This window comes from Ruegeria sp. (genome assembly GCF_965199275.1).
Classification (GTDB): Bacteria; Pseudomonadota; Alphaproteobacteria; order Rhodobacterales; family Rhodobacteraceae; genus Ruegeria.
In genome coordinates this window covers 1-108,789 of sequence record NZ_CBDAQX010000003.1, presented here as the reverse complement: position 1 = coordinate 108,789, position 108,789 = coordinate 1, and the positions used below count along the sequence as shown (strand labels likewise).

Genomic DNA, 108,789 nt, shown 5'->3' with positions numbered 1-108,789 from the left:
AACCGGTCATCCGTCCAGTGGACGGATGAAGCGCCGAACGGGCGGAGCCCCGGATGGCACAGGGGGCGGCCACAGGGGCGGAGCCCCGGATGGCACAGGGGGCGGCCACAGGGGCGGAGCCCCGGATGGCACAGGGGGCGGCCACAGGGGCGGAGCCCCGGATGGCACAGGGGGCGGCCACAGGGGCGGTCAGAAGGGCGCCAGCGCGGCCCACCGGGACAGCCACAGCGGCGCAAACCCCCGCCCCAAAGCCAAAAGGGGCGACGTGCGCCTCATTCACGCGCTCTGGGGCGAACTGGGGCGCCGGGGCGCGCTGAAACGCCCGGGCCGCGCCGGGCTCAACGCCTTCATCCGCGCGCGCTTCGGGGCGCATTGGGCCTTTGTGCCCATCGATGTGGATGCGCTGACCGATACGGGCTGCATCACCGATGTGATCCGGTCGCTGCGCGCGATGCTGGCCCGCGCAGAGGCGCAGGCAGATGCAGATGCGGAGGTCTCCCCATGAAGATGGCACAGATGCTTTATGGCGCCCTGCTTGCGGGGCTGACCTCCATGCCGCTTCAGGCCGGACGTGCCACACCCGCACCCCCGGGTCAGCACACGCGCCAGTATACGCGCGCCGCACCGGGCGCAGGGGTCGGGCGCGCGCAGAGGCGGTGGGTTGCAAAGCTGAAGGCCAACAGGGCCATCCCGCCTGCCTCCCGCCTCACCCGCCAGCAGCGGCGCGCGCAGACGCGGATCGAGGCAAAGCGGCTTCGCCTCACCCCTGCCGAATACGGACGCCGGAAGATGGCCGCGCGGCGCATGTCGCGCGAGACGCCAGACCGGGGGGCTGCGTAATGGATAGGTCAAGCCACTTTTCGCTGCATGTCACCGAACACGCGGTGCTGCGCTGGCTCGAGCGCAGCTGGGGTGTGGATGTGGAGGGGCTGAGGGCGCGGATTGCGGCGCAGGTGCCGGGCGCGGAGGCCGCCATGCGCACCTTTGGCGAGGGCGCGGTGATCCGGGGCGGCCTGCGGTTTCATCTGCGGCGCACGGCAGATGGCACGGTCGCACTCGTCACCATAACCAACGCCCAGGCCGGGCCGATCTCGAACCGCGCCGAACGGCTGAGCCTGCGGCACCAAAGGGGTGCCCGCCGGAGACCTGAGCATTGACCCGCCCGCATCAGACTTGCGCATCCGCGCCCCTGCCGGCCTCCCTGGCCGAGATTGCCGATCACGCCGGGCGCGAGGCAGCACTTGCCATCGCGCTGGAACATGGCGGGCAGAGCTGGCGGGTGCCCGCGCGCGATCAAAGCCCCGACGGCCAGGCCCTGATCGCCCTTCTGGGTCACGCGCCTGCACAGGCGCTCATGCAGGGCTGTGGCGGTCATGTGCTGGAGGTGCCGCTGGCGCGCCGCGCGGTGGTGCTGTGGCTGGCAGGGCGCGGCATGGGAACAGGCGAGATCGCCCGCGCCTTGCGTATTGCAACCGGCACCGTGCGGCGCTACCGGCGCGAGGCGCGCAAGCCATGAGCCGGCAGGGTGCCTTCCGCCGGCCCGGGGGGCGGGCGCAGATCGCCTTTTCCGGCGGGCGCTGTACCAGGCGGAAGCGGGAGAATGTACCTAGATGAAGGATATGGATATGGAAGAACAGGACAAAAACGCCGATCCCGGCACCACAGCCCGCGCCGCCCTTCTGGAGCGGCTTTCGAGAATGGAGGATGTGGAGACGATCACCGAGGCGGTAACCACGGCGCTCATCGAGACCGGGGCAAAGGTGGAAATCCCCCAGCTCGCCTGCGGCATCGTGGAAATACAGCTTCACGGCCTCGTCGCCCACGGGGGTGATCTGAGCGCCGCCTGTCTGGCCTGGCTGGAGGCGGCGCGGGCGGTTCACAGTGAAGACTGAACGCCGCCAGCCCTGGCTTCCGGGTTTGACGCCCCCACCCCGGATGCGCCGCGTGATGATGCATGCCGATGACCGGGGGCAGGCTCCGGGCCTGATGCCCGGCTGGCGCACCGCAAAGGGCTGGCTTTTTGACATGACCGACAGTGAAGTGCGGCGCGGTGTGCCCTGTCCGGTCTGCAACGATCCCGCACCGCCCCCGGGTATAACCAGAGCAGCGGACCATGGTCCGCTGACTGATGTGGCGCAAAGCCGCTAATGTGGGCAGGACCCTTTTGCCCGCATATCTTTCCCGGAGGCCTGCTGATGACGCCCACCCCTGAAGACTGGCAGAGCTTTGCCGCGCTCCTTGCGATCCTGGGCCTTCTGGGCGGCGCCGTGGTGGCCCTGCAGCGGCTGGGTCTTTTGCGGCGCAGCGCCTCCCCGCACCCATCCCGGTCCGGGCCCGGGGCAGATGTCACCGACCGGCTCGATCGCCACGCCGAACGGCTGACGCGGCTGGAAGGCGCGGTGGCGGGGCTGGCCAGCCGCGAGGACATTCACGCGCTGCAGCTTGCCATCGAACGCCAGGCGGGCGCGGTCTCGGAGTTGCGCACCGCCATGGAGCGCGATGCCAGGGCCGTGGGCACCCTCTCGGCCGCCATCACCCGGATCGAGGACCATCTTCTGGGAGAGAGCCGCAGATGAGCTATGCCGCAACACTGGACGCCCACCGCCGCCTGGCCATCCTCACCCATCTTTCGGCCTGTCTCGAATATGCCTCCAACTCGGAGATCCTCATGGATGTCTGCAATGGGCTGGGCATTACCACCTCGCGCGACCGGCTGGTCTCGACGCTGGCCTGGCTCAGCGAACAGGAGCTTGTGACGCTGGAGGACCATGAGGGCTTCGTTCTGGCCTCGGCCACCGCGCGCGGCGTGGATATCGCGCAAGGCCGGGCCCTCCATCCCGGCGTGAGGCGGCCCGCACCAAAGGGGCCGTGACATGCCGCGACGGCGCAAGATCGATCTTCTGCCCTCGGCCATCCGTGACTGGCTGCGCGAAGAGCTCGCCGCGCAGGGGTTTGCCGACTATGACACGATCACCGACGCGCTCAATGACCGCCTGGCCGAGAAGGGGCTGCTGGTCACGATCGGGCGCTCAACGGTGCAGCGGTTCGGCCAGGAACACCGGGAGTTCTCGCGCCTTCAGCAGGAGGCCACCGGCTGGGCGGCGGGGTGGCTGGACGAGATCGGGCTGGAAGAGGAAGCCCGCCGCCAATCGGTGCTCTTCGAGATGATCACCACCGTGGCCTTCAAGGTGATGAAAGCGCAGATGACCCGGGAGGCCGGGGAGATCGATCCGCGTGATCTGCATTTCCTGGGCCGGATGATGAAGGATGTCATGAGCTCATCGGGCTTGCGCGAGGCAATGGCCGACAAGGAACGCAAACGCCTGGCCGAGGCCGAGCGCCGCGCCGGGGGAGAACGGGCCGGGGCGGCCGCGCGCGGGGCCGGTCTCAGCCCGGATGTTGCCGCCCTGATCCGGCAGGCGGTCGAGGGTGGTGATGCATGAGGACCCTTCTGCCCTATCAATCGGCCTGGGTGGGGGACCCCGCCCCGCTGGCCGTGATCGAGAAGTCCCGCCGCATCGGGATCAGCTGGGCCGAGGCCTATCACGCGGTGATGCATGCAGGCACGGGCCGGGGCGATATCTACTATCAGAGCTACGCACGCGACATGACGCGCGGCTTCATCGACGATTGCGCGGGCTGGGCCGAGGACCTCGGCATCGCGGCCGGGGCGGCCGGCGAGGTTCTGATCCATGATGAGGGCCGCGACATCCAGGCCTTCCGGATCGCGCTGGCCTCGGGCAAACAGATCCTCGCCATGACCTCTTCCCCACGCGGGTTTCGGGGCAAGGGCCGTCCGGGCGATGTGGCGGTGATCGATGAGGCCGCCTTTGTCGACACGCTCGACGCGGTGCTGAAAGCGGCGCTTGCGTTTCTGACCTGGGGCGGCCGGGTGCGGATCATCTCCACCCATAACGGCGAGGCCAACCCGTTCAACACGCTGGTGCGCGATATCCGGGAGGCTCGCCAGCCGGGCACGCTCCACCGGGTGACACTGCGTGACGCGCTCGCTCAGGGGCTCTATGGGCGGATTGCACAGCTTACCGATCAACCGCTCACGCAGCCGGCCGAAACCGCCTGGGAGGCCGCCATCCGCGCCCAATATGGCCGCCACGGGCCGGAAGAGCTCGACTGCGTGCCTTCGGCGGGCGGCGGGGCCTGGCTGCTTTATGATCTCATCCGCGCCGCCTCACGCGACGCGCGCGCCGGAAACCCCGACCATCGCGGCTCCGGTCCCTGCTATATCGGTGTTGATGTGGCGCGCCGTCGCGACCTCTGGGTGGCCGCCGTGCTGGAAGATGATGGGGGCACGCTCTGGCTGCGCGAGATTGTCACACTGGACAACAAAACCTTTGCCGAACAGCGCGCCGAAATGCGCCGTCTTGCGCGCGCGCACCGCCCCTTGCGCATCCTGGTCGATCAGACCGGCATGGGCGAGGCGGTGGTCGAGCAGTACCAGGAAGACCATGGCGCGCTCACCGTGGAAGGGGTGCTGCTGTCGGCGGCCCGCAAGCTCGATGTGGCCGGCGCCCTGCGCGAGGCGTTCGAGGATCGCCGCATTCGCATTCCCGCCGATCCCGCGCTCTGGGATGATCTGCATTCCGTGCGCGCCGAACCCTCGGTCTCCGGGGCGCCGCGCCTTGTTGCCGACCGCAAGGACAGTGACGGGCATGCCGATCGCTTCTGGGCCCTGGCGCTCGCGGCCTTCGGAGCCGCCTCGGTGGCAGGACCCTTCGAGATGCGGCCGGGTCCGCAACTCAGCTCCGCCGGGCTGGGCGGCGGGCCAGGCGCGGGCGCGGGCTACCGCGCCGATCCCGATCTCGACATCATCCGCTCGCCGCTGGCGGGCCCTGTTGGCTGGAGGTAAGCCATGGATCCCCGTGACAGTGATGTCCCCAAGCGCCCCGATACCGCAGAGCGGGCCGCACCGGCCCAGACCGCCCGGCTGGGCGGAACCGGCATCTGGGGTCAGACCGCAGGCTGGCTGGAAGGTCTGGGCAGCGCGCTGGCCGGCGGGCCGGGCGGCTTTGGCGGTGTCCCGGGCGATGACGCCGGACTGGACGCCGCCGAGATCGCCCTGACCGACAGCAAGGCCACCGCCGTGCTGGGCCAGCGCATCGACGGGTTGCTGGCGGCCCCCCTGGTGATCGAACCCGGCGGCACGCGCGCGCGGGACGTGGCGGCCGCCGACGATCTGCGCTTGCAGTTGGGCGGCCTCGACATGAACCGGGTCAGCCGGGCGCTTCTGCACGCGATCTGGTATGGCTATGCGATCTCCGAATGCCTTTGGGCGGTGGAGGGGCACCGCGTCCGGCTGGTCGATATCCGCAGTCGCGATCCGCGCCTCATCCGCCATGACCGGACCACGCTCGATCCGCTGCTGATCACCCGGAGCCATCCTGCCGGGATCCCGCTGCCGCCGGCAAAATACATCCTGCACCGCACCCCGCCGCGCCATGGCGGGCAACCCTTCGGGCTGGGGGCCGCGCATTGGTGCATCTGGCCGGTCTGGCTCAAGCGGCAGGTGCTGCGCATGTGGTCGGTGGCGCTGGAGAAGTTCGGGGCGCCGGTGCTGGTGGGCAAATACAGACAGGATGCACTGCAACCGGAGATCGATGCGCTGCTGGCAATCATGGGACAGGCGGTGACAGCCAGTTGCATCGCGCTGCCCGAGGGCCAGTCGGTGGAAACGCTGGCCGCCGCCGGTTCCGGCGGTGGAGCCGGTGGTAGAGGCTCGGGGGGCGGAGACTTCCGCTCCATGCTGTCCGCTCTGGATCGCATGATCGCCGAAGCGGTGGTGGGCCAGCACGCCACCTCCGAGATCGGCCAGCATGTGGGCACAGCCAGGGTCCAGAATGAAACCCTTCAGGCCCTCATCGCCAGTGACGAACACCGGCTTTCCGAATGCCTGCACGCCAGCGTGGCCACATGGCTCACCCACTGGAACTTTCCCGGGGCTGCCGTGCCCCGGCTTTACCGCGATACCGCGCCACCCGAGGACCTCGAGATCCGCGCAAAACGCGATTATTACATCACCCAGGCCTCCGGCCTGCGCCCCGCGCGCAGCTATATCGAAGAGACCTATGGTGGGGTCTGGGAAGAGCCGGCCCCCCGGCCCGACAGGCCGCCCGACATGTCTGATCCCACCGCAGAGTTTGCCGCGCCGCCCGGCGGCGCCCCGGGTGATGCCATCACCGGGCTGGTCGGCCATCTCATCGGCCCCGATATTGCCGCAGAGGCCGCCGCTGCCACGCTCATTCCCGTTCAGGGCGCACTGGATGAGGCGGAAACGCTTCAAGCGTTGCGCGACCGGCTGGCGGAACTGGCCACCCACCCAGCCGCCGAAGCGCTGGCCGGGCTTTACGCGCGCGCTGATTTTGCAGCCCAGCTCGCAGGCACCGCCGATGCGCCGGTGATGCCCGAAAGCGATCCGGAGGCGTGACCCCATGGCTGACCCGATCGATCTCACGCCACTGGCCACCGCCACAGCGCTTCAGCCCCGGGAAGCCATAGAGTTCTTTCGCGCCAAGGGCTACGCCCCGCCTGAAGGGCGCTATTCCTGGCGCGACTGGTGGGGCGCCTCCCATGCGCGCGGCTTCGTGGTCGCCAAGGCGATGCAGGACGATCTGCTGGCCACGATCCGCGAAGCCGTGGACGAGGCCATCGCCGGGGGCTGGACCATGGAGCAGTTCCGCGCGGCGCTGGAGCCAAAGCTCAAGGCCGCCGGATGGTGGGGCCGCAAGAGCATGACCGATCCGCTCACCGGCGAGACCCGCATCGTACAGCTTGGCTCGAAACGCCGCCTTGCCGTCATATTCGACACCAACCTGCGCACCGCATATGCCGCCGGACGCTGGATGCGCATCCAGCGCACCAAAGAGGTCTTTCCCTATCTCGAATATATCCAGCTCCAGCGCGCCAGCCGCCGCGCGGCGCATCAGCCTTTCCACGGGCTGGTTGTGCCGGTCGATCATATCTGGTGGGCCGCGCATTTCCCGCCCAACGGCTATTTCTGCGCCTGTACCACCCGCCAGCTCTCCGCCCGCGCGCTGGAACGCCGGGGCCTGACCGTCGCCACCGAGCCACCAATGGAAACCCGCAGCCTGACCGATCCCCGCACCGGGCGCAGCCTTGAGGTTCCCAAGGGCATCACGCCGGGCTTTGAGACCAACCCCGGGGCCACATTCCTCGCCGAGCAGGGCCGCCATGATGCCATCGCCGAGGGCCTGGACCCGGTGGCGCGCGGCATCGAACTGGGGCTGATCCACGAAGCCCGCGCACGCGGCCTCAGAACCGGCAATGAACATCTCGCCGCCATCGATCTCGACGCCGACACCCCCGTGCGTGGCGGCAATGCCGCACCCGTGGAATGGGTGGAGGGCGCGCGAGACCGGGTCGACTTGTCTCCGGAGATGCTCGACATATTGAGAGACCCGGCCCGCCGTATCGGCGTCGTGCACAATCATCCCGATTCCGCAGCCCTGTCATCTGTTGATCTTGAGCAGCTGGAAAAGCGACCCGGCCTCGTGCGCGTCGTCGCCGTGGGCCATGATGGCTCGCTCTTCCGCGCCACCGATCCCCGCCCCGGGCTTGGCCACACCGCCAATCGCCTCTGGCAACTGGCCACGCTGCGCATCAACGAGCAAGCGGCCGGTCTCGACATGAACGCCCCCGCCATGCAGCGGCTGGCCTCCCATGCCGCCACCAGCGCACTGTCGAGAACATTCTGAATTGTCCGGTGTAGGTAACATGCCAATTGTCCGCTTCAGTTGATTGCGCGGTGGCCCAATTCGGAGGGAGCCGTAGGCGACCGTAGATTTGGGCCACCGCGTTCGCGCCACGTCGAAGCGGGTCACGCGACTTTGTGTTTGCTATCCTCCTGTGTGATGGGTGATCCGTCAGGCTGGTAGCGGCCAATGCATCTCGGGCCGTGGAAGATGACCAGTTGACCATCGGGGTATTCGTGGACCCTGACCTTCGCCTTGACGAAATGATGACGGTGCCTGTCTGCCGCGATCTGCATGACCAGGCCCTTGTAGCGCACCGTATTGTCGTTGCCGACGACGCGGTCTTCCTGCACACACAGGGTGTCGCGCACATTGCCTGTAAACGGCACGAAGGCCGAGGTCGTATCCTCCGGCTCCTTTGCAAACAGGGCATTGTGTTCGGGAAGATAGACCTCTTTCAGGAACTGATTGGCCTCTTCAATGGTTGTGATCCCATGGGACCGCAGTTCCTGCGGCAATCGGTTCTGGAACGTGCCAAACATGCGTTCAGACCGTCCACGGGCCTGCGGTGAATAGGCCGGGATCAGCTCAATGCCGAGTTGCTGCAAGGCGCGCCCGACCTGGGTCAGATTGTCCTTGTCCACTTTGCCGCCCGCTTCGGGCGTATGCCAGTAATGAGAGCCCCGATCGGCATAGAGCGAGCAAAACAGACCTTGCGCCTCGATCACCTCTGTCAGCCCCTCCTGACTTCCGACATTTTTTCGTATAAGTCATTGATATTATTATGCCTTGGTTGCCAAAAGGCACTACACGGACTTTTTTCGCCAGCGATTGTTTCGGAGTGTTGAGGGAGCTCAGGCTTTGGTCTGGCCAGTTTTTCGGGTGCGCCCGGGGGGTATCTTGAAAGGGGCTTCGTTCCAGGTCAGGCCGACGCAGGTGAGGATGCGTCTGGCATCGACCGTGGCATGGCTTGGCATGCCGTAGCGGTCAGGGGTGCCTTTGTGGCGCAGGATCGAGAGCTGCAATGCGTTCAACTCGTTGCGGATACGAGCCGGGCTCATCGGGTGTCCGAGCAGGTCCAGATGCTTGCGCAGGTGCTGCAGGCAGCAGAAGGCCATGTAGCAGATGGCGATATGGGCCCGGACCCGACGCGGCGACCAGTGATAGATGGGCCGGATTTTCAGATCGTGCTTGTTGGTGCGGAAGCAGGCTTCGATCTCCCACAACTGGTGATAGCGGGCAATGACGTCCTGTGCCTCCAGTTCGTCCGCACCATGAACAACAATGGCATGCAGCCCGTCCCATTGTGCCGCTGCCTTGATCTTTGCATCATCCAGCGTGACGTCCCCGCTGTCGGGGAAGGCCAGGAAGCGGCCATATCCCCGGCTGCTGAAGCTGCCGGGTTTGCGAGAGCGCTTGAGCTTCTTGTGCAGCTTTTCGATTGCCTTGTCGCGCTTGTGGGCATCATTGCGTGCCCGGGTGGGTGACCAGGTCACAATGACCCGCGCTCCCTCCTGGTCGATCACCTTGTACCAGCCCTTCTCGGTTGCCTCTTCAGAACCGTGTCCAGCCCAAGGCTGGCGTCCCTCCGGGCTCAAAATGTTCGCCTTCACGGCGGCCGGGGCGGACTTCATGCGATAGCCGAGGATGTAGGGCAGACCCTTGTTCTGCAACATCTGCTGGTTGTCCTTGCTGAGCATGGCGGCATCGGCCACGAACGTGACCCTGGCCACGTCGAAGCGTCCCTCCAACGCCTTCAGCGCAGCTTCCAGCGTATGACCTTCCCAGGTGTTTCCCGGGAAGAGTTCATAGCCCACAGGCAGCCCATCGGAGGTGACGATCAGCGCCAGCATGACCTGAGCGCGGTGATGCTTGCCATCCTTGCTGAAGCCCTTGGCCAGAAGATGATCCTGCTCGACCCCGTCCGCATCCTCGGCCGGGTCCTCGCGCTCGGTGTCAAAGGCCAGGGTCGTGCAATCGTAGAACAGCACGGTCACTGGCCCGCCCAGCAACTTCTCTGCCGCCGCGTGAGAGGTTTTGCAAATCCCGTCTATCACCGGCGTATTGATGTAATCCATGCTCCGATAGACCACGTCCAGATTGAGCGTGATGCCTGCCTGGTTCTCCAACGCCTCCACGGTCGCGCGCTTGCTCTCGGGCTGTGCGATCCGCGCCATAACCAGCTCTTTCACAATGCGATTGGCACTTTTACGCGCCGCCCCCAGAAGGGCCCCCCAACCCAGTTGGTCATACATCGTCCCCATGACATCCCGCAGACCCAGAGAGACCCGCGCCTCCTCACGGCACTCGGCAAGATCAACGCCAAGCTTGTCCGGCCGCGGAGCGCGGCGCACCAGCGCCTGCAGATCGGCATATTCCGTGGGCGTGAACAGTTCCATTTGCGGCGAGCGATCAATGCGTAATTGCTCCATCAAGCGGCCCGCCAGACGCTTGATATCCTCAATCTCGCTGTCGTTATGGGCCACACCCACATGGCGCAGGATCTTCTGGCGTACCTTGGAGCCGGTGCGGACGGATTCAACGATCTGGATCCGTGTGCGGTTGAGCTTTGCGTCATGTTTGGTGCGGATGAACATGGGCGAAGAGGTTAGCCATCTGAAGGCCCATGTCAATACTTTTTATAATAATGGGGCACTACAACGCGCCTCTGAGCAACCACACCTGAAAACAAACCAAAAACCCAGTCAGATCAACAAAAAGGTCGGAAGTCAGGAAATGATGACGGTGCCTGTCTGCCGCGATCTGCATGACCAGGCCCTTGTAGCGCACCGTATTGTCGTTGCCGACGACGCGGTCTTCCTGCACACACAGGGTGTCGCGCACATTGCCTGTAAACGGCACGAAGGCCGAGGTCGTATCCTCCGGCTCCTTTGCAAACAGGGCATTGTGTTCGGGAAGATAGACCTCTTTCAGGAACTGATTGGCCTCTTCAATGGTTGTGATCCCATGGGACCGCAGTTCCTGCGGCAATCGGTTCTGGAACGTGCCAAACATGCGTTCAGACCGTCCACGGGCCTGCGGTGAATAGGCCGGGATCAGCTCAATGCCGAGTTGCTGCAAGGCGCGCCCGACCTGGGTCAGATTGTCCTTGTCCACTTTGCCGCCCGCTTCGGGCGTATGCCAGTAATGAGAGCCCCGATCGGCATAGAGCGAGCAAAACAGACCTTGCGCCTCGATCACCTCTGTCAGCCCCTGAAAACTGCTCATCGTCCCTTCTTCCTCGACAAAGAATGCCGAATAAACCCGGTTGGTGGCATCGTCCATGGTGACGATCAGATCCCACCACTGACCCGGAACCCATTCATGGCTGGAGCCGTCCTGATGCAACATCATGCCAACCATCGGACGGCGGGGCCGCTTGCGCCGATGGGCACCTCGTCGGGGTGCTGCCTGAACCCGGCCGTGGCGCTGCAGTGTAAGCCGCACCCAGTTGTAGCTCTGTGTGAAACCATGGTGGGCCACCAGCTTCTCGTGGAAATGCTTCGGCGTGTAATCCCAGTACTTGGTATCAAACAGTTCAAGCATCTCCATGACCTTATCCGTGGCAACACGATTGTTGGCCAGTTTGCCAAGCCGACGGTCGTACAGACCTTCTGCACCATCCGCCTCAAATCGATCCTCCCAACGCCTGACGGTGCGCACGGATACACCCAGTATCTCAGCCGCCTGTTCTTGCGTCAGCTTGTTCGCGCTTCGCCGCGAATACACATCTTCAAACTTCATCAGTCGAACTTCCTGTAACACTTCTGCTCGGTTCATAACGCCTCCTCTCAGAGACAGAATAGAACCGGACAGATCGCATGTTACATACACCGGACATATCGCGTGTTAGCGACAGCCGCCACCAGCGCACTGGACCGCGCAGGCTACGTCAACTATGCTCACGCCATCGCCGGGGGCAGCCGCGTCAACCTGATGCGCTTTGGCGAAGACCGCATGGAGCAACTGATCGCAGGACTTCTCGAATGGCTGGTTTCCTGACATGGGAAGACCTCGAAAGGCACGGTCTCACCGAGTGCGATCCACGTGATCGCGAAGATCTCGATGATCGGATGTTCGGTGATTTCCTCTACGATCATGAGCCAGGGCAGTCCGTGGACTGGCTCCGTCAAACACTCAAATCCGGCAAACCGACCTGCGGCGCCGGATTCGCCGTGGAACTGAGATGCTCCATCGGGGCTGTCAGAAACGGCCTGCGGTTCCCCTGGGGTGCGGGCCTGCCCGAACCCGCAGAGATTCACCGATTGCGGGATTGCGTGCGCGAGGCCATTGCGCAGATCACCGCATGGGTCGAGGGTCACGGTATCGACCGCCTTGATACCCCTGAGGAAGAGGCCGCAGCCCGGCATGGATGGCCTGATGCCGTGGGCAAGGCCTGGACACCGCAATGGGACATCCTCGGGATCGAACCACCCAACTGGTGGGCCCGTTCCTGAACCGCCCCAACACAGGCCCTAAACGCATCTTCAAAGCCCCGTTAAACGCCAATGCCACGCGCTCTGACCGATCGGCGCAATCCGGGTGTTCTGGCCTGCGCAGATCGTGGAAAATACGCTCGATTCCGGGCCCTGAAATGCGAAGAAAAAACCAGCGTTTTCCGGCGATCTGAACCACTGAGCGGTCGAGATTGGGCAAATCACTGTCGCAAGCCCGATTTTGAGCCCTCATCGTCACGCCTCCTCAAGCACCCGAAAAACCCCTTATTCTGCGCGGTTTAACGCCCCTCATCCCAGATAGGCCCGGATAGGCCCGATTGAGCATTAATTCTGTCGTGGCACAGCTGCTCGGCAAGCCGGACGTCGAACCGCTTACGCTCGCGGTTAAACTCACTGATATCACAGTCGACTTCCTGGTCGTCGTCACTAAGGATGGCAGATCGCATGTCTTCCAGATCCTTGCTGTGAAGGATTTGCGTTCCATAGTTCAAGAATTCAAAACCTAACATGATTTCCTCCTGATTGCCTCAGCGGATCGGCCTGCGCACGCCCCGCTTTTTGTTTCAGATCACATGTGGGTTTCCTGTCTTTGGGTGAGGTGGAGTTTGGATTAAGAAACCTCAATCCGTTTTGCCCTTAGCGACGGCGAACTTTCCAAGCGTCATCTCGGTTCGAACACGTTTAGGCCCACCTCGGAACCGTATAGCTCAAACGAAAAAGGGCGTCCCGAAGGACGCCCTTTCCGTCTGATCATTCGCTTGCGCGACTTATTCAGTGATTTTCGACACAACGCCGGCGCCGACGGTGCGGCCGCCTTCGCGGATCGCAAAGCGCAGGCCCTGCTCCATCGCGATCGGCGCGATCAGCTCAACGCCGAACGACACGTTGTCGCCAGGCATGACCATCTCGGTGCCTTCCGCCAGGGTCACGGTGCCGGTCACGTCAGTGGTCCGGAAGTAGAACTGAGGACGGTAGTTCGCGAAGAACGGAGTGTGACGACCGCCTTCTTCCTTGGTCAGGATGTAGGCTTCGGCTTCGAACTTGGTGTGCGGTGTAACCGAACCCGGCTTACACAGAACCTGGCCACGCTCAACGCCGTCACGGTCAACACCACGCAGCAGCGCGCCGATGTTGTCGCCTGCTTCACCGCGGTCCAGCAGCTTGCGGAACATTTCAACGCCGGTGCAGGTGGTTTTCGAAGTGTCGCGGATGCCGACGATTTCGATTTCGTCACCAACGTTGATCACGCCACGCTCAACACGGCCGGTCACAACGGTACCACGACCCGAGATCGAGAACACGTCTTCGATCGGCATCAGGAACGGCTGGTCAACAGCACGCTCAGGGGTGTCGATGTACTCATCAACAGCCGCCATCAGTTCCTTGATCTTCTCTTCACCGATCTCAGGCTTGTTGCCTTCCATCGCAGCCAGAGCCGAACCTGCAACGATCGGAATATCATCGCCAGGGTATTCGTAGCTGGACAGCAGTTCGCGAACTTCCATCTCAACCAGTTCCAGCAGCTCTTCGTCATCTACCTGGTCAACTTTGTTCAGGAACACGACCATCTTCGGGATGCCAACCTGGCGGCCCAGCAGGATGTGCTCGCGGGTCTGCGGCATCGGGCCGTCAGCGGCGTTCACAACCAGGATCGCGCCGTCCATCTGAGCGGCACCGGTGATCATGTTCTTGACGTAGTCGGCGTGGCCGGGGCAGTCAACGTGCGCGTAGTGGCGGTTCTCGGTCTCGTATTCCACGTGGGCGGTCGAGATGGTGATGCCGCGCGCTTTCTCTTCCGGCGCACCGTCAATCTGGTCATACGCTTTGAAGTCACCAAAATATTTGGTGATCGCTGCGGTCAGCGTCGTCTTGCCGTGGTCAACGTGGCCAATCGTGCCGATGTTGACGTGCGGTTTTGTACGCTCAAACTTTTCCTTTGCCATTCCTCAGGCGCCCTTTTGCGATTTGGGGGACCCTTGGTCCCGTGGTTACATCTGCGCGCGCGAGTTATTTTTTTCAAAGGGGAAAATCAAGCACATCCTGAGGGAAATGCGCCGATCACGCCGGATTTTGCGTGAGCTCGCTCGTTTCCAGCGGCTGGATCAGGTCCGGACGCCGATCAAACCAACCATTGTCCTTATGTTCTTCGGCCAGCCACTCTTCGACTCGGTCGGCAACTTTCAGGGCAAGGCCGCTCATCTGCTCTTCTTTTGTGCGGGTATTTCCCGAGCCTGTCAGAGCGCTCTCTCCGGTCGTGTCTTCCAGCACTTGGAATTGCTTACCCTTGGCGAGGAATTCTTTCTTCTTCACATCGTAGACATTGACCAGAACAATCGCCGTGCTTTTGGGATTGTAGATGACGGGAATGCCCGGAGGCGCCAGCATGTATCCTTCGAGGCTGATACCGATGTCGTATTCCTGAGCGCCTTCATAGCGGCCGAGACGGATATCAACCGCGTTCTGAATGGCGTTTTCCCATTCTTTTGGTGTCGCATCGCGCGAGACCGGTCCTTGGCGGGCTTTCTCAGCGAAGGCGTAGTTTACGCGTAGCTTGAATTCCCCCAACGACTCAGGTTCTTCATATACTTGCGTTTGCGTGCAGGCGCCCATCAGGGCAAGTCCAGTAATCAGGGTCAAAATGCGCAGCATGATCTCGTCTCGATAGGCCTGTTTTTCTTTGATCTAGCGCACCGATACGGCATGTGCCAAGCCGTATCGGCGGATTTCACTCGAAACCCACGTCAGATCACGAGAATTTATAGTCACGCGGGAAGCCATATGGCGGCTTTTTCCCGACGCTGGCGCGCTTGGCCAACCATTGGGACATGTCCGATTCATGTCGGGTTTTGTCGCCCCCCATGGACCATTTCAATCCCTCTTCCCAGTTGAAGGTGGTGATGTCGGACAGGCCGCCATCCAACTCCAACGTTCCCTGCCGTCCGCGCGCCATATTGTATTTCTGCAAACGCACGCCTTTGCCTCGGGTCATCTCTGGCAGCTCTTCGGTCGGGAAGACGAGGAACTTGCCATTCTGCGACACCACTGCGACGTGGTCGCCTGCGACTGGTTTACAGATCATCGCCGTCTCGTCGCCTTTGACGTTGAGTACCTGTTTCCCGTTGCGGGTCTGCGCCAGCACGTCATCCTCGGGCACCATGAAACCGTTGCCAGCGTCCGAGGCCACCAGCAGCTTGCGCCCCGGTTTGTGGATCAGGATGTCGATGATCTGCGCCTCGTTCGGCAGATCCACCATCAGGCGGAGCGGCTCGCCCATGCCCCGCCCGCCGGGCAGGTTCGCGGCGCTGACCGTATAGAACCGCCCGTTCGACGCGAACACCAGCAACCGATCCGTAGTTTCCGCATGGAAGATGAACCGGGGGCCGTCGCCATCTTTGAACTTCAATTCGCGCTTGAGGTCGATGTGACCGGTCATGGCCCGAATCCAACCCATCTGAGAGCAGACCACCGTGATCGGCTCCTTGTCGATCATCGCCTCAAGCGGCACTTCCTCGACCTGTCCGGCCTCAGCAAACTGCGTCCGGCGCGCGCCACCTTCATAGTCTTTGCCGAAGGTCTTCTTGGTCTCTTTCAACTGCTCAGCGATCTTGGCCCATTGCAGGGCGGGATCGGCCAGCAGGTCTTCGAGATTGGCGCGTTCCAGCATCAACTCGTCGCGTTCGCGAACCAATTCCATCTCTTCCAGACGGCGCAAACTGCGCAGGCGCATGTTGAGGATTGCATCGACCTGAACTTCCGACAGCTCCCCCTCGCCCGGTTTGGGCGAGACATAGTCGGCTTCGTCGGTCGCGCGGACATGGTCTATGCTCCAGTCCTCGCGCATCAGCGCGGCTTTGGGGTCGTCGTCGTAACGGATGATGTCGATCACACGGTCGAGATTGAGGAAGGCGACGATAAAGCCCTCCAATACCTCCAGCCGATGGTCGATCTTCGCCATGCGGTGGCGAGAGCGGCGCAGCAGAACCTCCTGCCGGTGATCGAGGAAGGCGCGTAGCACCTCCTTCATCGAGCAGACCTTGGGCGTCACCCCGTCTATCAGCACGTTCATGTTCAGGCTGAACCGCACCTCAAGGTCAGAGTTGCGATAAAGCATGCCCATCAGTACCTCGGGGTCCACGTTCTTGGACCGTGGTTCCAGGATCAGGCGGATGTCATCGGCGGATTCGTCGCGCACATCCGCGAGGATTGGAATTTTCTTGGTCTGGATCAATTCCGCGATCTTTTCGATCAGCTTGGACTTCTGAACCTGATAGGGGATCTCGGTGACCACGATCTGCCATTGGCCGCGGCCCAGATCCTCGACCTCGAATTTACAGCGCAGCCGGAAAGATCCGCGCCCGGTGCGATAGGCTTGCGCGATATTCTCGGGCGGCTCAACGATGACGCCGCCGGTCGGGAAATCCGGGCCGGGCACATAGTTCAACAGCGTATCGTCACGCGCATCCGGCGTTTTGATCAGATGCAGACAGGCGTCACATAGCTCAGAGATATTGTGCGGCGGTATGTTCGTCGCCATGCCCACCGCTATGCCGCTGGCACCGTTCGCCAGCAGGTTCGGGAACTGAGCGGGCAGCACGACCGGCTCGGTCAACGTCCCATCATAGTTGTCGCGGAAATCAACGGCGTCTTCGTTCAGACCTTCCAGCAGCGCCTCGGCCACGATGGTCATCCGCGCTTCGGTGTATCGCGAAGCCGCGGGGTTATCGCCGTCGATATTGCCGAAATTCCCCTGCCCGTCGACCAACGGGTAGCGCACGTTGAAATCCTGCGCCAGACGCGCCATCGCGTCGTAAATCGCGGCGTCACCGTGGGGGTGATAGTTACCCATCACATCGCCCGAGATCTTCGCGGACTTCCGGAAACCTCCGGTTGCACTGAGTCGCAGTTCCCTCATCGCATAGAGGATTCGCCTGTGAACCGGTTTCAAACCATCACGCGCATCCGGCAGCGCCCGGTGCATGATGGTGGACAGCGCATAGGTCAGATAGCGCTCACCAATTGCGCGGCGTAGCGGTTCGGCTACCTCGCCCCCATTGTCAGGGGCCTCCATGTTGGGGTCGTCGATCGTATCGTTCATATATGATGTGATACGACGCAAGCGCGGCTTGGTAAAGCAACCAAGACTTATTTTACTGGGGACAAGTCGCGCTTTTTGCAACAGGGGGAGGCAACCCCCGGATTTCCCCCATTTTTCGACTCCCACCTCGAAATATGCTATGCTCTCATGAATTAAACTGCTGCCAATTCTTGTATTTACGATTTCTTCGGGGGGAAGCGTTATGACGCGCCTGATACTTGTTACTTTTGCCGCCCTTGGCTGGGCCTTCTACGTCATGAGTGGAGGCCCCGACTTTGAACCGCGCGGCCTGCGCAGTGACAACCCGCAGCGCATGGCGGCCACGTTCGAACCTGCACCCAAGGCTGCGCCTCCGGTTGAGGAATTGGTGACCCGCGCTGCAGTTCAACCCATCCCCGTTATTGAGTTTATTGCAGAACCCGAACCTGTTCTGGGTGAGGAAGAAACCAAGGCGTTGCTCTCTCAGGTTGCAGCCGGATTGCAGGCGAATCCGTCTCTGTTCGAAGATCAGGATGTGACGCTGACGCTGGCCTCGCTGGAAGGCGGCGTGACGGCGATGCAGCAAGTCACAACCGACGCGGAACCCGCGGTTGCCCCTGTCCCAGAACCCGAAAAGGACATCCGCGAAATCTCTGGCACCCGCGTGAACATGCGTGACGGTCCGGGCACGATCTACCCCATCATCGGCAAGGCGACGATCGGGCAGCGGGTTGAGGTCCTGAGCGATTCCGGTACCGGTTGGTTGCGTACACGCGTGCTTCCCGGGCAACAGGTCGGATGGATTTCGGCATCTCTGGTCCGCAAAACCACGAACTGACGTCCGGGCGTCATTGCCCTGTTTCCTCTCGCAGCCTAGGTGTTGGGGACGTTGAGGTTCGGGGCCATCATGCAGAAATCAATTCTTATTACCGGCTGCTCGTCCGGCATCGGTCTGGATGCAGCACACGGTATGCGTGCACGCGGTTGGCGCGTCTTTGCCTCGTGCCGCCAGCAGCGTGATTGCGACAGGCTGCGCGCGCAGGGATTTGAAAGCCCACGAATCGACTATCAGGACACAGACAGCATCACCGCCGGACTGGCCGAGGTTCTTGAGGCCACCGGAGGCACCTTGGACGCATTGTTCAACAATGGGGCGCACGGGCTGCCCGGCGCGGTCGAAGATGTGCCGACCGACGGTTTGCGGTTCATCTTCGAATCGAATGTCTTCGGCTGGCACGAGCTGACGCGGCGGGTCATTCCCGTCATGCGCGAACAGGGTCATGGGCGCATTGTCCAGAACTCCTCAGTTCTTGGGCTGGTCGCATTCCCGTGGCGCGGCGCCTATGTCGCCACCAAATATGCGATCGAAGGTCTGACCGACACGATGCGCCTGGAACTGCGCGGCAGCGGCGTCAAGGTCATCCTGATCGAACCCGGTCCGATCACGTCAAAAATCCGCGAAAAGGCGATCCCGGTGTTCGAGCGCTTCGTGGATTGGGAGAACTCGGTCTTGCGTGACAGGTATGAGGCATCTTTGCTGAAACGGCTCTACGAAGGCTCTGGCCCAGACGCGTTCGAGCTACCTGCCTCGGCGGTCACCAACAAGCTGGCCCATGCGGTCGAAGCGAAACGGCCCAAGGCGCGCTATTACGTGACGACCCCGACCTATATTGCGGGCTATTTGCGGCGAATTCTGCCAACAAAAGCCATCGACCGCATCCTGTCAGACATCTGAGGCAATATTTCTCGTTCGCTTTTGGCCCCGCATGCGCTAGATCAGGCGCACCCAAAGAAAAAGCGGACGGTGACTGACGATGGACCCTTTGATGGTCGTTTTGCTCTTGGCGATGGCGGCGGTTGTCGTCGTGCTGACCCTTGGCATCGCAAATTTCGGTAAAAGCGGCATGGACGCCGCCAAGAAAAGCAACAAAATGATGCGCCTGCGCATCCTCTTTCAATTCATTGCCGTATTGCTAATTGTGCTTTACGTCTTCTTGCGCGGACAAGGAGTTTGAAGATGGTCGTTCTGAACAAAATCTACACGCGCACAGGCGACGACGGAAAAACCGCTTTGGGCAATGGCGAACGGGTTGCGAAATACTCGGGCCGCGTGGCCGCATATGGCACGGTTGATGAGTTGAACGCCTTTGTCGGCGTCGCCCGGACAGAAGCCGAGGGTGAAACCGACGCCGCCTTGGCCCGCATACAGAATGACCTGTTCGATCTGGGGGCTGATTTCTGCCGGCCCGACATGGAAAAAGATGCCGAGGCCGACTACCCGCCGCTGCGCATCGCGCCTGCTCAGATCGACCGGCTCGAGGCTGAAATCGACGCGATGAATACCGATCTTGAACCACTGCGCAGCTTCATCCTGCCCGGCGGCTCGGCTTTGGCAGCGCATCTGCACGTCTGCCGCACCGTCTCGCGCCGGGCCGAGCGTCTAGCTGTTGAACTGACCAACATGGAGCCTGTCAACGAGGTCGCGGTCAAATACCTGAACCGTCTGAGTGATTGGTTCTTCGTCGCCGCCCGCTGCGCCAACAATAGCGGCAAGGATGATGTCTTGTGGGTTCCGGGCGCGAACCGCTGAAAGCGTCGGGACGTCCAGTGGACGTCCAGACGGCCGGAAGGGTGGAGCCCCAGCCCGAAGGGTGGGCGTAAAGCGTTGTATACTCGGCGCACCGCTAACCAAAACAATCAGTCTTCTTGGTTCAGTTGGACGGGTTGGCCACCGGCAACCAAATCCCACCATCGTCGGCCAACCGTCAAAAAATCTCCGCTCCCTATTCGTCAAAAAACACAAAACGCGACGTCTCAAGCCCATGACGTGACGATTTTGCTCTGTTGTCGATGAGATTGAGTCGCTATCTAGTCCCGCGAGAGCATTGGTGGAGTCGCGACGCGGCTTGCCGTTTTTGTAAGGAGCGAACGCAAAAATGAAGGTACTTGTGCCTGTCAAGCGCGTGATTGACTACAACGTTAAGGTCCGTGTTAAGGCGGATGGTAGCGGTGTTGATCTCGCCAATGTAAAAATGTCGATGAACCCGTTCGACGAGATTGCAGTTGAAGAGGCGATCCGCCTGAAAGAAGCGGGCAAGGCTGACGAAGTCGTTGCTGTTTCGATCGGTGTGAAGCAGGCGCAGGAGACGCTGCGGACTGCTCTGGCCATGGGTGCGGACCGCGCGATTCTGGTTGTGGCTGCGGATGACGTCCACACGGATATCGAGCCTCTGGCCGTTGCGAAAATCCTGGCCAAAGTGGTCGAGGAAGAGCAGCCGGGCATCGTTCTGGCGGGCAAGCAGGCGATCGACAATGACATGAACGCCACCGGCCAGATGCTGTCGGCCCTACTGGGCTGGAGCCAGGGCACCTTCGCCTCCGAGCTGGACATCGAAGGCGACACCGCCAAAATCACCCGTGAGGTTGACGGCGGTCTGCAGACCATCAACGTCAAGATGCCGACTATCGTGACCGTTGACCTCCGCCTGAACGAGCCGCGCTATGCGTCGCTGCCGAACATCATGAAGGCGAAGAAAAAGCCGCTGGACGAGAAAACCGCCGCCGATTACGGCGTCGACGTCACTCCGCGTCTGGAAATCGTCAAAACCGATGAGCCGCCGGCCCGTGCCGCTGGTATCGTCGTCGGCTCGGTTGATGAGCTGGTCTCGAAACTCAAAGAAGCGGGGGCTGTGTAATGGCTGTACTTCTGCTTGCCGAAGTCAACAACGGCGAACTGTCGCTGGACGCCACTGCCAAGGCCGTGTCCGCTGCGAAATCGCTGGGTGATGTGACCGTTCTGGCCGCGGGCGGTTCTGCCGCTGCTGCCGGTGAGGCTGCTGCCAAGATCGACGGCGTGTCCAAGGTTCTGGTTGCTGAAGACGAGTCGCTGGGCCACCGCCTGGCGGAATCGACCGCAGCGTTGATCGTGGGTCTCGCCGATGGCTATGAGCACATCGTTGCCCCTGCCACCACCGACGCCAAGAACGTCATGCCGCGCGTTGCTGCGTTGCTGGACGTGATGGTGATCTCGGATGCGTCTGGCGTGGTTGACGGCTCGACTTTTGAGCGTCCGATCTATGCAGGCAACGCGATCCAGACCGTCAAATCGAACGACGCCAAGAAAGTCGTCACCTTCCGCACCGCTTCCTTTGATGCGGCAGGCGAAGGCGGTTCGGCTGCGGTTGAGACCATCTCGGTTGGCGAAAACCCCGGCCTGTCGTCCTGGGTTGAGGACAAGGTTGCCGAGAGCGATCGTCCCGAGTTGACCTCGGCTGGTGTTGTTGTTTCGGGCGGCCGTGGTGTCGGCTCGGAAGAAGACTTCAAATTGATCGAGACTCTGGCTGACAAGCTCGGCGCCGCTGTTGGCGCGTCGCGTGCCGCCGTGGACTCGGGCTATGCCCCGAACGATTGGCAGGTGGGTCAGACCGGTAAGGTTGTTGCACCGGACCTGTATGTCGCCGTCGGCATCTCGGGCGCGATCCAGCACTTGGCTGGTATGAAGGACTCGAAGGTCATCGTTGCGATCAACAAAGACGAAGAAGCACCGATCTTCCAGGTTGCTGACTTCGGTCTGGTTGCTGACCTGTTCCAGGCCGTACCCGAACTGACCGAGAAACTCGGCTGATCGAACCAAGCGGTTGCTTGGAAAACCATTGTAAGGCCCGCCCCCTCGGCGGGCCTTTTTCAATGCAAATCACGGATCGATCGGGAAAGCGCTTCTGCGATCCGACGATGGGTCGCCGGGCCGATCATATGTTCGGCCATAGGCTGCTGAAGGGTCCCGAACAGCATATCCTCCAACTCATCCGATTCGCCGGAGATCCGGACTGACATCGAAACGACATCCGCACCGAACGGACGCAGTGCGTCCAACATCTCGGTATCCACAAAGACCGGTTCACAGCCCAGCGGTCCGGCGACCTCATGGGCGATCTCGCCATCGACCTGCAGGTTCAGCAAAACGACCGGAGGCCGGATCTCCTGTAGAAAAGCGCCAAGCGTCTCGACCCACTTTTTGCGCAACTCGTGGGTGACGATTTCGAAGCGTGCGTCCGAATAGGAATGCAACAGCCCCAGCAAGCGACGCACAAAATGGACGTCCGTAAAATCCACCTCAGGGTAAAGCGTCAGCAGGTCCGGTGTAGGAGACAGAAACCGGTCATTGCGGCGCGGATGCACCCGGTAAAAGCGATTCGATTGCCCCAGCGCCCCCGGCAATTGCAGCACGCAAAGATCGGAATCATTCGCCAGCTCAACCAAGGTGGAATCGCCGCACAGCGCCTCAACGCCACAAAGAAGACTGCCAAAGTTGACGCATTTGCGGTCCAGCAAGCCTTCGAGAATCGCGGCATAGGGGTGCTCAACGAACCTCCCAAAGGTCTCATCCCCTCCGATACATGCCAGATAGGAGCCGTCCAATGCGCGCGACGGCCCCCGGAACCGTAGTTTTGACTCCCCATACTGACAGATGCTGTCTTCGGGCACTGCTGCGCCCGTTTGATGATAGCTCATATCACTCACCCAATTTTTCACCCGGTTGCCATCTTGCCGTCGCAAGTCTTGCGAAATTGCTAATGCGCGGATTTGAGGCAAGTTTGACCGGTCCGCAGACCTCTGATGCCTCTTGCCGCCCGCCCCAAACTGCCGGTAATGTCGCGGCGAGCTGAGAGCAGAGGCACCAGAGCATGGAAATCAAATCGGTCGGAGTAATTGGCGCAGGCCAGATGGGCAACGGGATCGCGCATGTTCTGGCCTTGGCCGGCTATGACGTTCTGGTCAATGACGTCAACAAGGACGCCCTGGACAATGCCGTTAAGACGATTGAGGGCAATCTGGCGCGTCAGGCTTCACGCGGGAAGATCTCGGACGAGGCTGTGCAAGCCGCTTTGGGGCGGATCACCACCACGCTGGAATTGCCACGTCTGGGCCAGACCGATCTGGTGATCGAGGCCGCGACCGAGCGTGAGACGATAAAACAGGCGATCTTTGAGGATCTGCAACCGCATTTGCTGCCGCATACAATCCTGACCTCGAATACGTCTTCGATCTCGATCACACGTCTGGCCAGCCGGACCGACCGACCAGAGCGGTTCATGGGGTTCCACTTCATGAACCCGGTGCCCGTCATGCAACTGGTCGAGCTGATCCGAGGGATTGCCACAGACGAAGAGACCTATAACGCCTGCAAGGCCGTGGTCGACAAGCTTGGCAAAACCGCTGCTAGCGCCGAGGATTTCCCGGCCTTTATCGTGAACCGTATTCTGATGCCGATGATCAACGAGGCGGTCTATACGCTCTATGAAGGTGTGGGGAGCGTTCAATCCATCGACCAATCGATGAAGCTGGGCGCCAATCACCCGATGGGGCCGCTGGAACTGGCCGACTTCATTGGGCTCGACACCTGTCTGGCCATCATGAACGTGCTGCATGATGGGCTGGCGGATACCAAGTATCGCCCCTGCCCGCTGCTGACGAAATATGTCGAGGCCGGTTGGCTGGGGCGTAAGACCCAGCGTGGATTCTACGACTATCGCGGCGACGTGCCGGTTCCGACGCGCTAAAAAGGGGGCCAGCCCCCTCGCCCGGATTTCATCCGGTCTCGCCCCCGGGATATTTTAGCCAGATAAAGGAGCGGATCAGCGCTTTGCTATGCCGCCCAAAGACATCGTGTGGTTTCGCAGCCACGCCATGAAACCGCGCGGGTCGCGTTCAAGCAGTTGCATGTCTTCATCCGAGATCGGCTCTCCGATCACCGGGGACTGGGGCTTGTTGCAAGAGCGGACGATCTCATGCAGCAACAGGCCCTGCCGTAAGATCGGCGAGAGTTTGTTGGCGATCTGATAGGCACGCGAGTTGCGGCCGGGGAAGTAGATCGGCACCACGGTCGCGCCTGAACGGCGGATCATCTTGGCGGTGAAGACGTTCCATTCGCGTTCAATCGCCGGCCCGAACCAATCATCCGAGGACATCACCACGCCCGAAGGGAACAGGGCGACCACGCCACCCTCTTTTAGGTGGTCCATCGCCTTGGTCCGCATTTCCAGCATTTTGGTTTGCGCTTCAGGATCATGCGGGAAGGGAACGGGGATCATGAACGAGGTCGCAGCCTCATCCAAACCAGTCAGAACCGAGCGGGTCAGGATACGGTAGTCGCTACGGACACGTCCAATCAGTTCAGCGAAAATCATGCCGTCCACCATGCCATGAGGATGGTTGGCGACAACGACAACGGGGCCGGTTTTAGGAATACGTGCAATCTGTTCTTCGGGCGTGGTGAGGGTAATCCCCATCGTCTTGAGCGCCCCACCCCAGAACCGCTGGCCACGATACTGCTCGTTTTTCTTTTCGAATTTATTGACCATCCGAAGAATGGTCAGCTTGCCAGTACACCATTCGATGGCGCGGATTGCCGTCGCGGTCCAGGCATCGTCGAACGAATTGGCATAGGTTAGGGTTCTACGATCGTAGACCTCGCCCTGATCTTCGGTCCCGTCTACAACGGGGCCTGTCTTGGTGTCGTGCGTTGTTTCCGCCAATTCCTGGTCTTCCCGTTCTTCCTGTCCCGGCGGGGTGGCTTTAGAACCCCTCGCCGAACTTGTCGTTCACAAGCGTTTCCAAGGCTTCTGCCAATGCCTCAGCATCCGGCCCGGAAGTCTCGACGTCAATAGTGGTTCCGCGCGAGGCTGCCAACATCAAAAGGCCCATGATACTGTCGCCTGACGCAGAAAGCCCGTCCTTGGAGACTTCCGCACTTGCATCGAAACCTTCTACCACCTCAACCAGCTTGGCCGAGGCGCGGGCGTGCAGGCCCTTTTCATTGATGATTTTCAAGCTTCGATTGGTCATTTCAATACGTCCGGTCCTAGTCCAATGTCACATTTTGCGCATTGATGTACTTGCGTCCAGCCTCCATCGCGTGACGCACGGCGTCGGCCACGGGCAAGTGGCGACTTTTAGCCAGTTTGATCAGCATGGGAAGGTTCGCGCCATACAAAATGCGCCGATCCTGCGGCGCACAGGCCCGGAGGCTGAGGTTCGAAGGACTGCCGCCGAACAGGTCCGTGACGATCACCACACCGCCCCCCATATCAACGTCGTTTGCGGCGCGGCAGATTTCGGCCTGCTTTTCATCACGGTCATGATCGGCTTCGATCGCAATCGCGACGAGGCCGGGCTGAGGCCCGACAACATGCTGCATGGCGGCCAGATACTCTTTGGCCAACCCTCCATGCGCTACGATCACTATCCCGATCAATTCGGCCTCACATTCAATGCGCGTCGTTCCATCTCGCGGTGCCTAATTGCCACCTGCTGCCCCCTGTCTGCAAGGGCTTTCGCAACCGCCTCGGCCAAAGCGACAGATCTGTGCTGGCCACCGGTACACCCGAAAGCAACCGACAGATGCGCTTTGCCCTCGGCGCGAAAGGCAGGCAGCAAAAGGTCCAGCATTCCGACCACCTGGTCAAAGAACGGAGCGTAGTTCTTATCGGACTGGACATAGCGCGCCACGTCAGCGTTTCGACCGTCGGCGGCACGCAATTCGAGCCGCCAGTAAGGATTGGCCAGAAAACGGCAATCAAACACCATGTCGAGGCCGCGCGGCAGGCCGCGTTTGTAGGAAAAAGACTCGATCGAGACCGCAAGATGGCGGCCACCTTGTGGGGCGAACCAATGTTCGACCTCTTCACGCAGTTGGTGAACATTCAGGGCGCTGGTGTCGATCAGGGTATCGGCGATTTCGCGGATCGGGGCCAGCAGTTCTTTTTCCTGGCGCACGCCGGCTTCAGGGCCCGCGTCCTTCGCGACAGGGTGACGCCTGCGGGTTTCCGAGAAGCGGCGCAGAAGAACCTCATCACTGCAATCCAGATAGAGAACGTTCAGGTCAACCTGTTCCATACGGCCCAGCTTGGCGGCCAGTTCGATGAACCCGATGGTCGAGAAATCCCGGTTGCGCGCATCAATCCCCAAAGCCATGGGCCGATCATCCCCAGCCCCTTCCAGCAGGCGCGTCAGCAGGCCCATGGGCAGATTGTCTATTGCCTCAAACCCCAGATCCTCAAGCACGTGAATGGCTGTCGAACGCCCTGCCCCGGACGGCCCGGTCACCAGGACGATCCGCCGTTGCGCTGTCATGTGCTGGTCCATTCCGAGTCAACGCGCCCCATTTTAAGCAGTTGCATCAGTGCTTCGGCCAAATTGGGCACGCCGGCGCCAAACAACAAGGGTACATAGTGCCCCAGCAACTGCAAAGTAACGGGCTCCGGCAGGCGGGCGGGCTGCGTCTGGTCCATATCGAGCACATAATCCAAAGCCACCGGGCCGCAAGGGGCGGCGCGCAACAGTCCGATGCCACGCGCCTCGATCAAGCCCGCAATCCGCTGTGGTGCGTCGGCAATCACCGCGCCCTCGTCCCGGCTCAGATCGACCCGGTCGTCGGCAACCAGATCAGCCCCAAGGGCCATCATGCGAAGGGCGAGTGAGGATTTACCCGACCCCGAGGCCCCAACGATCAGCAGCCCCCGCCCCTCAACCGCGACGCAGGTTGCGTGAACGCAGGCACTCTCCATGTCCGCGATGTCTGAAAGAGTCTGACTGCACATGTCCTAGACAGGAAGCCCCACGACGAAACGCGCACCCAGCGGCTCCGAGGTGACATCGGCTTCGGTCGGTCGGATATTCTCGGCCCAGATCACACCGCCATGCGCCTCGACAATCTGTTTCGAGATCGCCAACCCGAGGCCCGAATTGTTGCCAAAATGCTCCTCGGGCCGTTCAGAGTAGAAGCGTTTGAAGACCTTGGTCAGGGCCTGTTCCGGAATGCCGGGGCCTGTGTCTTCGACGACGACCAGTACGCGGCTTTCGCGCTGACGCACCCAAACACGGATCGCATCGCCATCTTCACAGAAGGAGATCGCATTGGTGATCAGATTGACGAAGACCTGCGCCAAGCGCGCCTCAAGCCCATTGATCACGATCGGTTCGGCGGGCAGGTCGGTGGCGTATTCAATACCCTTGGACTTGGCATCTTCGCCCAGAAACTGACCCAGATTGTCCAGCAGTTTCAGCAGGTCAAAGGGCTGTTCGGCCTCTTTCACAAGCTCCGCATCCAACCGCGAGGCGTTAGAGATGTCGCTGACCAGACGGTCGAGGCGCCGTACGTCATGTTCGATGACGCCCATAAGCTTTTCACGCTGATCGTCGCGCTTGACCATCCGCAGCGTTCCCACAGCGGATTGAAGGCTGGCCAGCGGGTTCTTGATTTCATGCGCCACGTCGGCCGCGAATTGTTCATTCGCGTCAATCCGGTTGTAAAGCGCCGTGACCATGCCCCGCAGCGCCAGGCTAAGGCGACCGATCTCATCAGGACGCGCGCTCAGATCCGGAATGCGGATGCGGCCCGGATTAACGCCGGTACCCCGGTCCTTGCCCATCTCGGCCGCGGCGGCCAGATCGGCCAGCGGATTGGCAATGGTCGACGCCAGAACAAGGCTGAGACCAACCGAGACCAGCAGGGCGACAACAAACATTTGCAGGATCCGCTCCTGCTCGCGCCGAGCCAGCGCGTCGATCTCACCTGCCGGGCCGGTTATCGCAACAGCTCCGACCGTCGCGTCGTTGAACACAATGGGAGAGGCGGCAACGATCACCGTCTCGTCCATCTCGTCCCGAACGGCCTGCACCTGCGTTCTGCCGCCAAGCGTATCTGGGATGATGGATTGCACCCGTTGGGCCAGTGTTGGGGCCTCGTCAGTCGTTGACCAGTTGAACACCCGGGACACCCCGGTCCATACCGCATTCAAAGCGTCACTGATAACGGTGCTTCCGGTTTGGATGTCCGCCTCTGATTGCAGGATGGTTGACAGATCCACCGCAACGGAGGCACCCCGCGTCCAGCCGATCAACGTGCCGCTGGCGTCGTAGACGAAAACTTCACCACCTTCTGGTAGGCTTAACCCTGCCAGCGTGTCACCCACATCCAGCACCCGCGGGTTCTGCGCGCCCGCGGCTGCGTTCTGACGGATCTGAGCCTCGAACACGTTGCTAACCAGCTGCGCATCGCCCATGAGATTGCGCGCGGTTTGCTGCACCTGTTCCTTCCGGGAATCGTCCAGATACAAAAGCCCGGTCACCAGAATGACCAAAGCGATCAGGTTGAAGGTGACGATCTTGCGTGCCAAAGGCGAGCCGCGCAGAGAAAACAGGTTCCTCCGCGACCGCTTTTCTCGCAGCTCGGCAGACTCGGGGTCTTGCGGGATAACCCAGTCATCCCCGATGACGACATCACCGTCGTGCAGCTCGTCAGATTGGTCAGTGTCACGCACGGGACCACAATACCTTCAAACGGGGCGCGTGCCTATTCTTCGTTGTAGCGGTGTCGCTAACACGCGATATGTCCGGTGTATGTAACATGCGATCTGTCCGGTTCTATTCTGTCTCTGAGAGGAGGCGTTATGAACCGAGCAGAAGTGTTACAGGAAGTTCGACTGATGAAGTTTGAAGATGTGTATTCGCGGCGAAGCGCGAACAAGCTGACGCAAGAACAGGCGGCTGAGATACTGGGTGTATCCGTGCGCACCGTCAGGCGTTGGGAGGATCGATTTGAGGCGGATGGTGCAGAAGGTCTGTACGACCGTCGGCTTGGCAAACTGGCCAACAATCGTGTTGCCACGGATAAGGTCATGGAGATGCTTGAACTGTTTGATACCAAGTACTGGGATTACACGCCGAAGCATTTCCACGAGAAGCTGGTGGCCCACCATGGTTTCACACAGAGCTACAACTGGGTGCGGCTTACACTGCAGCGCCACGGCCGGGTTCAGGCAGCACCCCGACGAGGTGCCCATCGGCGCAAGCGGCCCCGCCGTCCGATGGTTGGCATGATGTTGCATCAGGACGGCTCCAGCCATGAATGGGTTCCGGGTCAGTGGTGGGATCTGATCGTCACCATGGACGATGCCACCAACCGGGTTTATTCGGCATTCTTTGTCGAGGAAGAAGGGACGATGAGCAGTTTTCAGGGGCTGACAGAGGTGATCGAGGCGCAAGGTCTGTTTTGCTCGCTCTATGCCGATCGGGGCTCTCATTACTGGCATACGCCCGAAGCGGGCGGCAAAGTGGACAAGGACAATCTGACCCAGGTCGGGCGCGCCTTGCAGCAACTCGGCATTGAGCTGATCCCGGCCTATTCACCGCAGGCCCGTGGACGGTCTGAACGCATGTTTGGCACGTTCCAGAACCGATTGCCGCAGGAACTGCGGTCCCATGGGATCACAACCATTGAAGAGGCCAATCAGTTCCTGAAAGAGGTCTATCTTCCCGAACACAATGCCCTGTTTGCAAAGGAGCCGGAGGATACGACCTCGGCCTTCGTGCCGTTTACAGGCAATGTGCGCGACACCCTGTGTGTGCAGGAAGACCGCGTCGTCGGCAACGACAATACGGTGCGCTACAAGGGCCTGGTCATGCAGATCGCGGCAGACAGGCACCGTCATCATTTCGTCAAGGCGAAGGTCAGGGTCCACGAATACCCCGATGGTCAACTGGTCATCTTCCACGGCCCGAGATGCATTGGCCGCTACCAGCCTGACGGATCACCCATCACACAGGAGGATAGCAAACACAAAGTCGCGTGACCCGCTTCGACGTGGCGCGAACGCGGTGGCCCAAATCTACGGTCGCCTACGGCTCCCTCCGAATTGGGCCACCGCGCAATCAACTGAAGCGGACAATTGGCATGTTACCTACACCGGACAATTCAGAATGTTCTCGACATTCTTCGTTGTAGCGGTAGCCAATACCATAGAGCGTCTCGATGGCCGAGAACTCAGGATCAGCGGCGCGCATCTTCTTGCGAAGACGTTTGATGTGGCTGTCGATGGTGCGGTCGTCGACATAGACCTGATCATCATAGGCCACATCCATCAGCTGGTCGCGGCTTTTGACGAAGCCCGGGCGTTGTGCCAGGGCCTGCAGAAGCAGAAACTCGGTCACGGTCAATGAAACATCATTACCCTTCCAGGTCACCGCGTGACGCAGCGGGTCCATCCGCAACTCACCACGTTCCATGACCTTCGCATCACCGGTGTTGACCGCAGCGCTATCGCCCTCGGTGGCCTCCTGACGACGCAGCAAGGCGCGAATACGTTCGACCAGAAGGCGCTGCGAAAACGGCTTCTTCACATAGTCGTCCGCGCCCATGCGCAGACCCAGAACTTCGTCGATCTCGTCATCCTTGGAGGTCAGAAAGATAACCGGCATCTGGGTTTTCTGGCGCAGCCGCTGCAACAGATCCATCCCGTCCATCCGCGGCATCTTGATATCCAGAACAGCCATATCGGGCAGCTTTTTGTTGAAAGCATCCAGCGCAGCCTGACCGTCATTATACGTTTCAACCTCGAAACCCTCGGCTTCGAGCGTCATGGATACCGACGTAAGAATGTTTCTATCGTCATCCACTAGTGCAATCTTTGACATTGGGGTCACCCCTATTCCTGCTCATATACGCAATAATACGCTTTTTTGTAGGATATTGTTGGCGGTTTTAAGGCGCCGAATCAATCCGTAACCACGAATCAAGCCTTTCTTGCGGCAGTTCTGCGGCAAAAATGCCTTGCCGACCGCAAAATGCTGCCCGGTTTTCCGACAGGAAATTTGTGATGGCGCTAAACCTAGACTTGGTTGCGCTAACTGCGTCAAAGCCTCCTGTTCATGCCCTAAACGACCATGATAAGAGGACGCCTGTCCGCCGGAGTCGTCCGGCATGATTGCCCCAAGAGCGCACCGGGCCGAACTGCCTCTGCGCCGCCACAGGAGAAGACACACATGACATCTGGACGGGTTAACCCGCAATTCCGCCTCGAAGATCAGGGCATCGAGGGTCTGGGCAATGTCTATTACAACTTCATGGAACCGGCGCTGATCGAAGAAGCGCTGAAGCGCGGCGAAGGCACCCTTGGCAATGGCGGGGCCTTTCTGGTCACCACCGGCAAGTTTACTGGCCGTTCGCCTAAGGACAAACACGTTGTGAAAACCGACAGCGTCGCCGACAGCATCTGGTGGGAAAACAACGCCGCCATGAGCCCCGAAGGCTTTGACGCACTGTACGAGGACATGCGGGCCCATATGAAAGGCCGCGACTATTTTGTGCAGGACCTCGTTGGCGGGGCCGATCCGACTTATTCGATCAATGTGCGTATGGTCACCGAGTTGGCCTGGCACAACCTGTTCATCCGCCATCTGCTGCGCCGCCCGGATCGCGAAGATCTGGATGATTTCACGGCTGACTTCACCATCATCAACTGCCCCAGCTTCCAAGCGGATCCCGCCAAGCACAATTGCCGTAGCGAGACAGTCATTGCACTGAACTTCGACCGCAAGCTGATCCTGATCGGTGGCACCGAATACGCGGGCGAGAACAAGAAATCCGTCTTTACGCTGCTGAACTACATGTTGCCGGAAAAAGGCGTGATGCCGATGCACTGCTCGGCCAACCACGCCGTTGGCAACCCGGTCGACACCGCTGTCTTCTTCGGCCTGTCGGGCACCGGCAAGACCACCTTGTCCGCCGATCCAGCACGCATTCTGATCGGTGACGACGAACATGGCTGGTCGGATCGTGGTACCTTCAACTTTGAAGGCGGCTGCTATGCCAAGACCATCAACCTGAACGCCGAGGCTGAGCCCGAGATCTACGCGACAACCTCGAAATTCGGCACGGTGATCGAGAACATGGTCTTCGATCCCGAAACCAAAGAACTGGATTTCGACGATGACTCGCTGACTGCGAACATGCGCTGTGCCTACCCGCTAGAGTATATCTCGAACGCATCCAGCAGCGCTCTGGGCGGTCATCCCAAGAACATCATCATGCTGACTTGTGATGCGTTCGGCGTTCTGCCTCCGATCGCGCGGCTGACACCGGCGCAGGCCATGTATCACTTCCTGTCGGGCTTCACCTTTAAGGTGGCAGGTACCGAACGTGGCGTGACCGAACCGCAGCCAACCTTCTCGACCTGCTTTGGCGCGCCTTTCATGCCGCGCCGCCCTGAGGCCTATGGCAACCTGCTGCGTGACAAGATCGCCCAGCACGGCGCGACCTGCTGGCTGGTCAACACAGGCTGGACCGGTGGCGCCTACGGGATTGGCAGCAGGATGCCGATCAAGGCGACCCGCGCCCTGCTGACCGCCGCGCTGGACGGTTCGCTGGCCGATGCCGAGTACCGCAAGGACGCCAATTTCGGCTTCGACGTGCCTGTCTCGGTTCCCGGAGTGCCTGAGGTTCTGCTGGATCCGCGCCGCACTTGGGATGATCAGGTTGCGTTCGACAAGCAGGCAGAGAAGCTGGTGCAGATGTTTGCGGAGAACTTTGAACAGTACATTCCGTTCATCGACGAAGACATCAAGGCTGTTGCCATCGGCTGACCTGAATCAAGGGCGCTTCGGCGCCCTTTTCTATGCCTGAGCGTTCACCTTCCGGTTACCGCGCGGAAACAGCATATACAAATGCGTTGTTCCGAAGTTTCCGATACGCTACACTCGCTACATTAAATTGGCCCGGAGCTTTTGCACCGGGCCGAATCTTAAAATAACCTTTGGGCAGCTCATGCGCGGACACTCACACCAGCGAATTGGGCAACCTAATCACGACGCTAGTCTAAGTAGATGGGGTAAAGTGTCAATATGAAACCAGCCCAGGGCGATTCAGAGAAAGGTGTTTTTTGGGTTGATCTGTGACGATTCTGATAGCCCGTGCGCGGTTGTCCTGCATCATTTCGATAGCCTTTGTTGGTGATTTCGATATGCGCTTGAGCAAGGTTCTGGTCGCGCTGACAAGGGTAAAGATATTGCGTGGCGCGTTGTCAGATCGGTTGGTGTAGCGATCCTCTCCCAGAGTGACATCCTTGTCGCGGTGCATGGTCTCGATGCGCCAATGGTTACGGTTCAGGCGCAGGATGTCTTTGGGTTTGGGCCGCGTCAGGCTGGTGATGAGATACACTGTCTCGGCCTGTGTTCTGGTAATCTGCCCGGCGCGGATATGCTCGCGGGTTCGGCTGATGCAGGCGATACTGCGGATCGTTGGCCACTGCTTGCGCATGTGCTCACTCAATGCCTCGACGGGAAGGATCTCGATGCGGCGCTGGTCGATTCTGCCGTGCCCCGATTGCGGCGTCTCCCGCCATTCCAACAGGGGGAAAAACCGGCGTCTTGAACGCCGTTTCGATTTCTCCCCGCAGGTCTTTCTGATTGTTCTTTACAGGGAACACGTAATCGCCACCCCTTTCCACAACTTTGGAAGTGACTGTTTTTTGGCAGAAAATGGCATCCCCGGTGACGATCTGTCCCGCAAGGTCAATCTGGTTCAGCAGCCGCAGGGCATCAGGTATTTCCATGCCCTTGCCGCGCGATGATGTGTGTCCGACGGATTGTTCAAGCGTCGCGCAGAACCCCGACAACACATGTTCCGCCTTGCCTGCCGCGTCCTTGCTGCCACGTAGAGTTTTGCCATCAATGGCGATCTGATGGTGAGCTTCATCATCTTGTGCTGGTGCCGTAAGCCGCCCAAACGCCTGCGCCAGGGTAGCCGGGTCGAGGATACGTAGCGTTTCCGTTAGCGTTGCATGGCAGGGTGACGCGCGCCCGCGACGGAACCCCAAGCGCATGAGTTGACGCGGCGTGAGCGTACGACCAAGGCGGAACGCCGCCATCATACCCTTGCGCCCACTGAGCATGGAGAGAAGCATCAACCCGACCAGCGCTTCAAGTGGGTGTTGACGGCCCTTTTTGCCGCGCGGGTCGGGAATTTGACGCAATACTGAACGAACCGATACCATCGCTGAAACCTCCTGTACCTGACATCCATAGAATGGATTCACTCAATCAAATGATTTGCAAGCGCTTTTTGACGTCTGGTAAATAGCCCTGAAACCAGCCAGACACCACGGTGTTTGGACATATTTTCCAGGTTTCGGCTTTGGCCGCGTTGGCACGAAAAAGACAGGTAAGATATGACCGAAATCTCGAAACTCACCGAACTTCGCAAGCTCATGCAAAGCATGGAGCGCACACTGGGCCTTGAACAGCTTTCTCCGGTCGAGCGCGACATTTATTACGCTGCCGAAGAGCTATCGAAAGCCGACCAAGAAGTCCGGACATTCGGCTTGATCGAACACACTCTGGTCCAGAGCGTTTCGCGGCCCACCTTTTTCCGCGCGCTGAAGTCGCTGGTCGAAAAGGGTTATCTGTCGCAAAGCGGCACAGCCAATCGCGGACGGTATATCGTACATGCACCACGGTGACGCCGCGCCCCGGCAGATCAACGGCTGATCGACGTGCGCAAGTGGGCCTCGGAAACATTTTTTGCCTCTTTGGCCTATGTGATCGCATCCTTCCTCACTTTTGAGGTCCTGATGCCTTTGCAGAACTTGTTCTTTCCCGAATATCCAAGCCGGGCAAGTTTGCTGTTTTTGCCACACGGCGTGCGCGTTTTATCCGCGTGGCTATTGGGCTGGAGGGCGATCTTTGCCCTTCTTCCCGGTGTTTTCATCGTTTTCGCAGCACTCGGTGGCAGCGATGTGTTCCTGCCCAGCCGCCTTATGGCGATGGCAATCGCAGTAACAACGGTTCCCGCGGTCTTCTATCTCTGCAAGTGGCTCGGCTGGGATTTGTTCCCGCGCGCCGACCGGAAACCCTGCTGGATCTGCATCATGGGCGTCGGCGTTGTAACCTCGTTCCTGGTCTCGGGTCTGACGAATTTAGCCTTCGGCAGTGCGACCGTTGAGTACATCGCCTTTCTGATCGGAGACGTCTCGGGCCTGTTCTTCCTGATGCTCGGCCTCTATTTCGCTTTTCGCTTTGCGGACAAGCGGGCGTGATCCGCTAACCGAACAGACCACGGCGGACAAGGTTCAGCCCAGCAACCAACAGTACCAACAGGGTTATTTTCCGAAACAGGGCCTGATCAATGCGGTCCTGCAATCGCATCCCCAGCCACAAACCCGCAAGGGCTGGCACGACCAAAACGGCTGAGAACGGCGCAGTCTCTCGGTTCAGTATCCCTGATCCGATATGTGCCACTGTCAACGCAATAGCACCCAAACCATAGATCACGCCCTGCACTCTCAACTGCTCTTGCTTTGGGGTGTTCCGGGCCGTCAGATACGCCACGGTCGGGGCCCCCCAGACGCCCGATATCCCACCGACAAAGCCTGCAATTACGCCGAAGATCGCTTCTATACGCGCTGATGCCGCCTTAAGGGAAAAGGTAACCCCGAGGATCTGCAGCAATGCAAAGGCTGTCACCGGAATGCCGATCAACATCAGGAAGGTCGAAGCTGGAACCAGCGTCACAAGTTGTGCCCCGAGCAGCAGAAAGATCAAACCGACGCTCAGAAAGACCCGGAACCGTCGGATCGACGCGATAGCCGCCCGCCCCCCTTCCTGCAGCGCCTGTACGCCGTTGGTCACGACGGTCGAGAAGATCAGACCGGCAACAGCAAGCTCGGGCGGCAGAAACATACTCAACCCCGAAACCAGAACCATCGGCATCGCAAAACCGACCATGCCTTTGACCCATCCGGCAAGACAGGCAATCGCGGCGGCAAGGGCAAGATCGGTCGGAGAGAGTGTGGAAAACAATGTCATGGCGTCTAGATATCACCCTGTGCGCTCTCTGCACTGCAAAAATGCCAAGGTAATATTTGAACTTTTTCGCTACGTAATAAGTATTTTTGTTGCGCTGCACGTGCAGCATGATATGACCAGACGACGCAAAAGAGGACGTGATTCATGGCCCATGACGGACAGGATATGACCCAGATGACGACAGCTGCGATTTTGCCGGACCTTTTGGCCCTGACAAAGGCCGCTGTACCAGCGGTTGAAGCTGTATTTGAGCGCGCGCGCGATTCGGTACGGTCCATGGTCGAGGCTGACGGTCGCGTCTCGGGCGCGTTGATCGAGGCGAACCAGACAGCGGCCCACGGGCTGGCATGGCTGGCGACCTATCATCAGTCCCTCGCGCAGATGCAACGCTGGGCCGAAGCGCTTGAAGCGGACGGCAAGTTTAGCGAGATTGAGCAACTGCTGCACCAGATCGCCTTTGGTGAGTATTTGCATCAGGTCGCTGGTGGTATCCCCATGAACCAAGGCGAAGTTGTACGCCTGCAGGATCTGGGGCTGGGCTGGGACGCTCTGTCCGGGTTCCAGACTTCTGAGATCCAGACGCTGATGGCGCGGGCCAATACGCAAGCCGCGCGGTCTCGCCTTGTCGCCCTGATGGAAGACCAGGCGGGAGCCACCATGTTCGGCGCGTCGGGTCTGGACGAAGAACTTGAGATGATCCGAGACCAATTCCACCGTTATGCCGTCGAAAAGGTCGAACCGCACGCCCATGACTGGCACCTCAAGGACGAACTGATCCCGATCGAAGTCATCGAAGAACTGGCCGAGATGGGCGTTTTCGGCCTGACCATTCCCGAGGAATTCGGCGGGTTCGGCCTGTCGAAAGCCTCGATGTGCGTGGTGTCCGAGGAGCTTTCGCGTGGCTATATCGGCGTCGGCTCTCTGGGCACACGCTCCGAGATCGCGGCCGAGTTGATCATCGCAGGCGGCACGGATGAGCAAAAAGCGAACTGGCTGCCGAAACTGGCCAGCGCCGAGATCCTCCCGACGGCCGTGTTCACCGAACCCAACACCGGCTCGGATCTGGGCAGCCTGCGCACACGCGCGGTCAAAAACGCCGATGGCGACTATGAGATCACGGGCAACAAAACGTGGATAACTCACGCGGCCCGCACCCATGTGATGACCCTGCTGGCACGCACCAATTCTGACAGCACGGATCACCGTGGCCTGTCGATGTTCCTGGCCGAAAAGACTCCGGGCACGGACGAAGCCCCCTTCCCCACCCCCGGCATGACCGGCGGTGAGATCGAGGTGCTGGGCTATCGCGGCATGAAGGAATACGAGCTGGGATTCGACGGCTTCCACGTGAAGGGTGAAAACCTTCTGGGCGGCGAAGAAGGCAAAGGCTTCAAACAGTTGATGGAGACTTTTGAATCCGCCCGCATCCAGACCGCCGCCCGCGCCATCGGCGTTGCGCAAAGTGCGCTGGATATCGCGATGCAATATGCGCAGGACCGCAAGCAGTTTGGTAAATCGCTGATCAACTTCCCGCGCGTTTCCGGCAAGCTGGCGATGATGGCGGTTGAGATCATGATCGCGCGGCAGCTGACCTATTTCTCGGCTTGGGAAAAAGACCACGGACAACGCTGCGATCTAGAGGCCGGTATGGCCAAGCTGCTGGGCGCACGTGTGGCCTGGGCCGCGGCCGATAACGGGCTGCAGATTCACGGCGGTAACGGCTTCGCGCTGGAATACAAGATCAGCCGCGTCCTTTGCGACGCGCGTATCCTGAACATTTTCGAAGGGGCTGCCGAAATTCAGGCACAGGTCATTGCACGGCGTCTGCTGGGCTGACCGAAATTCGGCAACTTCATTTCCCCAACTGAACCCGGCGCCCGCGCCGGGTTTTTTTCTTGAACTGCACATTTTGTCCGTGGCGCTAACCACGCGTACATAACCAATTCCGAACACTCCTCACTGCAACTTCCCCCTTCCCGATCCTGCGCAGATCACTTACACGACCTTTCGAAACCCGGACGGAGAGACAAACGTGATACGCCTGACCGCGCTGCTGGCTGCCTTGGTGATGCTGACCCTTGGGGCCTGCGCTCCGTCTTCGACCGTTACACGGGCGGATGTCGATGGGCTGGCGCTTGAGATCCGCAACCTTGGCCCCGATGTCGATCCGGCCGAGGCCCGCCGCGCCGCGGAAATCTCGTACAGCTATTCGCAGCAGTTGAAGCGGGACTGGAACGTGACGGATTCGCCGATCGTTCACAACGCCAAGGTCATCAACGGCTTTCGCGACTACGGCCTATGCAATGACTGGGCGCAGGCCATGACCCGGCGCTTGCAGCAAGAGAACTTTCAAACGCTGGATGTGCATTGGGCCACCTCTCCTCCGACCACGTTCCGCATCATCCACCATTCGGCAGCGATCAGCGCGCGGGGAGACAGCCTGAAGGACGGCGTGATCCTTGATCCCTGGCGGCAGAGCGGCGACCTGTTCTGGGGCGAGATCTCGGAAGACGACCGTTACAACTGGCGGCCCCGGCTGGAGGTGCGCGAAGAGCTGATCTCGGCCAGCGCGGGCAGCTGAGATTCCGGTTCAGCACAAACCGAAGTCGCGCTAGATTGTGCCCATGCTACGCCTGACCCTCGTTCTGCCCTTGATGGCCCTGTTTCAATGCGACCGCGACGAAACCGTGGCCGCCTATGGCGCGTCTGACCGGTCCTGGGTGCTGCAAGAGATTGACGGGCTGCCCTTTGAAGCCAGCGCCCTGCTGCAATTCCCCGAGGAGGGCAAAATCGCCAGCAATGCCCCCTGCAATAGCTACAAGGGCACGCTAAACGCGCCCTATCCCTGGTTCGAGATCAAGGACCTTGCCGCCACCCGCGCCGCCTGTGCCGCGCTTGAGGCCGAGGGCATGTATTTCGCCGCCCTGTTGGCGATGACTCAATCCGAGGTTTCGGGCGATGTTCTGATCCTTCGGAATGGGGACGGGCACGAGATGGTGTTCAAAGCCGCCGAGTAAGCCTCTCGATGAACCGCGCCCGCGCCTCAGGTAGCGGGTGATGGCCAAGCGCAGGTGCAACACGGTGTTCCATGAAATACCCCGTCGTGTTCAGTCCCTGCACGATCTCGGCATCCGGGGCCGTCCCTTCGCCCCGAAGACAGGCAGGCAGGGGCAACAGGCGATCGGCCCATTCCCCTGCGCCTTCAACGCTGACGGCCCGACCCGTTTTGGGTGAGACATAGACCAGCCCCTCGGTCGCGCCGGTCACAGCGCAGGAGGTCAAGTCGAGGCCAAAGCCGAGTTCCTCAAGCAGTGCAAGTTCCCAGCGCAGGTAGGCCAGCGGCCAGATCTCATCCTGCCCGAGCAGATCCATCAACTGCTCGGTCTGGGTGTAGATGGCGGGATGCGGCTCGCGTTCGGGCAGGCAAAAGGACAACAGCGACACCACGGCGTTCAGCCCCGCCAACGCAAGCCGACCGGAAAATGCCGCCGCCGCGCGCGACCGCAGCGGTTCGACTTGGAAAGTGCCAATATGTTCCTCAAGCCGCGCCCGCCACAGCACGTCCAGCTGCGCGCCGGGCTGCAGGATCGGCGCGATTTTGCGGCTGGTGCCCCCACGCACCACGCCCGCGTGACGGCCATGGGCCTCAGTGAAGACCTCGATAATCGCGGCCGTTTCACCGTGGCGGCGCGTGGTCAGTAAAATGCCGTGATCGCGCCAGTCCAAGGCAAGCTCCGGGTCGGGTTGGAAATCGATCGCCTCACAAGAGCGCAACTGCACGCCGGGCGCAAGCGGGATGGGGGACTCGACAAACCGGATACGACGACCAAGAGTGGAGCAATGGGACAAAAGAAGCCACGGCCAGCCAATTTCTGGGTAACGCTGATCGCATGGATCATCGTCCCCCTTTCCGCCTTCGCTCAGGCAGACTGGTCGCAGGTCAAACCGGTTCTCGACAAGCGATGTGTGGTTTGCCATGGCTGCTACGACGCACCCTGTCAGGTCAAGCTGACCTCGCCCGAAGGGCTTTTGCGCGGCGGCAACAAGCTGGCGGTTTATCATTCGCAGCGTCTGGAAGATGCCCAGCCCACCCGTTTGGGACAGGATGCCACAACAGTTGAGGGGTGGCGGGATTTGGGGTTCCATCCGGTTCTTCCGCAGGCACAAGGCGAGACCAGCCTGCTAGAACGCTATTTGGCACTGGGGGCCGAGAACCCTCTGCCCCCCAACGCGCCCCTACCGGACTCGTTGGGGCTGGCGCTTGACCGCCCCTTGGACTGCCCAACCGATCAGGAGTTCGACGCCTTCCGCGAAAGCCATCCCATGGCCGGAATGCCCTATGGGACTGCTCCTATGATGATTGTCAAGCATGACATTGATTTTGTTTGATTTTAAATTCGACAAAATCGTCGAAGACCCAGCCGTTCTTGAGCGTGTCATAGATGATCTTGAGCAGCTTGCGGGCAGTGGCTATGATCGCCTTGCCCGCGCCACGGCGTTCCTTGATGCGCCGATAATGGCTGTTGAGATATCCCGAATAGCGGATCGCGATGAGCGTACATTGCACCAGCGTGGTGCGCATGAGCTTGTTGCCGCGCTTCGTGATCCGCCCGTGATGTTCGGTTTCGTTTGAGTTGCTCACCTTGGGCACGATGCCGACATAGGCGGCCAGCTTGTCCGCGTCGGAGAAGTCTTCAACCCTGCCGATCCCCGCCAGCAGGACCGCGGCAGATCGCGCACCGATCCCCTTGATGCTGGTGAGCCCCTCAAAGCCTTTCATGGCCGAGGCGGCCTCCTCGATGGCCTTGTCGAGACGGCTCAGGGTTTCGGTCAGGCCGAGCGCCTGGTCCCGCAATGCCGCCAGTTCGACCTGCTCAAGCGGTGTGAAGCGGCTGAGATCCAGGTCGCGCAGGCGCTTCTTGCTGGACAACCCTTCCTTCTTCAGCTTCATGCCGTGGCGGACAAACATCGCGTGGATGCCGTTCAGCAGCATGGTGCGCTGTTTGACCAGCATGTCACGCGTCCGGGTCAGCGAGGCCAGTTCGCTTTCCTGAGTGGACTTGAGCCGGGTTTCCGGCAGCATGTCCTTCGACAGGAAAAACGCCAGGGCGCGGGCATCGTTGCGATCGGTTTTCTTCACCGATGTGCGGATCACTTTAAACTGGCGCGGGTTGACCACAACGATCCGGCCGACACAGGGTTCCACCTCACCGCAGAACCAGGCCGTGTTGCCGGTGGCCTCGACCGCCAGTTCGTCATCCGCATCAAGGCTCTGACAGAACTGCTCAAGCGCCTGCGCGGACAGTTGAAAGGTTTGGAATGTTTCCGATCCGTCCGTCTCACGCCGACAGATCGTGAAGGAATTCGTATGAAGATCGACACCTATGTAAGCCATGGCTATACTCCCTGCTCAAGGAGGCGGAGCCCCCAATGGGGCGTGAACGGCCAAACCAAGCTCCTATGCAGGATCACCGGCCAAAACCGGGCCCTATGGGGGCTGTTCGGAAACAGGCGAAGGCTAAGCTCCACTACAGGGTCACAATGCCCTACGAAAACATCCAGCCTGAGACCTATCCGCCTCCCCGAATCCTCTAACAGATTCAGGGCGTTTGGCCGATCACAAATCATTCATACCCCCTCCACTGACAGCCTCAGAACATGCGTTGCTGATGGATTGGGTGCAGAGCGGAGCAGCCTTGCCTGAGGCGACCACGCCATTGCCGGATGATATCCAAGCGCAGGTTTCCGCTTGGGAGACATTTTTGAACGCCTCCGACCCGCGCGCGCAATTGATGAACCGGTATCTGTTCGAACACCTGTTTCTGGCCCGCCTGCATTTCGAAGGCGATGACCCACGGCGGTTCTTTCAAATGGTCCGGTCCAGAACACCCGGTGGAGAAGAGATCGACATCATCGCCACCCGCCGCCCGTTTGATAATCCCGGCGAAGGGCCATTCTACTACCGTTTGCAACAGGTCGATGAGACCATCGTCCACAAGGAACATCTCGTCTATACGCTGAGCCCTGATCGCATGATGCGGTTTCAGGCGCTGTTCCTGCAGCCCAATTGGGCACTGACCGACCTGCCCTCCTATGGCGACGCCGAGGGCGGAGACCCCTTCTCGACCTTCGCGGCGATCCCCGCGCGCAGCCGCTATCAATTCCTGTTGGACGACGCACTGTTCTTCGTACGCAGTTTCATCCGCGGCCCCGTCTGTCACGGAGAGACTGCCGTTGACGTCATCGAGGACCGGTTCTGGGTCAGTTTCCTTGACCCCGACGCAGACCTCTCGATCACCGACCCAAGCTTTCTGGCCGCGGGCGCTGCGCTTCTTGAGCTGCCCGTCGCGCAGGTGGATCAAAGCTTGGGCGATTTGCACATGTTCTCGCATCAGAACCAGGCCCAGTACCTTGAGTTCCGAGATACCCGCTATCGCAACAGCCCCGCGCGTCAAAATGGTTGGGGCTATGACGCGATCTGGGATGGCGAGGGAACCAACCCGAACGCCCTGATCACCGTGTTTCGGCATTTCGACAACGCCTCGGCCCTGACGGGTTTTCATGGGGAATTATATACTTAAGTAACATTTTTATAGTGGACTGTCGCATATTGACGCGATAAAAACGAAAACCGCGCAAGGTATTTTAGCACTCTGCGCTCTCTTTAATCAGGCTTCTTGATACTCATTGGCCGCATGAATGCAGCCCTGATTTCATCCAATGACATTTCAGGCATGTCGATTTCTTCTTCCAACTCAGCCTTGGTCGGTTGATATTTGTTCGATCTGATGTGCAGATCGGCGGGTTCAGGCAGGTCTGCATTGTAACGTTGGTTTGTCATGCGAATTCCTAAATTGAATACATTGGTTTTAGCCGAGAAGTTCTCGCAAGCGGGTTTGGATTGGTTCAATTTTAGCCAGTTCGGTCAACAAAAACTCTACGTTGTCGGGGCCGTCGGCCTGACGCGCCCGCACAATACTGTCGTAATCAATTTCCAACAAATCACAAAACTCCCGACCTGTCATTGCCTCATCGATTGAAATTCTCTTCTTGAATCCTTCCCAGATCGCTTGCTTGTCTTCTTGATTGAAAGCACAAAAGTGTGCCTGGAACCGATATTGAATATGCTGGGCGTTGCGTTGAATGAACCCGTGCATTGACTGCCTCTCTGCGCTAGCTTTTTTTGTGTCGAACACATGACCGTCCTTCAACTCAACTATATGGCAGTTTTGCTCGCCTTTTCGGCGCTTGAAAACCATAAAGTCAGGCTCTGATCCCGAAAAATCCAAGGTCCGACTTCGTTTAATTTCACGTTTTCGGGCAAGCAACACGCCCTCAGGCATGATTTCTTGTTCCAAAAAGGTGTCCAGATTAGGGATGTTGGGAACAGCTTCCACGATCATCGATTCCAGTTCTGACCCCGATGAGATTACAGCTGACTGTATCTTGCTGGCCAATTCACCTAACGCTTCATTCCCAAACAACCGGGCGTAAGAACCAGATGTGTTCTTTGGTTTGGCATCCCGTAATCGTGCCATAATCTAACCGTTCAAGTCGCAACCAAGGAAGGTGCGGCCATGGTTTCGTGCCGCTTGCAGAACCGAAAACGACCCGGCAGCCGGATCAATTACAAAATCGCCTTCGTGGCTCACGGCGGCCATGAGTTGACCTTGTATGTCTATTGGTTTGGAATGTGGGTGATCCCGCTGGGATACTTGTTCTTGAATTACATCTGGAATGTTATGTATTTTCCACACGCCTTTTGCCTTACGCGGCTGTTTCTGTAGTACTATGCAGTATTCTCCTCTGCGCCGAGTGCGATAGCCCATACCAAATGTACCCTTGTTCCACGTTAAAAGATCCACAATGTCCAGCCTCGTTCCGTCCAGCCACGGGTGAATACCTTGGCAAAGGTGAAACTTATCCACCCATAAAAAGAGATGGCCTGATGGGATAAGCGTACGATCTATTCCGCGAATAAAATTGGCGATGGCCTCCTCCGGCATTTGCTGTAGGGCGCTGCGGCGTTTTCCACGAACTTTGCCTTCGTTCCCATATGCCAGCTTTTCAAGCACGCCACGGTATTGGGGATCGAAGAATGCGACTGGAACTGCGTCCGCAGGTATAGCGGAAAGGAACTCAAGACCGTCCATCTTAAGGCGCGTGTTGGGCTTAAGGACATCGGGAAGCACCAGCTTTGGCACGGTCACCGTGCGCGTGTTGGAAAATACCCCGGCAGTACTTTGCGAAGTTCCGACGCTCATGACCGCGCTCCGCTATTCAATCCGTTATCCTCGATTAGCTTCTTGTAAGGCAGGTTCTTTCCAGCCATCCCATGCACAACGCCGCCCATTTGGTCGATTGTATCCTTTGGCCTGTTGTTGTGACGGTGCTGAAACTCGTCCACATAGCGTTGCAGATGCTTGGGCGACATCTTGTGATAGACGCCATTATAACCCCGCTTCATAGGAGCCCAAAAGCTTTCCAGCCCGTTGGTGTGCGCCTGATCGCGGACATATTCACCCACTGAGTGCTTTACCACCTCATGCGGCCTGTCAATGCCCTTGTAGGCACTAGCCTCATCGGTATAGAGTGTTGCTCCTTCGACGGCATGCTCGTTCACAAACCCCTGCAAGGTCTCTTTGTCTGTGCTCTCTACCACTTTGGCAACAACCTGACCCGTTTCGCGATCCCTGATACCAGCAACAGCAGCCTTGCCAACAGCGCCACGTCCAGCCTTGAGTTTCTTCTTCGCGTGTTTGTTGCCTTCCTTGCCGCCTATGTAGGTTTCATCTGCTTCGACTGGGCCATTAAACCAAGGCATGTTTGCCTCCATTGCAGCCCGAAGACGATGCAGCATGAACCACGCGGACTTCTGCGTAACACCAAGCTCACGGTGCAACTTCATCGAAGATACGCCCTTAAGGTTAGTTGTGAACAAGTAAATACCAATGGCCCATGTGCGATATGGTAGCCGGGTATTCTCAAGGATCGTGCCGACCCGAACCGTAAACATGGGTTTTTTGGAGCACTCACGACACCTGTGCGTCATGCTTGGATGCCTGATGCCTGACTGCACGTTGAAAGAACCGCAATGCGGGCAAAACGGACCATCTGGCCAATGTAGTTCCTCAATCCACTTACGCGACTTTTCTTCATTACCGAACATTGCAGCAACCTGTAGGAAGGTCAGGCCCTTGCGGTTTGATTTTCCCGGTGCTTTTGTCATTTTTACACTCCTGAATGTTATTAAAATGTAACAAATGCGTCGGAGTCCGTCAATCATAAATGTTACTTAAGTATATAATTCCCTTTTCATGGCGATATTCCGGAAACTGCCTGGGTCATCGACTATCCGGTGTTTGAACGGATCTACTACAATCTGGTTGCCGGATATGACGTGTTCGGACGTGTCGAACACCAACTGGCGACCCGTATCTACATGGACGAATTGCGAATGGAGAGTGAGGACAACTTCCTGACCTTCATGCCGCGCAATCTGCGGCCGGGGATGCACGAAAGCTGGTATCGGGGCGTTCTGGCTAGATTGCACACTTTCTGGCACACCCGTCGCATCGACGACACGATGCCCACGGGGATCACGTTTGAAACGGATGCTCCAAAGCAGGAGTTTTTTCTGCGGCTTCTGGCCCGTGGCAATGGGCTATGGTCGCTCTCCGACCCTATCAACCGATGCGACGATGGGGATTGCACGCAGGTTGCCTTGACAGCTCTGGCCAGCCAGACCGGGCCGTGGGTCAAGTTCCTGCCCGACCTTTCCTTGCTGGTGGTCGAGACAAGCGACGACACGACCGAGGTTTTCACCCTGATCCACGACAAGGCCCATACCAACATTGCCTTCCTGTTTGACGAATCCGCCCGGCGAGAGCCCGAAAAAGACGTTCTGACCATTCTGCCTGAGATGATCGGAAGCTACCCAAACTTCTTCTTCAAACTGCCTGAAGCGCAATTGCCCGACTTTATTCAGGCTGTGAAAGCGGTCGCCACGCAAGAGGATTGGATGCAGTTGATTGCCGATTTCGGCGTGCGCCGGACCAGCGAAGACTTCTGGGTCATCAGCGATAAGATCCACGCCCGTTTTCTGAAGGACAAACCAATTCAGGCGGGTATTCTGGACCTCAACCGGTACAAAGACCCAAAGCCCGGCGAAGATCCGACCTGAGCATTGCGGTTTGATGAAGAGTGGATGAAAAACACCCGCCAGCGCCGCAAGCTGTGACGCCCACACTATAAGTTCAGCCGGGCAGACTTGCCCAAGGACGGCAGCGGCCCTACCCTTTTACCATGCGATCTTTTGCACATATCCGGCCAGCCTATAGCCGGGCCGAGCGCATCAGTGACGGAGTTGTACATGTTCTGGGTCTGTTTCTAGCCCTCATCGCGGTTCCCATTCTGATTGTCATGACGATGTACTATCGCGCCGACCCGGACGCAGTTATCGGCGCGTCGATCTACGGTGTGACGCTGATCCTGATGCTCAGCTTTTCTGCGCTCTACAATATGGTCGTCAGCGACCGCTGGTCCGAAGTTCTACGCAGGCTGGATCACTCGGGCATCTATGTGAAGATCGCAGGCACCTACACGCCGTTCCTGCTGCTGTCCGGAGCGCAAGCCCCGGGGCTGATGATCGGCCTTTGGTCATCAGCCACGCTGGGATCAGTGCTTAAGATGGTAGACCCTCACCGCTTTCGCTGGATCGGGCTGGTCTTGTATCTGGGCATGGGCTGGGCTGCCGTCTGGAGCGGGCATGCCTTGCTAGACGAGCTGCCACCCTCGGTCCTAGCCCTTATGATTGCCGGAGGGGTAGTCTACACCGCAGGCGTCATCTTCTACCTGTCCGATTGGATGCCCTATCACAACACGATCTGGCATGTTTTCGTTCTGGCAGGCAGTGTTCTGTTCTTCGCCGCCGTATCGCTGCGGGTGTCGTTGGAGCCGTTGTTGTTGGGCTAAGGACCCCTCAGAACGTCAGGCCCGCGTGCATCAGGATACCAACCACCATCAACAGGTTGAGGATCATCGAAATCCCATTGCCCACGTAAATCGGCAGCTTCCCGACAACCAACCCATAAGCAAACCACAGGAATGACAGCGCAGCATAAAGCGACCAGGACAAAAGCGACTGGCCAGTGGCGTGTTGCGAGTGGGTGAAAAACAGCTTGATCAGCTGCGGCAGCGTGGCAAAGGGGCCGACGACACCAATGAAGACCATGAAGCCTTCGAATCGCTGCATCCAATGACCCAGGTTCGATTTTTCAAGTTTCTCAGCGAGTGTTTCAGCCACGCCAACACCTGACCTTTTTGCGGTTATCTCAATGATCGGCCTTGCCGACCTGCCCTTCAAACTAGACGGTTTGAGCCGCCTGTCCAAGTCCCTGTGGGTGGGTCTATTCCAGCCCCTCTTCATCCAGCAAATGCCGCCCCTGCCGGTCTTCGACCTCAATCACCCAGAGATCAGGGTCAAAGCTGCGCTGGCGCTGGATGGCCTCGTCCACATCTCCTTCGGCGCCGCTTGAGAGTTCCACCCATTTGCGCGCGCCGCTCATCAGGTCAAAGCTGCGTTGGAAGGCCACCGCCTGCCCGTCGAGTGTGTTGAGCTTGACCAGCACCGCACCCGCCGTGTCGTCGCCATGCGCCACCACAAAGGCCGGTATTTCCTGAAACCGCAGCCGCGCCAGATAGGCATGGACCCAGAAGTCTGCGGTCAGACGGGTCATGCGTTGCCGTCTTTGAAATCCAGACCCATTTCCGAGTAACGCTCGGATTCCTCCAACCAGTTGGGCCGGACTTTGACTTGCAGGAACAGGTGAATCTTGCGGTCGAGGAACTCTTCCAATTCCGCCCGCGCGGCCTGGCTGACGGCCTTGATCGCCTCGCCCTTTTTGCCCAGCACGATGCCTTTGTGGCCGTCGCGCATGACATAGATGATCTGATCAATCCGGGCCGAGCCGTCTTTGCGCTCTTCCCAGCTCTCGGTTTCGACGGTCAGCTGATAGGGCAGCTCCTGATGCAGGCGCAGGGTCAGCTTCTCGCGTGTCATCTCGGCGGCGATCATCCGCAGGGGCAGATCAGCGATTTGGTCTTCGGGATAAAGCCACGGGCCTTCGGGCAGCTCACCCGCCAGCCATTTGCGCAGGTCGTCGACGCCGTGGCCTTTCTCAGCCGAGATCATGAAGGTCTCAGCAAAAGGGTAGCGAGCGTTCAAGTCGCTGGTCAGCGCCAACAGCTTCTCGGACGGCACCTTGTCGATCTTGTTGATGGTCAGCGCGATGGTGCGGCCCTGCCCGATCTCTTCGAGACCTTCGAGGATCCGCTCGACGCCTTCGGTGATGCCGCGATGGGCCTCGATCATCAGGACAACCACATCCGCATCAGCCGCCCCACCCCAGGCAGCGGCAACCATGGCTCGGTCCAGACGGCGGCGCGGTTTGAACAGGCCGGGCGTATCCACAAAAACCAGCTGCGCGTCGCCCTCCATCGCCACGCCACGGATGCGGGCGCGGGTGGTCTGCACCTTATGCGTCACGATCGAGACCTTGGCCCCGACCATGCGGTTCAAAAGGGTGGATTTGCCTGCATTGGGCTCTCCGATCAGGGCGATAAATCCGGCGCGTGTGGTCATGTGTGTTGCGATCCTGTTTGCAAGTGCGCACCCCTATAGCAGAATGCCCGCGCGGGCCAGAGGGTTTTGTCGCATTGCGATCCGTTGTGCGCAGTGAAACTGTAGCCATACGCCACGCCCATGACAGCCAGGCGAGGATTTCATCAAAGAGGCAATTCATGAAACGTCGCGAGTTCTTTTTGGGCACCAGCGCCGCCGCAGGGGCAATCGGATTGGGAGGGTTCGGTCTAGCCTCGGCCGCGCCTGAACTGGTCATCCAATCGGCCAGTTTTACATTGCGCGATCAGGTGACGACCGGGATGGTCAGCCTATCCTCTGATGCGCCGCCGCCGGTACTGCGGGGCCGTCAGGGCGAGGCGATGCGCCTGCCGGTGCGCAACTCGACACTGAACTACACCGCGATGCATTGGCACGGGCTGCGCATTCCGAACGCAATGGATGGCGTTCCCTATCTGACCCAGATGCCAATGGGGCCGAATGAACTGTTCGACTATGAGTTCACGCCGCCCGATGCCGGAACCTATTGGTACCACCCCCATTGCATGACGATGGAGCAGATGGCCCATGGTCTGACCGGCGTGATGGTCATTGCCGAGGCCGAAGACCCCGGATTTGACAGCGAACAGATCGTCAATCTGCGTGATTTTCGTCTGGATGATGAAGACCAGTTCCTGCCCGCGTACACCCAGCGCGGCGCAGCAAGGGCTGGAACGTTCGGCAATCTACAAACCGCGAACTGGCTGGATACGCCCGTTTATGACCACGTCTCGGGCGGGTTGGTACGGCTGCGGGTGGTGAACACGGACACGACCCGGATTTATCGGCTGCATCTTGCGGGCGGCAAGACCCGGATCATCGCCTGGGACGGACATCCGGTTGATGTCGAGCTCCCCCTGCCAAGCGCCGAGGACCCTCTGCTCGTCGGACCGGGCCAACGGGTGGATTTTGCAGTGGCGATGCCCTCAGGCGAGGGGCAGATGGTGGATCTGGTCGCGAAACTGCCGGGTCAGCCGCATCGCCCGATGGCACGTCTTCGGGCCGTGGGCGCGGATGTTGCGCGTGATTTGCGGGAGTTGAAACCATTGCCCCCGAACCCGGTTGCACGGCCTGATCTCGCCACTGCCGAGCTGCATGAGTTCGTCTTTGGCTGGACGCCCGAGGGTGGAGAGCCGAATAACGGGTTCTGTGGCTCTCTGGGGTATAATTTCTGGTCGATCAACCGGACCCCGTGGGCAGGAGATGCCACCGAGGGCGTTGGCCCTCTGGCCGTATTGGAGATGGGCAATAGCTATGTTCTGCGGCTACGGAACGAATCGCCGAACCTGCACCCGATCCATTTGCATGGGCTTGTATTTACGCCTTTGAAGTCGAACCTACGCAAACTGCCGCCTTTGCTGACCGATACCATGCTGCTTTTGAAGGATGAGGTCGTTGAGATCGCTCTGGTCGCCGACAATCCCGGTGACTGGGCCTTTCATTGCCATGTGATCGAGCATCAGAAAACTGGTCTGACCGGGTATATCCGGGTGGTCTAAGGATTGGATTGGCTGCGCCAATCCAACCGGGAGGAGGCCAGCCCCCTCGTCCGGATTTCATCCGGCCTCACCCCCGGGATATTTCCAGCCAGATGAAGAGTGGATCGGGTTTTGGAAGAGGGGCGGGGGCTATTTTGGCAGAGCGTCCAGAAGGGCTTTTGCCGCCGCCTGTTCAGCCTGACGCTTTGATCCGGCGGTGGCCTGTGCCTCGGCCCCGTCTTGCAGGCGCGCGGCGATGGTGAAAACCGGGGCGTGGTCGGGGCCGCTGCGTTTGACCTCGATATAACTAGGCGGTTTCTGGCCGCGGGCCTGTGCCCATTCCTGCAGCGAGGTTTTAGCATCGCGGGCGTCGGATTCGACTGTGTGGATGCGATCGCCCCAGAGGGCGAGGATGACATCGCGGGCGGCCTCGAACCCGGCGTCGCGGTAGATGGCGGCGATTACTGCCTCCATCGCGTCGCCCAGAAGCGCCTGTTTGCGGCGACCACCGGACAGCATCTCGGACCGGCCCAGCTTCAGCACCGCGCCCAGATCAATCTGGCGGGCGACATCGGCACAGGCCTCTTTGCGCACCAGCGCGTTGAAACGCGGGGCCAGTTGGCCTTCGGAGGCCCTCTTATCCGCCTCCAGCAAGGCCGTTGCCATTACGAGACCCAGAACGCGGTCGCCCAGGAATTCGAGCCGCTGGTTGTCGGGCCGGGTGGCGGACGAAACCGAACCGTGGGTCAATGCCCGCACCAACAGCTCGGGGTTAGAGAATTTGTACCCCAAGCGATGCTGAAACGCCTTTATATCGGCCGATACCTTCAATTGACCGCCTTGAAGAAGCGGTCGCTGCGCCATGTCCAGAAGAACAGCATAGACCGGCCGGCCGACGAGAACATGATCCGGTCGGCGCGACCGATCAGGTTTTCGTAAGGAACATAGCCTACCCCGCCAGCAGATTGCGGTAGGCGGCTATCAGCAGAGTTATCTCGGTTGTCACCCATGAAGAAATAGTGGCCTTCGGGCACCGTGTAGATGCCGGTATTGTCGGACCCCTGATTGCCAATATTCAGCACATCGTAGGATACGCCATTGGGCAGGGTCTCGACAAAGCGCTCTTTCTCACAAACGCCACCGATACCGACCGGACCGTTGGAGCAGCGCGGACGCAGGCGCTGCGGGCCTTGCGGAGCCGCCACTTCGGTGAACACGCCATCGGCCTGTTGCGGGACGGGTGTGCCATTCAGGATGATCTGCCCTTGGCGAACCTGAACGCGGTCGCCCGGCAGACCGATGAGGCGCTTGATGTAGTCACGCCCCGTCACAGGGTGACGGAAGACGATCACATCGCCGCGCTCGGGCTCTCCGCCCCAGATGCGGGTATTGTCGTCACCTGGAAGCCAGCCGCAGATATCCTCGGCGTCGATATTCAGACCGACGCTGGGGATGATCAGGCTAGGACAGGAGGCGTAGGAGTAACCGTAGGCCATCTTGTTGACGAACAGGAAATCACCGATCAGCAGGGTCTGCTTCATCGAGCCGGAGGGAATCCAGAAGGGCTGGAAGAACAGGGTGCGGAAAACGCCTGCGATCAACAGGGCATAGACGATGGTTTTGATCGTCTCCCAGATGGGATTTCCGGTTTTGACGTCCTCGGCCATACTGCTCTTTCGCTCCTTGGTGTGTTGGGTGCTACATGCGGGCCATGCGGGGCCAAGTCAAGGCTGCGTACCAGGTTCTTGAAGCGGGCGCGCCTCGATCACCACAAAGGCCTGCGCCCAAGGGTGGTCATCGGTCAGGGTGACGTGGATGATCGCCTCATGTCCGGGGGGCGTCATCTGGTGCAGCCGGTCGGCGGCCCAGCCGGTTACATGCATCACGGGCTGGCCCGTGTGCAGGTTGCTGACCGCCATGTCCTTCCAGGCGATGCCCATGCGCAGACCGGTGCCCAGCGCCTTGGAGCAGGCCTCTTTCGCCGCCCAGCGTTTGGCATAGGTGCCTGCGGTGTCGTGGCGACGTTCGGCCTTGCGCTGCTCGGTCTCGGTGAACACGCGATTGCGGAAACGGTCGCCGAAACGGTCGAGCGTGCGCTGAATCCGCTCGATATTCGCGAGATCTGTGCCAACGCCTAGGATCACGACAACCGCACCGTCAAAATCTTATAGCTGGCGACGCCGAAGAACCCTGCAAAGGCAAAATCGAACCAACGTCGAGCACGCCGGTAGGCGCTAACCATACGCACCGAGGAAAACAGGAAGGCGTAACCGATGAAGATCAGCAAAGATCCCGCATAAAGTAGGCCGAAATATCCCAACAACACCCATAGGCTGGCATCATTTGGGGCAACAATCGCATAGATCGATCCCCAACTGAGGATCGCCTTGGGGTTCGTCAGGTGAATGGCTGCACCTTTCGCAAAGATCGTACGCAGCGAACCAGTGACTGGCTTGCCCAATGGCACCTCACCAGCGGTCATCGCGCGGCGCAGGGCCTTGAGGGCCAGCCAGCCAAGATAGGCGACACCAAAGTAACGGATCACTTCGAAGACCCAGACATTGGCGAGCATGATCGCCGACAGGCCCAGCGCGGCGGCGATACCCCAAGCAGCGGAGCCCGCGCAAATGCCAAGCGCAAAGACCAGCCCTGCGCGGCGACCTTCAGTCATAGCTGTACCGGCAATGCCCATGGTGGCTGGGCCGGGTGAACCACCCGCCATCAACCAGGCAAACCAGATCGCTATGAAAGCAGGCGTGATCAAGCCCGCGCCTCATCCATCAGGCGGCGCATTTCCTGAATGGCGGGGGTGAGGCCCAGAAAGATCGACTCGCCGATCAGGAAGTGGCCGATGTTCAACTCGCGCACCTCGGGGAAGGCCGCTACAGGTTTCACCGTCTCATAGGTCAACCCATGGCCCGCATGGACTTCGAGGCCCAGCGAATGGGCAAACGTCGACATTTGGCGCAGGCTTTCCAGCTCACGCTCGGCGTCTTCCATGCGGCCTTCGGCGAAGGCATCGCAATAGGCGCCTGTGTGTAGCTCGATTACCTCGGCGCCGATGCGATGGGCGGCCTCGATCTGGCGTTGGTCGGCGGCTATGAAGATCGACACGCGACAACCGACATCGCGAAGCGGAGCAATGAAATGGGCCAGTTTGTTTTCCTCGCGCGCGACTTCGAGCCCGCCTTCGGTGGTGCGTTCCTCGCGCTTTTCCGGCACGATACAGACCGCATGAGGTTTGTGCCGAAGGGCGATCTTCTGCATCTCGTCAGTGGCCGCCATCTCAAAGTTCAGCGGAACCGAGAGGACTTCCATCAACCCGTCGATATCAGCGTCCGAGATGTGACGGCGGTCTTCGCGCAGATGCGCCGTGATGCCATCGGCCCCGGCCTCTTCAGCCAGCTTGGCGGCGCGCAGCGGGTCGGGGTAAGCCCCGCCGCGTGCATTGCGCACGGTGGCGACGTGGTCGATATTCACACCAAGACGCAGATAAGTGTCAGACATCGCGCGATTCCTTTTTCACGGTTTGAGCTGAAGCTAGTGCCTTTTCCACCGAAGTGTCAGCCTCGGTTTCGGCAAGACGTTTGATTTCTTCGAATTTGGCTTTGATCCGTGCGCGGCGGCGCTGTTGATAGGTGCGGATCAGCGGCAGGCTGAGGTAAAAGCAGATTACCCCCGCCAGCAGACCGGGAAGAATGCCGCCGATCATATAGGGGTAGAATACCTCGCGGTAGAAAAGGCCGAGGCCGTGCCAATCTGCGACGCGGTCAGTGAAGATGGCGAGAAAGTTGTTCTTCAGATCGCCCATCGCATCCGCGAATTTCCCCATCAGGCCGCGGGTTTCGCTTTTCTCGAATTCGGTACCCAGAAGGAAATGCCCCGTCTGCAGGCAGATGACGCCAATCGGAACATAGGTCAGCGGATTGCCGAAGAACGTGCCGCTGAGGGCGGCCACGATATTGCCGTTGAGCAGGCGCGCACCGATTGCGGCGACCAGAAAATGCAGCCCATAGAAGGGGGTAAACGCGGCAAACACCCCTGCCCCGATACCGCGTGCGATCCGCTCTGGCGAGTCCGGCAAACGGCGAACGCGATGTTTGACATAGTGAAAGGCGCGGGTCCATCCGCCACGTGGATAGACAAACTCAGATGCGGCCTGAATGGGAGAGCGTCGATCTCGGCGCTTGAAAACCACTCCTGATCACCTCATCTCAACCTGCCGGCAGGGCGGCATTTTCACGCTCTCGGTACCGTTCGACAGCGGCCACGTCACTTTCTGCCTCGAGCATCAGCATCAGCGAATGCAATTGTTCAAGGTCTCGCAGTTCGACATTGATCAGCAGTCGGTAAAAATCCGGTTTGCGGTCGACGAACTCAAGGTTCGAGATATTGGCCTTTTTCTCGCCGATCAATGTGCAAATACGCCCCAGCACGCCTGCATCGTTGCCGATGGTGAGGTCAAGTGTCGCGCCATAGACCGCCGGGTGGGTGCCGGAATGCCAGTGAAGATCGACCCAACGCTCGGGTTCATTCTCGTATGCGCCCAGGCGGTTGCAGTCGATGGCGTGAACCTCAACGCCCTTACCCCGATGCGTGATGCCGACAATCCGCTCGCCCGGCAGGGGCTGACAACAGGGGGCGCGGTCGAATTTCTGTCCCGGCTCAAGACCGATCACGGCGCGCCGCAGGGGGATCGCATCGCCGTCATCCTGTGTCAGTTCCGGATAAACGGCGCTGACCACATCATGGGCTGTCAGTTCGGCACTTCCCAGCCGCGCGAGCAACTCATGCCGGTCTTTCAAACGCAGGTGCTTGGCAGCTGTGTCCAGCGCCTTATCGGTGGATTTGCGGCCGACATGTTCAAAACCAGAACGCGCAAGCTCTTTGCCCAGCTTGATGAACCGTTCGCGGTCAACTTCGCGCAGGGCGCGGCGGATCGCGGTGCGGGCTTTGCCGGTTACCGCTATCTCAAGCCAAGTGACCTGAGGGGTCTGGCCATCGGCGGTGATGATATCGACTGACTGCCCGTTCTTCAGCCGGGTCCAGAGCGGCACGCGGATCGCATCGACCTTTGCCCCGACACATGCGTGCCCGATACGGGTGTGGATGGCGTAGGCAAAATCAATCGGCGTTGCCCCGCGCGGTAGTTTCACGACATCGCCTTTCGGCGTGAAGCAGAACACCTGGTCCGAGTACATCTCAAGCTTGACGGCTTCGAGGAAGTCTTCGTGATCTTCCTCATTGTCGAATTGCTCGGTCAGGTTCGAAATCCACTTGGCCGGGTCGACCGCAAATGGGTTCTCGGTCCGGACACCGTCGCGATAAGACCAATGCGCGGCCACACCGGTTTCAGCCACATCATGCATCTGGCGGGTACGGATCTGAACTTCGACCCGTTTGCCGTCACGACCCGAAACAGTGGTGTGGATCGAGCGGTAGCCGTTCGATTTCGGCTGAGAGATATAATCCTTGAACCTCCCCGGCACCGCCCGCCAGCGTTGGTGGATCGCGCCGAGGGTGCGATAGCAGTCTTCCTCGGTTTCGGTGATGATGCGGAACCCGTAGATATCGGACAGGCGCGAGAAGCCCTGATCCTTTTCCTGCATCTTGCGCCAGATCGAATAGGGTTTCTTGGCGCGTCCAAAGACTTCGGCCTCGATGCCCGCTTTCTCCAGCTCATGGCGCATGTCACCGGTGATCCGGTGGATCACATCTCCGGTTTCGCGCTGCAGGGTGATAAAGCGGCGGATGATCGACTGGCGTCCTTCGGGGTTCAGCACACGGAAGGCGAGGTCTTCGAGCTCCTCGCGCATCCACTGCATGCCCATCCGGCCCGCAAGCGGCGCGTAGATATCCATCGTCTCGCGTGCTTTGACGATCTGCTTTTCGGGGCGCATCGCCTTGATGGTTCGCATGTTATGCAGACGGTCGGCGAGCTTGACCAGAATGACCCGCAAGTCCTTGGACATGGCCATGAACAGCTTGCGGAAATTCTCGGCCTGTTTGGTTTCGCGGCTTGAGAGTTGCAGGTTGGTCAGTTTGGTGACGCCATCGACCAGTTTGGCAACCTCATCCCCGAACAGCTCCGCCACTTTGCCATAGCTGGCTTTGGTGTCTTCGATCGTGTCGTGCAAAAGCGCCGTGATAATGGTCGCATCATCCAGACGCTGTTCGGTCAGGATGGCGGCAACGGCAACGGGATGGGTAAAATAGGGCTCGCCGGAATGACGGAACTGCCCTTCATGCATCTGCTGACCGAATTCATAGGCCTTGGCGATGCGTTCAGCGTTTGTCTTTGGGTTATAATTGCGGACCAGCGCAATCAGGTCGTCAGCAGAAATCATCCGGTCCGCACCTTCGTTTTGAGGGCTTACCCCTGCCCTTGAGCCTCCATCAGAGCACGCAGGAGTTTTTCTTCCGACATGTCATCTTCGGCAGGCTTGTCCGATTCGGCACCCATCAGCAACGCCATCTGATCTTCTTCCGGCTCATCAACCTCGATCTGGGTCTGGTTGGCCTCGATCAGACGCTCGCGTAGTTCGTCCGCGCTCTGCGTTTCGTCGGCGATTTCACGCAGCGAGACAACGGGGTTCTTGTCGTTGTCACGGTCCACAGTGATCGGTCCACCGGCGGAAATCTCACGCGCACGATGGGCGGCAAGCATCACCAGTTCAAACCGGTTGGGAACCTTGTCTACGCAGTCTTCAACCGTCACGCGGGCCATGGAACGCTACTCCGTTGCTGAGTCCATATCAGGAAGCGTTGTATCTAAGACCGATTGAACGCCTTGACAAGCAGGAAATAGCGCAAATCCACCAATCTACAAAGGTGTGACCGCTGCTATATCTTCAGCTGGCAGCGCCTCGAGCATTTGTTGGACGGTCTGGCCAAGAACCGGATGGCTCCAGTTCGGGGCCACGTCGGCCATGGGGACCAGCACAAAGGCCCGGTCCTGCAGGCGGGGATGCGGCAAAATCAGCTGCTCTGGCGCCTCTTGGCGCTGCGCATCCGCTGGTAGGGTCAGCCAACGATCGAAGGTGGCAGGATCGGGCAGTAACTGATCATCGTAGCACACCAGATCCAGGTCCAGCGTCCGCATCCCCCAGCGCTGCGCCCGCTCACGACCGAACTCATGCTCGACCTCATGCAGGACCGCCAGCAGCTGCGCAGGCGGAAGCTCAGTCTCGATCAGAAGGGCTGCATTGACGTAGTCGGGGCCCGCACCCGGAGGGAAACAGGGGGTTTCAAAAAACCGGCTTTCAGCGCGAATCACCACGCCACGGTCCGCAAGCGCTTTTATTGCGTTGCGAAGTGTCACCTTGGGCCCTAGTCCGCTCTGATTGAGATTTGCGCCCATCGCAACAACTGCATTTGACATGGTTTTGCCCATTAATACCCCCATATTCGGCCAAATGCATACTTGCGATGCGCATTAAAAGCCCTAATTATAGGCACACCATCACGCTTAATTTTACACCACTCACTCTTAAACGCGCAGCGGGCTGGATTATACCGGAAGGACCTATTTATGTTTTATAAGGACGAACGGCTAGCGCTGTTCATCGACGGCTCGAATCTTTATGCCGCCGCAAAAGCACTTGGCTTCGACATCGACTACAAGCTTCTGCGGCAGGAATTCATGCGCCGTGGCAAGCTTCTGCGTGCTTTCTACTACACAGCGCTGCTGGAGAATGACGAGTACTCTCCGATCCGACCACTTGTTGACTGGCTGCACTACAATGGCTTCACCATGGTGACCAAACCCGCCAAGGAATACACCGACAGCATGGGGCGTCGGAAGGTGAAGGGTAACATGGATATCGAACTCACCGTCGATGCTATGGAACTGGCGCCACGCGTTGATCACATTGTGCTGTTCTCGGGCGATGGGGATTTCCGCTCGCTAATTGCCAGCCTGCAACGTCAGGGCGTACGGGTTTCGGTCGTGTCGACCATCCGCAGCCAGCCGCCGATGATCTCGGACGAGCTGCGCCGCCAGGCCGACAACTTCATCGAACTGGAAGACCTGCGTGACGTGATCGGCCGCCCGCCTAGGGAAATGCCGACAGAACCACGTAGTGTTGCTGCCGCCGGCGGGCACTAGCCCACGGCGTCACAATTGGGGATGAGATTAGCGCGGTCAGGGTATGAAACCCTGGCCGCGCTTCTTTAACTAAGGTTTGGTACTGAAACACCCAAGGGCTATCAGTGATTCATGTCAGATCAATGACGCCGCCCTGTCTGGACCAAGGCCGTGAAAAGACCTACCTGTGGCGCAAGGAGACAGCGACATGACCAAGCCGCCATTGACTTTGTACCTTGCCGCGCCGCGCGGGTTCTGCGCGGGCGTGGACCGCGCCATCAAGATCGTCGAGATGGCGCTACAGAAATGGGGCGCGCCGGTCTATGTCCGGCACGAGATCGTCCACAACAAATTCGTGGTCGACGGGCTGCGCGCCAAGGGGGCCGTGTTTGTCGAGGAACTGGATGAGTGCCCAGATGACCGACCGGTGATCTTCTCGGCCCATGGGGTCCCCAAATCCGTCCCTGCCACCGCTGCCCGGCGTGAGATGATCTATGTCGATGCCACCTGCCCTCTGGTCTCGAAAGTCCATGTCGAGGCGCAGCGCCACTCGGACAATGGCCTGCAGATGATCATGATCGGCCACAAAGGTCACCCCGAGACCATCGGTACCATGGGACAACTGCCCGAAGGTGAGGTGCTACTGGTCGAAACCGTCGAAGATGTTGCCACGGTTCAGGTTCGCAATCCCGATCAGCTAGCCTTTGTCACCCAGACCACCCTGTCGGTTGATGACACCAAGGATATCATCGCAGCGCTTGAAGAGCGGTTCCCCAAGATCGTCGGCCCGCACAAGGAAGACATCTGCTACGCCACAACCAACCGGCAAGAGGCCGTGAAAGCCGTCGCGCCGAAAGCGGATGCGCTGCTGGTGGTGGGCGCTCCGAACTCGTCCAACTCCCGGCGATTGGTCGAGGTCGCCTCGCGCGCCGGATGCAACTATGCGCAGTTGGTTCAACGCGCCACCGATATCGACTGGCGCGCGCTTGAGGGAATTTCGAGCATTGCCATCACCGCCGGGGCCTCAGCCCCTGAGGTACTGGTGAATGAGGTCATCGACGCGTTCAGCGATCACTACGACGTAACCGTCGACCTCGTGGAAACCGCCGTCGAAAACGTAGAATTCAAAGTCCCCCGCGTGTTGAGACAACCGGCATGAACGGCGTCCCCAAATCCGCGCTCTATCTGGGGTTGGCGGGGCTGATCCCGTTCATTTGGGGGGCACTGACCTATCTGAATTCGGATCTGCACGATCTGGGCACGCGCGAGCTAGGCTCTCGTTTCGTTGGGCCTTACATCCAGCTGTTCTATGGCTCGGTTATCCTGAGTTTCATGTCAGGTGTGTTGTGGGGCTTCGCCACCAAGACCTTGGGCAGCAGGGCGACTGTGGGCTATACTCTGTCGGTCCTTCCCGCCCTTTGGGCGTTTTTCATGACAGGCGGCGGGCCGATCAGCGCGGGCACCAATCTGATGATCGGCTTTGCCGGGCTTTTGGTGCTGGATGCCCTGTTCTGGTATTGGGGTCTCGCGCCACGCTGGTGGATGCGATTGCGTATCCTGCTGACGGCGATCGTGCTGTTATGCTTGGCTGTCGGGGTATACCTATGAGCGATCGTGAGACGATCTCAGTCTACGACGAACAGGCCGCGCGCTATGCCGATCTGACTGATGAAGCCAACACCGAGGACCCGCAACTGACCCGTTTCATTCAGGCGGTACCAACAGGCGGAAAGGTGTTGGATTTGGGCTGCGGTCCCGGTGCCTCATCAGTTATCATGGCGCAGTCGGGGCTGGAGGTTGAGGCAATGGATGCCTCGGCCGAGATGGTCCGGCTAGCCTCGGCCCACCATGGCGTTTCCGCCCGCCAAGCGGCGTTCTCGGATCTAAGGGCCGAGGGAGACTATGACGGCATCTGGGCCAATTTCAGCCTACTGCACGCCAAACGCGCGGACTTCCCGAAGCATTTGGCGACCATTCACCGGGCGTTGAAACCCGAGGGCGTCTTCTATATCGCCATGAAGCTGGGACAGGGAGAAGGGCCGGATCGTTTGGGGCGCTTCTACAGCTATTATTCCGAGGAAGACTTGAAAACCTATCTTCAAAAGGCGGGCTTTACCGTCACCGCACGACGACTTGGCAGCGGCACTGGGCTGGATGGCTCGGTCTCGGACTGGATTGGGCTTGCCGCCCATGCCTGAGCTATTTGCGTATACCGATGGTGCCTGTTCCGGCAATCCCGGCCCAGGTGGCTGGGGCGTGCTGCTGCGCGCGATGCAGGGGGACTCGGTCCTGAAAGAACGGGAACTTAAAGGCGGTGAGGCCGAGACCACCAACAACCGGATGGAACTGCTGGCCGCTATCAGCGCGCTGGAGGCGCTGGAGCGCGCGTCCAAAATCACCGTTGTGACCGACAGCGCCTATGTGAAAAACGGCGTAACGGGATGGATTTTCGGGTGGAAGCGGAACGGTTGGAAAACCTCGAACAAGAAACCCGTCAAGAACGTCGACCTGTGGCAGCGGTTGGACGAGGCGCAGGGTCGTCATGACGTGACATGGGTATGGGTCAAAGGCCATGCAGGCCATCCCGAAAACGAAAAAGCAGATGAGCTGGCCCGTGCGGGCATGGCCCCCTTCAAACCCGCAAAGGCGCAGGAGTGAGCGCGCTTGCCCTGCTGGACTATGCCTCGGTTCTGGTCTTTGCGCTGACCGGGGCGCTGGTGGCCAGCCGGGCGCAGCTTGATCTGGTCGGGTTTGCCTTTATCGCCTGCCTGACTGCGGTCGGAGGCGGCACCGTGCGGGACCTGCTGCTGAATCGCCATCCCGTCTTCTGGGTCGGCCAGCCGGACTACATCCTAATCGCGGTCGGGGCCGCCGTTCTGGTGTTCTTCACCGCGCATCTGGTCGAAAGCCGCTATAGCTGGCTGATCTGGCTGGACAGTTTCGCTTTGTCCATTGCCGTTGCTGCGGGAACTGGAGCAGCGCTTTCGCTGGATCAATCCGGCATCGTCGTGGTGCTGATGGGCGTAACCACCGGATGTCTGGGCGGATTGATGCGCGATGTGGTCTGTAATGAAGTCCCTCTGGTGCTTAAACAGGGTGAGCTTTACGTCTCATGCGCGTTTGCAGGTGCGTTGACGGCGGTGGTCGCGACACGACTTGGGCTCGAAGGCCTGCCCGCGCTGGCGCTATGTGCCGCGATCTGCTGGGCCTTGCGCGCCGGATCGCTTATCTTTGGTTGGAGGCTTCCTGTCTACAAAGCCCGCCCGCCGCGCCAATAGGGCGTATAACACCGAAACAAACCTAAGGCCCGCTTGTGAAACCTGCCCTGTCTTTGCTCGCCGCCGGTGCGCTTTGCCTCGTCGCTTGCGCGGAACCCTACAGCCCGCCGCAATTCGTAGCCCAGGGCGATCAGATCGTTGTCACCGGAGCCATCGACCACACCACCCTTGGTGCCTTTCGAGTGGTGGCCGCCGACAACCCGCAGATCAAAACGCTTGTCCTGCAAAACATAGAAGGATCGGTGGATGACGATGCCAACGTGATCTTCTCGCGCGAGGTACGCAAACGTGGTTTTGACACGGTCGTGCCGTCCGACGGCATGGTCGCCTCGGGCGGGACGGACCTGTTTCTGGCGGGCAACAGGCGCACCTTGCAGCCGGGCGCCTGCGTCGGCGTTCATAGCTGGGGAGGAGGGGGCATCATCGCCACCGAGCTGCCCGAGGACGACCCCGAACACGACCGATATCTGGACTATTATGACGATATCGGCGTGTCCGAGGATTTCTATTGGTACACGCTAGAAGTCGCCTCGGAGGACGAAATGCACTGGATGACAGCCGCCGAGGCCAACAGCCACGACATGGCCACCACTCGCGCGACGCGGCTGGGGTCAGCCTCAACCTGCGATGCGCGCTGAATTCAGCGCGACAACAGCCGCGCGCCGATCTCTTTTACGAATTTCGCGGCCACCATTGCGGTCATGCCATAGGGGTCGCGATGGGGGTTTAGTTCGACAATATCCGCACCGACCAACTGCCCCTCGAACCGATGGATCAGGTCAATCACCTCACGCGTGCTGAGCCCACCGGGTTCGTGATGTGACACACCCGGTGCAAAGGCCGGGTCCAGCGCATCCAGATCCAGCGACAGGTAGACCGGCCCGTCAAAGTTGATCTCCAGATCGGGACGCCAATTGCGCATATCGATCACCTCGACCCCGAACTTGTCCGCCTGCTCCTGTTGGTGCTTGTTCATGGTGCGGATGCCGACCTGCACCAGACGTTTGATCTTGCCGGTCTCCATCACCCGCGCGAAAGGGCAGCCATGGCCCAGCGGGCCAGTATCCTGCGTGTCATACAGGTCGGGATGCGAGTCGATATGCAGGATGTTCAGCCCCTCGTACCGCTCGGCATGGGCCTTGATCAGCGGGAAGGCGACCGAGTGATCACCGCCCAGAGACAACAGCCGCGCGCCAGTTTCGATCCGTGCGGTAGCACCGGCCTCGATCCGGTCGATCGGCTCTTGCCCGCGCATCTCGAACACATCCAGATCGCCGGTATCCTTGAACCGGTCCGTAGCGCCCAGATCGGTACCATCCTCGGCCGTCAAGTTGGCCGCACCGGAATGCAACGCCTCGCGAATGCGACCGGGTGCAAAGGCAGGACCCTGCAGAAATGAGGAATGCAAATCCAGTGGAACGCCCATCAGGGCAACATCACCAGCGTTCAGATCATAAGACATGGGTCACCTGCTTTAAAAACGGCTTGATCTGGCGGCGACCCAAGGGAAAGGTCAAGCCTTAACGGCCCTTTAAACTCTGCCAGATCCAGATCACCAGCAACGCGCCCAGCACCGCCCCCACAAAACCGGACAACCAGCCGGAAACGGTGATCAGTGCACGCAACAGGAACCCGCCGACCAAGGCACCGACGATACCAATCAGCATGGTCGTGGGAATATCGGCCTCGATCCGCATCAGACGGGTGGCAAGGAACCCTGCAGCGGCTCCGATCACGATCAGGGCGACAACGGGCATGTCATCGCCTCCAATGGGTCGGCACGATGATTAGCGCACCGATTGAGGATAGAACCGCGTCCAGCCCAGGCGGACCAAAGCTGATGCCGAACATGATGCGGACAAAGTAGAACAGGAACGCTCCACCGACACAGATGATGATGGATTGAAGGTAGCCGTTATGGGTGAATTCCGTCTTTTCGGACAGATAGCCGACTATCCCGGCAATCACGACGGTGCCCATCAGGACCATGAACATCTGTCTCTACTCCGACGTCAGGCAGGTGCCGACCGGTATGGGCCAGCCTCGCAGAAAGGTTTCCCTATCCTGCGCGCCTTTGCCTGCCCGTTGCAAGCGCAACAGTTCAACCGCGCCCTGCCCGCAGGCGATATGCAATTCGGCTGTCAGGACCTCTCCCGGAGTGCCCTGCCCCTCTGCCAAGCGCGAGGCCAGCAGCTTTAGACGGGCGCCCTCCATCTCGGTCCACGCGCCGGGAAAGGGCGAAAGGCCCCGGATCTGGCGGTCGACCTCAACCGCGGGACAGGTCCAATCGATCCGCGCCTCGGATTTGTCGATCTTTGAAGCGTAGGTGATGCCCTCTTCGGGTTGTGGCTGGGGTGTAAGGTCCGGCAGCTGGGTCAAGGCTTCGGTGATCAACGCGGCCCCCATAGTTGAGAGCCGGTCGTGTAGCTGCGCGGCGGTCTCCTCGGCCTCGATCGGCGTGGCTTCACGCATCAGAACGGGGCCGGTGTCCAAACCCGCCTCCATCTGCATGATGCAGATTCCGGTTTCCGCGTCGCCCGACATGATCGCGCGATGGATCGGCGCGGCCCCGCGCCAGCGCGGCAACAGGCTCGCATGGATGTTCAGGCAACCCTGCGCGGGTGCGTCCAGAATGGCCTGCGGCAGAAGCAGGCCGTAGGCGACGACCACCGCCACATCCGCGTTCAAGGCGGCAAACGCGGCCTGTTCCTCGGGTGATTTCAGCGAGACTGGATGCCGGACCTCCAGCCCCAACGCCTCCGCCCGCGCATGCACAGGCGTCGGGCGGTCCTTCTTGCCCCGGCCAGCGGGGCGCGGCGGCTGGCAATAGACGGCGGCGATCTCATGCCCCGCATTGACCAGAGCGTCCAATACCGGGACCGAAAAATCGGGCGTGCCCATGAAAATTAGTCGCATGTTCCGCTCCGGTACGGTTTCCGGGTGCCGGTCTGAAGCCCGACCTACCCCTGTTTCTTGGCTTTGCGCAGCAGCATGTCGCGTTTGACTTTGCTGAGACGGTCGAAATACATCCGGCCGTTCAGATGGTCGATCTGGTGCTGCACGCTGGTGGCCTCGATCCCCACAAAATCGCGGCGGTCAATAATGCCCTGTTCGTTCAGGAATTTGACGGTCACGGCCCGAGGGCGCTTTACCTTGGCCGACACGCCCGGCAGGTTCGGGCTGGCCTCATCATGTTCGCGCAACTCAATCGAGCTGTGCAGGATTTCCGGGTTCGCCAGTCGTACCACCCGACCGCGCTCAGCCGAGCCATCGACAACGGCCAAACGCAGCATCACCCCGATCTGAGGCGCGGCGAGACCTACACCCGGCATCGCCTCCATCGTATCGATCATATCGTCCCAGATGGCGCGGATCTCATCGGTGATCTCGGGCACATGCTCGGCCTTGGTCCGCAGGCGTTTGTCCGGCCATGGCAGGCAGGTGCGGACACTCATGTGCGGGCCTTCTCGCGCTTGAGTTTTTGCATCTTGCGCGTGATCATCTGCCGTTTCAGCGGCTTGAGGTAGTCGATGAAAAGCTTGCCATCCAAGTGGTCGATCTCATGCTGCACGCAGGTGGCCCAGAGCCCATCAAAACTTTCCTGCTGCGCGTTACCATTCTGGTCCATCCAGGCCACGTCGACGACCTTCGGACGCGTGACCTCGGCATATTGATCCGGGATCGACAGGCAGCCTTCCTCATAGACATTGGTCTCATCCGACGAGGCGATGATCTCGGGGTTGAACATGACCAGCGGACGGGGGGCCTCGCCCTCTTCCTTGACGCAATCGAGAACGATCAGGCGATCCAGCACTCCGATCTGTGGCGCGGCCAGACCAATGCCGGGCGCATCATACATGGTCTCTAGCATGTCATCGGCCAGCTTGCGCAGATCATCTGTCAGATCGGCAACCGGGGCGCAGAGTTTTTTCAGGCGAGGATCGGGATGGATCAAAATAGTGCGTTTCATGAGGCTGATTTAGGGCATCCCGCCCGTCGCCGCAACGCCCCCCTTGCACCCGCCTGACTTGTAGTTAGCTTTCGCCTCGATAGATGGAGCAGACATGACTTTCAATACCCCAACCGACCGCCGCGGCACCCACAGCTCAAAATGGGACAAGATGGAGCAACTCTACGGCGTGTCGCCCGATGATGGGCTGGCGATGTGGACGGCTGATTCCGACTATCAGACCGCGCCTTGCGTGATTGATGCGGTGCGCCGTGCAGCTGAGCATGGGGTCTTCGGCTATTCGTGGAAACACCCTGAATATCTAGCTTCGGTTCAGTGGTGGATGCAAACCCGCCATGACTGGCAAATCGACACCGATTGGGTGCTGACCTCGCAAGGTTTGGGCAATGCAATCGCCCTCTGTCTGGATGTCTGGAGCGAACCGGGCGATGGCGCTGTGATCTTCACGCCCGTTTACCATGAGTTTGCCCATAAAGTGAACAAATCCGGACGCCGCGTGGTCGAATGCCCGCTGGTGCGCGAGGGCGACAGCTACGCGATTGATCTGGACGACGCGCAATCGCGCTTGGACGGGTCGGAAAAGCTGCTGCTGTGGTGTTCGCCGCAAAACCCGTCGGGCCGGGTATGGACGACTGAGGAGCTGCGCTCGGTGGCTGAATTCGCCGGGCGCAACGGGCTGATTCTGGTCTCGGATGAGATCCATCATGATCTGGTTTACCCCGGGGCGAAGTTCGTCCCGATGGATGTCGCAGCACCTGAGGCACGGCCTTGGACCGTGACACTTACGGCAGCGTCGAAGACCTTCAATATTGCGGGACAGCGCACCGGCAACATGATTATCCCCGACCCTAAGCTGCGTGCAGCGATGCGCTACCGGCTGGATACGCTGGACTATGAACCAAGCGCCCTGGGCGTGGCCATGATCACCGCCGCCTACACGCCCGAAGGGGCGGAATGGGTGGATGCTCAGGTCGCGCATCTGGATGGAAACCGCCAGTTGTTTGACGCCACGATCGCCGAGATTCCGGGCCTTTGGTCGATGCCCCTACAGGCAACCTATCTGGCCTGGGTCGATTTCTCAGGCACTGGGATGAGCCATGATGAGTTTGTTCGACGTCTGCGTCAGGACGCGCGGATCGCGACCTCATCAGGCCCCGGATTTGGCGCGGGCGGCGAGACTTTCGAACGCTTCAACCTTGCCACCCAACACGCCCGCGTCGAAGAGGCCTGCGCGCGGCTGAAACAGGCGTTCGGGGATCTGCAGTAGCGGATGCGCCTGCTGGCCCGGATCACTCTGGTCTTTCTGATCGCGGCCCTTGGCTGGATCGGTTGGCAGAGATACGGGCCGCGCCCTCCCGCGCCTGCAATGGCACCTGACGCCGCTCAGATTGACCACATCCTAATCGAAAAATCTGCCCGTCGCCTGACCGCAACGTTGGACGGCGCCATCGTACTGCAGAGCGAGATCGCACTGGGCTTCGCGCCGGAAGGAGATAAGGAGCAGGAAGGCGACGGTAAGACGCCTGTTGGAGTTTTCACCATCGACCGCCGCAATCCGAACAGTGCGTTCCACCTTTCACTTGGGATCGACTACCCTCAACCCGATGACATCGCCCGCGCCCAGCAACAGGGCATAGACCCCGGCGGAGATATCTTCATTCACGGGCAACCAAATGGCGTTGTCGGCCTCACCCTGCCCGGAGACTGGACGCTGGGCTGCATCGCTTTGTCCAATGACGAGATGGCCCAGCTTTGGAGCCTGACTCCGACCGGAACGACCGTTGAAATTCGACCCTAGGTCGCTTTGCGTTTGGTTTGAATCGAAACACGCGGACATTCCCGACGGTCGCACACGCATTTCGATGGTCTAACCTCAGGCAAAATGCAAAACGCTTTAGTCCTCGTGCCCCAGCAAGGCAATCGGAGCATCTGGCGCTCGGTAGAAATCCAGCGGCGCCTTGTCGGAAGCCGCCGTGTTGCGCTTGAACTCATAGCGCATTTCGCCTGCCTCTTCCTCGTCCGCGACGATCAGGCACTGATACAAATGGTTCGCACCGTCATGAATATCGACTAACCCGCGCAAACGCGGCGTGGTCTCAGCCTCGACTGTAAAGCCATTCTTCCACAATCTAAGAATTTTGAAGTAATTGTCGCCCATTTCCACCCGCAAACGGCTGGTCTTTTTCAAAGTGGCGATTCGCGCGGCCTCCAACTCAGCGCTCATTTCCTTGGAAACATAGGTACTCATCAAATTTCCCCCCTTCGGTATCTCTTATTGTGGAGGCAAAACTGTAAAAATCCAGTGAAGCCGACCACATACCATCAAAGCGCACGCAGATGTTGCGCGCGCATCTCAGGCTGGTGATGTGCGCAGGTGCAGGCTGCATGCGCGCGGGCTGTCATAGGAAGGCCGGGTTCTGCGCCCTATCTTTGCCGAAACGCAGATACGGAGGACGCGAGATGGGCCTGTTGGTCGACGGAACCTGGCACGACACCTGGTATGACACCAAATCCACCGGCGGCGCATTCAAGCGCAGCGCCGCTCAATTCCGCAATTGGCTGACGGCTGATGGCAGCGCTGGCGCGTCCGGCAAAGGTGGCTTCAAGGCCGAACCGGGGCGCTATCACCTCTATGTCAGTCACGCCTGTCCTTGGGCCCATCGCACACTGATCTTTCGGGAACTCAAAGGGCTGACCGATCTGATCTCAGTCTCGGTGGTGCATCCAGACATGCTGGACAAGGGCTGGAGTTTTGAAACCGACGATCACGGCGCGACCGGAGATGATCTGTATGGTCTGGACTATGCTCATCAAATCTACACCAAGGCCGACCCCGCCTATTCCGGCCGGGTTACGGTGCCGATCCTGTGGGACAAACAGCAGGAGACGATCGTCTCGAACGAAAGCTCTGAAATCATCCGCATGTTCAACTCGGCCTTCAACGAGATCACGGGCAACCGCGATGACTATTGGCCCGAAGCAATGCGGGACGAGATCGAAGAGGTCAACGCGCGGATCTACTCAGACGTCAACAACGGTGTTTACAAATCCGGCTTTGCCACCTCGCAAGAGGCATATGACGCCGCCGTCCACCCCCTGTTCGACACGTTGGACTGGCTTGAGGACCGGCTGGCCCGGGACCGCTATCTGATGGGTGACCGCGTGACCGAGGCCGACTGGCGTCTGTTCACCACACTGATCCGGTTCGATCCGGTCTATCACCTGCACTTCAAGTGCAACAAACGACGGCTGATCGACTATCCTAACCTCTGGGCTTGTACGCGTGAGCTATATCAATGGCCCGGCGTCGCGCAGACCGTGAACATGAACCATATCGTGCGGCACTATCACTACAGTCACGACAGCATCAATCCGCACCGGATCATCCCGGTGAACCCAACCCTCGACTATCTTGAACCGCACGGACGGGATCAGCGCCCAGCTGCGTAATGCTCTACCATCGCCGCCAGATCCTCGGGCGGGGTGCCGCTTTGCACATAGGCGCAGGCATTGGGACTGTGGGCAAAGATCGACCCGTCAGAGAAGAAGGTGGTGTTGGTGACAAAAATCACCCGCGCCTCGGGGCGACGGTAGCTGGCGAAATCGGCCACGGCCAGCGCGCTGCCGGTTTCCAAAACCAGATCCAGCACGATAATCTCGAACTCAGAGCCATAGAGCGCCAGTATCGCGGCCTCTTGCCCGGCCACAAGCGTCACTTCGGCACCTTGCCGTTCAAGATGCCTTTTCCAGACCCGACCCAGATCGGGGTCACTCTCAACAATCAAAACTTTCATACTACAACCTCGGCACTTGGTGTGGTGAGTGGTGCCGACCCCCAAGACCCGTGATCACGTCATTTCCTTAAAAAAGTGTTAACTCTGCCCGCTGGCCGCCTTGATCACGCGGATTTGCTTGTCAAAACGGCGAAAATCCGCTTGAAGCGGGGCGAATACGACATTTGGGGCATGCGTTGGGATGAACGATACCGAATTGAATCCTCGTGCGAAACGCGACCATGGTGGCGGTCTGGATGGGGCCATCGCGCAATATGGCGGCGCACGCAGCGATTGGATCGACCTGTCCACCGGGATCAACCCGCATCCCTACGCGATCGCAGGGCTGCACCCCTCGGATTGGACCGAACTGCCCGATCATGGGGCGTTCGAGCGGCTCAGTACAGCCGCCCACAAATTCTGGAATGTCCCGGCGGAGGCGGCAATCCTGCCCGCGCCCGGAGCTTCGGCTCTGATCGCACGCATTCCAGCACTGGCGGCGCAAGGCCGGGTGCAGATCACGATGCCCACCTATAACGAACATGCCGCCGCCTTTAGGGCTCAAGGCTGGTCGGTGCAGGAAACCGGCCCTGCTGATGCGCGTGTGATCGTGCATCCGAACAACCCGGACGGCCGGGTGTGGCGAGCCAATGACGCCACCGCGCCTTTGACCATCATTGACGAAAGCTTTTGCGACGTGATGCCCGATGCCTCACTGATCCATCTGGCCGGACAGCCTGGCGTGATCGTGCTGAAAAGCTTTGGTAAGTTCTGGGGGCTGGCCGGGATGCGGCTGGGCTTTGCCATCGGTGCGCCGGAGCTGATTGCCAGACTGAACGACCTGACCGGCCCGTGGGCTGTCTCGGGTCCTGCTTTGCGGGTCGGAACACAAGCCCTTCTGGACACGGATTGGGCTAGCGAGACCCGCGTGCGTCTGGAGGACGAGGCCACCCGGCTGGACGCCATGGTCATTGATAAAGGCGCGCGGCTGGTCGGAGGCACAAGCCTGTTCCGCCTCTACGAGGTCGACGATGCGGGCCTCTGGCAAGACCGTTTGGCGCAGGCACTTATCTGGAGCCGCATCTTCCCCTACTCCCAAGGCTATCTGCGCCTTGGCCTCCCTCCTGCACACGGGTGGGATCGGCTGGAGGCCGCGCTGTGAGCATCCCCTTTCTGTTGGTCTGCGCCATGTGTCTGGACGCGGCATTGGGCGAGCCGGACTGGCTCTGGTCCCGCATCCGGCACCCTGCGGTGGTGATCGGCAATGCCATAGGATGGCTGGACAAACGGCTGAACCGCGGTGGGGCACGGCGCGCCAAGGGCGTCTGCACGCTGATCCTGCTGGTCGTGGTCGCCCTTGGTGTCGGCTGGGTACTGGCACAGCCGGGCGGAGTTGTTGAGATTCTGGTCTGTGCGATCCTGTTGGCGCAGAAGTCGCTTGTGACCCATGTCCGCGCTGTCGGCGAAGGGCTACACGCCTCGCTTGCTGACGGGCGGGCGCAGGTAGCCATGATCGTCTCACGAGACACAAGCGACATGACCGAGGAACAGGTCGCCCGGTCCGCCATCGAAAGCGCAGCCGAGAATCTCAGCGACGGCGTTATCGCGCCCGCTTTCTGGTTTCTATTGGCGGGCCTGCCGGGGTTGCTGGTCTACAAGGCCGTGAATACCGCTGACAGCATGATCGGCTACCGCACCGAGAAACACCGCGATTTTGGCTGGGCCTCGGCCCGGTTCGACGACCTGCTGAACCTGATCCCTGCGCGCCTGACCTGCTCGATGATCGTGGCGCTGTCAGGTCAGTGGGCGCGTTGGAGGGATATCCTACAGGATGCCCGCCGCCATATATCGCCCAATGCAGGCTGGCCCGAGGCCGCCATGGCGCGCGCACTGGATGTCGCACTGGCCGGACCACGCAGCTATGACGGACAGTTGCGCAACTTGGCCTGGGTCAATGGCGATGCGCGCCGTAACATCGGCACGGCAGAGGTTTTCCGCGCATGCGACATGCTCTGGCGTGTCTGGGGGCTTGCGCTTGGCCTCGTCTCAGTGTGGGTTGGGATCAACGTGATCTTCTAAAGGACGCCCCATGCGCTTTCTGTCCGGCCTCGTCGCCGCCACCCTGTTCACCTCGCCCGCCTTTGCGCAATGTGGCGGAGGGTTCAATGCCTTCGTCAAAGGTCTGAAGGCCGAGGCTGTTCAGCAAGGGTTCGACAAACCGACTGTCGACGCCTTCTTCAAGGGCGTCCAGCAGGACAACGCCGTTCTGAAAGCCGACCGCGCGCAAGGGGTGTTCCAGAAACCCTTCATCGACTTTTCGCGCCGTCTGATCTCGCAGAACCGGATCGACCGGGGCAAGGCTATGTCGCAGAAATACGACGCGGTCTTCGACCGGATCGAGAGCGAATATGGTATCTCACGCGGGGTTCTGCTGGCCTTCTGGGCGTTCGAGACGGACTACGGCGCGTTTCAGGGCGATTTCAACACCCGCAACGCGCTGGTCACGCTGGCCCATGACTGCCGCCGCCCCGAGCTGTTCCGACCCCAAATCTTCGCCGCGCTGGAGCTGTACAGTCAGGGCAATTTCGACCCCGCCCGCACGACTGGCGCCTGGGCCGGAGAAATCGGAATGGTCCAGATGCTGCCCCGCGATATTCTGGAAAACGGCGTGGACGGAGATGGGGACGGCAAGGTCTCGCTGAAAACCTCGGCCGCGGATGCGCTGATGTCAGGTGGCAAGATGTTGTCCCATCTGGGTTGGCAACCGGGCCAACCCTGGCTGCAAGAGGTGACAGTACCCGCGCAAATGGATTGGTCTCTGTCAGGGCCGGGCAAACCGCGTTCCGTCTCTGACTGGCAAGCGATGGGTCTTCAGGCCCGCAGCGGTTCGTTGGCCAACCTGCCTGCCTCACTGATCCTGCCGCAGGGCCACAAGGGGCCGGCCTTTCTGGCCTACCCGAATTTCGACGTCTATTTCGAATGGAACCAAAGCTTTGTCTACGTCTTGACCGCCGCCTATTTCGGAACACGGCTAGAGGGTGCGCAAATTTACAACGCGGGCAATCCCGAGACGGGCCTGAACGGTGCGCAGATGAAGCAGTTGCAGAGCAAGCTGCAGGAGCGTGGCTATGACGTGGGCAAAATCGACGGGATTCTTGGGGCTGGCACCCGAGCAGCAGTGCAGGCCGAGCAGAAACGATTGGGGCTGCCTGCGGACGCCTGGCCTACGCCTGACCTACTAGACAGACTTTAGAATGCCCGCGCCCCTGCTGACTGAACAGAACGTCAGCCGAGGCGCGTGATGGGCTATTTTCCACCGGTCTGATTTTGTGCGGGAACCTGTTCGGGGTATGATTCCCTATCCATTGCGAAGGAGTTCATTGATGAATATTGAAATACTTCAGCCCCAACCCTTCGACATCGTCGGCCAGACAATCATGATCGCAGGCAACGCCGTTGGCTTTGAAGGCCATCTTTCGATCTCGGTCACCGAAGGTCATGTGGAATTCAATGGAGCCGCGACGGCTGGGGCAATTGCGCTTCGCCAGTTTCAGGCCACGCTGGAAGTCCCTGACAATCCGAATTTCCAACTCGACCGTCTGATCCTGACGGTCAAGGATGACAGCGCCGGTGGGGAGGGCGGGATTCCGACCGTCCATGTTCCGATCTTTTACGGTCCGCGCATTCTGCCGGGATATGTCGGGTATCGGAACTACACCGTCGCGCCCGGAGATACGCTGACGGCGATCTCTGTATCGCAATACGGCAATGCCGGACAGGTGTCGGTGATCCAACGGGCAAACGCGCATTTTATCAGCGACCCGGATGTAATATTCCCCGGTCAGGAGTTGAGGATTCCGATCGTCTAATCGCGCGTGAGTAGCGGCAGATTGCTATTGCGCTTCGGGTCTAACTGGATACCGATCACCCTTTTCCTGACTTCCGACATTTTTTCGTATAAGTCATTGATATTATTATGCCTTGGTTGCCAAAAGGCACTACACGGACTTTTTTCGCCAGCGATTGTTTCGGAGTGTTGAGGGAGCTCAGGCTTTGGTCTGGCCAGTTTTTCGGGTGCGCCCGGGGGGTATCTTGAAAGGGGCTTCGTTCCAGGTCAGGCCGACGCAGGTGAGGATGCGTCTGGCATCGACCGTGGCATGGCTTGGCATGCCGTAGCGGTCAGGGGTGCCTTTGTGGCGCAGGATCGAGAGCTGCAATGCGTTCAACTCGTTGCGGATACGAGCCGGGCTCATCGGGTGTCCGAGCAGGTCCAGATGCTTGCGCAGGTGCTGCAGGCAGCAGAAGGCCATGTAGCAGATGGCGATATGGGCCCGGACCCGACGCGGCGACCAGTGATAGATGGGCCGGATTTTCAGATCGTGCTTGTTGGTGCGGAAGCAGGCTTCGATCTCCCACAACTGGTGATAGCGGGCAATGACGTCCTGTGCCTCCAGTTCGTCCGCACCATGAACAACAATGGCATGCAGCCCGTCCCATTGTGCCGCTGCCTTGATCTTTGCATCATCCAGCGTGACGTCCCCGCTGTCGGGGAAGGCCAGGAAGCGGCCATATCCCCGGCTGCTGAAGCTGCCGGGTTTGCGAGAGCGCTTGAGCTTCTTGTGCAGCTTTTCGATTGCCTTGTCGCGCTTGTGGGCATCATTGCGTGCCCGGGTGGGTGACCAGGTCACAATGACCCGCGCTCCCTCCTGGTCGATCACCTTGTACCAGCCCTTCTCGGTTGCCTCTTCAGAACCGTGTCCAGCCCAAGGCTGGCGTCCCTCCGGGCTCAAAATGTTCGCCTTCACGGCGGCCGGGGCGGACTTCATGCGATAGCCGAGGATGTAGGGCAGACCCTTGTTCTGCAACATCTGCTGGTTGTCCTTGCTGAGCATGGCGGCATCGGCCACGAACGTGACCCTGGCCACGTCGAAGCGTCCCTCCAACGCCTTCAGCGCAGCTTCCAGCGTATGACCTTCCCAGGTGTTTCCCGGGAAGAGTTCATAGCCCACAGGCAGCCCATCGGAGGTGACGATCAGCGCCAGCATGACCTGAGCGCGGTGATGCTTGCCATCCTTGCTGAAGCCCTTGGCCAGAAGATGATCCTGCTCGACCCCGTCCGCATCCTCGGCCGGGTCCTCGCGCTCGGTGTCAAAGGCCAGGGTCGTGCAATCGTAGAACAGCACGGTCACTGGCCCGCCCAGCAACTTCTCTGCCGCCGCGTGAGAGGTTTTGCAAATCCCGTCTATCACCGGCGTATTGATGTAATCCATGCTCCGATAGACCACGTCCAGATTGAGCGTGATGCCTGCCTGGTTCTCCAACGCCTCCACGGTCGCGCGCTTGCTCTCGGGCTGTGCGATCCGCGCCATAACCAGCTCTTTCACAATGCGATTGGCACTTTTACGCGCCGCCCCCAGAAGGGCCCCCCAACCCAGTTGGTCATACATCGTCCCCATGACATCCCGCAGACCCAGAGAGACCCGCGCCTCCTCACGGCACTCGGCAAGATCAACGCCAAGCTTGTCCGGCCGCGGAGCGCGGCGCACCAGCGCCTGCAGATCGGCATATTCCGTGGGCGTGAACAGTTCCATTTGCGGCGAGCGATCAATGCGTAATTGCTCCATCAAGCGGCCCGCCAGACGCTTGATATCCTCAATCTCGCTGTCGTTATGGGCCACACCCACATGGCGCAGGATCTTCTGGCGTACCTTGGAGCCGGTGCGGACGGATTCAACGATCTGGATCCGTGTGCGGTTGAGCTTTGCGTCATGTTTGGTGCGGATGAACATGGGCGAAGAGGTTAGCCATCTGAAGGCCCATGTCAATACTTTTTATAATAATGGGGCACTACAACGCGCCTCTGAGCAACCACACCTGAAAACAAACCAAAAACCCAGTCAGATCAACAAAAAGGTCGGAAGTCAGGAGGAGTTGAGGATTCCGATCGTCTAATCGCGCGTGAGTAGCGGCAGATTGCTATTGCGCTTCGGGTCTAACTGGATACCGATCACCCTTTTGATCGATCAGAATCAACCGATCGCCGCTGCGCACATAGAGGTCACACCGGCTGAACCCGTTGCGATAGGCGATACAAACGCTGCCATCCGCGGCGAAGCTGTAGGTGCCAAAGGCGGACTCTCCGCTGGCGTAAGTGTAGGAGTAGGCACCGCCCGCCGAGAATGCAGCCTTGCCGTCATCGTAGAAGGTCAGTGTTCGGCCCGCCAAGGCGTCGAGTTCATCCGGCGACAACGGCACATCTCCGGGTTTGGTGGGCCAGTCGACGGCCCAGACCGGACCGGCAGTAAACAGAAATGGGATCAGAAAACGCATCATACGGCCAGACTACCCTGCCCCGCCGCCAAACCGTCATAACGTTGCGGTGAGCGGTCAGGCGACCATCTGCTCGGCTTTTTTCAGGTCGACCGAGACCAGTTGGCTCACACCTTGTTCCTGCATCGTGACGCCGAACAGCCGGTCCATCCGCGCCATGGTCACCGCGTGGTGGGTGATAATCAGGAACCGTGTGTCGGTCTGGCGGCACATCTCGTCCAGCAGGTCGCAGAAGCGGGTGACGTTGGCATCGTCTAGCGGTGCGTCGACCTCGTCCAACACGCAGATCGGGGCCGGATTGGCGAGGAAGACGCCAAAGATCAGCGCGGTTGCCGTCAGGGTCTGCTCCCCACCTGACAGCAGGCTGAGGGTCGAGAGCTTTTTGCCCGGCGGCTGACACATGATCTCAAGCCCGGCATCCAGCGGGTCATCGCTTTCGACCATGACCAGATTGGCCTCGCCACCGCCAAAGAGATGCTTGAACAGCATGGCGAAGTTCGAATTCACTTGCTCAAACGCGGTCAACAGACGCTCGCGCCCTTCGCGGTTGAGGCTGGCAATGCCGCTGCGCAGGGCTTTGATTGCCTCTTCCAAATCAGCCTTTTCGCTGTTCAGAGTATCGAACTCCTCCTGAACCTCTTTGCTGTCCTCTTCGGCCCGCAGGTTCACCGCACCCATCGCATCACGCTGGCGTTTGTGGCGATTGACTTCGGCCTCCAGCGCGTCGGCGGCGGGCATCTGATCGGGGTTCACGTCCAACTGGTTCAGCAACTGGTTCGGGGTCAGCTGCTGATCCTCGGCAATCCGTTCCGCCGCAGCCGTGACGCTTTCCTTGGCCGCATCACAGCGCGCCTCGGCCGCCGCACGGGTTTCACGCGCCTCCGAGGCCAGACGTTCGGCTTCGCGCTCGGCCAGAACCACTTCTCGCTGCTGGGTTTCCGCCTGAGCCAGCTTGTCGGCCGCTTCGGCCCTGCGGGCTTCGGCGGCTTCGATCATCTCATTCAGCTCTTCCCGCGCTTCGGCGATCTCGGCGGGCGCAGCCATGGCCTCAGAGAGTTCCTCCTCGGACCCCTCCTTGCGGTCGGCCAGTTCAGAAATCCGCTTTTCGGCGGTCTCCAACCGGTGCTTCCAACCGCTGAGGTCTTTCGTCACCTCCTGGCTGCGACGTGTCCGAGCCTCACCTTCGCGGCGCAACTCATCATGGGTCGAGCGATGGGTCAGCATGGTGATCCGCGCGGCCTCGACCGTTTGCTTGATGTCTTCAACCTGCGCGCGGGCACTGTCGAGGTCCCCCAGTTCGGCCAGCGCCGCTTCGGCCTCACGCAGTTGCGCGCGGGCGGACATGGCGTCGTCCTTGTGGCGATCCACAGACAAGGTCAGAGTTTCCAGCTTGCCCCGCGCCAGATTGCGATCCGCCTCGGCGCGCGACAGGGCACGGGCGGTTTCGGCCATCCGCTGATCCGCAGCGCGGCGGGCTTCGCGCGCACGACGGTCGGCTTCGGTGACATCGGCCAATTGCTGCGACAGGGCCTCATGCGCGGCGCGAGCCCCTTCGGCCTGCGCCTCGGTGCGGGCGAGTTCCTGCTTTAGGGCTTCCAGCTTGTTCAGTTGCTCCAATCGCAAGGCGGCTGCGCTGGGGGCATCTTCGGCCCAGGCGCGGAACCCGTCCCAGCGCCACAGGTCACCGGATCGCGACACCAGCCGCTGACCCGGCTTCAAAGACGCCTGCAACCGCGCGCCAAGCTCTCCATCAACCAAGCCAATCTGCGCGATCCTGCGGCTGAGGCGATCCGGCCCCGAGACATGCAGCGCCAAAGGTTCGGCCCCTTCCGGCAGAGGTTGATCCGAGTCATACCCCGCGACCTGCACCCAACCTGATGGCCCATCGCCCTCAACCAATGGCGCGCGCAGGTCATCGGCCAAAGCCGCACCCAGTGCCTTCTCGAAGCCCGGCGCGACGCGCAGCAGGTCCAGCACCTGCCCGCCTTCGGCGATGTCCCGTTCAACCAGCTTGGCCAGTGCCGTGGTTTCGGCCCGGATGGCCCCCAACTCACCCTCGGCCTCGGACCGTTGGGCCCGTGCCTCAGCCTCGCGCGCCTGCGTCTCGGTCCGCATCTCATCTGCGGCAGCCAGCGCTTCCTCGGCTGCTTCGGCGGCTTCGCGCGCCTCTTCTTCACCCTCTTGCGCCGCCTCAAAGGCGTCATCCGCGCGCGTCAGGGCAGACTTTGCTTCGTCCACCGCCAGCCGCGCCTTTTCCTCTTCGCCCTCGGACCGGGCCAGGGTCTTGCCGCTGTCCTCAACCAAGCGCTGCGCCGACTGGTGGCGCGCGACCAGGCGGGCCATATCCTCGGTCTGTTGAGACAGGTGGTCTTCGCGTTCCTGCAGGATGGAGGCCGCTTCGCGCGCCACCTCAGCTGCCTCGGCGACCTTCTCGTCATGACCTTCCGCAGCCTTGATCAACTCGCGGGCTTCCCATTCAAGGCGCTCGATCATTTCGCCTGCATCGCGGTTCAGGCCCGTCTCGCGTTCGATATCGTTGCCGAGTTGCTGAATGCGGTTGGTCAGCGTTTCAATGGTCTGGCGCGCGCGAGTTTCCTGATCCGAGAGCTGATCGCGCTGCACTTGCTGGCGTTGCAGGACGGCGGCGGCGATGGCCTCTTCTTCGCGCAGGGGCGGTAAGGTTTCCTCGATCTCCGCGCGTTTGGCAGCGGCTTCGCGGGCGGCAGCCTCGGCGCGTGAAGCTTCGGTGATACGGTCGCGCAGCTTGTCTTCGGCAACCTGGCGCGCGATATCGGCCTCTTTCCAGCGCCTATAGAGCAGCATCCCCTCGGCCTGCCGCAGCTGTTCCCCGATCTCGCGGTAGCGCGCGGCCTGACGCGCCTGACGCGCCAATTGCGCAAGTTGGCCGCCCAACTGTTCCAGCACGTCATCTACACGGGTCAGGTTGGCCTCGGTGCCTTTCAGCTTCAACTCGGCCTCATGCCGTCGCTGATAGAGGCCCGAGATCCCGGCAGCCTCTTCCAGAATGCGGCGTCGGGCGCGGGGCTTGGCGTTGATCAGCTCGGCAATGCGGTTCTGCCCGACAAGCGCAGGCGAATGCGCCCCGGTCGAGGCATCGGCGAACAGCATTTGCACATCGCGGGCGCGCACGTCCTTGCCATTTGTCTTGTAGGCGCTGCCCACATCGCGGGTGATGCGGCGGATGATCTCCAACTGGTCGCTGTCATTGAAACCCGATGGCGCCAGACGCTCCGAGTTGTCCATGGTCAGGACCACTTCGGCAAAGTTGCGCGCGGGTCGCGTGGCCGCCCCGGCAAAGATCACATCCTCCATGGCGCCACCGCGCATGGATTTGGGACGGTTTTCGCCCATCACCCAGCGCAAAGCCTCAAGAAGGTTGGATTTACCGCAGCCATTGGGACCCACCACACCGGTCAACCCGTCCGCAATGATCAGATCGGTCGGATCAACAAAGCTTTTGAAGCCGGTCAGTTTGAGTTTGCTGAAGCGCAAAGGCGGCCTGTCCTATGATTCCTAATACAGCGAAGTCTGCGCAACGGATTGGGGCCGAGTCAACGGATATGCGCAGGATATGGGCGATGGACCCGAGTTATCCACAACATCTTGGCAGTTTCACGCGCAATGCGACGCGCGCTAGTAGGGCGTACACTCAAAGACCTGATAGCCGGAACTGCCGGAATAGCCATAGTTGACGCATTCATAGGACCGCAGCAGCAGCGCGCCAAAGATCAGCTTTTCCCCCAGCTCCTTACCACAGCCCAACACGCCCACCGTCACTGCGGCATCCCCAAGCACATCCATAAGAGGACAGCCCGAGACCTGCGCCATGGCCAGCGCCGCACGGTCGCGAACCGGCCCCAAGCGCGGCGCGTATTGAGAGTTCACCCTCACCGCCTCGGCCAATGGGCCGCGCACGCGCACGTCAAAGACACTGCCATTCACCGCGACCCGCGTTGCAGGCATATCGCGGAAATGAGGCGAGCCGCCCGAACAGGCAGCCAGCAGCAGGATAGGAAGTAAGCGCATCATGCTGCCGATCTAACGGCGATATGGTTAACGAAGCCTTACCGATCGCCAGCACGCAGGACTTGCCCAAGGCGACGAATGCCCTCGCGGATGGTGTCCTCATCGGAGTTTGAAAAACTCAGCCGAAGGGTATTTTCACCACTGCCATCCGGGAAAAACGCCTGACCGGGAACAAAGGCCACTTTGACCGTGTCCAGAGCTCGGGCCAAAAGCGCAGCACCGCTGGTCCCGGCGGGCAGCGTCAGCCACACGAACATCCCACCCTCGGGTTTGGTCCAGGAGACACCGTCGGGCATATGGGCCTGCAACGCCGTCAACATCGCATCGCGGCGCGCGCGATAGGTTTGCCTCACTTTTGGGATATGGCTTTCGAAACAGGCCTGCGCCACCTGATGCACAGCCATCTGGTTGATCGTGGCCGAATGGAGATCCGCCGCCTGCTTCATCAGAACCAGCTGCGAGATGATAGGTTTGGCCGCCACAACCCAACCAACCCGCAACCCCGGCGACAGGGTCTTCGAGAAGCTACCGCAATAGATCGTCCGACAGGCCTCAATCGACCCCTTCCGCGCTTGCTCCAGCGCCAGAATCGGAGGGATCGGCGCACCATCATAGCGCAGCGCCTGATAGGCCCCGTCTTCGATGATCGCACAGTCCAGATCCTCGGCCAGATCCATCAGCGCTTCGCGCCCGCGCAGATCGACGGTTTCACCTGTGGGATTGGAAAAGTCCGGCGAGAGATACGCGAATTTGACCCGTCCCGCGTCTGCGGCTTTTTGGTATTCCTCGGCCCCTTGATTGCCGGGAATGCTGAGCCGATCGAAACGCGGCTCGTACGCATTGAACGCGGAGATTGCACCCAGATAGGTCGGCCAGCCGACCAAGGCGGTATCGCCCGGAGACAAGAACAGCTTGCCCAAATAATCCAGCGCCTGCTGTGAGCCTGAAGTGATCAGGATGTTGTCCGTATCACACGCGACCCCGATTGAGGCCATATGGTCGACCAGCCATTCGCGCAGCGGAGCATATCCTTCGCTCACCGAATATTGCAGCGCTTGCGCCTGCCGGTCCGGACCAAGGGCCGTCTGAAAGGCCTGCGCAAACGCGTCCGCCGGAAACAGGGCAGGATCGGGGATACCTCCGGCGAATGAGATGATATCCGGCTGATCCAGGAGTTTCAGCAGCTCCCTGATCTCGGATGCCTTCATGTTCTGCGTCCGAGTGGCGAATAGCGGATGTGTGGTCATTGGGCTCCTCCGATCTCAATGCGCGCAGCCTATGCAGACACTAAGTAAAGTCAATAATACTGACCTAATGTTTCACACGATTTGAAGCCCTGTTCTTGAACCCGCACGCGCCCTGTGGTCATATGTTTTGACCAATTTCGGACGACCCTATGCCCTTTCAGAAAATTCAGACCGAGAAGCTATCGATTGCTGTGGTTCGTCAGATTGAGCTGCTGATCCTGCGTGGCATCCTGCGCCCCGGCGAGAGATTGCCGTCAGAACGAGAACTGGCCGACAGGATGGGAGTCTCGCGCCCGTCCCTGCGCGACGCCATCGCCGAATTGCAGGAGCAGGGCCTTCTGACCGCGAAAGCCGGGTCAGGGATCTACGTGGCCGAAGTGCTGGGATCGGCCTTTTCGCCAGCGCTGATCCGGTTATTTGGCAGCCATGAAGAGGCAGTGTTCGACTACCTCTCGTTCCGCCGCGACCTTGAGGGGTTGGCCGCCGAGCGTGCCGCGCGTCTGGGATCGACCAGTGATCTGAAGGTCGTTCAGGCGATCTTTGACCGAATGGAGGCCGCCCATGACCGCAGCGCCACCCAAGATGAGGCGCAACTGGACGCGGATTTCCACATGGCCATCATCGAGGCCAGCCACAATGTGATCATGCTGCATATGATGCGGTCGATGTATGACCTGCTACGTCAGGGCGTGTTCTACAACCGCCAGATGATGTTCCAGCAACGCGCAACCCGCGAAGCCATCCTCGACCAACACCGAGCGATTAATCAGGCGCTGCAACAGCGCGATCCTTTCAAGTCAAAGCAAGCTGTTGAAAAACACTTGAGTTTTGTCGAAACGTGTCTCTATGAGCAGCAAACCTCGAAACGAAATGACGAAATCGCAAAGCAAAGACTTCAACATCTACCGATGATGTGGCCCGATTGATTTAGGGTAACCAATTCCTAGTTTGCATGAACGGCTGCAACAACAGTTGCTTCACTTTTTTGAATTTCAAAACCGTAGGCCTCCAGCTTTTCCAGCAATTGCTGAACAGTTTCCCCCCGATCGTAAAACACTCCAGGATGCAAATCCACGATCATTGCACGACAGTTGCTAAGCGCCTCTGCGTCTTGGGAAATCAGATCGAACTCAGTGCCTTCAATATCACACACCAAAGAATACTCACCTTCGATACACTCCTGCTGCAGTAGCTGCGTCAATGTCATGGCTTGCACGAAAATTCTTTCGTCACCGGTTCCGTTGTCCCGCCAGTCTTCAGTGACTTGGCTTTCGTGGGTCCCGGAGGTGACCGTAAACGAGATACTATCTCTTCCAGAATAGTCTATCGCACAATTAACGAGTGCAAGTTTTCGACTAGGGTTGAAAGCGAGCGCGTTTTCTCTGCATAGGTCTAAGAGTTTGGGGTTAGCTTCGACAATAACTTGGCGAGCGTCCTCGTTCAGTTTTCGATTCACAAGTCCTGAGACAATTCCATAGGATCCACCAAGTTCAACGACTGGGAGATCAGGAGGAAGATAGTCTTGCATCAAATTGCGCTCTGGTTGCTGATAAAACCCTTTGTAGAGGGCGTGGTACGCAGCAAAAGGAATGTCTTCGGGGTAGCTGAATCGCATTCCGTCTATTTCAATGGTGTGCCCCGACAGTTTTGAACGAATTTTCTTCTTCGCTTTCTTACTCGGCCGAACAAAGTTTGGTCCCCGTTCAAATCCAAGGTAGCGATCTTTTCGCCCCTTACCTTCCAATGTACCAATGTCGACTGTTGCACATGTCGTGGTTACAGTCTTCGGCTTGAATGCGTGAGCATACTTTTCTTCGAACCTATTGCAAGACTCCTTGAACGCATCGTCAATCTTGCCTAGGCCCAAGTGCTCCACTCGGAAATCGACGACGTAGCAAGAGTATCCTCGCATTTCGGCCTGCGCAACGAGGTCTGTTCCATAGAGATGAAACCCCGTGAGATCATTCGAGAATGCAATGCGGGTGTTTAGGCGAACCAACATGAAGTTCTCATCAAGAGAATTCACCCTGGCTATCGGGTTCCTTTTCGTCCCTGCGACAACTGTGTTTCTTTCAGTCAAATAGTAAAAACGATCTTTGCCAGCAACTCCTGCGTTCCCTAAAACCGCCCAATTTGGATCCAACTCGCCAACTTGCGAAATTACTTCTCGCAACCTCGCGGGCCCATCTATTGCAAGGATATCCTGATGGCACAAAATCGCATACCGCCCTCGAGCCTGGTTTAGGGCCGCATTCAATCCAGAAAATCCATCACCAGTATTTTCCGCGCGATTGTCGACATAGAGAAACTCGCACAATGACTCATCAAAACCCGCATTTCGCATTGAATCAATCATATTTTGGTATTGATCCGCGCTGGTCACCAACGAACAGAACGAAAACTCCAACTCGTACTCGGTCTTGTTGGTTACGACAGACGCCTTCGGTATCGTTTTCATTTCTTTTCGTCCGTTTCCTCGCGCGACATGCGTCGCAGTTTGCACAAAGCAAGATTGTACTGAGCTCTGCCAGGCTGGTGTCCAATGAAACCTGCCGACCAAATGTTTGCCTTGTTTGACACTTCGGCAGAAGCAATAGCCCGGGCTTCGCTATTCAGTTTTTCCCAAATGTCCTATCGCAGCCTTCAATTCGGCGGGCACATGTTTTACCCAAAAGTCAGGCTCATACCGCTCATAAGCGTGACCGCCCATTGGTAATTTTCTGTCAAGCAGTTCATACAACTCTGACGGACAAGCTTCAAAGGCAAATTGAGCGGCGTCTCTCGGCCGTGGAACCCGAAAATCAGGAAATCTTTCTGGCACAAATCCGGACCAAAAAATGTCCTCGTTTATACCGGATTTCACAACCATTACCCTGGAATTCAGAAAAATTCGACAAATCCAATCAGCAATACGCACGAAACCAAGCTTAGAAAGCGTACTAAAAAACTTGGTTCGATTGATCATTTTCGTCGATTGCAACACCCTCAAAGCAGATTGAACGTGGCGCAAACTGAACCCTCCATTCAACGTCTTCAAGAGCTTCAATGGCCTGTGAGGCTCGCTATACCCTTTAAACATAGGTGCTCCGACAAATGCATAGCCTTTTTGCACCCACTCCTCAACTTCATCCCTTAGAACAACCGCATCATGCTGACAGATCAAAATGTACTCGCTGTCCAAGAAGCGGCGAAAAAATGTCTCGCTCTTTAGTAGACTGTTGTAACCTTTGACACTTTCAAAGTGATTGCCTTCAAAGAGCTCCAAGAAAATTTCCTGTCCGACCGCTGGTGACATGACATCTCTCGTTTTTCGTAGCAAATCACGTTGACAGCGTGAACCAATGAGCACGACTCTATTTCTCGCCAACACGTCAAGATTGTGCTTGAGTACCTGAAGCTCAGCCGAACAAAGTTCACGATAGACCGGAACCACAACAGTACATGTACTGCTTACTGACTTGTTCAAGATCAATCTCCTAAGTCACTCTGTTTCAATGCAACCAGCAGGTACTATAGAAGTGTTGTTCTTTGGAAATACAGGGCGTCCGCAACGTTCGGTGTTGTTATGTTTCAGGCACCTCAACAGGCGCCTGAAACATTGGTCTTGCATGCTCTAGTGCAACTTAGCACCGACATCAGCAATGGCCGCGTCGATCAGCTTGTTCGCCTGCGTCGCAGTCATCTGTTTCGCGAGAACGTCGTTTGCAGCAGATACCGCAACCGAGATCGCCTGATCGCGAACTTCCTTCACAGCCGAAGCTTCAGCCGAAGCGATCTGATCCTGCGCGGCCGCCAAACGGCGTGCGATGGATTTTTCCAGATCGACCTTGGCCTGTTCCGCTGCCAGAGCCGCATCGTCCTTGGCCGCAGCCACAATGGCATCTGCCTGGGTCTGCACTTCTCGCTGCTTGCGCTCATACGAGGCCAGCAGGCTGCGGGCTTCTTCATGCAGGGCGCGGGCTTCGTCGAGCTCGGATTTGATGCCCTCAGCACGGTTGTCCAAAGCGCCACCGATCATGCCGGGGACCTTGAAGTAAAACAGAACCGCGATGAACACGATGAAGCCTAGAAGGACGACAAAGTCGGTGTTGCCCAGCGAGAAGAACGGGCCTTTGGCCGCCAATGCGGGGCTGGCTGCGCCGAAAGTCAGGATAAGGGCAAGAGTGTTCCGCATGTCACTTATCCTTTCATCTGCGCGTCAACGGCACTGTCGATGGCTTTGGCATCTGCCTCACCGCCCAGTGCAGTCACCAGTTCAGCCGCCGTATCCTTGGCAACCACTTGAATGCTTTCCAGCGCACCGGCACGGATGTCGGCAATTGCCTTCTCCGATTCAGCCGCCTTTGCAGCGATTTCCGCATCCGCTTTGGCAATCGCGTCATCCAGACCAGACTGGATTTCGGCGCGGGCTTCCGCTGCGATACGCTGTGCCTCAGAACGGGCATCGGCCAGCGCCTTGTTGTAGGCCTCTTCGGCCTCGACCGCCTTGGCCTTCAGATCTTCGGCCGCAGCCAGGTCATTTGTAATGGTCCCCTGACGTTCAGCCAGGATTGCCGCGATGCGGGGCAGAGCCACGCGAGACAGGACCAGAAAGATGACGACCAGCGTAATGACCAGCCAGAAAATCTGGTTGGGGAACCAATCGAAGCAGAGCTGTGGCATCCCGATGGCAGAGCCATAGGAGTCGACGCACGAGCCAGCTACCTCTTCTGTAAGGGGTTCAGTCGCCATGATATCCTCCGTCGGAAACTTGTCTTTACAACAGGCGGGCCGCTATGGCTTGGACCCACCTGCGCGTAAGGATCAGGTTCCGCAGATTATACGGCGAACATCAGCAGCAGCGAGACCAGGAATGCGAAGATCCCCAGGGCTTCTGCGAATGCGATACCGATGAACAGGGTTGCGGTCTGCGAAGCAGCCGCCGAAGGGTTGCGCAGGGCGCCGGCCAGGAAGTTGCCTGCTACGTTGCCCACCCCGATTGCGGCTGCGCCGGAACCGATTGCTGCCAGGCCTGCGCCGATGTGTGCGAGATCGCCTTCCATGATGTATCTCCTTACGAATTGGAAGTTTCGATGTTGGGTGTTCGGACCTTAGTGCGACGGATGCAGCGCATCTTTCAGATAAACACAGGTCAGAATGGTGAATACGTAGGCCTGAATGAAGGCCACCAGGACCTCAAGACCATACATTGCGGTGATCGCCAGAACGGACACGGGCGAGATCACGGCAACCGCAGCGAAGCCTGCGAAAACCTTGATAACCGCGTGGCCAGCCATGACGTTCCCGGCAAGACGAATGGAGTGGCTGACGGGGCGCACGAAGTACGAGATCAGCTCGATGATCGCCAGGATCGGGCGCAGTGCCAAAGGCGCGCTGGAAACCCAGAACAGGCCCAGGAACGCGGCGCCGTTTTTGACGAAGCCCAGAACGGTCACGGTCAGGAACACAGCCAGAGCCAGCGGAATGGTGACTGCGAAATGCGAGGTTGTAGTGAACGAGGTCGGGATCAGGCCCAGGAAGTTGGCGCAGACAATGAACATGAACAGGGTCATGACATAAGGGAAGAACTTAACGCCTTCCTTGCCGCAGATGTCTTCCAGCATCTTGTAGACGAAACCGTAGGTCAGTTCTGCGATCGACTGCATACGTGTCGGAACGATTGCGCGCTTCGATGTGGGCAGAACCAGAAGCAGAACAACCGCGACGATTGCAAAGAACAGCCACAGGGTCACGTTGGTGATGGTGAACATACCAACAGCGCCGTCGCCAAACAGCGGTTTGACGATGAACTGATCCATTGGGTGGAATACCAGGCTGCTGCCTTCTGCTGCGGTGGTCTCAGTTGCCACGTTCAGTCCCTCTCGTCCTTCTCGGCAGCCGTCGCCGCCATTTGTTTCTCTTGGGCCTCTTTCGCGCTGCGGAGCATAACCTTCACGCCCGCGACAAGGCCCAGCAATGTGAACAGCACCAGAAAGATCGGGATTGTCCCGAGCAGGCTGTCCAGCCCGTATCCGATGCCAAATCCGATCCCCAGACCGGATACCATTTCGATGACCATCCTCCAGGCAAGCTCGCCTCCGGATACGTCAGCATCTGCACGGGGTTTGGGCTGTTTTGCCTTTTTCGCCGCGTCGATCTTGGCCTCAAGCTGCGCCATACGCTGCTTTTGGTCGTCATCGGTCACGGGCGTTTCCCTCGTACAGTCTTGAGGCTAGGTGCTAAGGGGCAAGGGGCGCAGAGTCAACGGGCTTGAACGCCCGAATGTCGCTAACACGCGATATGTCCGGTGTATGTAACATGCGATCTGTCCGGTTCTATTCTGTCTCTGAGAGGAGGCGTTATGAACCGAGCAGAAGTGTTACAGGAAGTTCGACTGATGAAGTTTGAAGATGTGTATTCGCGGCGAAGCGCGAACAAGCTGACGCAAGAACAGGCGGCTGAGATACTGGGTGTATCCGTGCGCACCGTCAGGCGTTGGGAGGATCGATTTGAGGCGGATGGTGCAGAAGGTCTGTACGACCGTCGGCTTGGCAAACTGGCCAACAATCGTGTTGCCACGGATAAGGTCATGGAGATGCTTGAACTGTTTGATACCAAGTACTGGGATTACACGCCGAAGCATTTCCACGAGAAGCTGGTGGCCCACCATGGTTTCACACAGAGCTACAACTGGGTGCGGCTTACACTGCAGCGCCACGGCCGGGTTCAGGCAGCACCCCGACGAGGTGCCCATCGGCGCAAGCGGCCCCGCCGTCCGATGGTTGGCATGATGTTGCATCAGGACGGCTCCAGCCATGAATGGGTTCCGGGTCAGTGGTGGGATCTGATCGTCACCATGGACGATGCCACCAACCGGGTTTATTCGGCATTCTTTGTCGAGGAAGAAGGGACGATGAGCAGTTTTCAGGGGCTGACAGAGGTGATCGAGGCGCAAGGTCTGTTTTGCTCGCTCTATGCCGATCGGGGCTCTCATTACTGGCATACGCCCGAAGCGGGCGGCAAAGTGGACAAGGACAATCTGACCCAGGTCGGGCGCGCCTTGCAGCAACTCGGCATTGAGCTGATCCCGGCCTATTCACCGCAGGCCCGTGGACGGTCTGAACGCATGTTTGGCACGTTCCAGAACCGATTGCCGCAGGAACTGCGGTCCCATGGGATCACAACCATTGAAGAGGCCAATCAGTTCCTGAAAGAGGTCTATCTTCCCGAACACAATGCCCTGTTTGCAAGGGAGCCGGAGGATACGACCTCGGCCTTCGTGCCGTTTACAGGCAATGTGCGCGACACCCTGTGTGTGCAGGAAGACCGCGTCGTCGGCAACGACAATACGGTGCGCTACAAGGGCCTGGTCATGCAGATCGCGGCAGACAGGCACCGTCATCATTTCGTCAAGGCGAAGGTCAGGGTCCACGAATACCCCGATGGTCAACTGGTCATCTTCCACGGCCCGAGATGCATTGGCCGCTACCAGCCTGACGGATCACCCATCACACAGGAGGATAGCAAACACAAAGTCGCGTGACCCGCTTCGACGTGGCGCGAACGCGGTGGCCCAAATCTACGGTCGCCTACGGCTCCCTCCGAATTGGGCCACCGCGCAATCAACTGAAGCGGACAATTGGCATGTTACCTACACCGGACAATTCAGAATGTTCTCGACACGGGCTTGAACGCCCGAATTGACGCAGGTTAAAGTACTGATTTTAAGATAATAAAGCACCTACTCAAAATCGCTCAACTGCACAGGCAAAGGCCAAAATCAGGCAATTCGCCCAAAATGCCATATTCAACCCCTTGGTTGATCTTTGACTTCCGAGCCTCGGCGCAACCGTCGAATGATGCGCCCATCGATCAGCAAAAGCCCGACAAGGATCGCTGCCATACCAAGCAAATGCTCGGGGCGCAGGGCCTCTTGCAACACCCACGTTCCCAGCACCAACGCCGAGACCGGCGCGATGAGGGTAACGGTTGAAATGTTCGTCGGACCCACTTTGGGCAGCAACCAATAGAACACGATGAACGCCGCCGAGGTCAGGACAAATCCGATCATCAGCAGAGACGCCCAGGTTTCAACCCGGGTGACATGGGGCAACCCCTCTTGCCAGAGGGCCAGCGGAGTGATTGCCAGTGTTGCTCCGGTCAGAGCCAAGGCAACCAGAACCACGGGCTGCATATCCCGGAACGCGCGCGCGAAGTTGACCGAGAAGGCATAGCAAACCGGAGCCAGCAGGATCAGCAGAATGGCCCAGAACTGGGAATCGGCCCCAGAGTGCAGAACCGGCAGCGACAGCACGACAATGCCCGCGAACCCACAGACCACGCCCAGAGACTTCAAGAAGCTTGCCCGCTCACCCCCCGGCCAGAAATGCGAGACGATGACGGCGAAGGCAGGCGTCGTTGCGTTCACGATACCCGCTACACCCGCGCCGATATGCTGCTGGCCCAGCGCATAAAACGCGAATGGTGCGGCATAGCTGAGCGCACCAAACCCCAGCAAGGCAATCGCGCGATTGACTGACAGGCGTACGTTCAGACGGGCGCCAATAACGTAAATCCAGCATCCCAGCGCTCCGAACCCAACCCGTCCCATGGACACGGACAGCGGCCCGAGTTCGCGCAGCAAAATGGCGTTGAACATGAAGGACATGCCCCAGCCGATGCCGAGGATACAGATCACCAGCCAGTATTTCAGCGGCATTGAGACACCCATTTGCAAGTCAACGCGCAGCATCGCGATGGGCTGCAAATTGTCAAACCGGTTCCTGCGTATTAGGAACGTGCCATGTCTAGCGATCTTGATACTGTTTTTGCCGCTTTGGCCGATCCAACCCGCCGCACCATCCTTGCGATGCTGCTGGAGGATGACATGGCCGTCACCGATGTGGCCGAACCGTTCGAGATGTCGCTGGCCGCGATCTCGAAACATCTGGTTATCCTGACCCGCGCCGGGCTGATCAGCCAGGAAAAACGTGGGCGGGTGAAATGGTGCAAGTTGGAGCCGGACGCCCTGCGCGCAGCCTCGGTCTGGATGCAGGGCTTCGGGCAGTTCGAACCCGTCAATCTGGACGCGTTCGAACGGTTTTTGGAAGTCGAGCTACCGTCGGGAGACGACCCCTAAGTCATCTGACCACGAAGACCGACATTTTTGAATGCTGCGCCAGTTTCCCGGCGTGGCTCGTGAAGATGTAGTCTGTGATCCGCGGGGCGTGTGTGCCAACAACGATCAGATCCGCGCCAATCTCTTCGGCGGCTTTCGCAAGATCCCCGTCCACTTCGGCGGCCACGTCGACGGAGTGGATATTGCGCGTCTCAACCTCGGTGCCAATCAGTTTGCCGATCTCGTCTGCCAGCGCGGATAGGCTTTCGGCAATCGCCTCATCCGTTTGCAAGGCTTCACCAGGCTGCATACCCGTCACGCTGACGAGGGTAACCTTGGCGCTCTGCCATTTGGCGATTTCAGTCGCGACTGCAGTTGCCTTCTGGACCTCAGGCGGCATATGCAAGTCGACAGGGATCATGATGTGATTGTACATGAATTCCTCCTCTCTCCAGTTTTGAGATTAGAGGACACCGCAATTTAGGGCCTTGATCTGGCTCAACCCCTTCAAAAGGGCCGGTTTACCCCTCCTGACTGTATTCTACGTCGGTGATCACACCGGTCGCATCGGCCCGGCAAATCCAGGGCGCTTCAGCACCCGCCACAGAGACGCTCACGAGTGTTCCTGTTGCCTCTGACTGCGTTGAGGTCGCTTGGACATCACCAGATGCCACCCCAGTTTCCGCCGAGACCAGCGCCTCACAACTGGCCTGCAGATCTGATCCCTTCTGGTCAGAGACGGTCGGGGCACAGGCACAGAGGAAAAGGGCCGTTCCAATCACGAAAACTCGGGTCATTTTTGCGTTCCTTTCGTGCAATTGTCGAATTCTGCCACAGCTGGGATCAAGCACAAGAGTCACTCCGGCGCTGTTTGCGGAGCGGGCGCTTCGTCTTTCAAGAGCATGAGAAGCGCGAGGATGGTCAGCCCGACCCCGCCCAGAATAAGGCCCGTCGGGATGCCGTTGCCCAGCGCGATCTCCCACAGGATCACCCAGCTTGGGACGAGATAAGTATACGCCATCACTTTGGCCGAGGGCAGGCGCAAAGCTGCGAACTGCACCAGCACGAAACTGACAGCTGTTGCAAAGAAGGACAGGTAGAACAGGCCCAGCCAAACGATACCCGGAAGGTTGGCCCAGTCGGTTGCAAGGATATCGCGCCAGCCAAAGCCGGTCAGCAACAGGCACCCTGCGACGAGCGTGCCGAAGGTGAACACTACGGCCGGCTCGCCCCGGTTCAGTTTGCGCACCATCGGGGTGTAGATCGCATGGGCAACGCAGCCCCAGAAATAGATGATCTCGCCCCCTCCGATCGAGAAGGCCCGGAACGCCTGCCAATCAGCGCGAAAAATCACCCAAAGCGCACCTGCCGCGCCGACCACCAAGGCCAATGCCATCCGGGGTGTTGTGACCTGACGCAACAGCGCCCACCCGGCGAAGGCGGTGTAGAAAAGCGTGCAATTTTGACCCCCTAAGCGGGGAAATCGGCGTCCAAATTTGACCCCTCCCTATGGTTGTAGACATCCTTTTCATTGAGCAGTCGATGGAGAGGCAAGCGGGATGATTTGCGTGGAAACTATTAGAAAAGTGCGTCGCTTACACCTGATCGAAAAAAAGAGCATCAAGGAAATTTGCCGTTCGCTCAATTTGAGCCGTGCAACGGTTCGAAAGATAATCCGATCGGGAGTGACGGAGTTCAAATATGAGCGCAAATCGCAGCCATACCCGGTGCTCGGGCCTTGGCGCGCGCGTCTGGATGAAACGCTTGAGGAGAACGAGGCGCTTCCGAAGAAACACCGCAAGCGGATGACCAAAATCTGGAAGGAACTCTCCGATGATGGTTTTGGCGGCGGGTATGACAGTGTTCGACGCTACACAAAGAATTGGCGCATTGCGCACGGCCGACAACAGGCGCAGGCGTTCATCCCGCTGATCTTTGATCCTGGGGAGGCGTACCAGTTCGACTGGAGTGTGGAGACGGTTTTGATGGACGGTGCACTCACGACCGTGAAGGTTGCCCATTTCAAACTTTGCCATAGCCGCATGCCATTCTCCATTGCCTATCCGCGCGAGACGCAGGAGATGGTCTTTGATGCCCACGACGAGGCCTTCAAATTCTTTGGTGGAGGCTGCATCAACGGGATCTACGATAACATGACGACCGCCGTCGATGCGATCCTGTCGGGCAAGGAAAGAAAGTTCAACAAGGCATTCTCCCGGATGTGTTCTCATCATCTGGTGAACCCGATCGCCTGTACGCGCGCGGCCGGTTGGGAGAAGGGTCAGGTTGAGAATCTGGTCAAGGAGAGCCGCGCCTATAGTTTTACACCGCGTCTGGAGGTGGCCGACTTCGATGAATTGAATGCCCGGCTGCAAAAAGACGCGATCAAACGCGCAAAAGAACTGCGGCATCCGGAAAACCTGGAGGTGACGGTCTGGGAGGAGTTCCAGCAGGAAAAGCCGCTGCTGACGCATCTGCAGAAGCCCTTCGTCGGGTTCCGTGAAAAGACGGTCGCCGTGAGCCGAACCTGCCTGATCAACTTCGAAAGAAACAAATACAGCGTTGAGGCAAGAGCTGTTGGACGTCAGGTCCAGTTGCAGGTCTACGCCACGCGGATTGTCCTGCGCCAAGACGGTGAGATTGTCGGAGAGCACGAACGGTGCTTCGGCCGAGGAAAAACGATCTTCAACCCTTGGCACTATGTGCCCGTCCTCAAGCGCAAGCCTGGCGCTCTGCGCAATGGAGCACCGTTCCGTGACTGGGACCTACCACCGGCAATGACGCAGATCTGGACCCATCTGCGGGGCACATCCGACGGAGACCGGCAACTTGCCGATATTCTTTTCGCTGCTTACCAGCACGACATTGATGTGGTCGAGGCTGCCTGCGAAGAAGCTCTAAAATCTGGCCTGCGCAAGGCCGATGCGATCCTGAACATTGTCTCTCGGCGCACCAATCCCCCGCCGCCAAAGGCGATTGAGCCGCCTGCCCACCTGCAGCTGAAAATGGCACCGATCGCGGATTGCGCTCGCTATGACAGGCTTGGAGGCTCCCATGCAACTGCGTAAGGAAATTCTCGAACTTGCCCGTCAACTGAAGTTGCCAGGCATCGTCAACTGCTTTGACGAAGTGATGCAGGCCGCAGCCAAAAACAACTGGCGGCCCCAACAGGTCGTGGCCGAACTCCTCACGGCCGAACTGGCCGAAAAGACTGCGCGCTCGATCCGGTATCAGATGGGTGCCGCAAAGTTCCCGGTCTGCAAGTCCTTACCTGAGTTCGACTTCACGGTCAGCCCCGTCAACGAGGAAGTCGTGCGCAATCTTCATGACGGCGATTTTATGGACCAGGCCAGGAATGGCGTGCTGGTCGGTGGAACCGGATCGGGCAAAACGCATCTCGCAACAGCGATCGGGGGCCACGCGGTCAATAACCGCCGGCGGGTCAGGTTCTTCAGCGCTGTGGATCTCGCGAACAAGCTGGAGGCTGAACATCGCGAAGGCAACGCCGGGCGGCTCAGCGAGTAGCTGATCCGCGTCGACCTCGTGATTATAGACGAACTCGGTTATCTGCCGTTCGCAGAGTCTGGTGGACGATTACTCTTCCATCTCATCAGCAAACTGTACGAGCGAACGTCTATTCTGCTAACAACCAACCTCGCATTTGCTGAATGGCCGAGTGTGTTCACAGATGCCAAAATGACCACTGCTCTCCTGGATCGACTGACACACCATTGCGATATCATCGAAACCGGGAACGAAAGCTGGCGAATTAACCACCGCGACTAACCTCGAAATCGGGGAATAAATTCAAAACAGACAGCAGGTCAAACCTTCAGTCGAGCTACGCTCTCTTTTCGGTTTGACCTGCTGTCCACCCCCTCCTGAATCAACCTAAACACGACCCCCTCAACGCCCCTCTTAGCTCCAAGGGGGGTCAAATTTGGACGCCGATGGGGGGTCATTATTCAATGCCGATTGACAGTTGGTCTTCTCATGCGAGAACAACGTAAGGAAAACAGAAGTCTTTTTAGGTCTCTAGAATACGGTGGAAGCAAACACGTGGTTTTGTCCTATGTTGCGATTGAGGTGCTCAATCGACAAGGAGCTTGGTCCGCAGAGTTTGGCGATCTGCACGCGGTCTCTATCCCGGTGCCCACTTCTCGGTTTGCAAAACAGAGATCAACCATCGAAAAAGCGCTTCTTGAAACGGCCGCCAATATCCAACTAGCTATCCGGTGAAAGTCCGCTTTTGCGTTCTCAGAATTACTTGCGGCATCTGCAGCAAACTTCCGCTCTGCGCCCTAAAAGACAAATTCTGTGCCCATTATCTAAGTCGTCTCTGGCTCCGAAGCAAACCTTCACTTAAATCCACCAATTGTTCACTTTGAGGACAATGCTGACGTTTCCCGTGAACTGGCTTTCAACCGAACAATCGCTTAGCCTTGTCGTTGATTTATTTACAGATTGACTATGGGCATGAGCAACCAAAATTTTCGTACCGCTTCACCAACGGATGCAACACGCTGCTTTGAAATTGAGACGCTAGCCTACGACGGCGACGAAGCAGCGACACATGAAAAGATTTCCAAGCGCATCGTTGAGTATCCGCAAGGTTTTTTGATCCTCGAAGTCGACAACCAGATCGTTGGCTTCATAAACAGCGGTTGCGCGTATGATGTTGAAATGTCCGACGAAGACTTCAAAGAACTCATCGGGCATGACCCAGCTGCTCAAAATGTCGTGATTATGTCAGTGGTAGTAGATCCGGCACATCAGGGCCTTGGGTTGTCCACCATGCTAATGTCTGAATTCGTTAAGCGTATGACTGACGCGAAAAAAGAAACCATCCATCTTATGTGCAAAGAACACCACGTCCCCCTCTATGAGAAGTTTGGCTATCGGTACACTCAGCCATCCGCATCTGATCACGGTGGGGTGCGGTGGCATGAAATGATGATGGACCTCCCTAGAGACTGAAATGGTAGGTTTGGGCTCTCTGTGGACCATCTAAACACAGTGAGCATGGCAAATCACTGAGATCATATCCGTCGTCAAAATCGGTGAAGCTTCTTTGCGACCCAGTAGGTATTGGCGTAAGCCGTGACGGACGCCTCAATGGGGTCGGCATAGCCGCCGCCGATTGCCATCGAGACCGGGATGCCGCGGCCTTTGCAGGCGTTCAGTACCGCCTGATCGCGTTGGATAAGGCCACTATGGGTCAGCGCCAGCCGCCCTAGCTTGTCTTCTGCCAGCGGATCAACGCCTGCCTGGTACAGAATGAGTTCGGGGCGAAATTCGAACACAGCCGGCAAGTGATCGGCTAAAGAGCGAAGGTAATCCTCGTCGCCGGTGCCATCCGGCAGGGCAACATCGAGATCCGCCGGAAACTTTCGGAACGGAAAATTCTTTTCGCCGTGCATCGAAAAGACGAAGACCGATGGGTTGGTAGCGAAAATGGCGGCGCTGCCATCGCCCTGATGGACATCAAGATCGATGATCGCGACCCTTTTGACTATGCCAGCCGCAAGTAGGTGGAGCGCCGCGACAGCCTGATCGTTGTAGACGCAATAGCCAGATCCAAAAGTCGGATGGGCGTGGTGCGTGCCGCCAGCGAGCTGCCCCGAAATACCGTACTCCTGAGCTGTCTCAGCAGCAGCAATTGCGCCACCGGCCGTGGCGCGAACCCGCCTCACGAGTTCCGGGCTCCACGGAAACCCAATCCGTTTCATGGCTTTTTCTTCCAGTTCCCCGTTTTCAAACTGCGCGACAAAACCGGCGGCGTGCGCGCGCAGTATTGATTCATCGCTGGCAGGCAAAGACTCCGCCAGCTGCGCCTCCTGAATAATACTGTCTTTCAGCAGTAGCGTATGGAGCATTCTGTACTTGTCCTGCGGAAACCGATGTCCGGAAGGCAGGGTAAGGGAGGATCTGTGGGGAGCGTAAAATCTCATGACTTAATTAAAGGGAAACTCAGACAATGCGCCAAAGCATAGCTGATCACCGAACAGATCTGCAACGTCCGCCGCCAATAGCAATGCGTTTCATGACGTGCGTAAATGTGCACTAAGGTGACAGTTGATATCTAATGCGAATGTCTGCTTTGCGGACAAATTGGACGCTTTCTGAATGAAGGCGTTGGATTGCGACTGAATTGAGACGGAATACTATTGGCGGCTTACTCGCCACTTATGGGCAAGACTACATAGCTGGGCAAGTCACTGCGATGCATGTCATTGCTGAACATACCGTTTTGCAAGCAACCAATATACTCCGCCTGAGGCTCTCTTTGCTCTATTCGAACCGGGCCTCCCTCACGCGTGGCAACTCCAGCATGTATTGCCGCCATGCATATATTGCTCCACCAAGCGTAAGTACCGCATCCTTGTACGTTAAACGGACGTATTCTCTGAGCTTCTTTGGTGCAGTTGCATTCCATGGGTAGTTTGGCTTCGCCGATATGGCCTGGACAGTTCGGCAGGTCCTCGACAGACATCGCGCTCGTCCCAGAACCGACGACCATCAGGCACGCGATTGTTAGATGGACGAACTCTCGGACATCGTACATGCGAAAGATCGTATCATAGACTGTCCCCAGTAGCAAAAAATCGCGTCAAATGGAACGTAACACATCGGGCCCAGGCTGGACGCTTGGCGAATTCCACCCAATGCCTGCAATGCGGACAAAGCTGACCTTCAACTCCAAGCATGGTGACTTCCGAGATGCGGACGAAGTACTCCTTTTCCTACCAAACAATTCTTAGCGACCAAGTTTTTACTTTCGCAATTGTGAATGCGTTGCGCAACACTCTGGAAGTTTGGTTCGTTGGCGGTCTTACCTGACGAATTCAAATGCTGTTTTATCTAAATACGTTATTTCTCCGAGAGGAAAATATTGGCGCTAAACGCTGGTGATATCGTATTTGTCGGTTGGGATGCCGACAACGAAAATGTCGCTTTTCTAACGACAGCGACAATTTCCGCCGGCGAAGTCATCTATTTTACTGACACAGAGTGGACCGGGACTGAGTTTGTTCCTGGCGAACAGGTCATTGAATGGACAGTAACAGAGGACATTCCGGCTGGTCAGGTTCTCACCATCGATATGACGCCTTTCTTTCAAGGTGGACCTGAAGCGGAAATAGTAGATGGCTCGTCACCCTCGGGAGATCCAGTCGGATCGGTTGAGTATCTCCGCGGCGGAGGCCTTTTGGCTCAAAGCAATGAGCAACTCTGGGCGGTACAGGGATCGTATGATGGTACAACGGTCGTTCCAGATCCCGACGGGTTCATCTCGGTCATTTCAAATGAAGACGTTGGTGTAGACGGAGGTCCAATCTTAGATGGGACAGGTCTGGACGCGACAAACGGAGCGGTGACGATCCCGGGGGATGAAGACTTTATGGTCTTTGACCCGACGACTGCCTTGAATGGAAACACATATACAGAACCTCCGGAAGTTCTTCGAGAGAATCTGCTGGAACTCATTGGGGACCCTGACAACTGGATCACTGACGATGGCGGAGGGAACCAAAATCCAGGCGGTGGTTTCACATATGACACTGGCGGTTCCGGTGCGCTTCCGACACCACTGGGCGCCAATCAAGTCACGACGCTGTACTTTACTGGTTCGCAGGTAGCATTTGTCGATGCGATTGATGACGTTGGTTCTGGTTCAACTCAACTGTCAACATCCTTTACTTTCGAAGCTACCGACTTGATCGAAATCGATATTGTAAGCGGCGATATACAAGGCCCTCCATTGGATGGCGAACTCGATTTTAATCAGATTATTTTTACACGTGTCTCCGTCTTTAGAGACGGAATTCAATACGACCTTGATGTGAACGACGGGTCGAAGATTAAGGAGACCGGCGGCCCCAACAGCGGTGCCAAGGAACAAGGCGACTCGTTTTTCACAACCAATGATGATGTTTCGCTGGACGATCCGGAATTTGGTTCGAGTATAAGTGGCACGCTAGCTTTCTCGATTGATGAAACATTCATTGATAGTGGCGGCAACCCAGTTGACCCGATTATAGCAAGGTCTCGTCCGGATTTGGACACCAACGGGGACGGCGATCTCGATAGCGGAACACCGTTTAACAACGAAAATTTCAATATTGGAACTGCGGTTTCTCCTCCGCCTATACCTTGTTTCGTTCGAGGTTCAACAATTGAAACTCGCGATGGACCTAGACCGGTAGAGGATTTGAAAGTTGGTGATTATGTTCTCACGCTTGACAACGGCTTACGGCAGATCCGTTGGATCGGCAAAGTCATGGTTCCCGCAATTGGAAAACTGGCCCCCATCGTTGTTGCTAAAGGGGCTCTAGGTAATTCTCAGGAGCTACGAGTTTCACCTGAACACAGAGTGCTGTTATCTGGTTGGAAAGCCGAACTATTGTTCGGGTTGGATGAAGCCCTTGTTGCTGCAAAACACCTTTGCAACGGGGACACGATCTATAGAAACCGTAGCGCCGAGCCGGTTGAGTATTTTCACCTGATGTTTGACCAGCATGAACTATTGCTTTCTTCAGGTGTTTGGTCGGAAAGCTACTATTTTGATCCTCATCGCGTCGAGTTAATTTCTACGCCAATGGAAGCGGAGTTAAGTCGTCTCTTTTCTGAACAGACGCATTCTGAGCGGCGAATGAAAGTCGCTCGTCCAACGTTAAAACGTTTCGAAGCAAAGGCTCTATTTTAGTTTTATTGCTAGCCAAAAGACAATTGACTGCTGTGGGCTCGATGCCGACTTTCTCTGCGACTTCCCTAGACTGGGTGAAAGAGCCAATATCGGTCATTAGCTAACTTTCGGTCCTTTGCTTGTGCAGCAGGTCGCAAACGTTTCATTCCAGGGTTTCACAGCCCGACGTCTGAAAACTACTTCGTGGACGATGCAGTCATTTGACGTAGCGCCTAGATCTGACGCGTCGGAACCATGGACACACCGCGTTTCTAGATGTAGCGCCAGACCTATCTTTGCCCGGAACCAAAATGACTGAAACGACGTATCCAAGCCCTGTCCAATCGCACCGCCATGCCGATATTGCCGTCCATGCGATCGGGCTGCTGGCGATCCTGACTGCCGGTGGGTTACTTCTCTTTAAGTCAATCCTGGGCCTCGAACCTAAACTGGTTCTTGCGGTCTCGGTTTACGTGCTTTGTGCGCTGTCATCCAATCTAGCATCCTTGGCCTATCACTTTTCCACATGGCACCAAGGGCGCACACTATTGCGTCGCATTGATCACGCCGCGATCTATCCAAGCATTTCGGGTACCTTCACACCTTTTTTCGTCTTGGCAGGTACGACATGGACGATGGCCTTACTGTGGATTTGTTGGGGGCTGACAGCTGTGGCCGTCTGGAACAAGATAACGAACGAAACGGTCAAGTCCCGATGGTCAACCGCATCCTATCTTGGGCTGGGCGCAATTGGGTTGAGTGCCCTACCTGATGTGCCCCGACAGAATTAATGCTCAATCGGGCCTATCCGGGCCTATCCGGGCCTATCTGGGATGAGGGGCGTTAAACCGCGCAGAATAAGGGGTTTTTCGGGTGCTTGAGGAGGCGTGACGATGAGGGCTCAAAATCGGGCTTGCGACAGTGATTTGCCTAATCTCGACCGCTCAGTGGTTCAGATCGCCGGAAAACGCTGGTTTTTTCTTCGCATTTCAGGGCCCGGAATCGGGCGGATTTTCCACGATCTGCGCAGGCCAGAACACCCGGATTGCGCCGATCGGTCAGAGCGCGTGGCATTGGCGTTTAACGGGGCTTTGAAGATGCGTTTAGGGCCTGTGTTGGGGCGGTTCAGGAACGGGCCCACCAGTTGGGTGGTTCGATCCCGAGGATGTCCCATTGCGGTGTCCAGGCCTTGCCCACGGCATCAGGCCATCCATGCCGGGCTGCGGCCTCTTCCTCAGGGGTATCAAGGCGGTCGATACCGTGACCCTCGACCCATGCGGTGATCTGCGCAATGGCCTCGCGCACGCAATCCCGCAATCGGTGAATCTCTGCGGGTTCGGGCAGGCCCGCACCCCAGGGGAACCGCAGGCCGTTTCTGACAGCCCCGATGGAGCATCTCAGTTCCACGGCGAATCCGGCGCCGCAGGTCGGTTTGCCGGATTTGAGTGTTTGACGGAGCCAGTCCACGGACTGCCCTGGCTCATGATCGTAGAGGAAATCACCGAACATCCGATCATCGAGATCTTCGCGATCACGTGGATCGCACTCGGTGAGACCGTGCCTTTCGAGGTCTTCCCATGTCAGGAAACCAGCCATTCGAGAAGTCCTGCGATCAGTTGCTCCATGCGGTCTTCGCCAAAGCGCATCAGGTTGACGCGGCTGCCCCCGGCGATGGCGTGAGCATAGTTGACGTAGCCTGCGCGGTCCAGTGCGCTGGTGGCGGCATGGGAGGCCAGCCGCTGCATGGCGGGGGCGTTCATGTCGAGACCGGCCGCTTGCTCGTTGATGCGCAGCGTGGCCAGTTGCCAGAGGCGATTGGCGGTGTGGCCAAGCCCGGGGCGGGGATCGGTGGCGCGGAAGAGCGAGCCATCATGGCCCACGGCGACGACGCGCACGAGGCCGGGTCGCTTTTCCAGCTGCTCAAGATCAACAGATGACAGGGCTGCGGAATCGGGATGATTGTGCACGACGCCGATACGGCGGGCCGGGTCTCTCAATATGTCGAGCATCTCCGGAGACAAGTCGACCCGGTCTCGCGCGCCCTCCACCCATTCCACGGGTGCGGCATTGCCGCCACGCACGGGGGTGTCGGCGTCGAGATCGATGGCGGCGAGATGTTCCCTGCCGGTTCTGAGGCCGCGTGCGCGGGCTTCGTGGATCAGCCCCAGTTCGATGCCGCGCGCCACCGGGTCCAGGCCCTCGGCGATGGCATCATGGCGGCCCTGCTCGGCGAGGAATGTGGCCCCGGGGTTGGTCTCAAAGCCCGGCGTGATGCCCTTGGGAACCTCAAGGCTGCGCCCGGTGCGGGGATCGGTCAGGCTGCGGGTTTCCATTGGTGGCTCGGTGGCGACGGTCAGGCCCCGGCGTTCCAGCGCGCGGGCGGAGAGCTGGCGGGTGGTACAGGCGCAGAAATAGCCGTTGGGCGGGAAATGCGCGGCCCACCAGATATGATCGACCGGCACAACCAGCCCGTGGAAAGGCTGATGCGCCGCGCGGCGGCTGGCGCGCTGGAGCTGGATATATTCGAGATAGGGAAAGACCTCTTTGGTGCGCTGGATGCGCATCCAGCGTCCGGCGGCATATGCGGTGCGCAGGTTGGTGTCGAATATGACGGCAAGGCGGCGTTTCGAGCCAAGCTGTACGATGCGGGTCTCGCCGGTGAGCGGATCGGTCATGCTCTTGCGGCCCCACCATCCGGCGGCCTTGAGCTTTGGCTCCAGCGCCGCGCGGAACTGCTCCATGGTCCAGCCCCCGGCGATGGCCTCGTCCACGGCTTCGCGGATCGTGGCCAGCAGATCGTCCTGCATCGCCTTGGCGACCACGAAGCCGCGCGCATGGGAGGCGCCCCACCAGTCGCGCCAGGAATAGCGCCCTTCAGGCGGGGCGTAGCCCTTGGCGCGAAAGAACTCTATGGCTTCCCGGGGCTGAAGCGCTGTGGCGGTGGCCAGTGGCGTGAGATCGATCGGGTCAGCCATGGGGTCACGCCTCCGGATCGCTTTCGGGCATCACCGGCGCATCGGCGGTGCCTGCGAGCTGGGCTGCAAAATCAGCGCGCGCGTAAAGCCCGGCCAGCGCTTCGGCGGCTGGGTGGGTGGCCAGTTCCGCCAGCCGGTCGCGCAACGCTTGAAGCGTTTCCGCCTCATCCAGTGCGCCCTGAACGGGAATGAGCGTGGCAGCGGCGGCCTCTGCGGCAATATCGGGGCCGATGAGATGGCCGACCAGCCCGGTGATGGCATCACCCGGGGCGCCGCCGGGCGGCGCGGCAAACTCTGCGGTGGGATCAGACATGTCGGGCGGCCTGTCGGGCCGGGGGGCCGGCTCTTCCCAGACCCCACCATAGGTCTCTTCGATATAGCTGCGCGCGGGGCGCAGGCCGGAGGCCTGGGTGATGTAATAATCGCGTTTTGCGCGGATCTCGAGGTCCTCGGGTGGCGCGGTATCGCGGTAAAGCCGGGGCACGGCAGCCCCGGGAAAGTTCCAGTGGGTGAGCCATGTGGCCACGCTGGCGTGCAGGCATTCGGAAAGCCGATGTTCGTCACTGGCGATGAGGGCCTGAAGGGTTTCATTCTGGACCCTGGCTGTGCCCACATGCTGGCCGATCTCGGAGGTGGCGTGCTGGCCCACCACCGCTTCGGCGATCATGCGATCCAGAGCGGACAGCATGGAGCGGAAGTCTCCGCCCCCCGAGCCTCTACCACCGGCTCCACCGCCGGAACCGGCGGCGGCCAGCGTTTCCACCGACTGGCCCTCGGGCAGCGCGATGCAGCTGGCTGTCACCGCCTGTCCCATGATTGCCAGCAGCGCATCGATCTCCGGTTGCAGCGCATCCTGTCTGTATTTGCCCACCAGCACCGGCGCCCCGAACTTCTCCAGCGCCACCGACCACATGCGCAGCACCTGCCGCTTGAGCCAGACCGGCCAGATGCACCAATGCGCGGCCCCCAGCCCGAAGGGTTGCCCGCCATGGCGCGGCGGGGTGCGGTGCAGGATGTATTTTGCTGGCGGCAGCGGGATCCCGGCCGGATGGCTCCGGGTGATCAGCAGCGGCTCGAGCGTGGTCCGGTCATGGCGGATGAGGCGCGGATCGCGACTGCGGATATCGACCAGCCGGACGCGGTGCCCCTCCACCGCCCAAAGGCATTCGGAGATCGCATAGCCATACCAGATCGCGTGCAGAAGCGCCCGGCTGACCCGGTTCATGTCGAGGCCGCCCAACTGCAAGCGCAGATCGTCGGCGGCCGCCACGTCCCGCGCGCGCGTGCCGCCGGGTTCGATCACCAGGGGGGCCGCCAGCAACCCGTCGATGCGCTGGCCCAGCACGGCGGTGGCCTTGCTGTCGGTCAGGGCGATCTCGGCGGCGTCCAGTCCGGCGTCATCGCCCGGGACACCGCCAAAGCCGCCCGGCCCGCCGGCCAGCGCGCTGCCCAGACCTTCCAGCCAGCCTGCGGTCTGACCCCAGATGCCGGTTCCGCCCAGCCGGGCGGTCTGGGCCGGTGCGGCCCGCTCTGCGGTATCGGGGCGCTTGGGGACATCACTGTCACGGGGATCCATGGCTTACCTCCAGCCAACAGGGCCCGCCAGCGGCGAGCGGATGATGTCGAGATCGGGATCGGCGCGGTAGCCCGCGCCCGGCCCGCCGCCCAGCCCGGCGGAGCTGAGTTGCGGACCCGGCCGCATCTCGAAGGGCCCTGCCACCGAGGCGGCTCCGAAGGCCGCGAGCGCCAGGGCCCAGAAGCGATCGGCATGCCCGTCACTGTCCTTGCGGTCGGCAACAAGGCGCGGCGCCCCGGAGACCGAGGGTTCGGCGCGCACGGAATGCAGATCATCCCAGAGCGCGGGATCGGCGGGAATGCGAATGCGGCGATCCTCGAAGGCCTCGCGCAGGGCGCCGGCCACATCGAGCTTGCGGGCCGCCGACAGCAGCACCCCTTCCACGGTGAGCGCGCCATGGTCTTCCTGGTACTGCTCGACCACCGCCTCGCCCATGCCGGTCTGATCGACCAGGATGCGCAAGGGGCGGTGCGCGCGCGCAAGACGGCGCATTTCGGCGCGCTGTTCGGCAAAGGTTTTGTTGTCCAGTGTGACAATCTCGCGCAGCCAGAGCGTGCCCCCATCATCTTCCAGCACGGCGGCCACCCAGAGGTCGCGACGGCGCGCCACATCAACACCGATATAGCAGGGACCGGAGCCGCGATGGTCGGGGTTTCCGGCGCGCGCATCCCGTGAGGCGGCGCGGATGAGATCATAAAGCAGCCAGGCCCCGCCACCCGCCGAGGGCACGCAGTCGAGCTCTTCCGGCCCGTGGCGGCCATATTGGGCGCGGATGGCGGCCTCCCAGGCGGTTTCGGCCGGCTGCGTGAGCGGTTGATCGGTAAGCTGTGCAATCCGCCCATAGAGCCCCTGAGCGAGCGCGTCACGCAGTGTCACCCGGTGGAGCGTACCCGGCTGGCGAGCCTCCCGGATATCACGCACCAGCGTGTTGAACGGGTTGGCCTCGCCGTTATGGGTGGAGATGATCCGCACCCGGCCGCCCCAGGTCAGAAACGCAAGCGCCGCTTTCAGCACCGCGTCGAGCGTGTCGACAAAGGCGGCCTCATCGATCACCGCCACATCGCCCGGACGGCCCTTGCCCCGAAACCCGCGTGGGGAAGAGGTCATGGCGAGGATCTGTTTGCCCGAGGCCAGCGCGATCCGGAAGGCCTGGATGTCGCGGCCCTCATCATGGATCAGAACCTCGCCGGCCGCCCCGGCCGCGATGTCGAGGTCCTCGGCCCAGCCCGCGCAATCGTCGATGAAGCCGCGCGTCATGTCGCGTGCGTAGCTCTGATAGTAGATATCGCCCCGGCCCGTGCCTGCATGCATCACCGCGTGATAGGCCTCGGCCCAGCTGATCCCGATGCGGCGGGACTTCTCGATCACGGCCAGCGGGGCGGGGTCCCCCACCCAGGCCGATTGATAGGGCAGAAGGGTCCTCATGCATCACCACCCTCGACCGCCTGCCGGATCAGGGCGGCAACATCCGGGCTGAGACCGGCCCCGCGCGCGGCCGCCCCGGCCCGTTCTCCCCCGGCGCGGCGCTCGGCCTCGGCCAGGCGTTTGCGTTCCTTGTCGGCCATTGCCTCGCGCAAGCCCGATGAGCTCATGACATCCTTCATCATCCGGCCCAGGAAATGCAGATCACGCGGATCGATCTCCCCGGCCTCCCGGGTCATCTGCGCTTTCATCACCTTGAAGGCCACGGTGGTGATCATCTCGAAGAGCACCGATTGGCGGCGGGCTTCCTCTTCCAGCCCGATCTCGTCCAGCCACCCCGCCGCCCAGCCGGTGGCCTCCTGCTGAAGGCGCGAGAACTCCCGGTGTTCCTGGCCGAACCGCTGCACCGTTGAGCGCCCGATCGTGACCAGCAGCCCCTTCTCGGCCAGGCGGTCATTGAGCGCGTCGGTGATCGTGTCATAGTCGGCAAACCCCTGCGCGGCGAGCTCTTCGCGCAGCCAGTCACGGATGGCCGAGGGCAGAAGATCGATCTTGCGCCGTCGCGGCATGTCACGGCCCCTTTGGTGCGGGCCGCCTCACGCCGGGATGGAGGGCCCGGCCTTGCGCGATATCCACGCCGCGCGCGGTGGCCGAGGCCAGAACGAAGCCCTCATGGTCCTCCAGCGTCACAAGCTCCTGTTCGCTGAGCCAGGCCAGCGTTGAGACCAGCCGGTCGCGCGAGGTGGTAATGCCCAGCCCATTGCAGACATCCATGAGGATCTCCGAGTTGGAGGCATATTCGAGACAGGCCGAAAGATGGGTGAGGATGGCCAGGCGGCGGTGGGCGTCCAGTGTTGCGGCATAGCTCATCTGCGGCTCTCTCCCAGAAGATGGTCCTCGATCCGGGTGATGGCGGCCGAAAGGGTGCCCACGGCCCTGGCATCGCGCTCCATGGCGGTGCGCAACTCCGAGACCGCGCCCGCCTGGCGTTCGATGGCAAGCTGCAGCGCGTGAATGTCCTCGCGGCTGGCCAGTCCGGCCACCGCGCCTTCCAGCCGCGTCAGCCGTTCGGCGTGGCGGTCGAGCCGGTCGGTGACATCTGCCCCGGGTTCGGATCGGGATGGGTGCGGGGAGGCGCTGCGCCGCAAAAGACCCAGCCGCTGCAGGGCCACCACGGCGCCGCCCAGAAGGCCCAGGATCGCAAGGAGCGCGGCAAAGCTCTGCCAGTCTTCAGGGGTGGGCATCATCAGCAGGCCTCCGGGAAAGATATGCGGGCAAAAGGGTCCTGCCCACATTAGCGGCTTTGCGCCACATCAGTCAGCGGACCATGGTCCGCTGCTCTGGTTATACCCGGGGCGGTGCGGGATCGTTGCAGACCGGACAGGGCACACCGCGCCGCACTTCACTGTCGGTCATGTCAAAAAGCCAGCCCGCCTCATGGCCGCAGCGGCCACATGTGAAATGCCCGCCCTTTGCGGTGCGCCAGCCGGGCATCAGGCCCGGAGCCTGCCCCCGGTCATCGGCATGCATCATCACGCGGCGCATCCGGGGTGGGGGCGTCAAACCCGGAAGCCAGGGCTGGCGGCGTTCAGTCTTCACTGTGAACCGCCCGCGCCGCCTCCAGCCACATCAGACAGGCCGCACCCAGATCGCCCCCGTGGGCGACGAGGCCGTAAAGCTGTATTTCCACGATGCCGCAGGCGAGCTGGGGGATTTCCACCTTTGCCCCGGTCTCGATGAGCGCCGTGGTTACCGCCTCGGTGATCGTCTCCACATCCTCCATCCCCGAAAGCCGCTCCAGAAGGGCGGTGCGGGCTGTGGTGCCGGGATCGGCGTTTTTGTCCTGTTCTTCCATATCCATATCCTTCATCTAGGTACATTCTCCCGCTTCCGCCTGGCACAGAGCGCCTTCGGTCTCAAATATCCAGTCCCCCTGGCGCGCCACGAAATCGGCCAGCTCCGCGCAGCTTCCATCCTTGCGCCAGTATGCGCCTGAGGGGGTGTTGCTGAGGCGCGAGGCCAGCGCTTCCATCTCTATCCACCAGGCAAAGCGGTCGGGGTCATCGCGGGCCAGGGCGGCGCGCACGGCCTCTGACTTGAGAAAGCAGCCATCGCAATTGCCCAGGGGTGTGCGCCCGTCCTCACCTGCCAGCGCCAGATCGAAAGGCTGCGCGGCCCAGAACGCGGCCACGTCGCGCCGGGCAATGCCGGCCCCGGCCAGCGGATACCAATTTTGCCATCTTTCCTGACTTCCGACCTTTTTGTTGATCTGACTGGGTTTTTGGTTTGTTTTCAGGTGTGGTTGCTCAGAGGCGCGTTGTAGTGCCCCATTATTATAAAAAGTATTGACATGGGCCTTCAGATGGCTAACCTCTTCGCCCATGTTCATCCGCACCAAACATGACGCAAAGCTCAACCGCACACGGATCCAGATCGTTGAATCCGTCCGCACCGGCTCCAAGGTACGCCAGAAGATCCTGCGCCATGTGGGTGTGGCCCATAACGACAGCGAGATTGAGGATATCAAGCGTCTGGCGGGCCGCTTGATGGAGCAATTACGCATTGATCGCTCGCCGCAAATGGAACTGTTCACGCCCACGGAATATGCCGATCTGCAGGCGCTGGTGCGCCGCGCTCCGCGGCCGGACAAGCTTGGCGTTGATCTTGCCGAGTGCCGTGAGGAGGCGCGGGTCTCTCTGGGTCTGCGGGATGTCATGGGGACGATGTATGACCAACTGGGTTGGGGGGCCCTTCTGGGGGCGGCGCGTAAAAGTGCCAATCGCATTGTGAAAGAGCTGGTTATGGCGCGGATCGCACAGCCCGAGAGCAAGCGCGCGACCGTGGAGGCGTTGGAGAACCAGGCAGGCATCACGCTCAATCTGGACGTGGTCTATCGGAGCATGGATTACATCAATACGCCGGTGATAGACGGGATTTGCAAAACCTCTCACGCGGCGGCAGAGAAGTTGCTGGGCGGGCCAGTGACCGTGCTGTTCTACGATTGCACGACCCTGGCCTTTGACACCGAGCGCGAGGACCCGGCCGAGGATGCGGACGGGGTCGAGCAGGATCATCTTCTGGCCAAGGGCTTCAGCAAGGATGGCAAGCATCACCGCGCTCAGGTCATGCTGGCGCTGATCGTCACCTCCGATGGGCTGCCTGTGGGCTATGAACTCTTCCCGGGAAACACCTGGGAAGGTCATACGCTGGAAGCTGCGCTGAAGGCGTTGGAGGGACGCTTCGACGTGGCCAGGGTCACGTTCGTGGCCGATGCCGCCATGCTCAGCAAGGACAACCAGCAGATGTTGCAGAACAAGGGTCTGCCCTACATCCTCGGCTATCGCATGAAGTCCGCCCCGGCCGCCGTGAAGGCGAACATTTTGAGCCCGGAGGGACGCCAGCCTTGGGCTGGACACGGTTCTGAAGAGGCAACCGAGAAGGGCTGGTACAAGGTGATCGACCAGGAGGGAGCGCGGGTCATTGTGACCTGGTCACCCACCCGGGCACGCAATGATGCCCACAAGCGCGACAAGGCAATCGAAAAGCTGCACAAGAAGCTCAAGCGCTCTCGCAAACCCGGCAGCTTCAGCAGCCGGGGATATGGCCGCTTCCTGGCCTTCCCCGACAGCGGGGACGTCACGCTGGATGATGCAAAGATCAAGGCAGCGGCACAATGGGACGGGCTGCATGCCATTGTTGTTCATGGTGCGGACGAACTGGAGGCACAGGACGTCATTGCCCGCTATCACCAGTTGTGGGAGATCGAAGCCTGCTTCCGCACCAACAAGCACGATCTGAAAATCCGGCCCATCTATCACTGGTCGCCGCGTCGGGTCCGGGCCCATATCGCCATCTGCTACATGGCCTTCTGCTGCCTGCAGCACCTGCGCAAGCATCTGGACCTGCTCGGACACCCGATGAGCCCGGCTCGTATCCGCAACGAGTTGAACGCATTGCAGCTCTCGATCCTGCGCCACAAAGGCACCCCTGACCGCTACGGCATGCCAAGCCATGCCACGGTCGATGCCAGACGCATCCTCACCTGCGTCGGCCTGACCTGGAACGAAGCCCCTTTCAAGATACCCCCCGGGCGCACCCGAAAAACTGGCCAGACCAAAGCCTGAGCTCCCTCAACACTCCGAAACAATCGCTGGCGAAAAAAGTCCGTGTAGTGCCTTTTGGCAACCAAGGCATAATAATATCAATGACTTATACGAAAAAATGTCGGAAGTCAGGAGGGCGGCGCGCACG

127 protein-coding genes and 3 pseudogenes (1 of these 130 only partly in view) are annotated in these 108,789 nt (G+C 59.5%); 57 read left to right on the top strand and 73 right to left on the bottom strand.

Features of this window, described 5'->3' with window-relative positions; genetic code table 11:
- The 12 genes from ACOERD_RS01510 to ACOERD_RS01455 all read left to right on the top strand — a co-directional run.
- Positions 1-505, top strand: partial view of a hypothetical protein gene (locus ACOERD_RS01510; protein WP_419737795.1) — the 3' portion only. Its footprint begins 215 nt before the window's first position; 505 of the gene's 720 nt are visible here — the last part of the coding sequence; the start codon falls outside the window, past its left edge; the stop codon is at positions 503-505.
- Positions 502-840, top strand: coding sequence for a hypothetical protein (locus ACOERD_RS01505; RefSeq protein ID WP_419737794.1), 339 nt, complete (start codon positions 502-504; stop codon positions 838-840). The genes ACOERD_RS01510 and ACOERD_RS01505 overlap by 4 nt, the downstream gene beginning before the upstream one ends.
- Entirely contained in the window at positions 840-1,157 is a 318-nt protein-coding gene (locus ACOERD_RS01500) for a hypothetical protein (RefSeq protein WP_419737793.1), read from the top strand. The genes ACOERD_RS01505 and ACOERD_RS01500 overlap by 1 nt, the downstream gene beginning before the upstream one ends.
- A complete protein-coding gene (locus tag ACOERD_RS01495; protein WP_419737792.1) occupies positions 1,154-1,516 on the top strand; it encodes a hypothetical protein in 363 nt (120 codons plus the stop codon). Before ACOERD_RS01500 ends, ACOERD_RS01495 begins: the two co-directional genes overlap by 4 nt.
- A 94-nt stretch (positions 1,517-1,610) precedes the next feature.
- Complete coding sequence (locus ACOERD_RS01490; RefSeq protein WP_419737791.1) at positions 1,611-1,892, top strand: hypothetical protein; 282 nt, start codon at positions 1,611-1,613, stop codon at positions 1,890-1,892.
- On the top strand, positions 1,882-2,148 hold the full coding sequence (locus ACOERD_RS01485) for a hypothetical protein (protein WP_419737790.1): 267 nt from the start codon (positions 1,882-1,884) through the stop codon (positions 2,146-2,148). Before ACOERD_RS01490 ends, ACOERD_RS01485 begins: the two co-directional genes overlap by 11 nt.
- On the top strand, positions 2,148-2,576 hold the full coding sequence (locus ACOERD_RS01480; RefSeq protein WP_419737789.1) for a hypothetical protein: 429 nt from the start codon (positions 2,148-2,150) through the stop codon (positions 2,574-2,576). Before ACOERD_RS01485 ends, ACOERD_RS01480 begins: the two co-directional genes overlap by 1 nt.
- Positions 2,573-2,872, top strand: coding sequence for a hypothetical protein (locus ACOERD_RS01475; RefSeq protein ID WP_419737723.1), 300 nt, complete (start codon positions 2,573-2,575; stop codon positions 2,870-2,872). The genes ACOERD_RS01480 and ACOERD_RS01475 overlap by 4 nt, the downstream gene beginning before the upstream one ends.
- Before the next feature lies 1 nt (position 2,873).
- Positions 2,874-3,443: a phage protein Gp27 family protein gene (locus ACOERD_RS01470; RefSeq protein WP_419737724.1), complete on the top strand. Its 570-nt coding sequence runs from the start codon at positions 2,874-2,876 to the stop codon at positions 3,441-3,443.
- Positions 3,440-4,867 carry a hypothetical protein gene (locus tag ACOERD_RS01465; RefSeq protein WP_419737788.1) on the top strand — a complete coding sequence of 476 codons (1,428 nt, stop codon included), beginning with the start codon at positions 3,440-3,442 and terminating at the stop codon, positions 4,865-4,867. The genes ACOERD_RS01470 and ACOERD_RS01465 overlap by 4 nt, the downstream gene beginning before the upstream one ends.
- A gap of 3 nt (positions 4,868-4,870) precedes the next feature.
- Entirely contained in the window at positions 4,871-6,442 is a 1,572-nt protein-coding gene (locus ACOERD_RS01460; RefSeq protein WP_419737787.1) for a phage portal protein family protein, read from the top strand.
- A gap of 172 nt (positions 6,443-6,614) precedes the next feature.
- A complete protein-coding gene (locus ACOERD_RS01455; RefSeq protein WP_419737786.1) occupies positions 6,615-7,730 on the top strand; it encodes a phage minor head protein in 1,116 nt (371 codons plus the stop codon).
- 122 nt (positions 7,731-7,852) lie between these two features.
- On the opposite strand, the gene ACOERD_RS01450 is transcribed toward ACOERD_RS01455, so the two are convergent.
- The 3 genes from ACOERD_RS01450 to ACOERD_RS01440 form a co-directional block, all read right to left on the bottom strand.
- The gene (locus ACOERD_RS01450) at positions 7,853-8,455 is read right to left on the bottom strand and encodes a hypothetical protein (protein ID WP_419737785.1); all 603 of its coding nucleotides are present in this window, start codon (positions 8,453-8,455) and stop codon (positions 7,853-7,855) included.
- A gap of 126 nt (positions 8,456-8,581) precedes the next feature.
- Positions 8,582-10,324, bottom strand: coding sequence for an IS1634 family transposase (locus ACOERD_RS01445; protein WP_419737624.1), 1,743 nt, complete (start codon positions 10,322-10,324; stop codon positions 8,582-8,584).
- 58 nt (positions 10,325-10,382) lie between these two features.
- Positions 10,383-11,507 carry an ISNCY family transposase gene (locus ACOERD_RS01440; protein ID WP_419737784.1) on the bottom strand — a complete coding sequence of 375 codons (1,125 nt, stop codon included), beginning with the start codon at positions 11,505-11,507 and terminating at the stop codon, positions 10,383-10,385.
- A gap of 66 nt (positions 11,508-11,573) precedes the next feature.
- Here ACOERD_RS01440 and ACOERD_RS01435 point away from each other — a divergent pair, with 66 nt between their 5' ends.
- Positions 11,574-11,729, top strand: coding sequence for a hypothetical protein (locus ACOERD_RS01435; RefSeq protein ID WP_419737783.1), 156 nt, complete (start codon positions 11,574-11,576; stop codon positions 11,727-11,729).
- On the top strand, positions 11,714-12,184 hold the full coding sequence (locus tag ACOERD_RS01430) for a hypothetical protein (protein ID WP_419737728.1): 471 nt from the start codon (positions 11,714-11,716) through the stop codon (positions 12,182-12,184). The genes ACOERD_RS01435 and ACOERD_RS01430 overlap by 16 nt, the downstream gene beginning before the upstream one ends.
- A 278-nt stretch (positions 12,185-12,462) precedes the next feature.
- On the opposite strand, the gene ACOERD_RS01425 is transcribed toward ACOERD_RS01430, so the two are convergent.
- The 4 genes from ACOERD_RS01425 to parC form a co-directional block, all read right to left on the bottom strand.
- Entirely contained in the window at positions 12,463-12,693 is a 231-nt protein-coding gene (locus ACOERD_RS01425; RefSeq protein ID WP_419737782.1) for a hypothetical protein, read from the bottom strand.
- A gap of 258 nt (positions 12,694-12,951) precedes the next feature.
- Positions 12,952-14,127, bottom strand: coding sequence for an elongation factor Tu (gene tuf / locus ACOERD_RS01420; protein ID WP_170642526.1), 1,176 nt, complete (start codon positions 14,125-14,127; stop codon positions 12,952-12,954).
- 115 nt (positions 14,128-14,242) lie between these two features.
- Positions 14,243-14,833, bottom strand: coding sequence for a hypothetical protein (locus tag ACOERD_RS01415; protein ID WP_170380416.1), 591 nt, complete (start codon positions 14,831-14,833; stop codon positions 14,243-14,245).
- A 97-nt stretch (positions 14,834-14,930) separates the two neighbouring features.
- A complete protein-coding gene (parC, locus tag ACOERD_RS01410; protein ID WP_419737781.1) occupies positions 14,931-17,279 on the bottom strand; it encodes a DNA topoisomerase IV subunit A in 2,349 nt (782 codons plus the stop codon).
- A 202-nt stretch (positions 17,280-17,481) separates the two neighbouring features.
- On the opposite strand from parC, the gene ACOERD_RS01405 reads away from it, so the two are divergent.
- The 6 genes from ACOERD_RS01405 (at position 17,482) to ACOERD_RS01380 (ending at position 21,882) form a co-directional block, all read left to right on the top strand.
- Positions 17,482-18,096, top strand: a complete 615-nt coding sequence (locus ACOERD_RS01405) for an SH3 domain-containing protein (RefSeq protein WP_419737780.1) — start codon at positions 17,482-17,484, stop codon at positions 18,094-18,096.
- A gap of 69 nt (positions 18,097-18,165) precedes the next feature.
- Positions 18,166-18,993, top strand: a complete 828-nt coding sequence (locus ACOERD_RS01400) for an SDR family NAD(P)-dependent oxidoreductase (RefSeq protein ID WP_419737779.1) — start codon at positions 18,166-18,168, stop codon at positions 18,991-18,993.
- A gap of 79 nt (positions 18,994-19,072) precedes the next feature.
- Positions 19,073-19,273 (top strand): twin transmembrane helix small protein, encoded by a 201-nt coding sequence (locus tag ACOERD_RS01395; RefSeq protein ID WP_170380419.1) that lies wholly within the window; start codon positions 19,073-19,075, stop codon positions 19,271-19,273.
- Between the two features lie 2 nt (positions 19,274-19,275).
- A complete protein-coding gene (locus ACOERD_RS01390) occupies positions 19,276-19,848 on the top strand; it encodes a cob(I)yrinic acid a,c-diamide adenosyltransferase (RefSeq protein ID WP_419737778.1) in 573 nt (190 codons plus the stop codon).
- Positions 19,849-20,194: 346 nt separating this feature from the next.
- Positions 20,195-20,953, top strand: a complete 759-nt coding sequence (locus tag ACOERD_RS01385; protein WP_170463230.1) for an electron transfer flavoprotein subunit beta/FixA family protein — start codon at positions 20,195-20,197, stop codon at positions 20,951-20,953.
- Complete coding sequence (locus ACOERD_RS01380; RefSeq protein ID WP_170380422.1) at positions 20,953-21,882, top strand: electron transfer flavoprotein subunit alpha/FixB family protein; 930 nt, start codon at positions 20,953-20,955, stop codon at positions 21,880-21,882. The genes ACOERD_RS01385 and ACOERD_RS01380 overlap by 1 nt, the downstream gene beginning before the upstream one ends.
- A gap of 59 nt (positions 21,883-21,941) precedes the next feature.
- Here ACOERD_RS01380 and ACOERD_RS01375 read toward each other — a convergent pair whose 3' ends face one another.
- Positions 21,942-22,769 (bottom strand): DUF6473 family protein, encoded by an 828-nt coding sequence (locus ACOERD_RS01375; RefSeq protein WP_419737777.1) that lies wholly within the window; start codon positions 22,767-22,769, stop codon positions 21,942-21,944.
- 173 nt (positions 22,770-22,942) lie between these two features.
- On the opposite strand from ACOERD_RS01375, the gene ACOERD_RS01370 reads away from it, so the two are divergent.
- Complete coding sequence (locus ACOERD_RS01370; RefSeq protein ID WP_170474043.1) at positions 22,943-23,818, top strand: 3-hydroxybutyryl-CoA dehydrogenase; 876 nt, start codon at positions 22,943-22,945, stop codon at positions 23,816-23,818.
- A gap of 75 nt (positions 23,819-23,893) precedes the next feature.
- Here the strand turns inward: ACOERD_RS01370 and ACOERD_RS01365 are convergent, their stop codons facing one another.
- The 6 genes from ACOERD_RS01365 to ACOERD_RS01340 are packed head-to-tail and all read right to left on the bottom strand — an operon-like array spanning position 23,894 to position 28,579.
- Entirely contained in the window at positions 23,894-24,793 is a 900-nt protein-coding gene (locus ACOERD_RS01365; RefSeq protein WP_419737776.1) for a lysophospholipid acyltransferase family protein, read from the bottom strand.
- A 40-nt stretch (positions 24,794-24,833) separates the two neighbouring features.
- Positions 24,834-25,103, bottom strand: coding sequence for an HPr family phosphocarrier protein (locus ACOERD_RS01360; RefSeq protein ID WP_170380425.1), 270 nt, complete (start codon positions 25,101-25,103; stop codon positions 24,834-24,836).
- Between the two features lie 16 nt (positions 25,104-25,119).
- Positions 25,120-25,512, bottom strand: coding sequence for a PTS fructose transporter subunit IIA (locus ACOERD_RS01355; protein WP_170474049.1), 393 nt, complete (start codon positions 25,510-25,512; stop codon positions 25,120-25,122).
- The gene (gene rapZ, locus ACOERD_RS01350; protein ID WP_419737775.1) at positions 25,509-26,390 is read right to left on the bottom strand and encodes an RNase adapter RapZ; all 882 of its coding nucleotides are present in this window, start codon (positions 26,388-26,390) and stop codon (positions 25,509-25,511) included. The genes ACOERD_RS01355 and rapZ overlap by 4 nt, the downstream gene beginning before the upstream one ends.
- Positions 26,387-26,824, bottom strand: coding sequence for an HPr kinase/phosphorylase (locus ACOERD_RS01345; protein ID WP_419737774.1), 438 nt, complete (start codon positions 26,822-26,824; stop codon positions 26,387-26,389). The genes rapZ and ACOERD_RS01345 overlap by 4 nt, the downstream gene beginning before the upstream one ends.
- Before the next feature lie 36 nt (positions 26,825-26,860).
- On the bottom strand, positions 26,861-28,579 hold the full coding sequence (locus tag ACOERD_RS01340; protein ID WP_419737773.1) for an ATP-binding protein: 1,719 nt from the start codon (positions 28,577-28,579) through the stop codon (positions 26,861-26,863).
- 129 nt (positions 28,580-28,708) lie between these two features.
- Here ACOERD_RS01340 and ACOERD_RS01335 point away from each other — a divergent pair, with 129 nt between their 5' ends.
- Positions 28,709-29,890 carry an ISNCY family transposase gene (locus ACOERD_RS01335; RefSeq protein WP_419737631.1) on the top strand — a complete coding sequence of 394 codons (1,182 nt, stop codon included), beginning with the start codon at positions 28,709-28,711 and terminating at the stop codon, positions 29,888-29,890.
- Positions 29,891-30,029: 139 nt separating this feature from the next.
- Here the strand turns inward: ACOERD_RS01335 and ACOERD_RS01330 are convergent.
- Together ACOERD_RS01330 and ACOERD_RS01325 are read right to left on the bottom strand one after the other, a co-directional pair.
- Positions 30,030-30,731 (bottom strand): annotated as a pseudogene (locus ACOERD_RS01330) (response regulator transcription factor); the annotation flags it as partial.
- A 21-nt stretch (positions 30,732-30,752) separates the two neighbouring features.
- Entirely contained in the window at positions 30,753-31,019 is a 267-nt protein-coding gene (locus ACOERD_RS01325) for a hypothetical protein (protein ID WP_170692768.1), read from the bottom strand.
- A 60-nt stretch (positions 31,020-31,079) separates the two neighbouring features.
- Here ACOERD_RS01325 and ACOERD_RS01320 point away from each other — a divergent pair, with 60 nt between their 5' ends.
- A complete protein-coding gene (locus ACOERD_RS01320) occupies positions 31,080-32,678 on the top strand; it encodes a phosphoenolpyruvate carboxykinase (protein ID WP_419737772.1) in 1,599 nt (532 codons plus the stop codon).
- A 253-nt stretch (positions 32,679-32,931) separates the two neighbouring features.
- Here the strand turns inward: ACOERD_RS01320 and ACOERD_RS01315 are convergent, their stop codons facing one another.
- A complete protein-coding gene (locus ACOERD_RS01315; RefSeq protein ID WP_419737771.1) occupies positions 32,932-33,441 on the bottom strand; it encodes an ISAs1 family transposase in 510 nt (169 codons plus the stop codon).
- The gene (locus ACOERD_RS01310) at positions 33,356-34,087 is read right to left on the bottom strand and encodes an ISAs1 family transposase (RefSeq protein WP_419737770.1); all 732 of its coding nucleotides are present in this window, start codon (positions 34,085-34,087) and stop codon (positions 33,356-33,358) included. The genes ACOERD_RS01315 and ACOERD_RS01310 overlap by 86 nt, the downstream gene beginning before the upstream one ends.
- Positions 34,088-34,261: 174 nt before the next feature.
- Between ACOERD_RS01310 and ACOERD_RS01305 the strand changes: the two genes are divergently transcribed.
- Both ACOERD_RS01305 and ACOERD_RS01300 read left to right on the top strand, forming a co-directional pair.
- Positions 34,262-34,552: a hypothetical protein gene (locus tag ACOERD_RS01305; RefSeq protein ID WP_170380432.1), complete on the top strand. Its 291-nt coding sequence runs from the start codon at positions 34,262-34,264 to the stop codon at positions 34,550-34,552.
- A 78-nt stretch (positions 34,553-34,630) separates the two neighbouring features.
- Positions 34,631-35,128, top strand: a complete 498-nt coding sequence (locus tag ACOERD_RS01300; protein ID WP_419737815.1) for a hypothetical protein — start codon at positions 34,631-34,633, stop codon at positions 35,126-35,128.
- A 4-nt stretch (positions 35,129-35,132) separates the two neighbouring features.
- Here ACOERD_RS01300 and ACOERD_RS01295 read toward each other — a convergent pair whose 3' ends face one another.
- Positions 35,133-35,897 carry a sulfite exporter TauE/SafE family protein gene (locus ACOERD_RS01295; RefSeq protein ID WP_419737769.1) on the bottom strand — a complete coding sequence of 255 codons (765 nt, stop codon included), beginning with the start codon at positions 35,895-35,897 and terminating at the stop codon, positions 35,133-35,135.
- Between the two features lie 144 nt (positions 35,898-36,041).
- On the opposite strand from ACOERD_RS01295, the gene ACOERD_RS01290 reads away from it, so the two are divergent.
- The 3 genes from ACOERD_RS01290 to ACOERD_RS01280 all read left to right on the top strand — a co-directional run bounded on the left by ACOERD_RS01290 (position 36,042) and on the right by ACOERD_RS01280 (position 38,914).
- Complete coding sequence (locus tag ACOERD_RS01290; RefSeq protein WP_419737768.1) at positions 36,042-37,733, top strand: acyl-CoA dehydrogenase family protein; 1,692 nt, start codon at positions 36,042-36,044, stop codon at positions 37,731-37,733.
- Between the two features lie 196 nt (positions 37,734-37,929).
- Positions 37,930-38,478, top strand: coding sequence for a hypothetical protein (locus tag ACOERD_RS01285; RefSeq protein WP_419737767.1), 549 nt, complete (start codon positions 37,930-37,932; stop codon positions 38,476-38,478).
- 43 nt (positions 38,479-38,521) lie between these two features.
- A complete protein-coding gene (locus ACOERD_RS01280; protein WP_419737766.1) occupies positions 38,522-38,914 on the top strand; it encodes an META domain-containing protein in 393 nt (130 codons plus the stop codon).
- On the opposite strand, the gene recO is transcribed toward ACOERD_RS01280, so the two are convergent.
- Positions 38,898-39,623 (bottom strand): DNA repair protein RecO, encoded by a 726-nt coding sequence (recO, locus tag ACOERD_RS01275; protein ID WP_419737765.1) that lies wholly within the window; start codon positions 39,621-39,623, stop codon positions 38,898-38,900. The two genes, ACOERD_RS01280 and recO, sit on opposite strands and share 17 nt — an antisense overlap.
- Before the next feature lie 114 nt (positions 39,624-39,737).
- On the opposite strand from recO, the gene ACOERD_RS01270 reads away from it, so the two are divergent.
- Positions 39,738-40,286, top strand: coding sequence for a fatty acid cis/trans isomerase (locus ACOERD_RS01270; RefSeq protein WP_419737764.1), 549 nt, complete (start codon positions 39,738-39,740; stop codon positions 40,284-40,286).
- On the opposite strand, the gene ACOERD_RS01265 is transcribed toward ACOERD_RS01270, so the two are convergent.
- The gene (locus ACOERD_RS01265) at positions 40,261-41,292 is read right to left on the bottom strand and encodes an IS110 family transposase (RefSeq protein WP_419737763.1); all 1,032 of its coding nucleotides are present in this window, start codon (positions 41,290-41,292) and stop codon (positions 40,261-40,263) included. The two genes, ACOERD_RS01270 and ACOERD_RS01265, sit on opposite strands and share 26 nt — an antisense overlap.
- A gap of 214 nt (positions 41,293-41,506) precedes the next feature.
- Between ACOERD_RS01265 and ACOERD_RS01260 the strand changes: the two genes are divergently transcribed.
- Positions 41,507-42,478 (top strand): fatty acid cis/trans isomerase, encoded by a 972-nt coding sequence (locus tag ACOERD_RS01260; RefSeq protein WP_419737762.1) that lies wholly within the window; start codon positions 41,507-41,509, stop codon positions 42,476-42,478.
- Positions 42,479-42,561: 83 nt separating this feature from the next.
- Here the strand turns inward: ACOERD_RS01260 and ACOERD_RS01255 are convergent, their stop codons facing one another.
- The 4 genes from ACOERD_RS01255 to ACOERD_RS01240 are packed head-to-tail and all read right to left on the bottom strand — an operon-like array spanning position 42,562 to position 45,126.
- Positions 42,562-42,738 carry a hypothetical protein gene (locus ACOERD_RS01255; RefSeq protein WP_419737675.1) on the bottom strand — a complete coding sequence of 59 codons (177 nt, stop codon included), beginning with the start codon at positions 42,736-42,738 and terminating at the stop codon, positions 42,562-42,564.
- A gap of 28 nt (positions 42,739-42,766) precedes the next feature.
- Positions 42,767-43,435, bottom strand: a complete 669-nt coding sequence (locus ACOERD_RS01250; RefSeq protein ID WP_419737676.1) for a hypothetical protein — start codon at positions 43,433-43,435, stop codon at positions 42,767-42,769.
- 3 nt (positions 43,436-43,438) lie between these two features.
- Positions 43,439-44,161 carry a DNA methyltransferase gene (locus ACOERD_RS01245; RefSeq protein ID WP_419737677.1) on the bottom strand — a complete coding sequence of 241 codons (723 nt, stop codon included), beginning with the start codon at positions 44,159-44,161 and terminating at the stop codon, positions 43,439-43,441.
- Positions 44,158-45,126: an IS1595 family transposase gene (locus ACOERD_RS01240; RefSeq protein WP_419737678.1), complete on the bottom strand. Its 969-nt coding sequence runs from the start codon at positions 45,124-45,126 to the stop codon at positions 44,158-44,160. The genes ACOERD_RS01245 and ACOERD_RS01240 overlap by 4 nt, the downstream gene beginning before the upstream one ends.
- Before the next feature lie 96 nt (positions 45,127-45,222).
- Here ACOERD_RS01240 and ACOERD_RS01235 point away from each other — a divergent pair, with 96 nt between their 5' ends.
- Positions 45,223-46,080: a fatty acid cis/trans isomerase gene (locus ACOERD_RS01235; RefSeq protein ID WP_419737814.1), complete on the top strand. Its 858-nt coding sequence runs from the start codon at positions 45,223-45,225 to the stop codon at positions 46,078-46,080.
- Positions 46,081-46,202: 122 nt separating this feature from the next.
- Positions 46,203-46,871: a PAQR family membrane homeostasis protein TrhA gene (gene trhA, locus ACOERD_RS01230; protein ID WP_419737761.1), complete on the top strand. Its 669-nt coding sequence runs from the start codon at positions 46,203-46,205 to the stop codon at positions 46,869-46,871.
- 7 nt (positions 46,872-46,878) lie between these two features.
- On the opposite strand, the gene ACOERD_RS01225 is transcribed toward trhA (ACOERD_RS01230), so the two are convergent.
- The 3 genes from ACOERD_RS01225 to era form a co-directional block, all read right to left on the bottom strand.
- Positions 46,879-47,202, bottom strand: coding sequence for a SemiSWEET transporter (locus tag ACOERD_RS01225; RefSeq protein ID WP_170662549.1), 324 nt, complete (start codon positions 47,200-47,202; stop codon positions 46,879-46,881).
- A 103-nt stretch (positions 47,203-47,305) separates the two neighbouring features.
- Positions 47,306-47,635: a DUF1491 family protein gene (locus ACOERD_RS01220; RefSeq protein WP_170641401.1), complete on the bottom strand. Its 330-nt coding sequence runs from the start codon at positions 47,633-47,635 to the stop codon at positions 47,306-47,308.
- Positions 47,632-48,540, bottom strand: a complete 909-nt coding sequence (gene era / locus ACOERD_RS01215) for a GTPase Era (RefSeq protein WP_419737760.1) — start codon at positions 48,538-48,540, stop codon at positions 47,632-47,634. The genes ACOERD_RS01220 and era overlap by 4 nt, the downstream gene beginning before the upstream one ends.
- Before the next feature lie 158 nt (positions 48,541-48,698).
- Between era and ACOERD_RS01210 the strand changes: the two genes are divergently transcribed.
- Entirely contained in the window at positions 48,699-50,075 is a 1,377-nt protein-coding gene (locus ACOERD_RS01210) for a multicopper oxidase family protein (protein WP_419737759.1), read from the top strand.
- 129 nt (positions 50,076-50,204) lie between these two features.
- Here ACOERD_RS01210 and rnc read toward each other — a convergent pair whose 3' ends face one another.
- The 9 genes from rnc to folK all read right to left on the bottom strand — a co-directional run bounded on the left by rnc (position 50,205) and on the right by folK (position 57,447).
- On the bottom strand, positions 50,205-50,885 hold the full coding sequence (gene rnc, locus ACOERD_RS01205) for a ribonuclease III (RefSeq protein WP_419737758.1): 681 nt from the start codon (positions 50,883-50,885) through the stop codon (positions 50,205-50,207).
- Entirely contained in the window at positions 50,882-51,721 is an 840-nt protein-coding gene (gene lepB, locus ACOERD_RS01200) for a signal peptidase I (protein WP_170474120.1), read from the bottom strand. Before lepB ends, rnc begins: the two co-directional genes overlap by 4 nt.
- A gap of 57 nt (positions 51,722-51,778) precedes the next feature.
- Positions 51,779-52,198 (bottom strand): holo-ACP synthase, encoded by a 420-nt coding sequence (gene acpS / locus ACOERD_RS01195; RefSeq protein WP_170529093.1) that lies wholly within the window; start codon positions 52,196-52,198, stop codon positions 51,779-51,781.
- Positions 52,195-52,818 (bottom strand): LysE family translocator, encoded by a 624-nt coding sequence (locus ACOERD_RS01190; RefSeq protein ID WP_170768421.1) that lies wholly within the window; start codon positions 52,816-52,818, stop codon positions 52,195-52,197. The genes acpS and ACOERD_RS01190 overlap by 4 nt, the downstream gene beginning before the upstream one ends.
- A complete protein-coding gene (locus ACOERD_RS01185; RefSeq protein WP_419737757.1) occupies positions 52,815-53,561 on the bottom strand; it encodes a pyridoxine 5'-phosphate synthase in 747 nt (248 codons plus the stop codon). Before ACOERD_RS01185 ends, ACOERD_RS01190 begins: the two co-directional genes overlap by 4 nt.
- Positions 53,554-54,252, bottom strand: a complete 699-nt coding sequence (locus ACOERD_RS01180) for a DUF2062 domain-containing protein (RefSeq protein WP_170556387.1) — start codon at positions 54,250-54,252, stop codon at positions 53,554-53,556. Before ACOERD_RS01180 ends, ACOERD_RS01185 begins: the two co-directional genes overlap by 8 nt.
- Before the next feature lie 16 nt (positions 54,253-54,268).
- The gene (locus ACOERD_RS01175) at positions 54,269-56,401 is read right to left on the bottom strand and encodes a RelA/SpoT family protein (protein ID WP_170556386.1); all 2,133 of its coding nucleotides are present in this window, start codon (positions 56,399-56,401) and stop codon (positions 54,269-54,271) included.
- 26 nt (positions 56,402-56,427) lie between these two features.
- Positions 56,428-56,781, bottom strand: a complete 354-nt coding sequence (gene rpoZ, locus ACOERD_RS01170; protein ID WP_170380450.1) for a DNA-directed RNA polymerase subunit omega — start codon at positions 56,779-56,781, stop codon at positions 56,428-56,430.
- Positions 56,782-56,877: 96 nt separating this feature from the next.
- Positions 56,878-57,447 carry a 2-amino-4-hydroxy-6-hydroxymethyldihydropteridine diphosphokinase gene (folK, locus tag ACOERD_RS01165; protein WP_419737756.1) on the bottom strand — a complete coding sequence of 190 codons (570 nt, stop codon included), beginning with the start codon at positions 57,445-57,447 and terminating at the stop codon, positions 56,878-56,880.
- A 138-nt stretch (positions 57,448-57,585) separates the two neighbouring features.
- Here folK and ACOERD_RS01160 point away from each other — a divergent pair, with 138 nt between their 5' ends.
- The 7 genes from ACOERD_RS01160 to ACOERD_RS01130 all read left to right on the top strand — a co-directional run bounded on the left by ACOERD_RS01160 (position 57,586) and on the right by ACOERD_RS01130 (position 62,056).
- Positions 57,586-58,161, top strand: a complete 576-nt coding sequence (locus tag ACOERD_RS01160; RefSeq protein ID WP_419737755.1) for an NYN domain-containing protein — start codon at positions 57,586-57,588, stop codon at positions 58,159-58,161.
- A 187-nt stretch (positions 58,162-58,348) separates the two neighbouring features.
- Positions 58,349-59,299, top strand: coding sequence for a 4-hydroxy-3-methylbut-2-enyl diphosphate reductase (gene ispH / locus ACOERD_RS01155; RefSeq protein WP_419737754.1), 951 nt, complete (start codon positions 58,349-58,351; stop codon positions 59,297-59,299).
- The gene (locus tag ACOERD_RS01150; protein ID WP_419737753.1) at positions 59,296-59,748 is read left to right on the top strand and encodes a DUF3429 domain-containing protein; all 453 of its coding nucleotides are present in this window, start codon (positions 59,296-59,298) and stop codon (positions 59,746-59,748) included. The genes ispH and ACOERD_RS01150 overlap by 4 nt, the downstream gene beginning before the upstream one ends.
- Positions 59,745-60,338, top strand: coding sequence for a class I SAM-dependent DNA methyltransferase (locus ACOERD_RS01145; protein WP_419737752.1), 594 nt, complete (start codon positions 59,745-59,747; stop codon positions 60,336-60,338). The genes ACOERD_RS01150 and ACOERD_RS01145 overlap by 4 nt, the downstream gene beginning before the upstream one ends.
- Positions 60,331-60,798: a ribonuclease HI gene (gene rnhA, locus ACOERD_RS01140; protein WP_419737751.1), complete on the top strand. Its 468-nt coding sequence runs from the start codon at positions 60,331-60,333 to the stop codon at positions 60,796-60,798. Before ACOERD_RS01145 ends, rnhA begins: the two co-directional genes overlap by 8 nt.
- Complete coding sequence (locus ACOERD_RS01135) at positions 60,795-61,418, top strand: trimeric intracellular cation channel family protein (protein WP_170692850.1); 624 nt, start codon at positions 60,795-60,797, stop codon at positions 61,416-61,418. Before rnhA ends, ACOERD_RS01135 begins: the two co-directional genes overlap by 4 nt.
- Before the next feature lie 35 nt (positions 61,419-61,453).
- On the top strand, positions 61,454-62,056 hold the full coding sequence (locus ACOERD_RS01130; protein WP_419737750.1) for an alpha/beta hydrolase: 603 nt from the start codon (positions 61,454-61,456) through the stop codon (positions 62,054-62,056).
- A 2-nt stretch (positions 62,057-62,058) separates the two neighbouring features.
- Here ACOERD_RS01130 and speB read toward each other — a convergent pair whose 3' ends face one another.
- Genes speB through def (ACOERD_RS01100) form a run of 6 tightly spaced genes read right to left on the bottom strand, consistent with a single transcriptional unit; the run spans position 62,059 to position 65,388 of the window.
- Positions 62,059-62,880, bottom strand: coding sequence for an agmatinase (gene speB / locus ACOERD_RS01125; protein ID WP_419737749.1), 822 nt, complete (start codon positions 62,878-62,880; stop codon positions 62,059-62,061).
- Positions 62,881-62,938: 58 nt separating this feature from the next.
- Positions 62,939-63,175, bottom strand: a complete 237-nt coding sequence (locus ACOERD_RS01120) for a GlsB/YeaQ/YmgE family stress response membrane protein (RefSeq protein ID WP_419737748.1) — start codon at positions 63,173-63,175, stop codon at positions 62,939-62,941.
- 1 nt (position 63,176) lies between these two features.
- Entirely contained in the window at positions 63,177-63,413 is a 237-nt protein-coding gene (locus tag ACOERD_RS01115) for a hypothetical protein (protein ID WP_170380460.1), read from the bottom strand.
- 6 nt (positions 63,414-63,419) lie between these two features.
- Positions 63,420-64,334 (bottom strand): methionyl-tRNA formyltransferase, encoded by a 915-nt coding sequence (gene fmt, locus ACOERD_RS01110; RefSeq protein ID WP_419737747.1) that lies wholly within the window; start codon positions 64,332-64,334, stop codon positions 63,420-63,422.
- 44 nt (positions 64,335-64,378) lie between these two features.
- Positions 64,379-64,873 carry a peptide deformylase gene (gene def, locus ACOERD_RS01105; RefSeq protein ID WP_170641433.1) on the bottom strand — a complete coding sequence of 165 codons (495 nt, stop codon included), beginning with the start codon at positions 64,871-64,873 and terminating at the stop codon, positions 64,379-64,381.
- A complete protein-coding gene (def, locus tag ACOERD_RS01100) occupies positions 64,870-65,388 on the bottom strand; it encodes a peptide deformylase (RefSeq protein WP_170380463.1) in 519 nt (172 codons plus the stop codon). Before def (ACOERD_RS01100) ends, def (ACOERD_RS01105) begins: the two co-directional genes overlap by 4 nt.
- Positions 65,389-65,482: 94 nt before the next feature.
- Between def (ACOERD_RS01100) and ACOERD_RS01095 the strand changes: the two genes are divergently transcribed.
- Both ACOERD_RS01095 and ACOERD_RS01090 read left to right on the top strand, forming a co-directional pair.
- Positions 65,483-66,655: a PatB family C-S lyase gene (locus ACOERD_RS01095; protein ID WP_170380464.1), complete on the top strand. Its 1,173-nt coding sequence runs from the start codon at positions 65,483-65,485 to the stop codon at positions 66,653-66,655.
- Between the two features lie 3 nt (positions 66,656-66,658).
- The gene (locus ACOERD_RS01090) at positions 66,659-67,186 is read left to right on the top strand and encodes a L,D-transpeptidase family protein (protein ID WP_170380465.1); all 528 of its coding nucleotides are present in this window, start codon (positions 66,659-66,661) and stop codon (positions 67,184-67,186) included.
- Between the two features lie 96 nt (positions 67,187-67,282).
- On the opposite strand, the gene ACOERD_RS01085 is transcribed toward ACOERD_RS01090, so the two are convergent.
- Positions 67,283-67,636 (bottom strand): hypothetical protein, encoded by a 354-nt coding sequence (locus tag ACOERD_RS01085; RefSeq protein WP_170380466.1) that lies wholly within the window; start codon positions 67,634-67,636, stop codon positions 67,283-67,285.
- A gap of 212 nt (positions 67,637-67,848) precedes the next feature.
- Between ACOERD_RS01085 and ACOERD_RS01080 the strand changes: the two genes are divergently transcribed.
- Complete coding sequence (locus ACOERD_RS01080) at positions 67,849-68,838, top strand: glutathione S-transferase family protein (RefSeq protein WP_419737746.1); 990 nt, start codon at positions 67,849-67,851, stop codon at positions 68,836-68,838.
- Here ACOERD_RS01080 and ACOERD_RS01075 read toward each other — a convergent pair.
- The gene (locus ACOERD_RS01075; RefSeq protein WP_419737745.1) at positions 68,820-69,182 is read right to left on the bottom strand and encodes a response regulator transcription factor; all 363 of its coding nucleotides are present in this window, start codon (positions 69,180-69,182) and stop codon (positions 68,820-68,822) included. The genes ACOERD_RS01080 and ACOERD_RS01075 overlap by 19 nt on opposite strands.
- Before the next feature lie 181 nt (positions 69,183-69,363).
- Between ACOERD_RS01075 and ACOERD_RS01070 the strand changes: the two genes are divergently transcribed.
- The 4 genes from ACOERD_RS01070 to ACOERD_RS01055 all read left to right on the top strand — a co-directional run bounded on the left by ACOERD_RS01070 (position 69,364) and on the right by ACOERD_RS01055 (position 73,030).
- The gene (locus ACOERD_RS01070) at positions 69,364-70,323 is read left to right on the top strand and encodes a threonine-phosphate decarboxylase (protein ID WP_419737744.1); all 960 of its coding nucleotides are present in this window, start codon (positions 69,364-69,366) and stop codon (positions 70,321-70,323) included.
- Positions 70,320-71,240 carry an adenosylcobinamide-phosphate synthase CbiB gene (gene cbiB, locus ACOERD_RS01065; RefSeq protein WP_419737743.1) on the top strand — a complete coding sequence of 307 codons (921 nt, stop codon included), beginning with the start codon at positions 70,320-70,322 and terminating at the stop codon, positions 71,238-71,240. The genes ACOERD_RS01070 and cbiB overlap by 4 nt, the downstream gene beginning before the upstream one ends.
- A gap of 10 nt (positions 71,241-71,250) precedes the next feature.
- Positions 71,251-72,414 carry a lytic murein transglycosylase gene (locus ACOERD_RS01060; RefSeq protein ID WP_419737742.1) on the top strand — a complete coding sequence of 388 codons (1,164 nt, stop codon included), beginning with the start codon at positions 71,251-71,253 and terminating at the stop codon, positions 72,412-72,414.
- Positions 72,415-72,544: 130 nt separating this feature from the next.
- Positions 72,545-73,030 (top strand): LysM peptidoglycan-binding domain-containing protein, encoded by a 486-nt coding sequence (locus ACOERD_RS01055; RefSeq protein WP_170681286.1) that lies wholly within the window; start codon positions 72,545-72,547, stop codon positions 73,028-73,030.
- A 177-nt stretch (positions 73,031-73,207) separates the two neighbouring features.
- Here ACOERD_RS01055 and ACOERD_RS01050 read toward each other — a convergent pair whose 3' ends face one another.
- Positions 73,208-74,950: an IS1634 family transposase gene (locus ACOERD_RS01050; protein ID WP_419737624.1), complete on the bottom strand. Its 1,743-nt coding sequence runs from the start codon at positions 74,948-74,950 to the stop codon at positions 73,208-73,210.
- Between ACOERD_RS01050 and ACOERD_RS01045 the strand changes: the two genes are divergently transcribed.
- Entirely contained in the window at positions 74,943-75,113 is a 171-nt protein-coding gene (locus ACOERD_RS01045) for a hypothetical protein (RefSeq protein ID WP_419737741.1), read from the top strand. The genes ACOERD_RS01050 and ACOERD_RS01045 overlap by 8 nt on opposite strands.
- A gap of 24 nt (positions 75,114-75,137) precedes the next feature.
- Here ACOERD_RS01045 and ACOERD_RS01040 read toward each other — a convergent pair whose 3' ends face one another.
- The 4 genes from ACOERD_RS01040 to ACOERD_RS01025 form a co-directional block, all read right to left on the bottom strand.
- Positions 75,138-75,494: a hypothetical protein gene (locus ACOERD_RS01040; RefSeq protein WP_170668012.1), complete on the bottom strand. Its 357-nt coding sequence runs from the start codon at positions 75,492-75,494 to the stop codon at positions 75,138-75,140.
- A 54-nt stretch (positions 75,495-75,548) separates the two neighbouring features.
- Positions 75,549-79,004 (bottom strand): AAA family ATPase, encoded by a 3,456-nt coding sequence (locus ACOERD_RS01035; RefSeq protein ID WP_419737740.1) that lies wholly within the window; start codon positions 79,002-79,004, stop codon positions 75,549-75,551.
- Positions 79,005-79,145: 141 nt separating this feature from the next.
- On the bottom strand, positions 79,146-79,538 hold the full coding sequence (locus ACOERD_RS01030; RefSeq protein WP_419737739.1) for a hypothetical protein: 393 nt from the start codon (positions 79,536-79,538) through the stop codon (positions 79,146-79,148).
- A 38-nt stretch (positions 79,539-79,576) separates the two neighbouring features.
- Positions 79,577-80,785 (bottom strand): PLP-dependent aminotransferase family protein, encoded by a 1,209-nt coding sequence (locus ACOERD_RS01025; protein WP_419737738.1) that lies wholly within the window; start codon positions 80,783-80,785, stop codon positions 79,577-79,579.
- Positions 80,786-80,934: 149 nt separating this feature from the next.
- On the opposite strand from ACOERD_RS01025, the gene ACOERD_RS01020 reads away from it, so the two are divergent.
- Positions 80,935-81,711: a FadR/GntR family transcriptional regulator gene (locus tag ACOERD_RS01020; protein WP_419737737.1), complete on the top strand. Its 777-nt coding sequence runs from the start codon at positions 80,935-80,937 to the stop codon at positions 81,709-81,711.
- Between the two features lie 17 nt (positions 81,712-81,728).
- Here the strand turns inward: ACOERD_RS01020 and ACOERD_RS01015 are convergent, their stop codons facing one another.
- The 7 genes from ACOERD_RS01015 to ACOERD_RS00985 form a co-directional block, all read right to left on the bottom strand.
- Positions 81,729-83,243: an FkbM family methyltransferase gene (locus ACOERD_RS01015; protein WP_419737736.1), complete on the bottom strand. Its 1,515-nt coding sequence runs from the start codon at positions 83,241-83,243 to the stop codon at positions 81,729-81,731.
- Between the two features lie 150 nt (positions 83,244-83,393).
- Positions 83,394-84,251, bottom strand: a complete 858-nt coding sequence (locus ACOERD_RS01010; RefSeq protein ID WP_419737735.1) for a DUF5672 family protein — start codon at positions 84,249-84,251, stop codon at positions 83,394-83,396.
- Between the two features lie 147 nt (positions 84,252-84,398).
- Positions 84,399-84,959, bottom strand: a complete 561-nt coding sequence (locus ACOERD_RS01005) for a F0F1 ATP synthase subunit B (RefSeq protein ID WP_419737734.1) — start codon at positions 84,957-84,959, stop codon at positions 84,399-84,401.
- A gap of 5 nt (positions 84,960-84,964) precedes the next feature.
- Complete coding sequence (locus ACOERD_RS01000; RefSeq protein WP_170380480.1) at positions 84,965-85,516, bottom strand: F0F1 ATP synthase subunit B'; 552 nt, start codon at positions 85,514-85,516, stop codon at positions 84,965-84,967.
- An 86-nt stretch (positions 85,517-85,602) separates the two neighbouring features.
- Positions 85,603-85,827: a F0F1 ATP synthase subunit C gene (locus tag ACOERD_RS00995; RefSeq protein ID WP_005981269.1), complete on the bottom strand. Its 225-nt coding sequence runs from the start codon at positions 85,825-85,827 to the stop codon at positions 85,603-85,605.
- A gap of 48 nt (positions 85,828-85,875) precedes the next feature.
- Complete coding sequence (locus tag ACOERD_RS00990) at positions 85,876-86,634, bottom strand: F0F1 ATP synthase subunit A (RefSeq protein WP_170380481.1); 759 nt, start codon at positions 86,632-86,634, stop codon at positions 85,876-85,878.
- A gap of 2 nt (positions 86,635-86,636) precedes the next feature.
- Positions 86,637-86,969 (bottom strand): AtpZ/AtpI family protein, encoded by a 333-nt coding sequence (locus ACOERD_RS00985; RefSeq protein ID WP_170380482.1) that lies wholly within the window; start codon positions 86,967-86,969, stop codon positions 86,637-86,639.
- A gap of 156 nt (positions 86,970-87,125) precedes the next feature.
- On the opposite strand from ACOERD_RS00985, the gene ACOERD_RS00980 reads away from it, so the two are divergent.
- Positions 87,126-88,307 carry an ISNCY family transposase gene (locus tag ACOERD_RS00980; protein ID WP_419737600.1) on the top strand — a complete coding sequence of 394 codons (1,182 nt, stop codon included), beginning with the start codon at positions 87,126-87,128 and terminating at the stop codon, positions 88,305-88,307.
- Between the two features lie 264 nt (positions 88,308-88,571).
- Here ACOERD_RS00980 and ACOERD_RS00975 read toward each other — a convergent pair whose 3' ends face one another.
- On the bottom strand, positions 88,572-89,483 hold the full coding sequence (locus ACOERD_RS00975; RefSeq protein ID WP_419737813.1) for a DMT family transporter: 912 nt from the start codon (positions 89,481-89,483) through the stop codon (positions 88,572-88,574).
- Positions 89,484-89,567: 84 nt separating this feature from the next.
- Here ACOERD_RS00975 and ACOERD_RS00970 point away from each other — a divergent pair, with 84 nt between their 5' ends.
- Entirely contained in the window at positions 89,568-89,903 is a 336-nt protein-coding gene (locus ACOERD_RS00970; RefSeq protein ID WP_170641466.1) for a metalloregulator ArsR/SmtB family transcription factor, read from the top strand.
- A 1-nt stretch (position 89,904) separates the two neighbouring features.
- Here the strand turns inward: ACOERD_RS00970 and ACOERD_RS00965 are convergent, their stop codons facing one another.
- The 3 genes and pseudogenes from ACOERD_RS00965 to ACOERD_RS00955 all read right to left on the bottom strand — a co-directional run.
- On the bottom strand, positions 89,905-90,318 hold the full coding sequence (locus ACOERD_RS00965; RefSeq protein WP_419737733.1) for a universal stress protein: 414 nt from the start codon (positions 90,316-90,318) through the stop codon (positions 89,905-89,907).
- 85 nt (positions 90,319-90,403) lie between these two features.
- On the bottom strand, positions 90,404-90,679 hold the full coding sequence (locus tag ACOERD_RS00960; RefSeq protein ID WP_419737732.1) for a hypothetical protein: 276 nt from the start codon (positions 90,677-90,679) through the stop codon (positions 90,404-90,406).
- 59 nt (positions 90,680-90,738) lie between these two features.
- Positions 90,739-91,323 (bottom strand): annotated as a pseudogene (locus tag ACOERD_RS00955) (EamA family transporter); the annotation flags it as partial.
- A 118-nt stretch (positions 91,324-91,441) separates the two neighbouring features.
- Between ACOERD_RS00955 and istA the strand changes: the two are divergent.
- The 3 genes and pseudogenes from istA (at position 91,442) to ACOERD_RS00940 (ending at position 94,859) form a co-directional block, all read left to right on the top strand.
- A complete protein-coding gene (gene istA / locus ACOERD_RS00950) occupies positions 91,442-92,950 on the top strand; it encodes an IS21 family transposase (RefSeq protein WP_419737605.1) in 1,509 nt (502 codons plus the stop codon).
- Positions 92,937-93,668 (top strand): annotated as a pseudogene (istB, locus tag ACOERD_RS00945) (IS21-like element helper ATPase IstB). Before istA ends, istB begins: the two are co-directional and overlap by 14 nt.
- Positions 93,669-94,352: 684 nt before the next feature.
- Positions 94,353-94,859, top strand: a complete 507-nt coding sequence (locus ACOERD_RS00940; protein ID WP_419737812.1) for a GNAT family N-acetyltransferase — start codon at positions 94,353-94,355, stop codon at positions 94,857-94,859.
- Between the two features lie 74 nt (positions 94,860-94,933).
- Here ACOERD_RS00940 and ACOERD_RS00935 read toward each other — a convergent pair whose 3' ends face one another.
- Together ACOERD_RS00935 and ACOERD_RS00930 are read right to left on the bottom strand one after the other, a co-directional pair.
- Complete coding sequence (locus tag ACOERD_RS00935) at positions 94,934-95,833, bottom strand: histone deacetylase (protein WP_419737731.1); 900 nt, start codon at positions 95,831-95,833, stop codon at positions 94,934-94,936.
- Between the two features lie 224 nt (positions 95,834-96,057).
- On the bottom strand, positions 96,058-96,318 hold the full coding sequence (locus ACOERD_RS00930) for an LCCL domain-containing protein (protein WP_419737811.1): 261 nt from the start codon (positions 96,316-96,318) through the stop codon (positions 96,058-96,060).
- 456 nt (positions 96,319-96,774) lie between these two features.
- Between ACOERD_RS00930 and ACOERD_RS00925 the strand changes: the two genes are divergently transcribed.
- Positions 96,775-98,586: a Hint domain-containing protein gene (locus tag ACOERD_RS00925; protein ID WP_419737730.1), complete on the top strand. Its 1,812-nt coding sequence runs from the start codon at positions 96,775-96,777 to the stop codon at positions 98,584-98,586.
- 290 nt (positions 98,587-98,876) lie between these two features.
- Complete coding sequence (gene trhA, locus ACOERD_RS00920; RefSeq protein WP_419737729.1) at positions 98,877-99,356, top strand: PAQR family membrane homeostasis protein TrhA; 480 nt, start codon at positions 98,877-98,879, stop codon at positions 99,354-99,356.
- A gap of 334 nt (positions 99,357-99,690) precedes the next feature.
- Here the strand turns inward: trhA (ACOERD_RS00920) and ACOERD_RS00915 are convergent, their stop codons facing one another.
- The 10 genes from ACOERD_RS00915 to ACOERD_RS00870 form a co-directional block, all read right to left on the bottom strand.
- A complete protein-coding gene (locus ACOERD_RS00915) occupies positions 99,691-100,161 on the bottom strand; it encodes a hypothetical protein (protein ID WP_419737728.1) in 471 nt (156 codons plus the stop codon).
- A complete protein-coding gene (locus ACOERD_RS00910; RefSeq protein ID WP_419737727.1) occupies positions 100,146-101,372 on the bottom strand; it encodes a phage minor head protein in 1,227 nt (408 codons plus the stop codon). Before ACOERD_RS00910 ends, ACOERD_RS00915 begins: the two co-directional genes overlap by 16 nt.
- A gap of 172 nt (positions 101,373-101,544) precedes the next feature.
- Positions 101,545-103,116: a phage portal protein family protein gene (locus ACOERD_RS00905; RefSeq protein ID WP_419737726.1), complete on the bottom strand. Its 1,572-nt coding sequence runs from the start codon at positions 103,114-103,116 to the stop codon at positions 101,545-101,547.
- Between the two features lie 3 nt (positions 103,117-103,119).
- On the bottom strand, positions 103,120-104,541 hold the full coding sequence (locus tag ACOERD_RS00900) for a hypothetical protein (RefSeq protein ID WP_419737725.1): 1,422 nt from the start codon (positions 104,539-104,541) through the stop codon (positions 103,120-103,122).
- A complete protein-coding gene (locus ACOERD_RS00895; RefSeq protein WP_419737724.1) occupies positions 104,538-105,107 on the bottom strand; it encodes a phage protein Gp27 family protein in 570 nt (189 codons plus the stop codon). Before ACOERD_RS00895 ends, ACOERD_RS00900 begins: the two co-directional genes overlap by 4 nt.
- A gap of 1 nt (position 105,108) precedes the next feature.
- Positions 105,109-105,408 carry a hypothetical protein gene (locus ACOERD_RS00890; protein WP_419737723.1) on the bottom strand — a complete coding sequence of 100 codons (300 nt, stop codon included), beginning with the start codon at positions 105,406-105,408 and terminating at the stop codon, positions 105,109-105,111.
- Positions 105,405-105,833, bottom strand: a complete 429-nt coding sequence (locus ACOERD_RS00885; protein ID WP_419737722.1) for a DUF2730 family protein — start codon at positions 105,831-105,833, stop codon at positions 105,405-105,407. The genes ACOERD_RS00890 and ACOERD_RS00885 overlap by 4 nt, the downstream gene beginning before the upstream one ends.
- A gap of 49 nt (positions 105,834-105,882) precedes the next feature.
- Positions 105,883-106,137: a hypothetical protein gene (locus tag ACOERD_RS00880; protein WP_419737721.1), complete on the bottom strand. Its 255-nt coding sequence runs from the start codon at positions 106,135-106,137 to the stop codon at positions 105,883-105,885.
- Entirely contained in the window at positions 106,127-106,408 is a 282-nt protein-coding gene (locus ACOERD_RS00875; RefSeq protein WP_419737720.1) for a hypothetical protein, read from the bottom strand. Before ACOERD_RS00875 ends, ACOERD_RS00880 begins: the two co-directional genes overlap by 11 nt.
- On the bottom strand, positions 106,409-106,927 hold the full coding sequence (locus tag ACOERD_RS00870) for a hypothetical protein (RefSeq protein WP_419737719.1): 519 nt from the start codon (positions 106,925-106,927) through the stop codon (positions 106,409-106,411).
- Between ACOERD_RS00870 and ACOERD_RS00865 the strand changes: the two genes are divergently transcribed.
- Complete coding sequence (locus ACOERD_RS00865) at positions 106,920-108,662, top strand: IS1634 family transposase (RefSeq protein WP_419737624.1); 1,743 nt, start codon at positions 106,920-106,922, stop codon at positions 108,660-108,662. The two genes, ACOERD_RS00870 and ACOERD_RS00865, sit on opposite strands and share 8 nt — an antisense overlap.
- Positions 108,663-108,789: the final 127 nt, after the last annotated feature.

Excerpts from the sequence above, each read along its gene's own strand:
- ACOERD_RS00940 (WP_419737812.1), top strand. The coding sequence starts at position 94,353 with ATGGGCATGAGCAACCAAAATTTTCGTACCGCTTCACCAACGGATGCA.
- ACOERD_RS00870 (WP_419737719.1), bottom strand. The coding sequence starts at position 106,927 with ATGAACATGGGCGAAGAGGTTAGCCATCTGAAGGCCCATGTCAATACT.
- ACOERD_RS00885 (WP_419737722.1), bottom strand. The coding sequence starts at position 105,833 with ATGTGGGCAGGACCCTTTTGCCCGCATATCTTTCCCGGAGGCCTGCTG.
- lepB (WP_170474120.1), bottom strand. The coding sequence starts at position 51,721 with ATGGCCGAGGACGTCAAAACCGGAAATCCCATCTGGGAGACGATCAAA.
- ACOERD_RS00970 (WP_170641466.1), top strand. The coding sequence starts at position 89,568 with ATGTCTAGCGATCTTGATACTGTTTTTGCCGCTTTGGCCGATCCAACC.
- ACOERD_RS01150 (WP_419737753.1), top strand. The coding sequence starts at position 59,296 with ATGAACGGCGTCCCCAAATCCGCGCTCTATCTGGGGTTGGCGGGGCTG.
- ACOERD_RS01060 (WP_419737742.1), top strand. The coding sequence starts at position 71,251 with ATGCGCTTTCTGTCCGGCCTCGTCGCCGCCACCCTGTTCACCTCGCCC.
- ACOERD_RS01480 (WP_419737789.1), top strand. The coding sequence starts at position 2,148 with ATGTGGGCAGGACCCTTTTGCCCGCATATCTTTCCCGGAGGCCTGCTG.
- ACOERD_RS01220 (WP_170641401.1), bottom strand. The coding sequence starts at position 47,635 with ATGACCCGTCTGACCGCAGACTTCTGGGTCCATGCCTATCTGGCGCGG.
- ACOERD_RS00900 (WP_419737725.1), bottom strand. The coding sequence starts at position 104,541 with ATGAGGACCCTTCTGCCCTATCAATCGGCCTGGGTGGGGGACCCCGCC.
- ACOERD_RS00895 (WP_419737724.1), bottom strand. The coding sequence starts at position 105,107 with ATGCCGCGACGGCGCAAGATCGATCTTCTGCCCTCGGCCATCCGTGAC.
- ACOERD_RS01000 (WP_170380480.1), bottom strand. The coding sequence starts at position 85,516 with ATGGCGACTGAACCCCTTACAGAAGAGGTAGCTGGCTCGTGCGTCGAC.
- ACOERD_RS00975 (WP_419737813.1), bottom strand. The coding sequence starts at position 89,483 with ATGCCGCTGAAATACTGGCTGGTGATCTGTATCCTCGGCATCGGCTGG.
- ACOERD_RS01475 (WP_419737723.1), top strand. The coding sequence starts at position 2,573 with ATGAGCTATGCCGCAACACTGGACGCCCACCGCCGCCTGGCCATCCTC.
- ACOERD_RS00930 (WP_419737811.1), bottom strand. The coding sequence starts at position 96,318 with ATGGAATGCAACTGCACCAAAGAAGCTCAGAGAATACGTCCGTTTAAC.
- ACOERD_RS01080 (WP_419737746.1), top strand. The coding sequence starts at position 67,849 with ATGGGCCTGTTGGTCGACGGAACCTGGCACGACACCTGGTATGACACC.
- parC (WP_419737781.1), bottom strand. The coding sequence starts at position 17,279 with ATGAACGATACGATCGACGACCCCAACATGGAGGCCCCTGACAATGGG.
- ACOERD_RS01295 (WP_419737769.1), bottom strand. The coding sequence starts at position 35,897 with ATGACATTGTTTTCCACACTCTCTCCGACCGATCTTGCCCTTGCCGCC.
- ACOERD_RS00915 (WP_419737728.1), bottom strand. The coding sequence starts at position 100,161 with ATGGCTGGTTTCCTGACATGGGAAGACCTCGAAAGGCACGGTCTCACC.
- ACOERD_RS01120 (WP_419737748.1), bottom strand. The coding sequence starts at position 63,175 with ATGCCCGTTGTCGCCCTGATCGTGATCGGAGCCGCTGCAGGGTTCCTT.
- ACOERD_RS01470 (WP_419737724.1), top strand. The coding sequence starts at position 2,874 with ATGCCGCGACGGCGCAAGATCGATCTTCTGCCCTCGGCCATCCGTGAC.
- ACOERD_RS01395 (WP_170380419.1), top strand. The coding sequence starts at position 19,073 with ATGGACCCTTTGATGGTCGTTTTGCTCTTGGCGATGGCGGCGGTTGTC.
- ACOERD_RS01440 (WP_419737784.1), bottom strand. The coding sequence starts at position 11,507 with ATGAACCGAGCAGAAGTGTTACAGGAAGTTCGACTGATGAAGTTTGAA.
- ACOERD_RS01305 (WP_170380432.1), top strand. The coding sequence starts at position 34,262 with ATGACCGAAATCTCGAAACTCACCGAACTTCGCAAGCTCATGCAAAGC.
- ACOERD_RS01375 (WP_419737777.1), bottom strand. The coding sequence starts at position 22,769 with ATGAGCTATCATCAAACGGGCGCAGCAGTGCCCGAAGACAGCATCTGT.
- ispH (WP_419737754.1), top strand. The coding sequence starts at position 58,349 with ATGACCAAGCCGCCATTGACTTTGTACCTTGCCGCGCCGCGCGGGTTC.
- ACOERD_RS00980 (WP_419737600.1), top strand. The coding sequence starts at position 87,126 with ATGAACCGAGCAGAAGTGTTACAGGAAGTTCGACTGATGAAGTTTGAA.
- ACOERD_RS01095 (WP_170380464.1), top strand. The coding sequence starts at position 65,483 with ATGACTTTCAATACCCCAACCGACCGCCGCGGCACCCACAGCTCAAAA.
- ACOERD_RS01070 (WP_419737744.1), top strand. The coding sequence starts at position 69,364 with ATGAACGATACCGAATTGAATCCTCGTGCGAAACGCGACCATGGTGGC.
- speB (WP_419737749.1), bottom strand. The coding sequence starts at position 62,880 with ATGTCTTATGATCTGAACGCTGGTGATGTTGCCCTGATGGGCGTTCCA.
- ACOERD_RS01160 (WP_419737755.1), top strand. The coding sequence starts at position 57,586 with ATGTTTTATAAGGACGAACGGCTAGCGCTGTTCATCGACGGCTCGAAT.
- ACOERD_RS01050 (WP_419737624.1), bottom strand. The coding sequence starts at position 74,950 with ATGTTCATCCGCACCAAACATGACGCAAAGCTCAACCGCACACGGATC.
- era (WP_419737760.1), bottom strand. The coding sequence starts at position 48,540 with ATGACCACACGCGCCGGATTTATCGCCCTGATCGGAGAGCCCAATGCA.
- ACOERD_RS01390 (WP_419737778.1), top strand. The coding sequence starts at position 19,276 with ATGGTCGTTCTGAACAAAATCTACACGCGCACAGGCGACGACGGAAAA.
- ACOERD_RS01055 (WP_170681286.1), top strand. The coding sequence starts at position 72,545 with ATGAATATTGAAATACTTCAGCCCCAACCCTTCGACATCGTCGGCCAG.
- ACOERD_RS01380 (WP_170380422.1), top strand. The coding sequence starts at position 20,953 with ATGGCTGTACTTCTGCTTGCCGAAGTCAACAACGGCGAACTGTCGCTG.
- ACOERD_RS01320 (WP_419737772.1), top strand. The coding sequence starts at position 31,080 with ATGACATCTGGACGGGTTAACCCGCAATTCCGCCTCGAAGATCAGGGC.
- ACOERD_RS01405 (WP_419737780.1), top strand. The coding sequence starts at position 17,482 with ATGACGCGCCTGATACTTGTTACTTTTGCCGCCCTTGGCTGGGCCTTC.
- ACOERD_RS01335 (WP_419737631.1), top strand. The coding sequence starts at position 28,709 with ATGAACCGAGCAGAAGTGTTACAGGAAGTTCGACTGATGAAGTTTGAA.
- rpoZ (WP_170380450.1), bottom strand. The coding sequence starts at position 56,781 with ATGGCCCGCGTGACGGTTGAAGACTGCGTAGACAAGGTTCCCAACCGG.
- ACOERD_RS01020 (WP_419737737.1), top strand. The coding sequence starts at position 80,935 with ATGCCCTTTCAGAAAATTCAGACCGAGAAGCTATCGATTGCTGTGGTT.
- ACOERD_RS01085 (WP_170380466.1), bottom strand. The coding sequence starts at position 67,636 with ATGAGTACCTATGTTTCCAAGGAAATGAGCGCTGAGTTGGAGGCCGCG.
- ACOERD_RS01090 (WP_170380465.1), top strand. The coding sequence starts at position 66,659 with ATGCGCCTGCTGGCCCGGATCACTCTGGTCTTTCTGATCGCGGCCCTT.
- ACOERD_RS01280 (WP_419737766.1), top strand. The coding sequence starts at position 38,522 with ATGCTACGCCTGACCCTCGTTCTGCCCTTGATGGCCCTGTTTCAATGC.
- ACOERD_RS01505 (WP_419737794.1), top strand. The coding sequence starts at position 502 with ATGAAGATGGCACAGATGCTTTATGGCGCCCTGCTTGCGGGGCTGACC.
- ACOERD_RS01015 (WP_419737736.1), bottom strand. The coding sequence starts at position 83,243 with ATGAAAACGATACCGAAGGCGTCTGTCGTAACCAACAAGACCGAGTAC.
- ACOERD_RS00960 (WP_419737732.1), bottom strand. The coding sequence starts at position 90,679 with ATGACCCGAGTTTTCGTGATTGGAACGGCCCTTTTCCTCTGTGCCTGT.
- ACOERD_RS01370 (WP_170474043.1), top strand. The coding sequence starts at position 22,943 with ATGGAAATCAAATCGGTCGGAGTAATTGGCGCAGGCCAGATGGGCAAC.
- ACOERD_RS01455 (WP_419737786.1), top strand. The coding sequence starts at position 6,615 with ATGCAGGACGATCTGCTGGCCACGATCCGCGAAGCCGTGGACGAGGCC.
- trhA (WP_419737729.1), top strand. The coding sequence starts at position 98,877 with ATGACTGAAACGACGTATCCAAGCCCTGTCCAATCGCACCGCCATGCC.
- istA (WP_419737605.1), top strand. The coding sequence starts at position 91,442 with ATGATTTGCGTGGAAACTATTAGAAAAGTGCGTCGCTTACACCTGATC.
- ACOERD_RS00910 (WP_419737727.1), bottom strand. The coding sequence starts at position 101,372 with ATGCAGGACGATCTGCTGGCCACGATCCGCGAAGCCGTGGACGAGGCC.
- ACOERD_RS01185 (WP_419737757.1), bottom strand. The coding sequence starts at position 53,561 with ATGTCTGACACTTATCTGCGTCTTGGTGTGAATATCGACCACGTCGCC.
- rapZ (WP_419737775.1), bottom strand. The coding sequence starts at position 26,390 with ATGACAGCGCAACGGCGGATCGTCCTGGTGACCGGGCCGTCCGGGGCA.
- ACOERD_RS01040 (WP_170668012.1), bottom strand. The coding sequence starts at position 75,494 with ATGATGCGTTTTCTGATCCCATTTCTGTTTACTGCCGGTCCGGTCTGG.
- ACOERD_RS01245 (WP_419737677.1), bottom strand. The coding sequence starts at position 44,161 with ATGAGCGTCGGAACTTCGCAAAGTACTGCCGGGGTATTTTCCAACACG.
- ACOERD_RS01075 (WP_419737745.1), bottom strand. The coding sequence starts at position 69,182 with ATGAAAGTTTTGATTGTTGAGAGTGACCCCGATCTGGGTCGGGTCTGG.
- ACOERD_RS01250 (WP_419737676.1), bottom strand. The coding sequence starts at position 43,435 with ATGGCACGATTACGGGATGCCAAACCAAAGAACACATCTGGTTCTTAC.
- ACOERD_RS01255 (WP_419737675.1), bottom strand. The coding sequence starts at position 42,738 with ATGACAAACCAACGTTACAATGCAGACCTGCCTGAACCCGCCGATCTG.
- tuf (WP_170642526.1), bottom strand. The coding sequence starts at position 14,127 with ATGGCAAAGGAAAAGTTTGAGCGTACAAAACCGCACGTCAACATCGGC.
- def (WP_170380463.1), bottom strand. The coding sequence starts at position 65,388 with ATGAAACGCACTATTTTGATCCATCCCGATCCTCGCCTGAAAAAACTC.
- ACOERD_RS00890 (WP_419737723.1), bottom strand. The coding sequence starts at position 105,408 with ATGAGCTATGCCGCAACACTGGACGCCCACCGCCGCCTGGCCATCCTC.
- ACOERD_RS01430 (WP_419737728.1), top strand. The coding sequence starts at position 11,714 with ATGGCTGGTTTCCTGACATGGGAAGACCTCGAAAGGCACGGTCTCACC.
- ACOERD_RS01290 (WP_419737768.1), top strand. The coding sequence starts at position 36,042 with ATGGCCCATGACGGACAGGATATGACCCAGATGACGACAGCTGCGATT.
- ACOERD_RS01325 (WP_170692768.1), bottom strand. The coding sequence starts at position 31,019 with ATGCCGGACGACTCCGGCGGACAGGCGTCCTCTTATCATGGTCGTTTA.
- ACOERD_RS01240 (WP_419737678.1), bottom strand. The coding sequence starts at position 45,126 with ATGACAAAAGCACCGGGAAAATCAAACCGCAAGGGCCTGACCTTCCTA.
- fmt (WP_419737747.1), bottom strand. The coding sequence starts at position 64,334 with ATGCGACTAATTTTCATGGGCACGCCCGATTTTTCGGTCCCGGTATTG.
- ACOERD_RS01445 (WP_419737624.1), bottom strand. The coding sequence starts at position 10,324 with ATGTTCATCCGCACCAAACATGACGCAAAGCTCAACCGCACACGGATC.
- ACOERD_RS00935 (WP_419737731.1), bottom strand. The coding sequence starts at position 95,833 with ATGAGATTTTACGCTCCCCACAGATCCTCCCTTACCCTGCCTTCCGGA.
- ACOERD_RS00865 (WP_419737624.1), top strand. The coding sequence starts at position 106,920 with ATGTTCATCCGCACCAAACATGACGCAAAGCTCAACCGCACACGGATC.
- ACOERD_RS01005 (WP_419737734.1), bottom strand. The coding sequence starts at position 84,959 with ATGCGGAACACTCTTGCCCTTATCCTGACTTTCGGCGCAGCCAGCCCC.
- ACOERD_RS01415 (WP_170380416.1), bottom strand. The coding sequence starts at position 14,833 with ATGCTGCGCATTTTGACCCTGATTACTGGACTTGCCCTGATGGGCGCC.
- ACOERD_RS00965 (WP_419737733.1), bottom strand. The coding sequence starts at position 90,318 with ATGTACAATCACATCATGATCCCTGTCGACTTGCATATGCCGCCTGAG.
- ACOERD_RS01465 (WP_419737788.1), top strand. The coding sequence starts at position 3,440 with ATGAGGACCCTTCTGCCCTATCAATCGGCCTGGGTGGGGGACCCCGCC.
- ACOERD_RS01210 (WP_419737759.1), top strand. The coding sequence starts at position 48,699 with ATGAAACGTCGCGAGTTCTTTTTGGGCACCAGCGCCGCCGCAGGGGCA.
- ACOERD_RS01490 (WP_419737791.1), top strand. The coding sequence starts at position 1,611 with ATGAAGGATATGGATATGGAAGAACAGGACAAAAACGCCGATCCCGGC.
- def (WP_170641433.1), bottom strand. The coding sequence starts at position 64,873 with ATGAGTGTCCGCACCTGCCTGCCATGGCCGGACAAACGCCTGCGGACC.
- ACOERD_RS01400 (WP_419737779.1), top strand. The coding sequence starts at position 18,166 with ATGCAGAAATCAATTCTTATTACCGGCTGCTCGTCCGGCATCGGTCTG.
- ACOERD_RS01030 (WP_419737739.1), bottom strand. The coding sequence starts at position 79,538 with ATGCGCTTACTTCCTATCCTGCTGCTGGCTGCCTGTTCGGGCGGCTCG.
- ACOERD_RS01175 (WP_170556386.1), bottom strand. The coding sequence starts at position 56,401 with ATGATTTCTGCTGACGACCTGATTGCGCTGGTCCGCAATTATAACCCA.
- ACOERD_RS01425 (WP_419737782.1), bottom strand. The coding sequence starts at position 12,693 with ATGTTAGGTTTTGAATTCTTGAACTATGGAACGCAAATCCTTCACAGC.
- ACOERD_RS01360 (WP_170380425.1), bottom strand. The coding sequence starts at position 25,103 with ATGACCAATCGAAGCTTGAAAATCATCAATGAAAAGGGCCTGCACGCC.
- ACOERD_RS01385 (WP_170463230.1), top strand. The coding sequence starts at position 20,195 with ATGAAGGTACTTGTGCCTGTCAAGCGCGTGATTGACTACAACGTTAAG.
- ACOERD_RS01025 (WP_419737738.1), bottom strand. The coding sequence starts at position 80,785 with ATGACCACACATCCGCTATTCGCCACTCGGACGCAGAACATGAAGGCA.
- ACOERD_RS01045 (WP_419737741.1), top strand. The coding sequence starts at position 74,943 with ATGAACATGGGCGAAGAGGTTAGCCATCTGAAGGCCCATGTCAATACT.
- trhA (WP_419737761.1), top strand. The coding sequence starts at position 46,203 with ATGCGATCTTTTGCACATATCCGGCCAGCCTATAGCCGGGCCGAGCGC.
- ACOERD_RS00995 (WP_005981269.1), bottom strand. The coding sequence starts at position 85,827 with ATGGAAGGCGATCTCGCACACATCGGCGCAGGCCTGGCAGCAATCGGT.
- ACOERD_RS00905 (WP_419737726.1), bottom strand. The coding sequence starts at position 103,116 with ATGGATCCCCGTGACAGTGATGTCCCCAAGCGCCCCGATACCGCAGAG.
- ACOERD_RS01115 (WP_170380460.1), bottom strand. The coding sequence starts at position 63,413 with ATGTTCATGGTCCTGATGGGCACCGTCGTGATTGCCGGGATAGTCGGC.
- rnhA (WP_419737751.1), top strand. The coding sequence starts at position 60,331 with ATGCCTGAGCTATTTGCGTATACCGATGGTGCCTGTTCCGGCAATCCC.
- ACOERD_RS01500 (WP_419737793.1), top strand. The coding sequence starts at position 840 with ATGGATAGGTCAAGCCACTTTTCGCTGCATGTCACCGAACACGCGGTG.
- ACOERD_RS01345 (WP_419737774.1), bottom strand. The coding sequence starts at position 26,824 with ATGGAGAGTGCCTGCGTTCACGCAACCTGCGTCGCGGTTGAGGGGCGG.
- ACOERD_RS01265 (WP_419737763.1), bottom strand. The coding sequence starts at position 41,292 with ATGGCTTACATAGGTGTCGATCTTCATACGAATTCCTTCACGATCTGT.
- ACOERD_RS00875 (WP_419737720.1), bottom strand. The coding sequence starts at position 106,408 with ATGAAGGATATGGATATGGAAGAACAGGACAAAAACGCCGATCCCGGC.
- ACOERD_RS01460 (WP_419737787.1), top strand. The coding sequence starts at position 4,871 with ATGGATCCCCGTGACAGTGATGTCCCCAAGCGCCCCGATACCGCAGAG.
- ACOERD_RS01310 (WP_419737770.1), bottom strand. The coding sequence starts at position 34,087 with ATGGTATCGGTTCGTTCAGTATTGCGTCAAATTCCCGACCCGCGCGGC.
- folK (WP_419737756.1), bottom strand. The coding sequence starts at position 57,447 with ATGGGCAAAACCATGTCAAATGCAGTTGTTGCGATGGGCGCAAATCTC.
- ACOERD_RS01270 (WP_419737764.1), top strand. The coding sequence starts at position 39,738 with ATGGGACAAAAGAAGCCACGGCCAGCCAATTTCTGGGTAACGCTGATC.
- ACOERD_RS01145 (WP_419737752.1), top strand. The coding sequence starts at position 59,745 with ATGAGCGATCGTGAGACGATCTCAGTCTACGACGAACAGGCCGCGCGC.